Annotated in this window: 91 protein-coding genes; 41 read left to right on the top strand and 50 right to left on the bottom strand. The window is 41.9% G+C overall.

The genetic code is table 11. The features are described 5' to 3' along the window. Positions 1-479 precede the first annotated feature (479 nt). Both J8L98_RS13240 and J8L98_RS13245 read left to right on the top strand, forming a co-directional pair. A complete protein-coding gene (locus J8L98_RS13240) occupies positions 480-914 on the top strand; it encodes a transcriptional repressor (protein WP_192505974.1) in 435 nt (144 codons plus the stop codon). Between the two features lie 80 nt (positions 915-994). Beyond that, positions 995-1,462, top strand: coding sequence for a chemotaxis protein CheX (locus J8L98_RS13245; protein WP_192505975.1), 468 nt, complete (start codon positions 995-997; stop codon positions 1,460-1,462). 267 nt (positions 1,463-1,729) lie between these two features. On the opposite strand, the gene J8L98_RS13250 is transcribed toward J8L98_RS13245, so the two are convergent. Continuing rightward, positions 1,730-1,915 (bottom strand): hypothetical protein, encoded by a 186-nt coding sequence (locus J8L98_RS13250; protein WP_210996807.1) that lies wholly within the window; start codon positions 1,913-1,915, stop codon positions 1,730-1,732. Between the two features lie 729 nt (positions 1,916-2,644). Here J8L98_RS13250 and hisI point away from each other — a divergent pair. The 6 genes from hisI to J8L98_RS25185 all read left to right on the top strand — a co-directional run bounded on the left by hisI (position 2,645) and on the right by J8L98_RS25185 (position 8,049). Next, entirely contained in the window at positions 2,645-3,073 is a 429-nt protein-coding gene (hisI, locus tag J8L98_RS13255; RefSeq protein WP_210996808.1) for a phosphoribosyl-AMP cyclohydrolase, read from the top strand. After that, positions 3,073-4,401 (top strand): dihydroorotase, encoded by a 1,329-nt coding sequence (locus J8L98_RS13260; protein ID WP_210996809.1) that lies wholly within the window; start codon positions 3,073-3,075, stop codon positions 4,399-4,401. The genes hisI and J8L98_RS13260 overlap by 1 nt, the downstream gene beginning before the upstream one ends. Then, positions 4,388-5,299 carry a GTP cyclohydrolase FolE2 gene (gene folE2 / locus J8L98_RS13265; RefSeq protein WP_210996810.1) on the top strand — a complete coding sequence of 304 codons (912 nt, stop codon included), beginning with the start codon at positions 4,388-4,390 and terminating at the stop codon, positions 5,297-5,299. The genes J8L98_RS13260 and folE2 overlap by 14 nt, the downstream gene beginning before the upstream one ends. A gap of 12 nt (positions 5,300-5,311) precedes the next feature. Next, a complete protein-coding gene (locus J8L98_RS13270) occupies positions 5,312-5,680 on the top strand; it encodes an SgcJ/EcaC family oxidoreductase (RefSeq protein ID WP_210996811.1) in 369 nt (122 codons plus the stop codon). Positions 5,681-5,803: 123 nt separating this feature from the next. Continuing rightward, positions 5,804-6,820: a tetratricopeptide repeat protein gene (locus J8L98_RS13275; protein ID WP_210996812.1), complete on the top strand. Its 1,017-nt coding sequence runs from the start codon at positions 5,804-5,806 to the stop codon at positions 6,818-6,820. 62 nt (positions 6,821-6,882) lie between these two features. After that, the gene (locus J8L98_RS25185) at positions 6,883-8,049 is read left to right on the top strand and encodes a GGDEF domain-containing protein (protein WP_210996813.1); all 1,167 of its coding nucleotides are present in this window, start codon (positions 6,883-6,885) and stop codon (positions 8,047-8,049) included. 24 nt (positions 8,050-8,073) lie between these two features. Here J8L98_RS25185 and J8L98_RS13285 read toward each other — a convergent pair whose 3' ends face one another. Continuing rightward, positions 8,074-9,114: a sensor domain-containing diguanylate cyclase gene (locus J8L98_RS13285; protein ID WP_210996814.1), complete on the bottom strand. Its 1,041-nt coding sequence runs from the start codon at positions 9,112-9,114 to the stop codon at positions 8,074-8,076. A 200-nt stretch (positions 9,115-9,314) separates the two neighbouring features. Continuing rightward, a complete protein-coding gene (gene panP / locus J8L98_RS13290; protein WP_210996815.1) occupies positions 9,315-10,940 on the bottom strand; it encodes a pyridoxal-dependent aspartate 1-decarboxylase PanP in 1,626 nt (541 codons plus the stop codon). Positions 10,941-11,242: 302 nt separating this feature from the next. Between panP and J8L98_RS13295 the strand changes: the two genes are divergently transcribed. Next, positions 11,243-13,108, top strand: coding sequence for a GGDEF domain-containing protein (locus tag J8L98_RS13295; RefSeq protein WP_210996816.1), 1,866 nt, complete (start codon positions 11,243-11,245; stop codon positions 13,106-13,108). On the opposite strand, the gene J8L98_RS13300 is transcribed toward J8L98_RS13295, so the two are convergent. The 7 genes from J8L98_RS13300 to rph form a co-directional block, all read right to left on the bottom strand. Then, entirely contained in the window at positions 13,105-13,770 is a 666-nt protein-coding gene (locus tag J8L98_RS13300; RefSeq protein WP_192505986.1) for an SAM-dependent methyltransferase, read from the bottom strand. The two genes, J8L98_RS13295 and J8L98_RS13300, sit on opposite strands and share 4 nt — an antisense overlap. Continuing rightward, entirely contained in the window at positions 13,770-14,537 is a 768-nt protein-coding gene (locus tag J8L98_RS13305; RefSeq protein ID WP_210996860.1) for an ABC transporter permease, read from the bottom strand. The genes J8L98_RS13300 and J8L98_RS13305 overlap by 1 nt, the downstream gene beginning before the upstream one ends. Positions 14,538-14,539: 2 nt before the next feature. Next, positions 14,540-15,460, bottom strand: a complete 921-nt coding sequence (locus J8L98_RS13310; RefSeq protein WP_210996861.1) for an ABC transporter ATP-binding protein — start codon at positions 15,458-15,460, stop codon at positions 14,540-14,542. A 1-nt stretch (position 15,461) separates the two neighbouring features. Next, complete coding sequence (locus J8L98_RS13315) at positions 15,462-16,085, bottom strand: flavin prenyltransferase UbiX (RefSeq protein WP_210996817.1); 624 nt, start codon at positions 16,083-16,085, stop codon at positions 15,462-15,464. A gap of 28 nt (positions 16,086-16,113) precedes the next feature. Further along, a complete protein-coding gene (gene mpl / locus J8L98_RS13320; RefSeq protein WP_210996818.1) occupies positions 16,114-17,496 on the bottom strand; it encodes a UDP-N-acetylmuramate:L-alanyl-gamma-D-glutamyl-meso-diaminopimelate ligase in 1,383 nt (460 codons plus the stop codon). A 369-nt stretch (positions 17,497-17,865) separates the two neighbouring features. Further along, a complete protein-coding gene (gene pyrE, locus J8L98_RS13325) occupies positions 17,866-18,510 on the bottom strand; it encodes an orotate phosphoribosyltransferase (protein WP_192505989.1) in 645 nt (214 codons plus the stop codon). A 44-nt stretch (positions 18,511-18,554) separates the two neighbouring features. Continuing rightward, positions 18,555-19,268 carry a ribonuclease PH gene (gene rph / locus J8L98_RS13330; protein WP_210996862.1) on the bottom strand — a complete coding sequence of 238 codons (714 nt, stop codon included), beginning with the start codon at positions 19,266-19,268 and terminating at the stop codon, positions 18,555-18,557. A gap of 169 nt (positions 19,269-19,437) precedes the next feature. Here rph and J8L98_RS13335 point away from each other — a divergent pair, with 169 nt between their 5' ends. Further along, positions 19,438-20,298, top strand: coding sequence for a YicC/YloC family endoribonuclease (locus J8L98_RS13335; RefSeq protein WP_210996819.1), 861 nt, complete (start codon positions 19,438-19,440; stop codon positions 20,296-20,298). A gap of 497 nt (positions 20,299-20,795) precedes the next feature. On the opposite strand, the gene J8L98_RS13340 is transcribed toward J8L98_RS13335, so the two are convergent. The 5 genes from J8L98_RS13340 to dcm form a co-directional block, all read right to left on the bottom strand. Further along, entirely contained in the window at positions 20,796-21,236 is a 441-nt protein-coding gene (locus tag J8L98_RS13340; protein ID WP_210996820.1) for an EcoRII N-terminal effector-binding domain-containing protein, read from the bottom strand. Next, on the bottom strand, positions 21,233-23,071 hold the full coding sequence (locus tag J8L98_RS13345; RefSeq protein WP_210996821.1) for a DEAD/DEAH box helicase: 1,839 nt from the start codon (positions 23,069-23,071) through the stop codon (positions 21,233-21,235). Before J8L98_RS13345 ends, J8L98_RS13340 begins: the two co-directional genes overlap by 4 nt. Continuing rightward, a complete protein-coding gene (locus J8L98_RS13350; RefSeq protein ID WP_210996822.1) occupies positions 23,068-23,877 on the bottom strand; it encodes an HNH endonuclease in 810 nt (269 codons plus the stop codon). The genes J8L98_RS13345 and J8L98_RS13350 overlap by 4 nt, the downstream gene beginning before the upstream one ends. Before the next feature lie 13 nt (positions 23,878-23,890). After that, the gene (locus tag J8L98_RS13355) at positions 23,891-25,528 is read right to left on the bottom strand and encodes an ATP-binding protein (protein ID WP_210996823.1); all 1,638 of its coding nucleotides are present in this window, start codon (positions 25,526-25,528) and stop codon (positions 23,891-23,893) included. Positions 25,529-25,750: 222 nt separating this feature from the next. Then, positions 25,751-27,133: a DNA (cytosine-5-)-methyltransferase gene (dcm, locus tag J8L98_RS13360; protein ID WP_348771905.1), complete on the bottom strand. Its 1,383-nt coding sequence runs from the start codon at positions 27,131-27,133 to the stop codon at positions 25,751-25,753. Positions 27,134-28,120: 987 nt separating this feature from the next. Between dcm and J8L98_RS13365 the strand changes: the two genes are divergently transcribed. From J8L98_RS13365 to J8L98_RS13385, 5 genes are all read left to right on the top strand, one after another. Beyond that, complete coding sequence (locus J8L98_RS13365) at positions 28,121-28,693, top strand: hypothetical protein (protein ID WP_210996824.1); 573 nt, start codon at positions 28,121-28,123, stop codon at positions 28,691-28,693. 74 nt (positions 28,694-28,767) lie between these two features. Then, positions 28,768-29,067 carry a hypothetical protein gene (locus J8L98_RS13370; protein ID WP_210996825.1) on the top strand — a complete coding sequence of 100 codons (300 nt, stop codon included), beginning with the start codon at positions 28,768-28,770 and terminating at the stop codon, positions 29,065-29,067. Next, entirely contained in the window at positions 29,064-29,393 is a 330-nt protein-coding gene (locus J8L98_RS13375) for a hypothetical protein (RefSeq protein ID WP_210996826.1), read from the top strand. The genes J8L98_RS13370 and J8L98_RS13375 overlap by 4 nt, the downstream gene beginning before the upstream one ends. A gap of 612 nt (positions 29,394-30,005) precedes the next feature. Continuing rightward, positions 30,006-30,311 carry a helix-turn-helix transcriptional regulator gene (locus tag J8L98_RS13380; protein ID WP_247682551.1) on the top strand — a complete coding sequence of 102 codons (306 nt, stop codon included), beginning with the start codon at positions 30,006-30,008 and terminating at the stop codon, positions 30,309-30,311. Positions 30,312-30,368: 57 nt separating this feature from the next. After that, on the top strand, positions 30,369-30,611 hold the full coding sequence (locus tag J8L98_RS13385) for a HipA N-terminal domain-containing protein (RefSeq protein WP_348771907.1): 243 nt from the start codon (positions 30,369-30,371) through the stop codon (positions 30,609-30,611). On the opposite strand, the gene J8L98_RS13390 is transcribed toward J8L98_RS13385, so the two are convergent. After that, positions 30,595-31,965, bottom strand: coding sequence for a HEAT repeat domain-containing protein (locus J8L98_RS13390; RefSeq protein WP_210996828.1), 1,371 nt, complete (start codon positions 31,963-31,965; stop codon positions 30,595-30,597). The genes J8L98_RS13385 and J8L98_RS13390 overlap by 17 nt on opposite strands. Positions 31,966-32,500: 535 nt before the next feature. Here J8L98_RS13390 and J8L98_RS13395 point away from each other — a divergent pair. The 8 genes from J8L98_RS13395 to J8L98_RS13430 all read left to right on the top strand — a co-directional run bounded on the left by J8L98_RS13395 (position 32,501) and on the right by J8L98_RS13430 (position 37,482). Further along, the gene (locus J8L98_RS13395) at positions 32,501-32,758 is read left to right on the top strand and encodes a helix-turn-helix transcriptional regulator (RefSeq protein ID WP_210996829.1); all 258 of its coding nucleotides are present in this window, start codon (positions 32,501-32,503) and stop codon (positions 32,756-32,758) included. Further along, on the top strand, positions 32,755-33,063 hold the full coding sequence (locus J8L98_RS13400; protein ID WP_210996830.1) for a hypothetical protein: 309 nt from the start codon (positions 32,755-32,757) through the stop codon (positions 33,061-33,063). Before J8L98_RS13395 ends, J8L98_RS13400 begins: the two co-directional genes overlap by 4 nt. A gap of 3 nt (positions 33,064-33,066) precedes the next feature. Next, on the top strand, positions 33,067-33,666 hold the full coding sequence (locus tag J8L98_RS13405; protein ID WP_210996831.1) for a hypothetical protein: 600 nt from the start codon (positions 33,067-33,069) through the stop codon (positions 33,664-33,666). A gap of 420 nt (positions 33,667-34,086) precedes the next feature. Next, entirely contained in the window at positions 34,087-34,911 is an 825-nt protein-coding gene (locus J8L98_RS13410; protein WP_210996832.1) for a helix-turn-helix transcriptional regulator, read from the top strand. Positions 34,912-35,656: 745 nt separating this feature from the next. Further along, positions 35,657-35,941: a helix-turn-helix transcriptional regulator gene (locus tag J8L98_RS13415; protein WP_210996833.1), complete on the top strand. Its 285-nt coding sequence runs from the start codon at positions 35,657-35,659 to the stop codon at positions 35,939-35,941. A gap of 437 nt (positions 35,942-36,378) precedes the next feature. After that, the gene (locus J8L98_RS13420; protein WP_192505997.1) at positions 36,379-36,558 is read left to right on the top strand and encodes a hypothetical protein; all 180 of its coding nucleotides are present in this window, start codon (positions 36,379-36,381) and stop codon (positions 36,556-36,558) included. A gap of 107 nt (positions 36,559-36,665) precedes the next feature. Continuing rightward, the gene (locus J8L98_RS13425; RefSeq protein ID WP_210996834.1) at positions 36,666-37,124 is read left to right on the top strand and encodes a cyclic nucleotide-binding domain-containing protein; all 459 of its coding nucleotides are present in this window, start codon (positions 36,666-36,668) and stop codon (positions 37,122-37,124) included. Positions 37,125-37,311: 187 nt separating this feature from the next. Next, a complete protein-coding gene (locus J8L98_RS13430; RefSeq protein WP_192505999.1) occupies positions 37,312-37,482 on the top strand; it encodes a hypothetical protein in 171 nt (56 codons plus the stop codon). Between the two features lie 156 nt (positions 37,483-37,638). Here the strand turns inward: J8L98_RS13430 and J8L98_RS13435 are convergent, their stop codons facing one another. The 22 genes from J8L98_RS13435 to J8L98_RS13540 form a co-directional block, all read right to left on the bottom strand. Continuing rightward, a complete protein-coding gene (locus J8L98_RS13435) occupies positions 37,639-38,880 on the bottom strand; it encodes a cysteine desulfurase-like protein (protein ID WP_210996865.1) in 1,242 nt (413 codons plus the stop codon). A 10-nt stretch (positions 38,881-38,890) separates the two neighbouring features. Beyond that, positions 38,891-39,523, bottom strand: a complete 633-nt coding sequence (locus tag J8L98_RS13440) for a 2OG-Fe dioxygenase family protein (protein ID WP_210996835.1) — start codon at positions 39,521-39,523, stop codon at positions 38,891-38,893. 220 nt (positions 39,524-39,743) lie between these two features. Further along, positions 39,744-42,341: a bifunctional aconitate hydratase 2/2-methylisocitrate dehydratase gene (acnB, locus tag J8L98_RS13445; RefSeq protein WP_210996836.1), complete on the bottom strand. Its 2,598-nt coding sequence runs from the start codon at positions 42,339-42,341 to the stop codon at positions 39,744-39,746. A gap of 503 nt (positions 42,342-42,844) precedes the next feature. Next, positions 42,845-43,243 carry a 50S ribosomal protein L17 gene (gene rplQ, locus J8L98_RS13450; protein ID WP_192506002.1) on the bottom strand — a complete coding sequence of 133 codons (399 nt, stop codon included), beginning with the start codon at positions 43,241-43,243 and terminating at the stop codon, positions 42,845-42,847. Positions 43,244-43,282: 39 nt separating this feature from the next. Next, a complete protein-coding gene (gene rpoA, locus J8L98_RS13455) occupies positions 43,283-44,269 on the bottom strand; it encodes a DNA-directed RNA polymerase subunit alpha (protein ID WP_210996837.1) in 987 nt (328 codons plus the stop codon). Positions 44,270-44,293: 24 nt separating this feature from the next. Further along, positions 44,294-44,914, bottom strand: coding sequence for a 30S ribosomal protein S4 (rpsD, locus tag J8L98_RS13460; protein ID WP_119861573.1), 621 nt, complete (start codon positions 44,912-44,914; stop codon positions 44,294-44,296). 21 nt (positions 44,915-44,935) lie between these two features. Beyond that, positions 44,936-45,322, bottom strand: coding sequence for a 30S ribosomal protein S11 (gene rpsK / locus J8L98_RS13465; RefSeq protein ID WP_010363724.1), 387 nt, complete (start codon positions 45,320-45,322; stop codon positions 44,936-44,938). A gap of 13 nt (positions 45,323-45,335) precedes the next feature. Next, complete coding sequence (rpsM, locus tag J8L98_RS13470; RefSeq protein ID WP_010363725.1) at positions 45,336-45,692, bottom strand: 30S ribosomal protein S13; 357 nt, start codon at positions 45,690-45,692, stop codon at positions 45,336-45,338. 127 nt (positions 45,693-45,819) lie between these two features. Further along, a complete protein-coding gene (rpmJ, locus tag J8L98_RS13475; protein ID WP_002959476.1) occupies positions 45,820-45,933 on the bottom strand; it encodes a 50S ribosomal protein L36 in 114 nt (37 codons plus the stop codon). Positions 45,934-45,956: 23 nt separating this feature from the next. Then, positions 45,957-47,285, bottom strand: a complete 1,329-nt coding sequence (gene secY / locus J8L98_RS13480; RefSeq protein WP_192506004.1) for a preprotein translocase subunit SecY — start codon at positions 47,283-47,285, stop codon at positions 45,957-45,959. An 11-nt stretch (positions 47,286-47,296) separates the two neighbouring features. Beyond that, positions 47,297-47,731: a 50S ribosomal protein L15 gene (gene rplO, locus J8L98_RS13485; RefSeq protein ID WP_192506005.1), complete on the bottom strand. Its 435-nt coding sequence runs from the start codon at positions 47,729-47,731 to the stop codon at positions 47,297-47,299. A gap of 5 nt (positions 47,732-47,736) precedes the next feature. Then, the gene (gene rpmD, locus J8L98_RS13490; RefSeq protein ID WP_016710201.1) at positions 47,737-47,919 is read right to left on the bottom strand and encodes a 50S ribosomal protein L30; all 183 of its coding nucleotides are present in this window, start codon (positions 47,917-47,919) and stop codon (positions 47,737-47,739) included. A gap of 6 nt (positions 47,920-47,925) precedes the next feature. Continuing rightward, positions 47,926-48,432, bottom strand: a complete 507-nt coding sequence (rpsE, locus tag J8L98_RS13495; protein ID WP_010363754.1) for a 30S ribosomal protein S5 — start codon at positions 48,430-48,432, stop codon at positions 47,926-47,928. 9 nt (positions 48,433-48,441) lie between these two features. Beyond that, the gene (rplR, locus tag J8L98_RS13500; RefSeq protein WP_010363756.1) at positions 48,442-48,792 is read right to left on the bottom strand and encodes a 50S ribosomal protein L18; all 351 of its coding nucleotides are present in this window, start codon (positions 48,790-48,792) and stop codon (positions 48,442-48,444) included. 9 nt (positions 48,793-48,801) lie between these two features. Next, complete coding sequence (rplF, locus tag J8L98_RS13505) at positions 48,802-49,332, bottom strand: 50S ribosomal protein L6 (protein WP_010363759.1); 531 nt, start codon at positions 49,330-49,332, stop codon at positions 48,802-48,804. Between the two features lie 13 nt (positions 49,333-49,345). Then, positions 49,346-49,738, bottom strand: coding sequence for a 30S ribosomal protein S8 (rpsH, locus tag J8L98_RS13510; protein WP_138593396.1), 393 nt, complete (start codon positions 49,736-49,738; stop codon positions 49,346-49,348). A gap of 21 nt (positions 49,739-49,759) precedes the next feature. Then, positions 49,760-50,065 (bottom strand): 30S ribosomal protein S14, encoded by a 306-nt coding sequence (rpsN, locus tag J8L98_RS13515; RefSeq protein ID WP_010363762.1) that lies wholly within the window; start codon positions 50,063-50,065, stop codon positions 49,760-49,762. 10 nt (positions 50,066-50,075) lie between these two features. Continuing rightward, positions 50,076-50,615, bottom strand: a complete 540-nt coding sequence (gene rplE / locus J8L98_RS13520) for a 50S ribosomal protein L5 (protein ID WP_192506006.1) — start codon at positions 50,613-50,615, stop codon at positions 50,076-50,078. A gap of 15 nt (positions 50,616-50,630) precedes the next feature. Further along, positions 50,631-50,945, bottom strand: coding sequence for a 50S ribosomal protein L24 (gene rplX / locus J8L98_RS13525; protein WP_138593398.1), 315 nt, complete (start codon positions 50,943-50,945; stop codon positions 50,631-50,633). A gap of 10 nt (positions 50,946-50,955) precedes the next feature. Further along, positions 50,956-51,324: a 50S ribosomal protein L14 gene (rplN, locus tag J8L98_RS13530; protein ID WP_010363768.1), complete on the bottom strand. Its 369-nt coding sequence runs from the start codon at positions 51,322-51,324 to the stop codon at positions 50,956-50,958. Between the two features lie 554 nt (positions 51,325-51,878). Further along, positions 51,879-52,697, bottom strand: a complete 819-nt coding sequence (locus J8L98_RS13535) for a phytanoyl-CoA dioxygenase family protein (protein ID WP_210996838.1) — start codon at positions 52,695-52,697, stop codon at positions 51,879-51,881. A gap of 90 nt (positions 52,698-52,787) precedes the next feature. Next, a complete protein-coding gene (locus J8L98_RS13540) occupies positions 52,788-54,740 on the bottom strand; it encodes an AsmA family protein (RefSeq protein WP_210996839.1) in 1,953 nt (650 codons plus the stop codon). 317 nt (positions 54,741-55,057) lie between these two features. Between J8L98_RS13540 and J8L98_RS13545 the strand changes: the two genes are divergently transcribed. Beyond that, positions 55,058-56,224 carry a hypothetical protein gene (locus J8L98_RS13545; protein WP_192506009.1) on the top strand — a complete coding sequence of 389 codons (1,167 nt, stop codon included), beginning with the start codon at positions 55,058-55,060 and terminating at the stop codon, positions 56,222-56,224. Between the two features lie 265 nt (positions 56,225-56,489). Further along, positions 56,490-57,161, top strand: a complete 672-nt coding sequence (locus J8L98_RS13550) for a TorF family putative porin (protein ID WP_210996840.1) — start codon at positions 56,490-56,492, stop codon at positions 57,159-57,161. A 58-nt stretch (positions 57,162-57,219) separates the two neighbouring features. On the opposite strand, the gene J8L98_RS13555 is transcribed toward J8L98_RS13550, so the two are convergent. Both J8L98_RS13555 and purT read right to left on the bottom strand, forming a co-directional pair. Next, positions 57,220-58,107, bottom strand: coding sequence for an aldo/keto reductase (locus tag J8L98_RS13555; RefSeq protein WP_210996866.1), 888 nt, complete (start codon positions 58,105-58,107; stop codon positions 57,220-57,222). Between the two features lie 8 nt (positions 58,108-58,115). Next, entirely contained in the window at positions 58,116-59,303 is a 1,188-nt protein-coding gene (purT, locus tag J8L98_RS13560) for a formate-dependent phosphoribosylglycinamide formyltransferase (protein ID WP_210996841.1), read from the bottom strand. Between the two features lie 185 nt (positions 59,304-59,488). On the opposite strand from purT, the gene J8L98_RS13565 reads away from it, so the two are divergent. Then, on the top strand, positions 59,489-60,511 hold the full coding sequence (locus J8L98_RS13565) for a sulfite exporter TauE/SafE family protein (protein ID WP_210996842.1): 1,023 nt from the start codon (positions 59,489-59,491) through the stop codon (positions 60,509-60,511). 8 nt (positions 60,512-60,519) lie between these two features. Here J8L98_RS13565 and J8L98_RS13570 read toward each other — a convergent pair whose 3' ends face one another. Next, positions 60,520-61,191: a fumarylacetoacetate hydrolase family protein gene (locus tag J8L98_RS13570; RefSeq protein WP_348771906.1), complete on the bottom strand. Its 672-nt coding sequence runs from the start codon at positions 61,189-61,191 to the stop codon at positions 60,520-60,522. A gap of 119 nt (positions 61,192-61,310) precedes the next feature. Here J8L98_RS13570 and J8L98_RS13575 point away from each other — a divergent pair, with 119 nt between their 5' ends. After that, entirely contained in the window at positions 61,311-61,988 is a 678-nt protein-coding gene (locus J8L98_RS13575) for a nitroreductase family protein (protein WP_210996843.1), read from the top strand. 112 nt (positions 61,989-62,100) lie between these two features. On the opposite strand, the gene J8L98_RS13580 is transcribed toward J8L98_RS13575, so the two are convergent. Beyond that, a complete protein-coding gene (locus J8L98_RS13580) occupies positions 62,101-62,403 on the bottom strand; it encodes a metalloregulator ArsR/SmtB family transcription factor (RefSeq protein WP_210996844.1) in 303 nt (100 codons plus the stop codon). Positions 62,404-62,535: 132 nt separating this feature from the next. Between J8L98_RS13580 and J8L98_RS13585 the strand changes: the two genes are divergently transcribed. Together J8L98_RS13585 and J8L98_RS13590 are read left to right on the top strand one after the other, a co-directional pair. Next, on the top strand, positions 62,536-62,883 hold the full coding sequence (locus tag J8L98_RS13585) for a rhodanese-like domain-containing protein (RefSeq protein WP_210996845.1): 348 nt from the start codon (positions 62,536-62,538) through the stop codon (positions 62,881-62,883). Between the two features lie 168 nt (positions 62,884-63,051). Beyond that, positions 63,052-65,613 (top strand): serine hydrolase, encoded by a 2,562-nt coding sequence (locus tag J8L98_RS13590; RefSeq protein WP_210996846.1) that lies wholly within the window; start codon positions 63,052-63,054, stop codon positions 65,611-65,613. A gap of 240 nt (positions 65,614-65,853) precedes the next feature. Here the strand turns inward: J8L98_RS13590 and J8L98_RS13595 are convergent, their stop codons facing one another. Beyond that, positions 65,854-66,477, bottom strand: a complete 624-nt coding sequence (locus tag J8L98_RS13595; RefSeq protein WP_210996847.1) for an OmpA family protein — start codon at positions 66,475-66,477, stop codon at positions 65,854-65,856. A gap of 67 nt (positions 66,478-66,544) precedes the next feature. Then, a complete protein-coding gene (locus J8L98_RS13600; RefSeq protein ID WP_247671137.1) occupies positions 66,545-67,345 on the bottom strand; it encodes a transporter substrate-binding domain-containing protein in 801 nt (266 codons plus the stop codon). A 178-nt stretch (positions 67,346-67,523) separates the two neighbouring features. Between J8L98_RS13600 and chrA the strand changes: the two genes are divergently transcribed. After that, positions 67,524-68,648: a chromate efflux transporter gene (gene chrA, locus J8L98_RS13605; RefSeq protein ID WP_210996849.1), complete on the top strand. Its 1,125-nt coding sequence runs from the start codon at positions 67,524-67,526 to the stop codon at positions 68,646-68,648. Here chrA and J8L98_RS13610 read toward each other — a convergent pair. From J8L98_RS13610 to speA, 3 genes are all read right to left on the bottom strand, one after another. Then, positions 68,610-69,830 carry a mechanosensitive ion channel domain-containing protein gene (locus J8L98_RS13610; RefSeq protein ID WP_192506019.1) on the bottom strand — a complete coding sequence of 407 codons (1,221 nt, stop codon included), beginning with the start codon at positions 69,828-69,830 and terminating at the stop codon, positions 68,610-68,612. The two genes, chrA and J8L98_RS13610, sit on opposite strands and share 39 nt — an antisense overlap. A gap of 162 nt (positions 69,831-69,992) precedes the next feature. Then, positions 69,993-70,868 (bottom strand): acyltransferase, encoded by an 876-nt coding sequence (locus J8L98_RS13615; protein ID WP_192506020.1) that lies wholly within the window; start codon positions 70,866-70,868, stop codon positions 69,993-69,995. A gap of 124 nt (positions 70,869-70,992) precedes the next feature. Continuing rightward, positions 70,993-72,873, bottom strand: a complete 1,881-nt coding sequence (speA, locus tag J8L98_RS13620; protein ID WP_210996850.1) for a biosynthetic arginine decarboxylase — start codon at positions 72,871-72,873, stop codon at positions 70,993-70,995. A gap of 336 nt (positions 72,874-73,209) precedes the next feature. On the opposite strand from speA, the gene J8L98_RS13625 reads away from it, so the two are divergent. Both J8L98_RS13625 and speE read left to right on the top strand, forming a co-directional pair. Continuing rightward, positions 73,210-73,944, top strand: coding sequence for a hypothetical protein (locus J8L98_RS13625; protein ID WP_210996851.1), 735 nt, complete (start codon positions 73,210-73,212; stop codon positions 73,942-73,944). 240 nt (positions 73,945-74,184) lie between these two features. Beyond that, positions 74,185-75,045 (top strand): polyamine aminopropyltransferase, encoded by an 861-nt coding sequence (gene speE, locus J8L98_RS13630; protein ID WP_210996852.1) that lies wholly within the window; start codon positions 74,185-74,187, stop codon positions 75,043-75,045. A gap of 86 nt (positions 75,046-75,131) precedes the next feature. Here speE and hemE read toward each other — a convergent pair whose 3' ends face one another. Next, a complete protein-coding gene (hemE, locus tag J8L98_RS13635) occupies positions 75,132-76,196 on the bottom strand; it encodes a uroporphyrinogen decarboxylase (RefSeq protein ID WP_192506023.1) in 1,065 nt (354 codons plus the stop codon). Positions 76,197-76,653: 457 nt separating this feature from the next. On the opposite strand from hemE, the gene rsd reads away from it, so the two are divergent. Beyond that, a complete protein-coding gene (gene rsd, locus J8L98_RS13640; RefSeq protein ID WP_210996853.1) occupies positions 76,654-77,124 on the top strand; it encodes a sigma D regulator in 471 nt (156 codons plus the stop codon). A 79-nt stretch (positions 77,125-77,203) separates the two neighbouring features. Here the strand turns inward: rsd and fkpA are convergent, their stop codons facing one another. Next, positions 77,204-77,956 (bottom strand): FKBP-type peptidyl-prolyl cis-trans isomerase, encoded by a 753-nt coding sequence (fkpA, locus tag J8L98_RS13645; protein WP_192506025.1) that lies wholly within the window; start codon positions 77,954-77,956, stop codon positions 77,204-77,206. Between the two features lie 247 nt (positions 77,957-78,203). On the opposite strand from fkpA, the gene J8L98_RS13650 reads away from it, so the two are divergent. After that, on the top strand, positions 78,204-79,190 hold the full coding sequence (locus J8L98_RS13650; protein WP_210996854.1) for a hypothetical protein: 987 nt from the start codon (positions 78,204-78,206) through the stop codon (positions 79,188-79,190). Beyond that, positions 79,190-79,402: a SlyX family protein gene (locus tag J8L98_RS13655; RefSeq protein WP_210996855.1), complete on the top strand. Its 213-nt coding sequence runs from the start codon at positions 79,190-79,192 to the stop codon at positions 79,400-79,402. The genes J8L98_RS13650 and J8L98_RS13655 overlap by 1 nt, the downstream gene beginning before the upstream one ends. Before the next feature lie 20 nt (positions 79,403-79,422). Here J8L98_RS13655 and J8L98_RS13660 read toward each other — a convergent pair whose 3' ends face one another. Continuing rightward, complete coding sequence (locus J8L98_RS13660; protein ID WP_192506028.1) at positions 79,423-79,623, bottom strand: YheV family putative zinc ribbon protein; 201 nt, start codon at positions 79,621-79,623, stop codon at positions 79,423-79,425. Positions 79,624-79,754: 131 nt separating this feature from the next. On the opposite strand from J8L98_RS13660, the gene J8L98_RS13665 reads away from it, so the two are divergent. The 6 genes from J8L98_RS13665 to J8L98_RS13690 all read left to right on the top strand — a co-directional run bounded on the left by J8L98_RS13665 (position 79,755) and on the right by J8L98_RS13690 (position 85,050). Beyond that, entirely contained in the window at positions 79,755-81,674 is a 1,920-nt protein-coding gene (locus J8L98_RS13665; RefSeq protein WP_210996856.1) for an ATP-binding cassette domain-containing protein, read from the top strand. Continuing rightward, on the top strand, positions 81,671-82,135 hold the full coding sequence (locus tag J8L98_RS13670) for a TIGR02444 family protein (RefSeq protein WP_210996857.1): 465 nt from the start codon (positions 81,671-81,673) through the stop codon (positions 82,133-82,135). Before J8L98_RS13665 ends, J8L98_RS13670 begins: the two co-directional genes overlap by 4 nt. Before the next feature lie 118 nt (positions 82,136-82,253). Next, the gene (locus J8L98_RS13675) at positions 82,254-82,397 is read left to right on the top strand and encodes a hypothetical protein (RefSeq protein WP_192506031.1); all 144 of its coding nucleotides are present in this window, start codon (positions 82,254-82,256) and stop codon (positions 82,395-82,397) included. A gap of 179 nt (positions 82,398-82,576) precedes the next feature. Continuing rightward, a complete protein-coding gene (locus J8L98_RS13680) occupies positions 82,577-83,560 on the top strand; it encodes a hydrolase (RefSeq protein WP_210996858.1) in 984 nt (327 codons plus the stop codon). Beyond that, on the top strand, positions 83,557-83,796 hold the full coding sequence (locus J8L98_RS13685; protein WP_210996859.1) for a YheU family protein: 240 nt from the start codon (positions 83,557-83,559) through the stop codon (positions 83,794-83,796). Before J8L98_RS13680 ends, J8L98_RS13685 begins: the two co-directional genes overlap by 4 nt. Positions 83,797-83,865: 69 nt before the next feature. Further along, the gene (locus J8L98_RS13690) at positions 83,866-85,050 is read left to right on the top strand and encodes a dipeptidase (RefSeq protein WP_192506034.1); all 1,185 of its coding nucleotides are present in this window, start codon (positions 83,866-83,868) and stop codon (positions 85,048-85,050) included. Positions 85,051-85,296: the final 246 nt, after the last annotated feature.

Here is an 85,296-nt window from a genome sequence, read left to right on the forward strand (position 1 = left end):
TCGGCTCTTCTAAAATAATTAATGTTTCAAGCTCCATTAATTGCCCACTGGCGGCTTGCTGACATTTCCCCCATAGCCCTATCGCTTCGCTGCTACTTTTACGCAACAAAATTTAATGCGCATTTCCAACATAAAAGTGCCCAGATTAATTCAGACTGTATAATACGCACTAGGTTCATCTTTGCTTTACCCTTAAACCTATGAACAAAACCATCACCTAATCGCATGTCGTAATATGAGGTCTTTTATTACGAACTATATATAGGCTTTTGCAGGACCAAACATGTGCTTTTTTCAATAACATCACTAAAACTCGCACATTCAGCCAGATTCACTTACAATATGTTTCTATCCACGGCAATGCTCTGCTTCTGTGCAGCTATATAACTCCGCTTTGTTAAATTAATAATAATTTTTAACAACACAAGACTATTAAAAAGAATATGTTAGTATTGCTAAGCAGTGTAAGGATCTAAATTATGAATGTTGAACTATTGGTGAGTAAAGCCAAACAAGTTTGTGATAACAAAGGTGCACGTTTCACTCCCATTCGCGAGAAAGTATTTAGGCTACTCGCAAGTAAGCAAGGTGGGGTTGGAGCATATGATTTACTAGAAGAACTTAAACTAACGGAATCTGGAGCAAAACCAGCCACGATTTATCGTGCGCTCGACTTTTTGTCTGAGTTAGGGTTTATTCACAAAATTGAAAGCGCGAATGCATTCATGTTGTGTCACCATTTTGATCACATTCACCCTGTACAGCTACTCATCTGTGACAGTTGTGGCCACGTTGATGAATTGCATTCTAGTATCATTTCTCATGAACTGAATAACTTAGCTGCAGAGAAAGGCTTTACAGTCAGTGCTCAAACTATTGAAGCCCACGGCCAATGCAAAAAATGTAAACAGTAGAGGCAACTACATCTAAAACGCACTACACTTACATATTGGTTATATGAATTATTAAATAAGAGAAAACAAGGGAATCCCTAATGAAGGTAGAGTTCATCAATCCTTTTTTGGCGTCTTTAATTAATGTGCTGTCAACCATGGCACAAACTGAGTTGACTCCAGGGAAGCCGAAAGTCAAAAAAGACGAAGTCGCACGTGGCGATGTATCTGGTTTAATTGGTATGGTCGGCCCGCAAACGAAAGGCTCTTTCTCAATTTCCTTTGATGAAAGCCTAGCACTTACAATTATGGAACGTATGTTAGGTGAGCGCCCAGAGGGTATTAATGAAGAAGTCACTGATATGGTTGGTGAAATAACCAACATGGTCACAGGTGGTGCCAAAAATTTATTAGGTGAAAAGGGCTATGACTTTGAAATGGCTACACCGATTGTTGTGTCTGGTACAGGTCATACAATTACACATAAGTGTGAAGGCGCAAAATTAATGATGCCTTTTACCTCAGACGACGGTAACGCCCATATTGAAGTTAGCTTCGACACATTATGAGCTGGCAACAGCAAGATATAAAAATCTCGGCTAAAAGCCGAGATTACCGTTAAATTGATAATGAAATAAGCATCCCGCTGCCATAAATATCGCAATATAACATTCGGCTACTGCACCTTTTTCTTCAACATATTTCTGCAAACCTCTAGATTAAGGGAAATGCAGATCCCACTGTTCTTATGAACTTTAAAAGTCACTTTAACCTCTTATCTTACTTCATTCTCTAAATAAAAGGTGTGTACATTATTAGAGGAAGATCATTACGTTTTAGCATACGCCAGAAGGGCCGCACCATTGGTTTACCGTTCTGCAAGCAACCTTATAAGTGGGTACACAGCCGGCTTGAGTGTCCCATAAACCACCGCCGACTATTTTTGGTGTCATATTCTCAGGTAAAGCGCTTTTATCCTGAGATAATGTTTTTAACTTACTTTTATTCAGTATTAATTTCATAATTATTTTCCTTAATAAGGCTAACTAAATATGTTCAAATAATGAACAGTAAAAATTTAGCACTGTATATTTTATACCGCAACACCCCACCCCATAAAAATGCAATGCGCTCTGTGTGAATACGAAGCCCATGCTCGAAAGCTCATACCCTGAAGCATTACCCCACTAGATGCATAAGTTAAAAGATAAGAACTCAGCCCTGATGTAAATAACCTCAGCTCTGGATAAGCGAATTTGCCCAATAAAGCTATTTTTCTCACTCTCGGCGTTGCTTTCATTTGTAATAGCCCGCTATTACTGCATAAAAGCGCCTTAATATTGAAAAAAATAGCATCATTGGATTGTACGTAAGTGTGTTTTCAAAACATTTTCTATTCCAAAACCCTTATCCAAATTTGAGGTTAAGTAACATCTTAAGCGCTATACCGCCCTATATCGTAAATAGTATGTGCCTACTTTTTACTTTAACTTTCAAATCTTAAATGTTACGTTATAACATAATTCAACTATGCTATTTATAAATATAAAGAGATGGCACTCTGAACGTGCTTTGCGCCTTTCAGGAGATGCTTCGCTTTTCACTTTAAGAAAGTACATAGCACTGATAAAAACATAGTTACCAGTAAATGGGCCATGTTCGTTTACCACTAAACACGCTTATTTGTCTGAAGGTAAATAACGATATATGCACAAGTATTGGCAGCTAACTTTGTGACATGAGGAACAGCAATGCAGCATACGTACTTTCAATCCATTGAATATCATCCAAAAGAACAGCCTATTCCCCTTGATGAAGTACTCGCTCAACTGGCTTTTAATCAAGATGGGCTTATTCCGGTAATTACCCAAGACACTGAAACTAAGCAAGTACTCATGATGGCATGGATGAATATCGAGGCGCTCAGACGTACTTTAAACACCGGTCGAGTTACGTATTGGTCCCGCAGCCGGCAAAGCTTTTGGGTCAAAGGTGAAACCAGCGGTCATGTGCAATTACTCGTTAATTTGTCATTTGACTGCGATGGCGATGCCGTGCTGTGTGAAGTACAACAAACAGGTGCCGCTTGCCACACCGGTCGTCGACATTGTTTTTACCTCAAGGTCGACGAAGACCATGTCTGGGTTACTGGCGAATATCAAAAAGTAGAGGAAGTTTAATGTTAATTAAAAACGCAAAACTGGTAAATGAAGGGCAAATAGTCAGTAGCGATGTGCGTATTGTCGGCGAGCATATCGAGAAAATCGCCTTTTCAATTACGCCAGAGGCCAACGAGCCTGTATTAGATGCGAAAGGCAAATATCTCTTACCAGGTATGATTGATGACCAAGTACACTTTCGTGAACCAGGTTTAACACACAAAGGGACTATCGCAAGTGAATCTCGGGCAGCAGCAGCGGGCGGTATAACCAGCTTTATGGAGATGCCCAATGTTAACCCAGCTACTACCAGCATTGAGGCACTTGAAGCTAAGTTTGATATCGCAGCGCGCAGCAGTATCGGGAATTATTCATTTTATCTGGGCGCTACCGAGCATAATTTAGAACAAATAAAGCGCTTAGACTCAAGCACACATTGTGGCGTAAAGGTCTTTATGGGGGCATCAACAGGTAATTTATTAGTTGAAAATACCAGCGCATTAGAAGGGATTTTTCGTGAAGCCCCGACCTTAATCGTCACTCACTGTGAAAGCGGCCCCGTGATAGCACACAATCAAGCACGGCTTGATAAACTACACAGAGACATTGTCATTCAAGATCATCCCGTTATTCGTGATGACGAAGCCTGTTATGCCTCTTCATCCTACGCAGTTAATCTTGCAAAACAGTTTGATAGCCAATTACATGTATTGCACATTACAACAGCAAAAGAGCTGAGCTTATTTACACCCGGTGCGATTCACACTAAAAAAATTACAGCTGAAGCATGTGTACATCACTTATGGTTTTCAGAACTCGACTATGCACGCCTTGGCAATCAAATAAAATGTAACCCAGCAATCAAAAAAGAATCAGACCGACAAGCACTTCTTAGTGCGGTACAAGATGGTCGTATCGATATCATCGCAACCGACCACGCACCACATACTTGGGAAGAAAAACAAGTTCCTTATCCCAGCGCCCCTGCCGGATTGCCATTGGTGCAACATGCCTTATTAACCTTGCTGGACCAAGTTCAGCGCCAAGCAATGACTCTTGAGCAGGTGGTAGAAAAAACCGCACACAATCCAGCTATCCGCTACAACATCAAAGAACGAGGCTATATTCGCGAAGGCTACTATGCTGATCTGGTGTTAGTCGATACGACTCAACAACATCATGTCACACCAGAAAGCATACTCTATCACTGTGGTTGGTCCCCCTATATGGCTCATCAATTTAGCGCCAGTATTGTCAGCACATGGGTGAATGGTCAGCTGGTATTCAATGGCAAAGAAATAATAGAACAACCGCTTAGTGCACGGAGATTAACCTTTGAAAAACAATAATCCACTCCCAGATATACAAAGCCAAAATACCCATCATAAAAACCAGCCATTACAGTGGGTAGGTATGGAAAATATCGCTGTGCCACTGAATTTAACTTTGGCGCAAGGTACACAAAAACCCAGTGCACAAGGCCATATATTTGTTAATTTAGTTAACACTCAAGCCAAAGGCATTCATATGTCTCGGCTATATCGATTACTCAATCAGCTCAGTGCTGAAGAATGTGATCAAACCAATATCACTACCTTGCTTCGGCTTGCTGTTGCATCGCAAGCCGGGCTCAGCGACTGTGCCAAATTACAGCTAGACTTTGATATCACACTAAACAAACCAGCATTATTAAGCCAAGAATCTGGTTCACAGCGTTACCCAATTAGCTTAATCGCCAGTAATGAACAAGGCCGCATTCATTACGAGCTAAAACTGACAATACCTTATTCAAGCACTTGCCCTTGTTCGGCATCGCTATCGCGCCAACTTAGTGCACAAGCCATTGATAAGCAATTTACTCAATCACACATTGATAAAGCTCAGCTGTTAAAGTGGCTACAATCAGAGCACGGTTCCATTGCAACACCTCATAGTCAGCGCTCTTACGCCTATCTGCATTTACATTTAGAGCACAACAGTCAAGCGCAATGGAACCCATTAGATAAATTCATTTTTCAATTTGAAGAAGTCATAGGCACCCCAGTACAAACCGCTGTCAAACGTGAAGATGAACAAGAGTTCGCTAGGCTCAATGCCAAAAATTTGATGTTTTGTGAAGATGCTGCTCGGCGCTTAAAAGCAAACTTGGAAAGCATGGACTTTGTCAAAGACTACCAATTCAAAGTAGAGCATCAAGAAAGCTTACATGCGCACAACGCCGTCGCCTACGAGCAAAAATACAATTAAATAGGAAGCAATATGGCCTCCGAACTGGTCCTTACCTTATTTGAAAAATGGAACCATGCCTTACAAAGCGGCGACCCAAAACGCGTTACTGAGTTATACGCTCACGACGCGGTTTTACTGCCCACCATTTCTGATCTGGTGCGCCACAACCCACAAGAGTTTGAAGATTACTTCATGCTATTTTTAAAGAATGAGCCCAAAGCTCATTTAGTGGAAAGTAATGTTCGTACTTATACCAACATTGCCATTCATTCAGGAATTTACCATATTCAGTTAAACCAGAACCGACAAGTACAAGCACGGTTTACTTTTGTATATCAAAAAATTAAGACACAGTGGCTTATTGTAGAGCATCACTCTTCACAAATGCCTGAACAATAAGATAAATACGCCGACCATCCCCCTTCAGGAATAGGCTCTTCTCTTATTCCTGCCCCCTAATTGGTGTGTCATCCCAAGCTAACCTATACTTGAATAACGCTGTTTAATACTGGGTACATTTCATTGTACAAAACCTTTATTCTTTTCACCCTTTTCGTCTGTGAGTTGTGTACCGCTGCACCGAGTGACCAAAAAGCTGAGAATGAATATTTGCTGCAACAAGCAAAATACTTTCTATCGTCTGACCCAATACAAACGTTACAGATATTAGACGCGAATCTTGATCTTGCCCAGTTGACCCAACCACAACACATTCTTTGGCATATGGTCAACACGCGAGCATCCACTAACACCAATCAACTGGCACGTGCGGGTGCATCAATAGAATACTTGCTTTCACACCCTACACGCCCCTTCTTTTTAAAAAAGCGCGTCGCTATTTTGAGAATGGTGGGAATTTGGCTGCGAAAGTCATCGTATTTTAAAGAGGCCGAACTCACTTTTCATTGTGCACTCAAGCAACCTTCATCTTCTGTTCAGAGAATCGGGTTAACAATCAGTTCTGCCATTATTGCGCGTCGGCAAGAGCACTATCGCAGAGCTAAGACACTCTATTTAGAGGCATTGGATATCGCTAAAAAGTTAGACAAAAAAAGCGCTGTAGCAACAATCACCAATAATTTGGGGGTACTTGCATTAGATAACGGCAATCTTGAGCAGGCTAATGCCTATTTTAGACTTGCATTGGCCGGCCATCAGCTACAAGGAAAAAAACCGGGACATATCAATTCTGGCATCAATTTACTCTTTGTTTTCTTACTGCAAAAGCAATTTGTAAACTATCAACGCCTGTATGAACCTATCGCGCAGCTCGTTAATGAACTACCCGATAAACCAAAAAGAATTTACTTATTTTGGGTAAATAGCACTTATAAATTTGAGCAAGGTGAAAAAATCAACCAAGCTACTAAAGAGCAACTCATTTCACAGTTTTACCAACTAGAAAGTCGAGGCCTCAAAGCATTAATAAAACAACACTTAGCGTCACGGTTAAATTTAAGTGTGACTTTGCCGGCGAAGATGCCCAACAAAGTATTCACTGCACCTTGGTTTGACACAGTCAAATCATGCACTTGGTAGAGAGTAAGTAAAGCAACTGAAAATAAGATACAGATAAAAACAATCACAAGGTGACTAAAAAAGTGGAGTTTCACGATATTACGTTGATGTTTGCATTAACGCTCGCCGCACTCATTGGTGCCATTATGATCGCTGCCATTGGAAAAATGAGCGACTCAGCTCTGGGAGCCAGAATGTGGGCGCTGGGTTATAGCTGTTTAGCGATTGCCTACGCAATTAATGTTTTTGTTTCATCTGAGTGGAACCCCATTAGGGGTTTTACTTATAACACCATGTTGATTGCTGGTCACACTTGGTTACTGGCGGGCACTTGGCAATTTATGAATAAACCTTTACCCCCTCGTACTATTTCCCTGCTCTTTATAACAATTTTTGCATCCACCGTTGTGTTTACCTTTGTTATGCCGATACGCGATGTGCGCCTCGTAACCATTGGTGTCTGGCTGATCGTAGTACGAACAAGCTTTGCGTATTGCTTATGGCGCTATGCTAACAATAATCGCTACGAAAAAACCATTTCGCGCGTGGCAGCATCGCTTGTGCTCATTGAAGTCATTGCCACCATCATTTATACCACCAATGGCGCGCTTGGTGAGCTGCCTCTTATCGGTAAACAAACAGGTACCGTGGCTGTTATTACTTGGTTAGGTGCCTTAGTTGGCATTATGGTCGGAGCGCCGATTTTAATGCTGCTCAGTACCAGCCGCTTTATCGCTGAATTAGACAAAGCAGCTCACCACGACCCACTCACAGGCCTATACAATCGACGTGGTTTTTACTACGCAATAAAGCCGCTGCTTACCATTGGCGCACGCCAGCACAGCAACATACATGTTTTTATGCTAGATATTGATAACTTCAAACTGTTAAACGACTCACACGGTCACCTCATTGGTGATAAAGTTTTAGAACTGGCTGGCAAAACACTGTCAGACATCATTCGCGAAAGTGATGCGGTTGCCAGATGGGGAGGAGAAGAGTTTTGTGTACTGACATATGCCATGCATACGCATCATGCTTTAGAAGTCGCCGAACGTATTCGTCAGGTCTTCACTGAAAAATGTACGCTGCACCCTGCACTCATTCATGAAAGCATTACACTCAGTATTGGTATTGCGATTAATCAAAAGAATAATGAACGCTTTGATGCGATTCAAGCACGAGCAGACAAAGCACTTTATACTGCCAAAGAAACCGGCAAAGACAAAACTATTCTCTACAATGAGTAATGTGCTTAACGCAATAAAATGACTTTAGCCTCTTACAACGCGGTTTCGCCCTTCAGCTTTGGCTTGGTAAACCGCGTGATCGGCCTGTTTTAGAGATTGACTAAAAGGCAGTTGTAAATTGACTTGCGTCACCCCACAACTGACGGAAATCATGATTTTTTCAGAGCCATAACGAATTTGCTCCTGTGATAAAGCGATACGTAGACGCTCAGCAACATGATACGCATTATCTGCATTGGTGTGAGGTAAAATAGCAATAAACTCTTCACCACCGAGCCGACATAAGCAGTCTTCGGTTCTGAGCACTTGTTTACAACACGATGCGAATGCCTGTAATACAATGTCACCCACCTCATGCCCGTAGGTATCATTGATTGCTTTGAAATGGTCAATATCAACCATCACCATACTTAATGGCAATTCCGCTCGCGTATGGCGGCTAATTTCTCTATCAGCATAATCCATCAAGTAGCGGCGATTTTTTAGTCCCGTCAGCGCATCTTGAAATGCCAAGTCTGTCAATTGTTGTTGTAACGCCCACAGCTCACTCACCAATATCCTACGGCTACAGCAATCCGCAATTATTTCCGCATAAGACACTTCGGCCATTTGCCACTGTCGGGGTCCTCCATCGCCTTCAAAGCAAACAATGCCATGGGGCACACCATTTTTAAAAATAACGGTATCCAGCATGGTTGTTATGCCATTAGGGCGTAAATACTCATCGGTGAATTCAGCGGTACGAGCGTCTGTTTCAGCGTCATGGGCAGCGATAGATTCACCTGTCATTAACGCATCAAAATAAACAGGATAACGCTCATAACTCAATTTTGCATAATCTGTTTGATCCACATTACTGGACCAATCAGTATTGGCAACATTGAGTAAAAAGCAAGGTTGAGTATGATCGTCAAACAGCCAAACAGAGACCCTGCTAACCGCAAGTGTTGTTCGTCCTTCGTCAATAATATCCTGTAAAAATGCTTGATAACTACCTGAAACGTCAACTTCTTGAGAACATACACGTCTCAAACGTTGCGTTACTTCACTTAAATCATTGAGCATAAGACACCAAAGCCACTAAGAATACACACAACAAACACTTTTTATACCTCTACTAAGCATACGCAATAATTCAAGAAAGTAGGAACTATTTTATTCATGGAAGCATATTTACGTATTATTGTGCACTTTTCAGGGGGTTAAGCACAATCTAACCATTCGCTGGTTTGGCTTAGATTAGATTGTGAGAAAATACCTGAATACTACAGGTACTTTGCCAAGTACTTTTTAAAGATGGGATCTGTTTGCGCCAAAGTTTTTTGTTCGGCTAAAATCTCTTTCAAAATTGTTTTAGACGTTAACGGGTTTGCCAACACCACTCTGAAAACCACCGTCGGTTGATTGTCATATTGTGGTGGTGTCAACCGAGTACGTGAAACAAATGAGCGACCCGTTTCACGCTGGCGCTTTTGCATACTCGCAGTAAAGCGGTTTAACGCTGCATATATTTCAATGCGCTCAGCTTCATCCGCTTGTGTAATGGCGCGCTTTATTTGGGTGGGCACATACCGATACGTTAATAAGCACAACTCAGGTTCAGAAATAAGTTCAAAGTCAGGATCATTTTTTATCAGTTCGGCAAAGTAACCCGCTTTGTCGATGCCTTTATCAATCAACATTTCATAGCCTTTACGGCCAATCACACGCATACAGGCATGTACCAGCATCGCCATTCCCGGACGACTACCTTCTAATGTATGACTGCCTAAATCTTTTGAGCCCTTACGTAGAATATATTCAGCATGATGCTCTATTACATCCGCGGCCGCTGGGTCTTTAAATAACACCAGCCCAGCCCCCATAGGGACATACATTTGCTTGTGTGCATCAATGGTAATTGAATCAGCGCGTTCAATACCAGTGAGTAAATAACGGTTATTGTCTGACAACAAGGTCGCTCCGCCCCAAGCGGCATCGACATGAAAATAGCACCCCAGTTCCGTACTGAGATCTGCCATCTCATTCAACGGATCAATATTGCCAGTCTCTGTTGTGCCTGCCACACCCACTAAGGCTAATACCTTAATGCCTTTGGCTTGCAGTTCCAACGCTTTTTCACGCATTTTTTCGACGTCAACTTTGTTGTTATCTCGGGTTGGAATACCAATAAAATTATCTCGCCCTAGCCCCAAAATGTCAGCGGCTTTACCCAATGAGTAATGGCCACGCTCTGACACCAACACTGCTAACCCTTTATAACCGTAATGCAGCATGCCTGCTAGCACACCTTGTGCGGCAATGCCTTTAAACTCGCCATCGGCTTTGAGCAAACGATTTCGTGCGATCCACAGCGCGGTAATGTTGGCAATGGTGCCACCAGAGCAAAACGCGCCCAATGATGTTTTCGCGCTGTGCATCCATTTATCGTAAAAACTGGCCTCGTTACCATAGGCTAAGTGATGCATCATGCCTAAAACTTGGCGCTCTAATGGGGTGAATGCTTTAGACGTTTCGATTTTTACGAGGTTTTGATTTAAACCTACCATCAATTTCGACAGTGGAAGCACAAAATGAGGAAGCGCTGAGGTCATATGCCCGATAAAGCTCGGTGCGGCAGTGTGCACTGAATGGGCAACCAACTGCTCCATAATGTCCTGCGCATAGTCAGACACAAACATTGGTTCTTCGGGGATCACAGCATCCTGAAAGTCCTTTTCTATTTCATGTAAAGGCTTCTCAATGGCCGCGATGTTCTCATTTAAGAACCCGGCTAAATTATTAGAGATTTCTAACTCTATCTTACTCAGAGTCGAATCTGGCGCTTCTGGCACCGTAAAAATACGCATCAAACTTTCTTCAGAAGCGACAGCACAACGCTTTGGACCCATCTTGCTACCTAATTACCCCTACAGATCTATTGCGTTTACCACAATGCCCGTAAGTTTGTTATGACGAAATGGCTAACTTTACTTCAAGTTGCTAGGTTTGTCTCGCTTTGAACGCTGAAAAGTCGCGAAATACCTTAATGATTAGTGACATTATCATTTAAATATAACGACACTTTATTGAAATTTACATGTATATTTAAGTTTATAAATAGTAAAAATAATATCAATATGTGCTATCAATCCTTTGCATTGCTTTAGCTTCTAAGTTTAAAATTAAGGGACAGGATTAAAAAGGGAATTATATGCTCAGAAGGACCTCTCTCGTTGTTTGGCTATTTATTGGGTTCTCTACCTTTATTGCAAGCCTTGCGGCTTATGTTGGGTATACCTACCATACAACACGCCAAGCCATTATGGATGATATTGATACGCGCCTATTATATGCGGCTAAAAGCGCACAACTTATTGTCGGTAATGATTTCCATAACCAATTAGAAAACATTGAGCAATATCAATTTCAATCACTCAGTGCCAAGTTAACCGAACTTAGCGAAGCGCTAGGTGTTGAATATGTCTACACCATGATCTACGACTCGCCATATGTGCGCTTTACATCGTCCAGCTTCACCAAAGAAGATTTAGAAAATGGTCGTGTCACCCAATTCTTAGACCCTTATTTAGAAGCCACCGTTATTAATAAAGGGGCATTTCGCTCAACAGAACCTGTTTTTGAAGTCTCTGAAGACCAGTGGGGCTACTTTAAAACCATTTTAGTGCCGTTTGTGAGCGCAGACGGCACAATTTACTTAGCCGGTGCAGATATCACCATTGACAACGTGCAACGTCAATTAAGGTCAAGCGTGGCAAAGGCAACACTCACCGCCAGTTTCTTTTTCTTTATTTCTTTGCTCGTCGCTGGGCTCTACTTGTTGCTTTATCGTAAAGCCATGACCTCCGATACCCGAACGGGCTTTGCTAATCGCATCGCTTTAGAGCGTGATTTGGCTAAAAACCAAAACCAGCACCTGAGTCTAGCGATTGTGTGGGTTAGTGAGTTAGAAGATATCATTAGCTTTTATGGGGCGAGTATTGGCGACCAAGTCATTCAACGGGTCATGCGCCATTTTAGCGAGTTTACTTATCCTTATCCGGTATACCGTCTTGCCACCTCTAAATTAGTGATCATGTGCGACACCGATAAAGGAGAGCATTACCTGAATAATTTGATCAGAGAGTTTCCAAGCTCCCATCCTGTCATAAATAGCCCACACCTATATATTCAATTGTGTGCAGGTATCGCCTCAGGTAATAAAGCTTTATTGCTAGACAACGCCTATGTGGCATGTCGCCAAGCCAAACAACAAAATAAAACCGTCTGTATGTACACCACCAACAACCAAGAGGCGAAACAGCAACAAGCGAGTCATCTGGCAATGGCCAATACCTTACAAAATGCCTTTGAACACAACCGTATTGTCGCTTACTTTACACCGCGATTTGACGTACAAAAAAATCAAATTACGCAACACATTTGTACAGCACGTGTTATCAACGAGCAAGGTGCAATTCTCAATGCCGATATGTATCAAAAAGTTGTAACACGCTCGCGTATGGAAGGCAAAATGACCCACAACATTTTGACGCAATGTGTCACTCGCTTCAGAAAAACCAATACAGCATGGAGCTTAAAGCTCAGCTATCAAGATGCAACTGACCCACAACTGATTGACTTTATTAATCAAGAATTAAGACGTTACCCGCAACCTGCACTGGTGACCTTTGAATTTGATGAGCAGGCGGTGCTCAATAACTTCAATTCAATGGCAACCTGTATTAATGGCCTCAAAAGTAAAGGGGTGAAAATATTAATTAATGATGTAAGCAGTGGCTTATTAACCGTCAGCCGAGTTATGAAACTCAATATCGATGCCATCAAGCTCGATGAAAGTATTTCGGCGCATATGCACAGAGATGATCAAGTGTTTGAATTCATTTCTCACTTGGCCAAGCTATGTAGTGACCGAGATATAAGATTGATTGTGGGGGCCGTGCAAGATGAAACACAGTTTCAGCGTTTTATTGATGCGGGTGTGAGTATGATGCAGGGTCGCTATATTGGCAAAGCGACCCCTCACATCAAAACAGACTCACGTAACCTAACTCACTAAAGGTTTATGACTAATCGCGTGCTCGACTGACCACTCATCCAGTATTTACGTTCAAAGGGGGTAATGGCTTGGTCGCTACTATAGGGCTCGACAGCAGTCGGATGCCCTGATAATTGTAAAGCACGCGCAAACTCTTTAACGTAAATATCCCAATTACTGCGCACTTCAAGCCGACCACCCAGTTTAACAATAAAAGGAAATACCCCAGCACCATGCCAACGACGGCCAATGTGCTTTGCTTTTGGCCATGGGTTTGGGTAAAGCAAGTAATGATGGGTTGGCTGCCAATTGGCCGCCACAGCCAAACGCCAAAAATCATTCAAGTCGGCTCGCACCAAAATATACTGTCCTGACTCCGTTTGCTTATATTCAACATCATGTTTGTCTAACCGATGTGCCGACTTATCGATGCCAATAATTAATGCATCTGGATGCAGTTTCGCCAAATTAGCGGTACTTTCTCCGACGCCACAACATGAGTCTAAAACAATGCCGCCAGTAAAAGCCTGAACACGCTCATTAACTTCATCAAACGCTTTTTGAGTATGTGCCGCAATGGGCTTTTTAAACTCAGCCGTTAGGTGTTTATTTACAATCTCATCTAGCTTTTCATGTAAGCTAGGCTGGTTTGAGACAATACTTCTCGAATTTGCTTCTGTCATCAGTGACGTAGTCCTACTCCTCGGCGAATTAAAGTAAGCGCCAAGATAAATAACCCAGTAATAAATGCCAATAATACCGTAAATGCCACGTAAATGTTGACATCTGATACCCCTAAAAAGCCAAATCTAAACGCATTAACCATATAAATAATGGGATTCGCTTGCGAAACGCCTTGCCAAAACTCCGGTAACAGCGTGATCGAATAAAACACCCCACCTAAATACGTTAAAGGTGTCAGAATGAAAGTAGGAATAATACTAATGTCGTCAAAACTGTTAGCAAATACCGCATTAATTAACCCACCGAGGGCAAACACCGCAGACGTCAGTACTACCGTCGCAACGATCACGCCAATATTATGTATTTGAATATCCACAAAAAAGAGTGATACCAAGGTCACAATGAAGCCCACCAGCATGCCTCGTGCCATACCACCGCCCATATAACCCAGTACAATTATGTAGTTTGGCACTGGCGCAACCAATAGCTCTTCAATGCTTTTTTGAAATTTCGTCGAATAGAAGCTCGACGCCACATTCGAATAGGAGTTGGTGATCACCGACATCATGATTAAGCCTGGAACAATAAACTCCATATAACTAAAGCCCCCCATTTCACCAATACGAGAGCCAATTAAGCTACCAAAAATAACAAAATAGAGCGTCATTGTGATGGCTGGCGGTACTAATGTTTGCACCCAAATACGCAAAAATCGAATACACTCTTTAATCCAAATACTTTTTAATGCTACCCCGTAGCGAGTAATGCTCATGACACGCGCCCTTGCTCTAATAACCCAACAAATAACTCTTCTAATCGGTTTGCTTTATTACGCATACTTAATACCGTGTTGCCTTGTGCACTGAGCTGCGCAAACACCTCATTTAAGCTTTGTGATTTTTTAACTTCCACCTCCAGCGTGTGCTCGTCAGTTAAGTTAAATGGATACCCGTCAATGTCTACTGGCTGTACTGGCATTTTTAAATCCAGCACAAAGGTTTCTTTGTCTAACTTCGCCAGCAGCGCCTTAATAGTGGTGTTCTCGACAATCACCCCTTGATCAATAATGGCAATGTTTTTACACAGCAGTTCAGCTTCTTCAAGGTAGTGCGTGGTCAAAATAATGGTCACTCCTTGCTCGTTTATTTCACGTAAGAAGGTCCACATAGAGCGACGTAACTCAATATCAACGCCCGCCGTAGGCTCATCTAAAATAAGTAACTTTGGCTCATGCATCAAAGCGCGAGCAATCATTAAACGGCGCTTCATGCCACCCGATAGCGTGCGAGCTTGCTTGTCTTTTTTCTCCAGTAATCCCAATTGTGCTAAATATTTATCAGCACGTTTATGGGCTTCTTGTCTAGGTACACCATAGTAACCAGCTTGATTGACCAAAATCTGGCTTAAGGTTTCAAATTGGCTAAAGTTAAACTCCTGTGGTACCAACCCCAGCTCAGCCTTCGCATCTTCAAGTGCAGTATCAATAGAATGCCCAAACACCTGAACATCACCGGCGGTTTTATTCACCAATGACGCAATTACCCCGATGGTGGTTGATTTACCCGCGCCATTTGGCCCGAGCAAAGCAAAAAAGTCTCCTTGCTCTACCTGTAGGTCGATGCCTTTTACCGCTTCAACGCCATTTTTATAGACTTTTTTCAAGCCTTTTATATCTAATGCAACCGTCATGTTATTTTTGTTCTCCATAACCCCACCGCTTGGTCAGGGTATGCTCTATATTGAGGTGATCTAAAATGCGTGCCACCATAAAATCAACCAAATCATTAATAGTCTCTGGCTGATGATAAAAACCTGGCGCCGCAGGCATAATTGTGACGCCTAACTGGCTCAGCTTCAGCATGTTTTCTAAGTGAATTGAGCTAAATGGTGTTTCTCTCGGTACTAAAATGAGCTGCCCACGTTCTTTAATCACCACATCGGCAGCACGCTCTAATAAATTGTCGGAGGCGCCCATGGCAATGGCTGAAACAGCTCCAGCACTACACGGGCACACCACCATCTTTTTAGGCGCTGCAGAACCCGAGGCAACAGGGCTAAACCAATTGTCTTTGCCAAACACCTTAATTTGTTCCGGTTGGGCATTAAACATGGTCGTTAGTTGCTCTGTGGCTTTTTGCTCATTGCCTGAGAGTTTTACATTTGACTCAGTATCAAGCACAACGCGTGCAGCACTGGAAATAAGTACAAACACTTGGTAATTCATGGCCACCAATACATCTAGTAATCGCAACCCATAAGGCGCACCTGATGCACCACTAAACGCCAGCGTAATCGCAGGTTTAAAACTATTCACGACATTTACCCTTATTAATTAAACCGCACTATTGTGACAAGACACGCGTTGTTTTGAGCGCGCTAAGTAATTTTTGATGTAACCCACCAAAGCCACCATTACTCATAATTAAAATATGTTGCCCTGCTTGGGCATGCGCACACACTTGCTGAATGATTTCATCAATACTCGAAAAGCACTGACGCCCAGCCTTGCTGGCTTCTTCTCGCAGCGACCATCCCAAATTATCAGGCTCAAACAAATAGGCTTCATCGGCTTCACTCAGCGATGCCAATAAAGTGTGTTTATGCACCCCCATTGTCATGGTATTTGAACGCGGTTCTAAAATGGCTACCACAGGGGCACTACCCACTTTGGCTTTTAACCCTGCCAGCGTGGTTTTAATCGCGGTTGGATGGTGCGCAAAATCGTCATACACACTGATGCCATTCACTTCCCCTAGCAACTCCATACGGCGTTTTGGTGAAATAAACTCACTTAACGCGTCAATCGTTACACCGACAGGAATACCCACATGGCGCGCCGCGGCAATGGTCATCATGGCATTTTTTACGTTATGCTCACCAATTGCTTGCCATACCACCTGCCCCTCAACTTGGCCGTTTAAGCACACTTCAAACTGTGAACCATCTGCTTCGAGCAAGTTATACGACCAATCGCCGTTTAAAGTTTCCTGCTCACTCCAAAACCCCCGCTTTACCACTTCAACCAGTGCAGTATCGTCTGCTGGGTAAATGGCTTTACCTTGGGCGGGTAACGTTCTTAACAAATGGTGAAACTGAGTTTGAATGGCGTTTAAGTCAGCAAAAATATCTGCATGATCAAACTCTAAATTGTTCATGATCAGCGTGCGGGGCAAGTAATGCACAAATTTGCTGCGCTTATCAAAAAAGGCGGTATCGTATTCATCGGCTTCAATCACGAAGAACGGGGTATCACTGACCCGTGCCGACACCCCAAAGTTTTGTACTATGCCACCGATTAAAAAACCGGGGCGCAAACCCGCGTACTCCAATACCCACGCCAACATGCTGGCGGTGGTGGTTTTACCATGGGTCCCTGCAACGGCTAATACCCAACTGTCTTGCAGCAAATGATGCTTTAACCATTCTGGGCCTGAGGTATACGGAATGTTTTTTTCAAGCACGTGCTCAACACAAGGGTTACCTCGGCTCATGGCGTTGCCAATTACTACCACATCGGGGGCGGGGTTTAACTGTGCAACGTCGTATCCTTGGGTGAGTTCAATGCCAAGTGCTTCAAGCTGTGTACTCATAGGTGGATACACATTTTGATCAGAACCTGTGACTTTATAACCGAGCGATTGTGCAATAGCAGCAATGCCCCCCATAAACGTGCCACAAATGCCCAATATGTGAATATGCTTGTTATTATTTAGCGTTGAGACCATGAAAATGTGTGCCTTATGTAAAGATTTACGCTGCCCTGTTCAGCAAGGTGCTTACTATGCCAAATTTCTGCTCAACAAACCATAAACCTAACTGCAAAACAGCTGTGCAAAAACGGCAAGAATAGCTCACTCTGGCTGAATTAGTGATGAGTACCCGTATTTATCGCATTATGTGCTGCACTTTCTATGCGCGCTTACAATAAATACGCTCTATAAACGCTGTCTATAAAAGCTTGCGCCCACCACCGTCTTCAACAATTTATTATGATAAAACACCATAAAAAAATGCCAGTCAGAGACTGGCATTTTTCAGTGTAAACTTTTAATTTGCGTGTTTAACTTAAGCTTGGCAGTTCACGCAAACAGCGGTTATGCTACGCCGTATTGATCTCTATATGCTTTTACCGCATCAAGATGCTCACCCATGCTACCTTGCTCTTCAAGATACACAATTAAGTCAGCCAGTTTTACAATTGATACTACCTGAGTACCAAAATCACGCTCAACTTCTTGAATCGCTGATAACTCGGCTTTACCTTTTTCTTGACGGTCAAGCGCAATTAACACCCCTGATAAGTCAGCACCTGCTGCGGCAATGATTTCCATTGACTCACGGATAGCCGTGCCTGCGGTGATCACATCATCGACCAGCATAATGCGGCCTTCCAAAGGCGAGCCCACTAATGAACCACCTTCACCATGTTGCTTTTTCTCTTTACGGTTAAAGCAATACGGTACGTCTTTGTCATAGTGATCAGACAATGCCACCGCCGTGGTGGTTGCTATTGGAATCCCTTTATACGCAGGGCCAAACAGTAAGTCATATTCAATACCTGCATCTTCAAGCGCGGCAGCATAAAAGCGACCTAAACGTGCCAAATCACGACCGGTATTAAATAATCCCGCATTAAAAAAATACGGGCTAGTTCGGCCTGATTTCAGGGTGAACTCACCAAACTTAAGCACCTGCTTTTCAAGGGCAAATTCAATAAACTCTTTTTGATATGCTTTCATATTCTTACCTACTTAACTGATAACTAAACTTGAACAACAACCGATTATGCTAATGCTTTCTTTTGCAGGTCGATAATTTCACGAATTGAATGCTTAGCCAGCCCTAATAGCTCATCCAGTTCTTCAAACGAGAAAGGTTCACCTTCAGCCGTACCTTGCACTTCAATCAGCTTGCCGGTTTCGGTCATGATCACGTTCATGTCAGTTTCAGCTTCTGAGTCTTCTAGGTATTCTAAATCTGAGATTGCTTGACCGTTGTAAACCCCAACAGAAATCGCTGCAATCATAAATTTAAGTGGGTTATTGTTGATCATGCCTTTCGTACGCATGTGCGTCAGTGCATCAACCAACGCAACACATGCACCACTGATTGATGCAGTACGCGTACCGCCATCCGCTTGCAATACATCACAGTCGATAGTAATGGTATTTTCACCTAGGGCTTTTAAGTCAACCGCCGCGCGCAGTGCACGTGCGATTAAACGTTGAATTTCCATAGTACGACCGCCTTGCTTACCACGGGCCGCTTCACGGTTGTTACGAGTATGCGTAGAACGTGGCAACATACCATATTCAGCGGTGATCCAACCTTTGCCCTGACCTTTCATAAAGCGCGGCACACCGGCTTCAACGGTTGCAGTACAAAGTACTTTTGTATTACCAAACTCAACTAATACAGCACCTTCAGCGTGTATTGTGTAGTTACGTGTAAATGTTACCGGTCTGATCTGGTTTGCTGTTCTTTCACTTGGACGCATCCACGTTCCCCTAATATTCAAAATTTCAGTCATTATAATGGGTCAGCCTTTACGATGCCATGTAGAAATCGACAAAACAACGACATTGAGTGAAAATTGCTTGCTGCGTTGATTTTTTATTAAGCTATAATACCTGCTGGAAATTTTGTTAATAGATTAGGAACTTTACATGATCCATAGTATGACCGCCTACGCACGCCGAGAAGTTAAAGGTGATTGGGGCACAGGAGTTTGGGAAATCCGCTCAGTAAATCAGCGTTACCTAGAAACCTTTATCCGCGCACCTGAACAATTTCGCGGTATGGAGCCGGTAATACGCGAGCGCCTACGTAAACACTTACAGCGCGGTAAAGTTGAAGTGTATTTAAAGTTTACTGCCAACCCAGCACACGTGGGTGAGCTATCAATTAATGAAACCTTAGCTGAGCAGCTAATTAACAGTGCAAAGTGGGTGCAACAGCAAAGCCAAGGCGAGATCAATCCAGTAGATATTCTGCGCTGGCCAGGTGTAATGGAAGCACAAGAAGTTGACCTAGACACCGTGAATAAAGCCCTACTTGCAGGCTTTAACGAACTCATTGAAGAGTTTAAAGCCGCACGTGGCAGCGAAGGCGATAACCTTGAAACCATGATCACCACCCGCCTAGACGGAATTTTAGAACAAGTGGCTATTGTAGAAACGCACATGCCAGAAATCGCCAAATGGCAACGCGAAAAGCTCAATGCCAAATTAGAAGACTTAAAAGCCGACATCGACGAAAACCGCCTTGAGCAAGAGCTTATTTACTTAGCTCAAAAGCAAGATGTGGCCGAAGAACTCGACCGCTTAAAGTCACATGTAAAAGAAACCCACAAAATCATTAAAAAAGGTGGCGCATGCGGCCGTCGTTTAGACTTTATGATGCAAGAGTTTAACCGCGAGTCAAACACCCTTGCCTCAAAATCAATTAACACCGATATCACCAGCGCAGCGGTTGAATTGAAAGTATTGATTGAACAAATGCGTGAGCAGATCCAGAATATTGAGTAACCTCTAAATCAATTCAGAATCACCCAATATAGCCCAGTCATACTGGGCTTTTTTGTTTTTAGCGTCTGAGTTATTTTGGTTAATTTAAGTATGAAACAGTAAAAATGATAGTACTGGCTTATAAGTTAGCGACTCTGACCCTTTTGATTGGCAGAATGGCGGCAATCAGCTATAGAGGAGCACATGCAGCGGCAGCAGCTCGCATAAAGTGCACGGCCATAAAAATTAAAACGGGCATCATAAAGTGCTTATTTCAAAGCGTAGCATTAAGCTTTCGCGCTATTATAAGCACATACAGTTTGTTGTCGTAAAGTTCACCGCTTCAACGACTGTTGGATGCCCACTTAATTGGATAACGTGGGGCGACTGATGCAGGTGTCGCTAAAAGTTACCTGATACCGGCGGCTCAAGGGGCGCTGGCGAAACAAGCAGCTTTTTAAGCTGCTTGTTTTGTGCTCATGCGGAACCAGAAGTTTAGGTGCTTGGATTGCAAAGTGTTAGTAAACCTTTCGCCATCCTTTGAGCACTACTGGAATGACTTCACTATTAGAGTCGCTATCTTCACCTTGATTACTATGTGATTTTATATGAATTTTAAAGTTGTTTGAATTGTCGGTTGATGTAAATACAACAGAATCGCCTGACTTTACTCCCCACTTAGAGAAAAACTTTGTCATGTAAGTTATTCTATACTCATTGCGGGTGCTTTGGGGGGGAGAAAAGGTCTTTCCATTATAATATACATAACGCATTTTCCATTTTTCGCCGTCTGGATCTTCACAGACTATCCAAGCATCTGGGTTAAATTCTTCATGTTTAAGCGCAGGAAAAAAATCGAGAAGTTCTGAATTTTTTTTAGGAACAACAATTCCTGCTTGGTGACCGCCAGTTTCACCTGTATCATTCTTTGATAGAGATTTTTCATATGATTTGTTCATTTTTCCTCCTTGATAGGACTCTCATTTAGAGCTTTTCCAAGATCTTGTTCATCACGCGTACTAATAGGAATAGCCTCCTCGCCTAGCTCCCTTTTCCATAAACTTCTTTCAACCATAGTTTCCTCAACAGTGCCTTGATAAAACAGATGGTAGACGGTTACCGGTTCTACTTGACCTCGCCGGTGAGCCCTTGCAGAAGCTTGCATTTCTAATGCTGGATTCCAGTTTTGTGTATAGTGAATAACAACGGTCGCTGCCGTAATATTTAACCCTGCACCCGCAGCTTTAGGGTTTAAAACTAGCACCGCAGGCCCTTCAATTGAAGTAAAATGGTCAACTATAGATTGCCTCTCATTTTGAGGGGTTGAGCCATTAATTGTGTCCCAATAATTTACATTTAGATTTGTTGTTTGTTCAGCAGCCTTTTTAATTAATTCGCTGCAATGGTTATAAGCCGCAAATATTAGGGTTTTTCTTTGGTTGCGGGTCGCTTCCCTGAGTAGCTGAATACACACTTCCATTTTGGGAGTCATAAGAGAGTGCATTTCATTGGGAACAAGCTCAACATGGTCTTCCCAATTTTGGGCTTTCAAATGCTTAGCTCGTAGCCAAGGATGAGAACAGTAAATTGCGAGTTGTCCTACTGCAACAAGTTTCCCTGCTGGGCCATATTCCGAGATCGTTTCTTCTCTGATCCTTTCATACTCCTTAACAGCCGAAGGTTCCAGTTCAATAGGTATATTTACATCTGTACGCAATGGGAGGTCGCCAGCGACGTCTTTAACTTGTCGTTTGAGAATTATGGTGTCTGAATACTGGCTAAGCTCTCTGGCACCTTCTTCCGTATCAGGGTAAAGCACAGGAAAATTCTCTTTTGTTCCAAGAATTCCTGGAATGGCTAAGTCAGCTAGAGACCATAAATCTATGAGAGAATTCTCTATTGGTGTCCCGGTAACAGGGATGGTGTAACGCCGAGGTAATGAGCTCAATGCAACACGTCGCTTTGCTTCAGGGTTTTTTAGTGCCTGAGCCTCATCACAAATTAGATAAGTCCAGTCAATACCTTTAAACATAGAAATGTCATTGACCACAGTATCGTATGTGGTTACAACGATATCTGATCTCATTAAATCTCTATAATAACCAGTTCTATCATTGCCTCTATGGACAAGGATAGTCATCGAAGGGCTAAATCTATGTATTTCTCTACACCAATTTGCAACTAAAGTTGTCGGGCACACAATCAAAGCAGGGCTTTCATGTGAAGGTTTATTTAGAAGCATTGTAGCTATAATCTGGAGAGTTTTTCCCAAGCCCATCTCATCTGCCAGTATTGCACCTCCAATAGATTTAAGCGCATCATTTAACCATGCAACACCATGTTCTTGATAAGGGTATAATTTGGCATTAAGTCCATCAATTGGATCCGAAAGTGACATAGAAGCAGAGCGACAGTTTGCCGTTTCCGTTAAACTTAAACCTAGGTTTACCTCAATGCCCTCTACTCCATTTCTAATCAAGCTTAGAACTTCAGGATAACTTAGGTCCTTATGATTTACTCCCACTAATGCTTTGAGTACAAACTCTGGTGCATCATATGGTAGTGGCTTAATGCGTTCAGAATCCAGTAGCCAGTTGTGATGAATACTTAAACAAGAAACAAACTGACTTACACCTGATTTACGAATAAATGCGCCTAAGGAGGCTACGTACTTATCGCTCTCTCTATTAATTTGTAAAACTGGATTTTGAAGCCTTTCAGAGAATACGTAAGGTAAAGTAGATTTATCAAACTCACGATAGTCTTCCTTTAATTTAGATAGGGTAGTACTCATAGATTCATCTCTTCCCTTAATTCGTCTGGTGTCAGAGCTGGTACGCGTTTGTGAATAGCTCTATGACAATTTGGACATAAAGGAATTAGGTCTTTTTCCGGATTATAGGCTCTGGGTTTCCCCACTTCTGAAAGCGGCTCAATATGGTGAACTTCAAGAATAGAAGCTAATTTTTTGCCATAGGTTTCGTGGGGAATGAAACCACAAACATTGCACTGTTCTCCGTGTATTGAAAGACAGAGTAGGCGGTTTCTTGGGCTTCGTTCCCTTTTTCTAACTAAATATTCTTTTACACCACCCTCAACTATTGAGTGCTCTTCTTCTCTTTTTTCTTCTTCATAACCAATTAATTCTGCTACCGCGGCAACTAATGGGACCATTATCAGACTTATAGTGTTCAATATTTCTTGAGAACCATGAAGATCCGAAACTTTTCTAGTAACTTTAATTTCGATGTCTGAGGAGGTTTGCCAGCGATCAGTCGTAGTTGAACCGTTAATAGATACGTCGAATAAACTCTTTAATTGATTAGTAAAGGCATATGCAAGAGCATAGTCCTCTATTGAAGCCCTGTCTTGAATGTGTTTTATACAGTCTACGGCGTAACTCCCGAACTTAAATGACACAATATGCCTTTTAAGTCCTGAAGGGCGAATGGAAAAGATTGGTCCATTACTTCTGTTGTAGTTATTGAACCAAAAAGACAAACCTCGCCTAGCCTCTTTGGGATTTCTAGAGCCCTTCATATTCGCGCCTATTTGCTTTTCAATTAAAGCGCGAATTTGTTCTATTTCATTGTCCTTCATATGTATTTGAAGTCTATGAAGTTGGTATATCAGTGGTTCTCAGGAGTTTTTTGAGATTTGAAGACACCTCATCTCTTATATCCTCCCACATATTTGCTAGCTCTTCATCGGTATTTTTATGTTCTGCTGCGGCTAAAGCCCATAGAAGTAAATCTAACCCTTCAATAGATATTCCAGATTTGGCCTGACTATAAACCTTAGTGTAGAAGTCATGTTGCTTGTTTAAGTGTACGCCAGTTGAATGGTTTGTATCTGTTCTACTGGTCATACAGGGTTCCCATAGTGCACCACTCGGTATTCCCTCTACTGGGTTAACAAAAAGGCTATCAGGGTCAACATTGCTCTCAATGGGAGTTAGTATTTTTATACCGTTCCCTTGATTATTTGATACGACGGCGCTGCCTGATTGCTCATCTACTGACTCAACTGTTGCCTTGGAGGTGTTTTTGGTTTCTAAAATCGTTCTGTTTGAATCACCGTGTGATACACCATCCGAGACCGTAACAGCTTGTTTACGACGGTACCTTCGGTCTGCTTCTTTATATGCAGGCCTTAATAACTCTTCAAGAGCCTCTTCTAATGCTGGGTCCAGTAATATTCGACTCTTTTTAACATCCACACTAAAAGCTTCATCTAGTTCGTGATCAAAATCAAATTCAATTCGTAGTAATGACCAGTGAGGATCATCAGAGCGCCAAATTCCTAGGTAACCACCGTAATGAATAATTCTGCCTTCACGATGGATATAGAAGCCTTGTCCGCGGTTGGAAATTTTTGCGTGCTTTTTATTCTCTTCTTTCGTCATGTCTTTAGCATGAGGGAGAATCCAAGCCTTTACGGTGGCATTATGCACCGTACCATCTTCCCGTTGGATCGGGAGTGTCGTTAACTTATCGGGAAGTACCTGCTCTGATTTTTCAGGATAAAAAGGATTCCAATGTTCAACCTTTTTGTCATTAACGGTAATGTTTACATTACGGTGGTCAGTCTCGTTAGGGTTAAGGTATTTGTGAAAGATCAGAGCACAGTGGTCAATCAACTTTGCTCTTCGTGTCTTGACTGCATTTTGTTCTTTAGTGCCACCGGGCTCATCATAAACTTTACTCAGTAACCTGTCACAACGAGACCATACAACTAGAGTTCCAGACTCACCGCATAATTCTTCAAAAATCTCTTGCTCATCTGCCGATACTGGTTCATCTAACATTTCCCAAGTGTCTTTCTCTGCAACGTGATCGAGATCCCAAGTGAGCTTGAGTAATTCTTGAGATGTATTCTGTCTTGATATAACAGAGTACTTCAAACAAACTGAACTTGATGCCGTCTTTAGTCCCAAACCAAATTTCCCTAATGAAGCAAGATCATCACGAATTTTCGCTCCGTACTTCATAGCATTGAATAGGCCTTTCTCATCCATGCCATGCCCATCATCACCAAAGAAGACGAATTTTTTTCCGTCTGACGTAAGCTCTATATTTATATTTATATTGCTCGCACCCGCAGCGATGGAGTTGTCAATGATATCGGCCGCTGCGGTATATAAGTCATAGCCAGTATCTCGAAGACCGTAAATTAGCCGAGCTGCATCAGGTTCATTTAGTAAATCACGATTTTGCGATCGTGATGTAATAGTAGTGACAGAGTCAGCCATATAAAGTCTCACTGTATAAAGTTAATTAAAAATTTATTTATGTTAATAAGTTACAGAGAAGTACCTATTGTTATTTAGGCACTATAACTAATAATTTAGGAAGAAAAAACTGTAAAGCTATTTTTTAAAAAATTTATATAGGTAGAACAAAAATCGACAGTTTGTCGTTGAGAAGGTGTTCGAGACCGGTAAAACATATTACCGTTGAGTCTCGATTTATTACTAAGTCGCATCCCTTCTGCGTGTTTTGTTCTTATTAACAGCAAGGGTAATCCTCTCTTTCATCAACTCAGCTACGGCTCTGAATACTGGAACTACAACGGAGTTTCCAAATTGACGGTACGCTTGAGTATCTGATACTGGTATGATGAAATCACTTTTTCCGGGAGCATCAAATCCCATGAGGCGCGCGCACTCTCTTGGCTTTAGTCTACGTGGACGGCGAGACTGGTTTTCACTATTCCAAAAGTCTATTTCTCCTAATGAGGTATCCCAGCCCTGATCAATAAGAATTTCAGAGCCATCTTTGTGGTAGCGAGCAGATAACGTTCTGGTAATTACATTTGGAGTATCCGGCTTAATTAGTCCATATCCAAAACCATTACCTTTAGCTTTATGTTTTTTGGCATACTCGTATAGATATTCCCATAAACGTGGTGTCAGAGTGTATTTTGATAACTCTTCCTCAGTGAGGTCATCAAGTAGTTCATGGAGTTCAGGTATTGTCTCAGGTTTATTAATTAATTTAAGAGAAAAGCCCTCTGACAAGTTTAGGTTCTTTCTAAATCCTACAAGTACTATACGCTCTCTGTGTTGAGGTAAATATTTCGCACCATCGATTATTTTTGGATCAGAAGAACCCGGGCCATTAAATGCAATGTCAGCTACTTCATAGCCTAGTTCATCAAGTGCGTCCACGATAATCTTAAAGGTTTTCCCTTTGTCATGGCTTCGAAGGTTTTTCACATTTTCCAGAACAAATGCAGAGGGTTCTTTGGCTTTAATTATTCTGCAAACATCAAAAAATAACGTACCCTGCGTTTCGCACTCAAAGCCATGTGCTCGTCCCAAAGCGTTCTTTTTTGATACACCAGCAAGAGAGAAAGGCTGACAAGGAAAGCCTGCTAGCAGGACATCATGATCGGGAATATGCTGATCAATATTATTGTAAGCGTCTTCTTCAGTTGCCTCCTCCTCTTGAGAGAGGGTTATTTCGCGGATATCTTCATTAAAATTATGCTCTTGATCAGCGTAGTAATTGGCTTTATATGTCCTTACAGCGTATTTATTCCATTCACTAGTAAAAACACATTTGCCCCCAATCTCTTCGAAGCCTTGACGAATTCCACCAATTCCTGCGAAAAGATCGATAAAACGGAACTCCGGATTATCGTAGTGTTCTGGTTTTTTGGGAAATAAGTCTTCGAGTATACGAGCTTCGCGAAAAGTGAACCTCTTGTCTGACTTTCCTTTCAAAATTCGATTAATAGTTTCACGGCACCAATCATTAGGTGTTTGCTCTCTTAGAAATTCTGCAATCTGTTTTTGATCATATATTTCGAGCGATCGATTGATTAGATTGATAGTTTCTTGTTTTTTTAGCACCGTAATTTCCTAAAGGAGTAATATATGAGAGAGCATATCACTCAAAATACCCAGAGTAAACTATTCTGTATAAATATACAGTTTTTTTGGGAGGCATCTTTTAGCTTGTTGTTGAAGTATTCAACAGAAGCAAAAAAACAAATTGTTAAAGAGCGAAAAATAACAGCGTACATTTTTTGCCAATCCTGCCACCTAGTCTAGAATTCGGTGGTTCCTCCTGGAAGGCACCCTTGCACGCCGTTATTATTTTCGGGTCCGACCCTGTCGACAAAACCAACTTTGCCGCTCCAAAATTCAAACATCAACAAAAATCACTTTTTTATTTTTTAATTGCGCTGAAGTAGCCACATTTAAAAACTCGCCTATTAAACACCGCCTATTAAACACCGCCTATTAAACACCGCCTTTTGGCACCGATAATCACCGATGCCCGCCTAAAATAACTTCATCATTCGTTAGCAGAGAACTGCTCCTCTGACATTCAGCAAACAGAGGTAAATGTCTATTGCTGCGGTAGTAACTGTCTATCGTTAATGTTTGTGCGGCATCGCGTCCAACAAAAATACAGTCGTTTAGGTCACGTACAGCCTCACATCGTCCCAACTCTGCTTACTCACTCTCACCTTGTGCCTTCATCTTGTCTCTTACCAAGGGGAAGTGTGTCAGAAAGTTGGTCAACGATGTTGCAGGAGCCTGTCTCTATTGTCGCGGAGCGGCATAAATAGAGACAGGCGGGGATACTAGTTTTTAGCATTGGCTTGAATCCCACGCCGAACTTGGAACACAGCGTTTTGCATACCGCTTTTTCTGCAATATGCAAAACCACTTTCTGAGCTCGATGAGATACGGATGAGAACACCACCGGAGGGTGATTTCTTATCAGCTTTCCCCCTTTCAACAGGCAAGCCGCCGCATCGCTTTAAATGCTTTCATGTGGGCCGACCGTCCCTTTAAACGGTTTATTACTAACCAAATTCAGGGGAAAACATGAAAAAACACAACAATCAAGACTCAAGAAATTTTGGCTATGGAAAGCAGCTTGCCTATGCTGGCAAGCAGGCGCTCAATGACCGTTACGGGGCTGACGGCAAATTTTCAACCCGAGCAAGTCATGCTGCTAGGTTTAATCAATTTGCTCAATGGTGCAAAAGTGATGGCATTAACGATGCCAGAAAAATCACTGCCGAGCACATTGCTGCTTATGCGAGTGATCTTTCTAACCAGGTAGCATCAGGTGAAAAAGCGGTTAGCTATGCGCAAAACCAGTTATCATCAGTCAATGTAGTGCTATCGACCATGCGAGGCAACACGGCGCTTAACGTGTCACCATCTAAGTTAGTCGGAGAGAGAAGCCATATCAGAGACACGGTGCCGCTTTCACTAGAACGAAGCAACTTTGACCGGGCATTAAAACTGATGCCCAGTGGAGAAGGAAAGCTCGCCGTGTTTCTCGCGCGTGAATTTGGTTTGCGGCTTCGAGAAGTCGGCCTTTTTAGACCCGGAGAAGCCTTCAGCAGGCGATTAATAACAATGGCTACATTGATATTCAACGCGGTGTAAAAGGTGGCCGAACCGCGCCTAGGCTGATAAAACTGAAAACTGGTCAATTAGGAACGCTTGCTGCGGCAAACGTCATGCTGGGCAAACATCGCTGCCTCGTCGACAAACATGGCAGTTATGTCGACTGGAAGAATGCCCTGTACCGGGAGTATGAAAAATCAGGCGCTCATGCGTTGATCGGCAAATTCCACGACAATCGCGCCTCTTTCGCTTGTGACCAATACAAAAAGCTTACCGGCAAACCAGCCCCGGTTGTTGCTGGCCGTCGCCTAGTCTCAAAAGAGAAAGATAAAGCCGCCAGAGAAGTGCTCTCAAAATTCTTGGGCCACTCGCGAATTTCGGTAGCTGCGCAGTATGTGGGATCGGCACAATGAATGAGTTGAAAGCGAAAAAAATAGAGAAGGACGTTTTCCGCATTATGCGCCACAAGATCAAAGGCAGTAACAATCAGGTTGAGCTGACATGCTGGCGCATGGTGAGCATCGCCAAGGCGATTAATCAACGCTTTAGCGTGATGCCTTACCAAATACGGTTGAAGCACCTGGTTTGGTACATCGACGAGATCCTCTTCTGGAAACCCTCAGTCCACACCTGCTACCGACACTATCTTACTATTAAGTCGTTCGCGGTCTGTATTGATAAATGGGGACACTGGCAAAACTCGCTTGAACGGATAAAACCAAGCCTAGAGAGAGCATAAATCGCGGAGGGCAAAAATCTGACTTACTGCGTTAGGAGTTGGTGAGTGATATTACGGTTTTCACCCAACGGATGTTGTGCTCTAATAAAGTCGTTCAATTCATGCGAATTTGTGCAAATGACGGATGCAGACGAAAGTGGTAACTAAAGTGGTTACTCGTCTAGGCTGGTAAACTAACGATTGGCTACAGCCCCTGATTTTATTGGTCTTGTGAACTACCATGGACTCTATCCGAGTTCCAGATCCAGAATATTGAGTAACCTCTAAATCAATTCAGAATCACCCGATATAGCCCAGTCATACTGGGATTTTTTGTTTTTAGCGTCTCAATTATTCTGAGTAATCTCGATCTGAAACAATAAAAAATGATAATTCGCAATTATAAATCCAGAACTCTGAGCCTTTTGATTCAGTGACTTGGCTATCAGTATGAGCCTAAATTCACCACTACCAGTGAATGTTTTTTTGAATCACTCGCAGTACAACATATATTCACCAATAGTGATGAATATACTTCCCGTTCTAACGACTACTTGTTTTATTCACTAATAATGGTGAATTTTTATTGCTTGTATTAGATCCACGAATATAATCACTATTAATGGTGAATAATTGAGTATTTTCAATATGGCTAATCGCGTTAAAGTGTCAGACATGCCCAGCTCTGTATACATAGAAGATGCAGCAATACTTGGTAAGCTGATCAAAGCAAAACGAACAAAGTTGAATATGAAGCTGGCAGACTGCGCAGCGCTATGTGGAATTGGCATAAATACCCTATCACGTATTGAAAACGGCAATGCTAATTGCACTTTATCCGCAGTATTTTCAGTCTTACAAGGGTTAGGGATCAAACTCACGACAAAAGAGCTATTAACTCCTAGCTCTCACTCTTTAGCAGATAACGAATGGGTTTAACACATGCATAATAAATTAGATGCCTACAGCCTAAACACAAAATTTTCAGATTGATTAATCGGTTCACTCGTATTGAACAAAGAAACAGGCTTGCTTAAATTAGAATACAATAAAGTGTGGCAGCAAAACGGTTTCCCCATATCACCAAGCTTAACGCTTGATAATAATCACGATAACTCTGTTGCATACAGTTTCCTTGATAATGCCTTACCAGAAGGAGAAGCTTGTTTACTGCTGGCCGAAGAAGCTGGGGGTCCTGTAACAGTACCTTTAAATAAACCAACTAAATTGTACTTGTAATAGTGCTGATTAAACCTTTCCATTGCTTAGACTTTTGTTCAATACCTACAGACGCCATTAAAGCCTTTAAGGTCGCTATTTGAGCTTGAGTAGGTTGTATAAATGAACGATTGTAGTCACTATTCCAGATCCCCAGTTCAGCTGCAAATTGCGCTTCTTTAAGCGTTGACGACATTTTTTCATTTACTGTCCATGAAAGTAAAAATACAGCTCTATCCCATTTGTTAAGGTGATGAGAAATAGCCACACAAGATAATGCAGTATGAGTGTATACTGATTCGTCGATTATGCGTATCAGTTCATTCACACCAACATGAACATTCACCTTCACAATTAACTTTGCAGAGTTCTTACATACGGATGGCGCTGGGTCTTTTAACCCTTTGAGCAGGTATATTTCACTATTTTGTGGGTCAAGTCTTAACAAACTATTAAGCGCCTGTTTTCTCAAAGAGGGCGTTACACTGTTATAAAAAGATTTGATTTTTTCCAAGTCATCATGACTATTAAGGTAGCCAAGCCCCCAAATAGCAGCTTTGGTTTTTACGCTTGTTGTGAAATTATTCCGATATAACGACACGGCGTCTTCGCCATTTTCAAGGCAATACTTTATGGCAAGCTCGCGTACCGAGGTATGGTGGTCAAATAAAGCATTTTTAGCAACCGTATCAGCATCATCTGCACAGAGTAAATACCGCAATGATTCCTTTCGAATAGGCATAAATGCGTCTTTCAATAAAGACGAGTAATAGCTCTCTAACTCGTCAGGGTGCATTTTTTTGGCCCATCGAAAGGTGTTCATTCTCACTAAAACGTCTTTGCTTAAAAACGCAACCGACAATAAATTAGCTACATCAATGAATTGACTTCGAATTGCTAACTGTAAGCACAATCTTGCAATATCACTATTTACGTTATGAAGCCCGTCGAGCAAATAAGATTCATTTGATTCCGCCAACAATAAAACTTCAATGTGCTGGATGAGATGTTCGTGATCTGCTCTATGGCACTCTCTTAAATGGTATATATGTGGCAAGCATTGAATAATTGAGTCTAGGTGCTCTGTTATGATCAATTTTTTAAGTGACTTTATTGCAGCAGCCCTAACTTGTGGCACCCAATCATTAACACGCAGAAGCAAACTTGGAATTGCTATCGGATCACCTAAATAACCTAACTTTGCAGCGGCATTCTCTCTCTTGTAGCCATCTCGGTGATTACTTAACTGAATCAACTCTTCGACAGTCGCGACCCATTCAGTTGCTACCCGCTCTGTTTCCATCCGCAGGTTACTTGAATTGTCACGGAATACTAACTTTTTCAATTTTATAAACAGACGCTGCAAGCTAAGCAATTTTACATCCTTTTTTTCATCGCAATGGCAATACTTGAATACTATATAAAATTGGGACATAAGCGCAACGTAACAAAATTAAAATCTGGGTAAATCTACATTTAGTCTTGTTGTTTAACGTCGCAATACCAGTAAATAACATGAATACGCGCTTAGCACCTAAGTAAAACCACACTAAAAAGTCGTAATAGCTGGCGGCTTTATACCTCTTTTTAGGAAGTTCTATTTACTCCTTGCGTTTACTTACCCCATTCTCAGCCCTCCCGCGGGGCGCTCACTGCCAACAACCGGAACTCGACCTCATCTCCCATCACATTCTCAGCCAATTACCGCCAAACACTGTCAACAAATGTAAACATGACGTTTACATTTTGGGCGTTTCGAAATATTATGTATACCGAAGTCATAATACGGCTAAAAGCGCAATATTTGGCTGTTTTTCACTGATACACTCCTTACCTTGAAGTATTCATTGTTAACAGTGTGTATGTGTATATATGGAACAACTTCTCCCCTAAAAAATAAGGATAAGGATGTGATAGATGGTGATGACCTAAGGGCGATGAGAGTCAATGCAGGTATTTCTCAAGACACCATGGCTAAGAAACTTAAGTGTGATAGAAAAACCGTCATCAACTATGAGTTAGGTGTGAGTGATATTCGCTCTAAACAGCTTTTCATGTGGCTGGTATATTGTAAGATAGACTCAGGATCTTTGTTAAACGAAATTAAGCAGATCCGTGATCAAGTCAATCGTACAAAAAACCCAAGCTTACAGGATGAAGAAAAATGAGAAAAACGCGCTTATCAAATGCTCTGAACAATATGAATTTTTTAATAAAGTCGGTATTTCGCTATAATGGGCAAAAGTTAGAAGCACGCTCTTTTACTCAACAAGCTTCACAGTTGTCGTCTTTAATAAGTTGCCCTTCAACCGAAAAAATATCAGAACAGTGTATTAATGATAAATACACTAAACGACAGGAACTCAACTCCAACAAGTGTTCTTTGATAAATGGTTCTGGAGGAGTAAAGCCAACAAGGCCCCCTGTTGCTAACTATGCACCTATTATCCCCATCGATACTTCACAAGGATAGATAATGAAAGTCTCAAATTTAATTTTACTAAGTATTTTCTCAATACTGATTTTCTATATTCAACTTTGGGATCATAGAGTGGTTACCCCCCTATACATACTACTTTTAGGTACTTGTGTAGGGTATGGTGTTTATACAAAAAATATCAATATGAAACACATAGCTTTATTTCTGCTCGTTATTCATATTATTGATTATAGCATTTTTGAAGCTGGTCTAATTGATTACATCACACCCTATGAAAACCAACTAATAAGGGGTACCCTAATTTTTGGTACTCAACTGATTATAAGTATCGGGACGGTACTGGTATTAATTCTCAGAGTACAGCTTTCCCGTATTTTCTCTAAGTCAAAGAGTATCGCTTTGACACACTTCGATGGCATATTCCATTGGTTGTACATATATTTATCAGCAATCTACTTTGTCGCTCTTTTAGAAAATATCGCATGGTCTTACTTTGACATGAAATCTTGGACATTCATTTACGATAATTTTGAAGGATTGATTTATACTGCATGGGCATTGTGTTGCGGTACCTTGCTAGCCATGATGATCACCTCTACAAAATCAAACTATCATGATGAAGAAGCTATTTCTTAAATCAGTTAAGAGGGCGTAATGCGGGTAAGTTAAGCTGTGCGTTAGCGATACGCCCTCAAATTTATTTATACCGTCCGCGTTTTATACGGCTTTCTTTCTACAACTTTTTAGACAAATATCACTTTCAACTTAATCGCTCCAAGCGATTATATTTAAATGATAAACGGGTGGTTATTATAACCTCCCGACTTACTGCCTGTCCCAAAATCATCATCCCAAAACCATTTCGCCTCAAGATCATTTCACCAGCCATTCCTCCTCCCTAATCGAGTCACATTTACCCGGTACACTTGTTCTATTTAGCATTGAGCTATTTAACATTGAGCTACTGCATGTATTTTCAGTAAACACTCCTTGTATACAGCGTCGGTTTACAGACCCTGTATTTCAAAATACTATGTTCATTAAAAAAGGAAAAATATGATAGATGGTGATGACTTAAGAGCGATGCGCATCAATGCCGGTATTTCGCAGCAAGGCATGTCGAAAAAGCTCAAATGTGACAGAAAAACCATTCACAACTATGAAATTGGTGTGAGTGATATCCCCTCTTCACGATTATTCCAATGGCTTACCTTTTGCAAACTCGATTTATCAATATTATTAAACCAAGTAAAAGCAGTACGTGGCGAAGCGAGTAAAAATGGTCAGTCAAAGCTGCTAGACATCATGTCAGTGATATTACTATTTAGCCCGTTATGGAGTCACTTAATCGTCACCCCTCTTTATTTGTTGCTGCTTGGTGTTTGCGCAGCTTACGGCGTGTATAAAAAAGACATCAATGTTACTCATATTGCTGGGTTTATCTTTATTCTAACAGCCGTTAATTACCCAATATTCGATAGTGGCCTAATAAATTACGTCACGCCCAGCGACAATAAGTTACTCCAAGGCACAATCATCTATGGTACTCAACTTATTTTAAGCATAATCACAGTGTTTGTATTAATTTTTAGAGTACAACTCTCTCGACTCATATCTAAATCTAACAATATCGCCTTAACGCACTTTGATGGCATATTCCATTGGCTTTACATTTACGCTTCTCTTATCTACTTGCTAGGGCTACTAGAAAATATTGCATGGTCCCATTTCGAACTGAAATCTTGGACGCTCATCTACGATAACTTTGAAGGGTTGATTTATATTGGCTGGGCGCTCTGTTGTGGTGCATTACTGGCGATGATGATTAGCTCAACTGGCTCAAACTGTTGTAACGATAAAAAAACGACTGGCAATGAGTAACCGAGGGCTATAAATAAAAAGGGGATCAGTTAAGTTACACTTTCTGCTGCTCAGTGAGATCAAATCTACTCAGCGCTGGTTTAAACCGCTTTGGCTTACGCTTGTTCGCCTTAAAAAATATGATTTCAAAAGCATGGTTTTATGGCCGTGACATTCAATGTACTTCATTTCATCCGCTTGTAAACGAGCTTAACCATTATGTGCAACCGCATAAAAAGCCTTTGCTCTCTACGCAACTACAATGACGTGGTTTTACCCGCAAAAATTCACGAGTAGTTGCACTATTTTCTTTATATTTCATCATTTTGTAACGTTATTTGTGATTTCGTCGTATTTTATTTTTCGATGAGGAGATTTTTCCACACCGAATAACACAATATATTAACACCAACACATAATTAGCTAAATAATATGTCAATACAATGCTTTAACATGGATATCGAAGCGAGTACCCCGCCTATTAACGGATTTAATAGCACTATCAACACGACCAGTACAGTGTTTATGTGCCGACTTGATACGCATATTTCTTGTACAAAACATCAATCACAGGGTGATTTGTTCATAAATACGCATAATACGCGATATAACGGTGTTTATAACGCACCACACAACAAATTGTACACCCTTTGCTTACAAACTAGCCTAAGTGCATTTGCCATGCTGCGCTTTTTAGCTGGGTCCTCTGACGCACTTAAAGCAAGCCCTCAGAGTGCTTCCCTTTACTCATCGGTCGAGGTGTAACATGAAAAACAACTCTAAAAAAAGACAAACCAAAATAAACCGATTTGAAAAAGAACTACAAAAGTCGATTCGCAATTTACGTAAAACCAGAGGGCTTACTCAAAAGCAGCTGGGTAATATGTTAGGCGTCGATCAAGCCACCATCAGCAATTTTGAAAGTGGTAAAACCGTGATGAGTATTACCCAGGTTTATGAAATGTTGCTTATTTTTGGCAATGACTTTTCTAGCCCTAATATTGCGCAATTAATGGGAAATAATCAGGCTGGTGCAGCACTGGTTGCTTAAATGATATTGCTATACAACAGAGTAGCCCCAATCTGATTTTACTACGTGTTCTGGGGCTCTGTTTTATAATGGCAAACAACTTGGATTCGTTTTTATAGCTACTGTAATGATGCTCTATCAATATCTCTTACCCAATTGCTTATACTCTCTGACTTACCGGCCTTTGACTTAGCGACCTCTGACTTAGCGACCTCTGACTTAGCGACCTCTGACAACGACCTCTTGCAACAACAATGCGCACTATCTATTAAAACCCCCTATTAGACACCTATTAGCGCCCCCTTCTTGATCCTGAGTTAAAAAAACACATTTTGTTACGCATGATCTGTACCCACTACATGAATTAAACTTGATTGAAAAACACACAACCATTGCGTAATTTATTTAGACCGACTCGTTCGGTACAACATAAAAATACAACACGTAAAGGAATTAACATGAAAATAAAACTCAACAAGAAGTCACTAAAGCAACTAGATAATAGCCAACATACACTTGCTAAAGAGTTAACCCCGCAAGCCGCTGGTGGACAATATGCATCATCGCCTTATAACGCGGGTTGCATGAGTTACCAAGGGTTAACCTGCCCTACTTCTCCGTATGATCCTGGCTGTTAATTATCGGTGCGCTAAGCCATACCCGTGTATGGCTTTTTAAAATACATTGATCCATTGATAAAAACCCGCCACTATTTACCCTATGTTACGTCTGTTATGCCATAAGCATGAAATTACTTGAAAATGTTCCACTGTTAAAACAACTTGAGATCATCAATCGACTCAACTTTTTCAATGAATTTACTCTGTCTGAACGGCAGGTATTACTTGAGTCATTTAGTCATTTATATTTAGTGCATGAAAAGCATCATGCATTTAAACGCTTTGAGCTCGATAACCGCTTGTTTATTGTATTAAGTGGCGAGTTTATAATTTTCAAAAAAAGTCAGTTACTTGAATTAGGCCGCGTAGGCCCTGGGGAGTTTATTGGTGAAGGCGCTTTTATTTGCCATAAAGAGCACTCTACCAGCGCCAAAGCACTCAAAGACAGTATTTTATTGGCCATTACCCCAGAAGCCATGACACGCCTACCCAATGTGATTAGAGAGAAAGTAAAAGACAAAATCATCGAAGGCATGAGTGCACGTATTAGTACTTTAAGTAACTTTATTGAAGATAATATTTAGCCTGTTTATCTTTTTCTTATATGGGTTTTAATACTTTTAAATATAAAAACCCTTGTATGAACAATTAAAAATAACCCCGTTAAGTGCCATTAAAAGCACCATTGTATTTATCTGTATAAATATTATTCACTTTACATGCATAGTACGCATGGTTAAATTTTGTACTCCACATTTAAAGGAATACAACATGAAACTCGTACTAAAGAAAAAAAACATGAAAGATTTAAAACATAATGCGAAAACATTGCCAGCAGAATTAACGCCCAATGTAGCAGGTGCAGGCGACTATACGTTACCTGTATGGAAGTGTATGAGCTATTTAGGCTGTATTAGCAATAACCCTCGCTTTGGCTGTTAATTTAACCATTTAACATTTAAATAGCCAAAGATAAAAATTGAGCACTAAAATTATTAAAATGTTTTAGCGCTCAATTTTTGACTAACTGATAGCGTATAGTATACCGAATTATTAATCGACGCTTTCCCCACTCAGTCTTAGCCAGTTATTAGCGAGTTATGAGCGATTAAATAAGGCCGTAAACGCACTAAATAATGTTTCTAGTTCATCAATCGTGTTGTAATGCATACACCCAATACGCACGACGCCGCCTTTATCCATTACACCCAGTTGCTCACATAAGCCTTGCGCATAAAAATTGCCATCCCACACACACATGTGCTGCTTACCTAAAAACTCTGAGACGTCTCTTGGGGCAATGCCTTCAAAGGTCAATGCAAAGGTAGGCGTACGCTCAGCCAACCGCGTTAAGTCGCTTATGCCAAATAACGTAATGCCTGGAAACTCGGCCAAGCGCGTTAAAAAGTATTCACTTAATGCCATTTCATGCTGCTTGGTGTTTGCAAATGCTTCACTCAAGCGCTGCCGACGAGGCGCTGTTTCAGGTAACCCATTTAAGCTTGCAATATAGTCAATGGCAGCAACCACCCCAGCTAAGCCCTCAAAGCTCTGCGTACCGGTTTCCCAGCGACCAGGAATGATATCTTTGGCAGGCTCCACTTTGTAAGGGGTAAAACCTTCCAAGTGCTCGCGTTTACCATACACAATACCCACATGTGGGCCAAAAAACTTATAGGCTGAACACGCTAGGAAGTCGCAGTTTAGTGCTTGCACATCAATGAGCTCATGTGGCGCATAATGCACCGCATCAACGTACACGAGCGCGCCAACTTGATGAGCCAATTCAACAATGCGCTTAATGTTGTTAATAGACCCTGTGGTATTTGATGCGTAAGTCACCGCGACTAATTTGGTATTGCTGTTAAGTAACTGCTGATATTGGGCCAAATCAAGGGTGCAGTCAGCATCATTCACTTGTAGGGCATGAACTGTTGCGCCTTTGTCTTCTGCCGCTTGACGCCAAGACGACACATTCGAGAAGTGGTCGGCGTTAGTGACAATAACTTCATCGCTTGCTTGCCAGTCTCTTGAAATAGCACGACTGAAGCTAAAGGTTAAGCTGGTCATATTGGCACCAAACACGATCTGCTCTTGGCTGGGTGCATTCAGTAAATCAGCCACGGCTTGGCGCGCATTACTCAGTAGATCAACGGTTTTTTCACTAGAGAAAAACGCCCCGCCTAAATTAGAGTTGTAATACCCTAAATATGCCGACATAGCACTCAATACCGACTGAGGTACTTGCGAGCCACCTGGGCCATCTAAAAAAATCGGCGATTGGCCGTTTACTTGCTGCATTAATGCCGGAAATTGGCGTCGTAGTTTAGTTAGGTCCATCATTCACTCGTTATGCGGTAAATACAAAACAATCTAAATAACCGACTTCATCAGCATTTAGTTTATTCATTGGTGTTGCGTTGTGCCACACTTCACGGTCGTTGATCAAAGCAAACAACCCATCTTTTATTTCCATTTTAAAACATGGTTCAACATCTTTGTTTTCATACACCAATAACTCGCCGCCAGCGATATTTTCATGAGACACACCACATACACACACATGATCGAAGCCATCTTGGTGAATACCTTCTGGTGCAGGGGGCGTATCGCTTTCAATGGCAAGCATGCGGAACTGGTGCACTTCAATATCACGCTCTTCTGCAATACCTGTCATCGCTCTAAATTCACTAAGCAAATGTTTAAAGCCTGTACTTTGCAATAAGCTGTCTTCTAGGTTTTCGTATACTCGCTCGACATTGCCCTGAAAGGTGTTAATGGCATCGTCTTGCACAAATGCTTTGGCTGGCTGAAGTGACACTTCATCTTGAACAAATTTAACCACAGAGTAACGGCGTTTCCTAAATGCACCATCGGCATAGGGGTTACTCGGTAATTGATTAAAAGAGGGCTTCACTGCGTTGATATGCGCTTGTTTGATGAAACGTAGTTGAAGCAAATTCTGATTGTTTACTGCGGTCATTTTGCGCTCGCCTATTGATGAGAAATTGGCGATAATTCTAAGCGAATGGAAAATAAATACTGTCTAATTTACCTATTAAATTACCAAGAAAACGCAACAACAAACCGATAATTGAATTATTTTTAGATATTTATTTCATAAAATTTTGATGCTTTGATTACGGTGTTTCACCCACAAAAAAGCCAGCAATACAGCCGGCTTTTTTCATTGCATATAATGATCACACAGCTTGTTGAATGATCACATTATCGGCTTTTTTAGTGTACTGTGGCATTTTATGAAAGTTAAGGTAACGATAGGTATCAGCTGCCGTTGCGTTAATTTTCTCTGCGTATTCTTGATACTCCGTCGTTGTCGGTAGTCTACCAATAATGGCAGCCACTGCAGCCAGCTCAGCGGATGCTAAAAATACATTTGCGCCCGTACCCAAGCGATTCGGGAAGTTACGTGTTGAAGTTGATACAACCGTTGCTTTGTCGGCAACGCGTGCCTGGTTACCCATACACAATGAACACCCCGGCGTTTCTATCCGCGCGCCCACACGACCAAAAATACCATAGTAGCCTTCATCGGTAAGTTGGTCTTTGTCCATTTTGGTCGGTGGTGCAACCCAAAGCTGTGTTGGTAAACGGCCGCCATAGTTATCCAATAACTTACCCGCTGCGCGGAAGTGACCTATATTGGTCATACATGAACCAATAAAGACCTCATCAATGCTTTGCCCTTGTACGGTTGAAAGCAAACGCGCATCGTCAGGATCATTTGGCGCGCATAAAATAGGCTCGTTAATATCAGCTAAATCAATCTCAATAATATGGGCATAGTCGGCATCAGCATCGGCTTCCATTAACTCTGGGTTAGCTAACCATTCTTGCATTTTAGTAATACGGCGCTCGATGGTTCGTACATCACCATAGCTTTCTGCAATCATCCACTTAAGCATAACAATGTTTGAGTTAAGGTATTCAGCGATTGATTCTTTAGAAAGCTTAACCGCACACCCTGCTGCAGAACGTTCAGCAGATGCGTCAGACAGTTCAAAGGCTTGCTCAACGGTTAAATGCTCAACCCCCTCAATCTCAAGTACTCGGCCTGAGAACTCATTGACTTTGCCTTTTTTCTCAACCGTTAATAACCCTTGCTTAATACCATAATACGGTATGGCATGGACTAAATCGCGTAGCGTGATCCCCGGCTGCATTTCCCCTTTGAAGCGTACCAAAATAGACTCTGGCATATCTAATGGCATAACCCCAGTTGCGGCTGCAAATGCGACTGCACCCGACCCCGCAGGGAACGAAATCCCGAGCGGGAACCGCGTATGTGAATCGCCGCCAGTCCCCACGGTGTCTGGTAATAGCATACGATTCAACCAAGAGTGAATAACCCCATCACCCGGACGTAATGAAACACCACCACGGTTCATAATGAAATCAGGCAAAGTATGATGTGTATTCACATCAATTGGCTTCGGATAAGCAGACGTATGGCAGAAAGACTGCATGGTTAAATCTGCCGAGAAACCTAAACATGCTAAGTCTTTAAGCTCATCACGCGTCATAGGGCCTGTTGTATCTTGAGAACCAACGGTGGTCATTTTTGGTTCACAATATTGGCCAGGGCGTATACCTTCGACACCGCAGGCTTTACCCACCATTTTTTGCGCTAACGTAAAGCCTTTATTTGATACTTCAGCAGCAGCAGGCTTACGGAAGATAGTTTCAGCTTCTAAGCCCAAAGAGGTACGCGCTTTATCTGTTAAGCCTCTGCCTATGATCAAAGGAATACGGCCACCGGCACGCACTTCATCTAGAATCACGTCTGACTTAAATGCAAAGGTGGAAAGGACTTCATCGCTACCATGGCGCTTAACCACCCCTTCATAAGGGAAAATATCGATTTGGTCGCCCATATGCAGCTGCTCAACGGGTAGCTCAATCGGTAATGCACCAGAGTCTTCCATTGTGTTGAAAAAGATAGGTGCAATTTTCCCACCTAAACAAACCCCACCAACCCGTTTATTTGGCACAAATGGAATATCATCTCCCATAAACCATAACACCGAGTTGGTGGCCGACTTACGTGATGAACCAGTACCAACTACATCACCTACGTACGCCAGTGGTAAGCCTTTTTTCTTCAAGTCTTCTAACTGTGAAATAGGGCCAATTTCGCCCGATTTCTCTGGATTAATCCCTTCTCGCTCAATTTTCAGCATCGCCAAAGCATGCAGCGGAATATCGGGACGAGACCATGCATCTGGTGCGGGTGACAAATCATCCGTATTGGTTTCGCCGGTTACTTTAAATACCGTGACGGAAATCTTTTCTGCAACTGTTGGTTTATCAGTAAACCACTGTGCGTTTGCCCAAGACTCAATAACTTGTTGAGCGTATGTATTACCAGCTTTGGCTTTTTCTTCTACATCGTAAAAAGCATCAAACATTAACAATGTGTGCGACAAACCTTTTACTGCAATTGGCGCCAACGCGTCGTCATCAAGCAGCTCAATCATCGGGGCAATATTATAGCCCCCTAACATTGAGCCAAGTAACTCAGCTGCATACTCTTTACTGATCAGCGGTGATTGTGTATTGCCTTTAGCAACCGCTGCGAGAAAACCCGCTTTAATATAAGCAGCATCATCTACACCAGGCGGTACACGGTTAACAAGTAAGTCTAAGATAAACTCTTCTTCACCTGCGCTCGGTGTTTTGACGAGTTCGATTAAGTCTGCGGTTTGCTGTGCATCTAATGGCTTAGGGACGATACCCTGAGCGGCACGCTCTTCTACATGTTGACGATATTCTTGAAGCACAATTTTACCCTCTTGATGACGTAAATTGGCGCAGTGTTTGTGGAAATCCTAAACCTGTCGCCTTATATTCTTTAAGGTAATTATAAGGCCTTTGCATATCGATGAGAATAACGCAACTGGAACAAGCACTTATACTCATTATAAATACAATGAATGGGGATGGGTAGACATCTCTATTTTCATGAATATTTGTTAATTAGTAATCATTCGTAACTAAACCTAGCAAGATTTTGATTATTATATTTTTTATCTGCTTTCCAAGTTTTAGACACAAAGCAAACGCTATAACTCTTAGCCATCATTTCTACGCGTAAAAGGCAGGTATTAAAAGGTCGTAAAGATAAAACAAGCCATGCTAAAAAGTAATCTTAACTTTATCTTCTTGATGTTGTGAGCATTATTATGAAAAGGTGTGAGATATAGCGAGTATATGTGAAATGACTAAAAATAAGATACAAAAAAGCCGAGCTATTGCTCGGCTTTTTTAGTGTCTTCTACAAGACTTACTCTGCAGACTGCGCGTCTTCTTGAGCTTCTTCCGCCACAGGGCGACCTAGAAGTTCAACATAAGCCATTGGTGCATTATCACCAGCACGGAAGCCACACTTAAGAATACGAGTGTAACCACCTGGACGGCCTTCGAAACGAGGACCAATTTCGCTGAATAACTTACCAACTACTTCATTATCACGCGTGCGAGCAAACGCTAAACGACGGTTTGCTACACTGTCAGTCTTAGCCAGTGTGATTAAAGGTTCAATTACACGGCGTAACTCTTTCGCTTTAGGCACAGTTGTTTTGATGATTTCGTGCTTCACCAATGAACTAGCCATATTGCTGAACATCGCTTTACGATGGCTGCTGTTACGGTTTAATTGACGACCACTCTTACGATGGCGCATGACCCTATCCTTCTAACTAAACTAATATAGTAACTTAGCTTATTCAGCTAAGCTTGCCGGAGGCCAATTTTCTAGGCGCATGCCTAGAGAAAGACCACGTGAAGCCAGTACATCTTTTATTTCAGTCAAAGACTTCTTACCAAGATTTGGCGTTTTCAGAAGCTCGACTTCAGTACGCTGTACTAAGTCACCGATATATTGAATTTGCTCGGCTTTCAGACAGTTTGCTGAACGTACTGTTAGCTCAAGATCATCAACTGGACGAAGCAGAATAGGATCGAATTCTGGCTTCTCTTCTTTCTCTTCTGGCTCAGAAACATCACGTAAATCTACGAATGCATCTAATTGCTCAGCTAAGATAGTAGACGCACGGCGGATCGCTTCTTCAGGATCTAAAGTGCCGTTTGTTTCCATATCAATGATTAACTTGTCTAAATCTGTACGTTGCTCAACACGGGCTGATTCAACCGAGTACGCAATACGTTCAACCGGGCTGAATGATGCATCTAGCAACAGACGACCGATTGGACGCTCATCGTCATCAGAGGATAAACGACTTGACGCTGGCACATAACCACGACCACGTTCAACACGAATACGCATGCTGATCTCGCTATTATTTGCCGTTAAATGACAAATAATGTGATCTGGGTTGGCGATTGTTACATCTCCATCGTGCTGAATGTCTGCCGCTGTCACAGGGCCTACACCAGATTTTGTCAGGGTAAGAAAAACTTCATCTTTACCTTCTAGAGATACAGCCAAACCTTTAAGGTTTAACAAAATTTCAATGATGTCTTCTTGTACGCCTTCTTTCGCGCTGTACTCATGCAATACACCATCAATTTCAACTTCAGTTACTGCACATCCTGGCATAGACGAAAGTAGTATACGGCGTAAAGCGTTACCCAGAGTGTGACCAAAGCCACGCTCAAGTGGTTCTAAAACAACTTTAGAACGCGTTGGGTTGATAGCGTCGATATCGACTAATCTTGGCTTTAGGAACTCAGTTACAGAACCCTGCATTTTATCCTCTCTTAACTCTTAACTTTACTTCGAGTAAAGTTCGACGATTAATTGTTCGTTAATGTCCGCAGACAGATCAGAACGCTCTGGTAGGCGCTTGAAGCTACCTTCCAATGTCTTACCGTCAACTTCAACCCAAGTAGGCTTTTCACGTTGCTCAGCCAACTCTAGAGCTGCAATGATACGTGCTTGCTTTTTAGACTTCTCACGAATTACAACAGTATCTTCTGGAGTAACTACGAATGAAGGAATATTTACAACACGACCATTAACCATTACCGATTTGTGGCTTACTAGCTGACGTGCTTCAGCACGTGTGCTTGCAAAACCCATACGGTAAACTACGTTATCTAAACGTTGCTCTAAAAGTTGTAATAGGTTTTCACCAGTATTACCTTTTAGGCGAGCAGCATCTTTGTAGTAATTACGGAATTGCTTTTCAAGTACACCGTAGATACGACGAACTTTTTGCTTCTCACGTAACTGTAAACCATAATCTGATAGACGACCTTTACGTGCGCCATGCTGACCAGGTGCTGTCTCAAGTTTACACTTTGAGTCGATTGCTCTCACGCCGCTCTTAAGGAACAGGTCAGTACCTTCACGACGACTCAGCTTGAGCTTAGGGCCCAAATATCTTGCCATGTTCTTTCTCCTAACCTATTGTTATACGCGACGTTTCTTCGGTGGACGACAACCATTGTGTGGAATTGGCGTCACGTCAGTGATGTTTGTGATACGGTAACCAGCAGCATTCAAAGCACGAACAGCAGACTCACGGCCTGGACCTGGTCCTTTAATGAATACTTCTAGGTTCTTAAGACCGTACTCTTGAGCAGCAGTACCTGCACGTTCTGCAGCAACCTGTGCAGCGAACGGAGTAGACTTACGTGAACCACGGAAACCAGAACCACCTGCAGTCGCCCAAGAAAGAGCATTACCTTGACGGTCAGTGATGGTTACAATCGTGTTGTTGAATGATGCATGAACGTGTGCCATACCATCAACAACTTGCTTTTTAACCTTTTTACGACGAATTGGTGCTTTAGCCATAACTTACCTCACCTTATCTTTTGATAGGCTTGCGAGGACCCTTACGAGTACGCGCGTTAGTCTTAGTACGTTGACCACGAAGTGGTAACGAACGACGATGACGTAAGCCACGGAAACAACCAAGGTCCATAAGACGCTTGATGTTTAAAGTCACTTCACGACGAAGATCACCTTCAACAGTGTACTTACCTACTTCTTCACGAAGTACGTCAAGTGTTTCGTCTGAAAGCTCACCGATTTTAGTATTTTCGGCGATACCAGTCGCTGCTAAGATAGCCTTAGAGCGAGTTTTACCTACACCATAGATAGCAGTTAAACCGATTACTGCATGCTTATGATCAGGGACGTTAATGCCAGCGATACGGGCCACTAACACATCTCCTATATTTCGATTCGATTCCCATCTGTTTGAAAAGCCCGTAAGGATACTCAAACGAAGACCGAACCACATTTAAAAACACAGGCTAAGTATTATTACTTAGCCTGCATGAGTTTTACTAGCCTTGCCTTTGCTTATGCTTAGGCTCACTGCATATCACTCGTACTACACCAGCACGTTTGATAACTTTACAGTTACGGCAGATTTTCTTAACGGAAGCACGTACTTTCATTGCTCAACTCCGTGAAAATAACCCTAGCGGCCGTAGCCTTTAAGGTTTGCTTTTTTAAGCACAGAATCATATTGATGAGACATCATATGAGTTTGTACTTGTGCCATGAAGTCCATGATCACAACAACGATAATCAAAATTGATGTACCGCCGAAGTAGAATGGCGTTTGCCATGCCATGGTCATAAACTCGGGCACCAGACAGATAAAGGTTATATACAAAGCACCTGCCAATGTCAGGCGTGTCATCACTTTATCAATGTATTTAGATGTCTGCTCACCGGGACGAATTCCTGGGATAAAAGCGCCAGATTTTTTCAGGTTATCTGCTGTCTCACGCGGGTTAAATACCAACGCAGTGTAGAAGAAGCAGAAGAAGATAATAGCCGCGGCTAATACCATCGCATACAGAGGCTGACCAGGAGTCAACACTGCAGAGATAGCTTGTAGCACATCAGCGACCGGACCTTCACCTTGGCCGAACCAGCTTGCTATAGTACCAGGGAACAGAATTATACTGCTAGCAAAGATTGGTGGAATAACACCCGCCATGTTTACTTTCAGTGGTAAATGCGTACTTTGAGCAGCAAATACCTGACGACCTTGTTGACGCTTTGCATAGTTAACGACAATACGACGTTGACCACGTTCAAAGAACACAACAAGATAAGTAACAGCGAATACGATTACCGCAATCAATAGCAGTGCTAAAACATGCAAATCACCTTGGCGCGCCATTTCAGCTGTCGAACCAATCGCAGACGGCAGGTTAGCTACAATACCAACAAATATCAGAACTGAGATACCGTTACCGATACCACGTTCTGTAATTTGTTCACCCAGCCACATAAGGAACATAGTACCAGTTACTAAACTCACCACTGCGGTGAAGTAAAAACCGAAACCTGGATTAACAACTAATCCGTCCATCATGCTTGGTAAGCCAGTAGCTATACCAATTGACTGGAATGTAGCAAGCACGAGCGTGCCATAACGCGTATATTGACTGATCTTCTTACGACCTTGTTCACCTTCTTTCTTAAGCTCTATCATCGCAGGATGTATGTGCGTTAATAGCTGCATAATAATCGAAGCCGAAATATAAGGCATAATACCGAGTGCCAATACCGAAGCTCGCTCAAGCGCACCACCGCTAAACATGTTGAACATCTCAACAATGGTGCCCTTTTGTTGCTCGAAGAATTCGGCAAGTACAGCGGCGTCAATCCCAGGGATCGGCACAAATGAACCCAAACGGTATATAATGATAGCACCCAATACAAAGAGTAATCGACGCTTCAGTTCCGCAAGCCCACTTTGTGCACTTTGCATATCTTGACCTGGTTTAGCCATTTTGTACTTCCTTAGTCTTCTACCTTGCCTCCGGCAGCTTCAATAGCTTCGCGAGCACCTTTAGAAGCCTTAAGGCCTTTAACGGTAACAGCGCGTGAAACATCGCCAGATTTAACAACTTTAACGAACAAAACGTTCTTTTTAACTAGACCAGCTGCCTGTAGCGCGCTTAGGTCTACCACATCGCCTTCAACTTTAGCGATTTCGTACAAGTTTACTTCTGCAGATACTAAAGATTTGCGTGAAGTGAAACCGAACTTAGGTAGACGACGTTGCATAGGCATTTGACCGCCTTCGAAACCAACGCGTACTTTACCGCCAGAACGTGACTTTTGACCTTTGTGACCACGACCACCAGTCTTACCAAGACCAGAACCGATACCACGACCAACACGTTTAGCAGCAGTTTTTGAACCTGCAGCAGGAGAAAGTGTATTCAAATGCATTCGAATTACCCCTCAACCTTAACCATGTATGAAACTTGGTTGATCATACCACGTACACATGCTGTGTCTTCCAACTCAACAGTGTGATTGATACGACGTAAACCAAGGCCACGTAAAGTCGCTTTATGCTTCGGTAAACGACCGATAGAGCTCTTTACTTGTGTAACTTTTACAGTTTTATTAGCCATGGTTAATTACCCCTGAATCTGTTCAACAGTCAAACCACGTTTTGCAGCAATACCCTCTGGAGAATTCATGTTCTCTAGAGCTGAAATTGTTGCACGAACAACGTTGATTGGGTTAGTTGAACCGTAACATTTAGAAAGAACGTTCTGTACACCCGTTACTTCTAATACTGCACGCATTGCGCCACCTGCGATGATACCAGTACCTTCAGATGCTGGTTTCATGAACACTTGTGAACCTGCGTGACGACCCTTGATAGGGTGTTGCAGTGTGTTACCGTTAAGATCAACGTTGATCATGTTACGACGCGCTTTTTCCATTGCTTTTTGAATAGCAGCTGGTACTTCACGTGCTTTACCGTAACCAAAACCTACTTTACCTGCGCCGTCACCAACTACTGTTAGTGCAGTGAAGCTAAAGATACGACCACCTTTAACTACTTTAGACACACGGTTCACCGCAATTAGCTTTTCAGCTAAATCAGGCTGTTGTTGCTTTGCTTCTACGTTAGCCATTGTCTACTCCTAGAATTGCAAACCGGCTTCACGCGCAGCATCAGCTAGCGCCTTCACACGGCCGTGATATTTAAAGCCACTGCGATCAAAAGCTAGCTTTGCTATGCCTTTGTCAGCTGCACGTTCAGCAACCGCTTTACCTACAGCTTGTGCTGCAGCCACGTTGCTTGTACCTGTAACTGTTTCGCTAATTGCTTTCTCAACAGTAGAAGCAGCAGCCAGTACAGTACCCTCAGCATTAACAACCTGAGCGTAAATGTGACGTGGCGTGCGGTGGATAACAAGACGCGTTGTGCCTTGTTCAATAAAATTTCTACGTGTGCGTTTAGCACGACGTAGACGAGCTGTTTTTTTATCCATCGTCTTACCTTACTTCTTCTTGGCTTCTTTACGACGCACATGTTCGTCTGCATAGCGAACACCTTTACCTTTATAAGGTTCTGGTGCACGGTATGCGCGAATGTTAGCAGCTGTTTGACCAACAACTTGCTTATCTGCGCCCTTAACAAGAATCTCAGTTTGGCTTGGAGTTTCAATCGTGATACCCGCTGGGATCTCGAAATTAACTGGGTGTGAAAAGCCAAGAGTTAAGTCTAATACTTTACCCTTAACTGCCGCACGATAACCAACACCGATTAACTGAAGTTTCTTCTCATAACCTTCATTCGTACCAACAATCATGTTGTTGATAAGTGCACGAGCAGTACCTGCTTGTGCCCATGCGTTCGCAACTTCACGAGGTGTAGTTGTGATCACGTTATCAGTAAGAGTTACTTCAACAGCGTTGTTAATAGTACGAGTCAACTCACCGTTTTTGCCTTTAACTGTGATGTCCTGGCCTTTAATTGTAACTTCTACACCGGCAGGAACTGAAATTGGAGCCTTCGCTATACGAGACATTGTTCCCCTCCGATTAAGCTACAAAGCCAATGATTTCACCACCAACACCAGCACTACGTGCGGCACGGTCTGTCATCAAGCCTTGAGAAGTTGATACGATAGCGATACCTAGACCACCCATTACCTTCGGTAACGCGTCACGTTTCTTATAGATACGTAGACCTGGGCGACTAACACGCTGGATGTTTTCAATAACAGCTTTACCTTCGAAATATTTTAATTCGATAGTCAATTCTGCTTTTACGTCACTAGATACAGCGAAGTCAGTAATGTAACCTTCGTCTTTAAGTACCTTTGCAACTGCTACTTTCAGCTTTGAAGTAGGCATTGCAACAGCAACCTTCTTCGCAGTCTGACCGTTACGGATACGTGTGAACAAATCCGCAATAGGATCTTGCAAGCTCATTGTCTTACTCCCGTGATTCTATTACCAAGAAGCCTTTTTAAGGCCAGGAATTTCACCGCGCATAGCTGCTTCGCGAACTTTAATACGGCTCATGCCGAATTTACGAAGGAAACCATGTGGGCGGCCCGTAATGTTACAACGATTACGTTGACGTGCAGGGCTAGAATCACGCGGTAGAGCTTGTAGCTTTAATACCGCATCCCAACGATCATCTTCTGATGCATTTACATCAGAAATGATAGCTTTTAGTGCCGCACGCTTTTCAGCGAACTGAGCAACTAATTTAGTGCGCTTTGCTTCGCGCGCTTTCATAGAATTCTTTGCCATAACCCTACCCTTATTTCTTAAATGGGAAGTTAAACGCTTCTAACAACGCACGGCCTTCCTCATCAGTTTTCGCAGAAGTTGTGATTGTGATATCCATACCGCGAACACGGTCTACTTTATCATAATCGATTTCTGGGAAGATGATTTGCTCACGTACGCCCATAGAGTAGTTACCACGTCCGTCAAAAGACTTAGCACTTACACCGCGGAAGTCACGAATACGAGGCATTGCAATTGAGACTAAACGCTCAAAGAAATCCCACATACGCTCGCCACGTAGGGTTACTTTACAACCAATTGGGTAGCCTTCACGAATTTTGAAGCCAGCTACTGACTTACGTGCTTTCGTGATAAGCGCTTTCTGACCAGAGATTGATTCTAGATCTTTTACTGCATTTTCTAGAATTTTCTTGTCAGCTAGGGCTTCGCCCACACCCATGTTTAATGTGATCTTTTCGATCTGAGGGACTTGCATAACAGAGCTGAAACCGAACTTCTCTTGAAGTTCAACTACTACTTTGTCTTTATATACTTCATGCAGTTTCGCCATCGTCTACTCCAACTATTAGATAGTTTTACCAGTAGATTTGAAGATACGTAATTTCTTACCGTCTTCAATCTTGAAACCTACACGATCCGCTTTACCAGTTTCCTGGTTGAAGATCGCAACGTTTGATACGTCGATTGACGCTTCTTTCTCAACAATACCACCAGCTTGTTGCAACTGCGGAACAGGCTTTTGGTGCTTCTTGATTAAGTTAATGCCTTCGACAAATACTCGACCAGCTTCAGTTACAACTGAAAGCACTTTTCCGCGCTTACCTTTGTCTTTACCGGCTAGTATAATTACTTCGTCATCACGACGGATTTTTGCTGCCATGATAGATTCCTTATAGTACTTCTGGGGCTAGTGAAACGATCTTCATGAACTTTTCAGTACGCAGTTCACGAGTCACAGGGCCGAAGATACGAGTACCAACAGGCTGTAAGCTATCATTTAAGATAACAGCCGCATTGCTATCGAAACGGATCAAAGAACCGTCCGGACGACGAACGCCTTTTCTAGTACGCACAACTACCGCGTTTTTAACATCACCTTTCTTCACTTTACCGCGAGGAATAGCTTCTTTAACAGAAACTTTAATGATGTCACCAATCGCTGCATAGCGACGGTGCGAACCACCAAGGACTTTTATACACTGCACTTTGCGAGCGCCGCTGTTATCAGCAACGTCCAGCTGAGTTTGCATTTGGATCATCTGAATGAGCTCCGGTGTAGTTTTAACACGCTTTAATTTGTTTAAAATCAAAGCACTTCGATTAAATACCACTCAAAAAACAATTACATTGTCGTTCAAGGGCGGGCAATTGTACCAGCAAAGTGCTAGGTTGGATAGCTCAATTTTTAATTAATTTACGTATTCCACCGAGTTTCGCTGAGTACTTTTCTGATATGAGGACAAGGGGTTAGTTTTTCAAGATAGAAATTTAAATACACTCAATAGGTTAAGTTTTAACCAGCTATTTTGCATTTTATAAAAAACTGTATTTAACTACTCCATTTAATTACTCGACGCCCAACCTTTTCATTATTTGCAACAATGCCAGCAAACATTTTTAACGTAAGCTTTATACGTAGAGCAAAGCTCTTACAGATAAACTCCACCAATTACCACCGAGATTGACCGCCACTTTTTTTGCGCTACTGTCTGATGTTGCCATTCGTGATTTTAACACCCCCCGTTATTTCCCCTAGTTAACGGGCCATTTTATGTCGTGTATCTTCCTATTCAACAACCCTTATTGGGGGCGCTCAAAACTTAAAGCAATACTCAGCAGGTTCTATACGCAGTTGCTCTTGATAAAAGTCTGTTGGCAGTACAATGGCATTTGAGTCATTACCAGTGGCCTTCGATTTAAGCTGTTCCATCAATCTGACTCTTTGATTAAGCCAATGCTCACTAAAGCGTGGATTGTTTTTTAAATGAGAGACAGCCCTAAACTCAAAATAAATCGTTCGCCGAAGGTCATTCGTTAATTGCTTGTCTGAGCCATGCACGGTATTAACATGGTGAATAACCACATCTCCCGCCTTTACCGCTATATTTTGACTTGCCACAGAGCCCTGCTCCACTGCCTCTTTGAATTCACATACACTGTGTGCTTGGACCTGTGAACCAGGGATCACTTTTAATGCCCCTTGCTCTGCGAGTGAATCATCTAAATAAATCCCCATTGTCACAATCCTTTCATCTGATCTCACAGCCATGTCTCTATGCCAGTCAAATGACTCTGTGTTAATAGGGTCCTTGATCACAAGCGACTCATAAACGGGTAATACGGGTTCGCCAATCAATGCTTCAGCCACGTTGAGTACATTTAAATGGGTCAGCAAAGATGCAAAGTGTGCTTGATATCTAAATAAGTCATTAATACGAGATATTGATAGCTGCCCGCTTTGTTTATACACGGCAATATTGTTGAGGTCTTTTCCTTGCATAGCCATCACTTTCGCATCAAATAGCAGTTGCTGTGCGTAGACTTGAAGTTGTGCTAACAACGCTGCTTCAATGCCTTGCTCAATGACGATATAGCCTTGCTGAGAAAATTCATTTTGCCACTGTTGTTTCATATCTAAATATACCTTTTATTTTTATTCATATATGAAATAAAGGGCCGGTAAATCGGCCCTTTATTTAATACGCACTCTATATGTAACCGATTATCCCCCAAAAAGGCCTTTGAATTTATCTTTCAATTTATCCTTTAATTTGTCTTTCACGGTATCTTTTGCGGCACTACTTATATCTATATTGACATCCACCTTATGAAAAGGCCCTTTAATGCGCAGCGGCACTTTAAAGCCGGTGCTTTTATCCGCACTGGCTTGCCCTTCAACAGTATCGACAATACCGGTAACCAAACGATAATTAACATAAGTTTTAGGTAAATCCACATCACCAGAACCACTGATCCGTATGAGCGGACTCGCTAAGCTCAAATCATTGTTATGGCCAACACCGTTTTTGAATACAAAGCTGCCGGTTAATGCTGAGAAATCGGTTTTCTGTTGCGGATCATAGTCGGCATTTAAACCGTCTTTCAATGATGAGAAGTCACCTTTAAGCATCTCTTTGGCTTTACGAGTCATTTCAGCAATATTGGCGCCTTTAACCCCCCCATCTTTAAAGCTAAACGCCATCTTACCCGCAAGTGCTGAAACGAATTGCTTTTGACTTTGTCCGTGAGTTGTTAAGTTCCAATCGATACTGCCTTTGCCCAATACTTTATCAAAGCCAACGGCATCGGTAAGTAAAGGTTCCGCATTGATGTTTTTTAACGCAAAATTTGTTGCGATTTTATAAGGACTGGCTGTTGCATCCACTTTCACAGTGCCTTTACCGCTCCCTTCATACGCGTTGAACTCATCTAGACCTAGTTGCGCAACGCTATTTTTGAGTCGCAATGAAAATTGATTCTTGCCCAGCGTAATATCGCGGGCTTTTAAACCAGTAGAACGCACCACAACGTGCGCATTAAGTTGCCCCAATGCCGATAAATCAATTGGGGAGTCATCCCACACTATGGGCTCACTTGGTGTTTGAGTTTCGGCTTTTTCTGAGGTTTTTCGCTCTACTGGTTCAGGAAGGTAAGGATTTAAATCTAACATGCCTAAATCAATATTAGCGTTAATATCCGGTTTTTCCCCCAGTACAATTTTGCTTTGGCCTTTGATTTCTAACTCATCAAGTTTGGCAACCAAAGACTTCAGCGTAAACGTATTGCCAACAAACGACATACTTCCAGCAACACTAAATTGATTAAACGCGTTGTCTTTAGCTGATAACGCCATGTTTTGCCATTGAGTTATCGCTTTAACTGAGTCGCCAGCAAGGGTTAATTCGCCTTGAATGTTTTTACCTTGCTGCGCAATGACACCGTCGAACTCAACATTTAGTAATTGCGAATCAAGGCGCTGCTGAACACTGAACGTTTCTCCAACAATGGCCTTAGCGGGTGTATCAACCACCGAAGTCAATTCAAATTTCTGTGCTTGATAAGTAATTGCACCATTGATTGTCAATGCTTTATACAAAGACGGCAACTGAATACTTAAGTCAAGCTCATCGACGCGATGCTGTGCGCCGGTTTGGCCATCAATGTAAGCAATTGAGCCACCATAAATGGCCACTTCACCAAGACTGATATCAAAGCCGCTGGGTAATGACACAGCTGAGGCCGTTTGTGCATCTGGTTCTTGTGCAGTAACAGAACTATTTGGTTGGGTCGGAAATAGCTGCCAGTTGGGCTGGCCTTGTTTATCAGTTTCTAGCGTTATTGTTGGGTTATTAATAACAAAACGCTCTAATTTAGCCTCGCCTGATAGTAACGAAAGCCAAGGAATATGCACTGATAATTGCTCCATAGCGAGCATATGTTCGGTACTTCCCGATGGCATATTTGCAAAACGCACATTATTTAAGGTGATATTTAAGCTGGGCAATATCGATACCGTGCTATCACCCGCTATTTGCAAAGTCCTACCGGTTGTCGACTCAACTTGCTGTGATATTTCGTCAATAATCGTCTGTGTTGGTATCAAAAATGGCGCTGCGACTGCCACACCCACCACTACGACAACCAAGCCGCCAACAACTTTAACTACTGCGTTCATACCTTTCCCTATAAATCTGATTTGCGCTATGTCTATATAGTAGCCTTGCTACGCTATAAAATCATCAATGAGTTTGTGAGAGAATGTAGTCCAGTGCACAAATCAATGTGATTGAAAAACAAGTATTTCATCTTATAAACACGTGCCTAAACGCACTCATTACCTAACAACCCCCCAATTTGCTGGCACAATTATCTATTTCGGTGATTGTAACTTTCACATTCTTCGGTATGATCCACGGCCTTGTCTGTTTAGCTCACTATTGGCTAAACTATTATGATTAAAATATATGCATATGTGTGGAGGCTCTCGCCAATATGAAGAAGTTGCTTATTTCCCCATCAAAAATGGCTCTAGGTGAACAAGAAAGTCAGATTTACCAAAATATTTTAAAACAGGCCACCGAGATAAGCTTAAACCTCATGGCTGTTAAAGTTGAGCAACACCCAGAAGACTTTTTAAGTTGGTGTTATGAGCTATATGATATTGCTAAAAATCGTATCAACTTTGATTTGCTAGATGATCATCAGTTGCCTACAGTCAAAAAGCTTCAAGACTTATTAGGATCAGCCATCAGCTTTTTACAACTGAAAACGTTGCGTGTCACTCCATGGCCTGTACTGACCGGTTTCGTAACACAACATAGCGATGTGCTCGCACTTGAAGAACAACTCAAACTCACCGACTACATTGCAAACTTACGTGCAACACCATTGAAAGAAATGATTGTAGAAGACCGTTTAGCCTTTAGTGGTAAACATGCTGCTTCACTTGATCCTAGCATTTATAATTTTGATGTGGAGTGGTTTGCTTCAACTAAAAATGCCAAAGGCTTCCACCAATTGTTTGCAGATTTCCCTGGCGAGTTTGATACTGCACTCGCATACATTCCACTTGAAGGTGCGGTCAGTGAGCAAGATTATCAGCAATTTATGGTTGCCTATCTAACCGCCTTTGCTAATAGTGACGAAAAACCGACTCTGGCACCAGCTACTCGCTTACTTGCGATGCGCCGCCCTGATGTATTTACACCCATCACCAATGCGAAGTTAGACGCTTTATGTTCTTCTTTAGGTATCACTAAACTAAACAATCGTGATTTTGAGCGCTATTGGACAGACATTGTTATGACAATTCACGCTATGCCTTGGTTTACTATGACCTCACCAGCAGATGAATTTGAGCAGCAGCTTGCCAGTATCAAAGCGTTGATCCCTTGTTGGTTTTATCATGCAGACAAAGAAACCGCCAATCAGTCTAACTACATAAAATTACTAAACAAGCCAGCACGCAGTGCAAGCTCAGGGACTAGAAAAGCAGTGCGTCGCGGTAAAGAATCTGCCGAAATTTTAGTTGACCGAGCACTCAGTGACGAATCAATCCCTGAGCATATTCGCGATAAACGTGACTCAATTGTGGCTGAAGTAGAAAAAGGCCGAAGTGTTGATGAGACCATCTCATTAATGCGTGCTATTTTTGGCTAACACGTCTGTGTGTGGCTCGCAATGAGCCATACACGCGCATTATGACTGTTAATAGAGCGATATCTGCATTGCGATATACCCGTGCAACTTTTCTTTCTTTGCACCACATTTGAGCAACTTTTTTACAACAACTTACTCTTCCCCCCTAGCAAGAATAAAAAAATCAACTATACATCAATATATTGAACTAAAAATTCTTTACTTTATTGCAACTGGCGCAACCATTGCAGTATTCATGACATCTCTAGCGCATTGAGGAATAACAATGAATAAACTACTACCACTAATCGTTGCATCATCATTTATGAGCGTTACTTCGTTTCACTCTATGGCCGAAGTCACCGCAAACGTCGCAGCCAGCTCGAATTACTTTTGGCGCGGTATAACACAAACCAAAGATGGCTCAGCAGTATCCGGCGGAATAGATTATAGCGACGACTCTGGGTTCTATGCAGGTACTTGGGTATCCAATGTCGACTTTGGCAATAAAACCAGTTATGAACTTGACCTATATGCTGGTTTCTCTGGCGAGCAAGGTCAATTTGGCTACGACGTAGGTTACATACACTATGCCTACCCTGATGCTGAGGGGAGCATCGATTTCGGAGAGCTATACGGCGCCTTAAGCTGGCAATGGTTGAGTTTTAAAGCAAGTTACCTAACGCATGCACAAGAAGACCAAAGTACGGAGGAAGAAATGCTGTATTTAGAGTTGGGCGCCAGTTTCACGATATTGAATGACACAGACCTGTCGTTCCATATAGGCCGCTCAAGTGGTGATACCGTTTTAGAGTGGACCAGTGAAGATGACGCTTACATGGACTATGGCGTCAGCGTCGCTAAAAATGGTTTTACCCTTGGCGTCGTCAAAACCGATTTAGATGCTGATGATGATGTCAAAGCCTATGTGAGCTATGGCCTCGACTTTGAGCTCTAGGTTCAAAATTCTTAATACATATTTTTAATTTAAAAAGGGCCCGTGAGCCCTTTTTTCTTTATGGCACACTGTGCCCTGTGGAAGCTTGCCATATTCGGTACCACTGCTCTCTATCCATGGATAAAGAAGCACTCTCTAGTGCCGCTTTAACTCGTGCGAGATTGCCGGTGCCAAGCACTATAGAAGGCTTACTGGGCAAAGTGGCCAGCCAGCAATAAACCACCTGATCGATTGACTTTGCCCCTATCTCCTGTGCGACCTCGCTTAATATCGTCTGCAACCGTAACGCTTTTTCATCACGATTACTAAACAGTCTTCCTCCTGCCAATGGTGACCAGAGCATAGGATGTATCCTTAGCTGCTGACATTGATCGAGTGTGCCATCGTCTAGCCCCTTCATTTCATAAGGTGAGCATTCAATTTGATTGGTTACAAGTGGAAAATCACAGCGAGATTGCAGCATAGATAATTGAGCTGGGGTAAAGTTAGACACACCAAAATTCAAAACATCACCTTGACGCTTCAGTTGATTAAATGCCTTCGCCATTTCGTCAGCATCCATCAGGTAATCAGGCCGGTGGATCAGTAAAACATCTATTCTATCGGTATTAAAATGCTGTAAAGACTGCAGTACAGAAGCCATTATATGCGTATAACTTGAATCATAGTGATTTGCTTTACCTGCCAAACCGGTTTTAGCGATCGCCGGACGAATACCACATTTGGTAATAATCTTTATCTCATCTCGAATACTGGGCGCCAATTTTAATGCTGCACCAAATGCAGCCTCACACTCATATTGACCATAAATATCAGCATGATCTGTATGAGTTATGCCCAGTTCAATACATTCTTTCAAAAACGACACACATTGCTGATCAGACAACTGCCAATCTAACAAACGCCAAAACCCCATTACTAAGGGGTCAATCACTCGAGAACTCATTGTTTCACTCACACGTCTACCTGTATTTTTTCAATTATATTTTTAGCTTTATTCACTGCTCGCTCAACAGACTCATCACGCGCAAGCGCCACCCCCATACGACGAGTACCCGCAACTTCGGGCTTCCCAAACAAACGAATATCGGTGTGCGATTCGCTCAATGCCTCTGCCACGTTGTCAAACGCCACGCGATTTGAACTCCCTGTTACCAAAAGCACATTGGATGCTGAAGGCCCTGAAAAATGAATATGCGGAATGGGCAAACCTAAAATAGCACGTACATGAAGTGCAAACTCACTTAAATCTTGTGATATCAAGGTCACCATACCAGTATCATGAGGTCGAGGTGACACCTCACTAAAAAAGACCTCATCACCTTTAATAAACAGCTCTACCCCAAATAACCCACGCCCACCTAACGCATCAGTCACTAAAGTTGCCACGGCTTTGCTTCGCTCTAGCGCCAAAGCACTCATAGCTTGTGGTTGCCAGCTTTGTTGATAATCACCGTTTTCTTGCACATGCCCTATTGGCTCACAAAAACTCGTGCCTGCAATATGACGCACTGTTAATAACGTGATTTCATAATCAAACTCAACAAAGCCCTCAACAATTACGCGACCTTGCCCAGCCCGACCGCCCTCTTGGGCATGCTGCCACGCCAATTCGATATCTTGAGAATGCTTAACAACACTTTGCCCTTTCCCTGATGAGCTCATGATTGGTTTTATTACACATGGAAAACCAATTTCTGCAACGGCACGCTTAAAGTCATTTAAGGTATCAACAAATTGATACTTTGAAGTCGGTATATTGAGCTCTTCCGCTGCCAATCGACGAATACCTTCACGATTCATGGTTAGCTGAGTTGCTTTTGCACTGGGGACCACAGTAAAGCCTTGTGCTTCCAGTGCGACTAACTTATCCGTAGCTATGGCCTCAATCTCAGGCACGATATAATCGGGTTGCTCTAGTTGAATGATGCGTTCAAGCTTGTCACCATCTAGCATAGACAATACATAGCACCTATCAGCCACTTGCATGGCGGGGGCATTGTCGTATCTATCTAAGACAACCACTTCACATCCTAAGCGTTTAAATTCGATAACCACTTCTTTGCCAAGCTCTCCTCCCCCACATAGCAAAACCTTGCATGCAGATATAGAAAAAGGCGTGCCTAACTTTCTTATTTTCATAATATTTCCTTGGTAAGGTAGAGTCGTATTCTATAGTGACTAATAAAAAAATGCTTGAGTAGTAAAGGTTTATTACAGTAAAAACGCTGGGTGACAAGTTTTTATAATGATGAATAATCAGCCAACCTTGATCCCTGTGGAGAGAACGGGCACAATACCCGCACCAAGTAAATGGAATGTTATTAATGTTAAGTACACAACCAAGGATTCAGGGACTTTACTGGTTTACACTTGTCGTTGGGCTATTATTTTGGGCCAGTAATTACTATTTATATTTCAACGTCGAACAGCTCATAGCCAGCTGGAAAACAGGCTTAACAATGTTATTTGGCTCGTTTGTCGCCGGATCGACACCATTAGGCGGTGGCGCCGTTGCATTCCCCATTTTAACTAAAGTGCTTGCGGTATCTGCTGAAGACGCAAAGGTGTTTTCACTGTTCATTCAATCTATCGGTATGTCATTTGCAACGCTATTCTTTATCAGTAAAAGAATAGAAATTGACTGGAAAACACTCAGTTACGCTCTGGTTTTCTCAGCCTTAGGGCAATTTGCATGCTTATTTATTCATATCGAAAGCGGCCTAGTTATCAAGCACATGTACACTTGTTTTTTATTACTGGTTGCAATTATATTGCTTGATAGCTTTACCCATACACCTAAGATATATCACCTTATTTTTGCGCGTAAAAGACTGGCAACTGCGGCATTTATTGGCGGGGTGGTCAGCGGCTTCTTAGGGGCCGGTGCTGATACATTATTGTTTTTTTATTATGTCATTCTGATGAAGCAACCTGCAAAAAAAGTGATCCCCACAACGGTTGCTTTGATGGCCGGCAACGCGATCATTGGTTCTGTACTCGTCTTATCCAGCAACACTGTACCTTCACCATTTGTGATATCTAGCTGGTTTTTTGCTGCACCTATCGTGGCCATAGGCGCGCCATTAGGCGGGCTTATTATGACAAAGCTTCCGGCAAAATCTATTCTCGCCATGGTTATTTTTATTATTGCTTTAGAGGCCGTTACTACCCTCACACTACTACCACTTAATTGGCTGGAAGCTACCATGGTCTATTTGCTATTGGGGTTATTGCTGGTCAAAATAAAAATCGAGATATTCTTTACACGATACAAACCTGGGGTACAAAATATCATTCTCACAACCGGGCTCATTAGCCGACGAACCCGTATTCCCCCCAAGCCTTAAAGTCTCTGTTATGTAATAATCGTGGTGCTGCTATATTTTTCACCATTTTCATACTGCAGCTGAAGTTTATCGCCGTGGGCAAGTGAACCGACACCTGCTGGAGTTCCTGTCATAACAATATCACCTGGGTAGAGTGAAAAAACCTGCGCAATATTTGCTATGAGTGCCTCAACCGAGTTGATCATCAAAGAAGTGTCACCGTGTTGCTTGAGCTCTCCATTAATCCAAAAACGATATTCACTGTCGTGTAAGTTGTGATGCTGTGATACCGGCGTAAAAGGCGTCAATGCACAACTCCCATCGTAGGCTTTCGCCCGCTCCCAAGGTAACCCTTGGCTTTTTAAACGTGTTTGTACACTACGTAACGTTAAATCTAACCCTAAGCCAACGCCAATCACAGCATCTGCATAATTCACGGTATCTCGGTCAACGACACTGCCAATTAGAATAACTAACTCTGCTTCATAATGGTGCTCACCTAAATCCTCTCGCAATGTTATTTCACTGCCAAATGATTGAAAACTACTGCTGGGTTTCATAAATAGCAATGGCTCATCAGGAATTGGGTTATTGAGCTCTTGTGCATGGGCCACATAATTCCGGCCAACACATATTGCCTTCCCTACAGGCAAGTCAATGATCCTTCCATCATCCCATGTCGCTTGATATCGCATATTCATTTACTCTCTGTATTTAATTAATTACATCACACATTCACATTTTTATAACGCATGTTGCGCCTCAGCACTGCACAGGTTATAACTTGCCCATATACTAACTAAAAAAATCAGGTGATCCTATGAAAGAGCATGCCAATATACCTCTGAGTGATTTTGTTGAATATCCTCAAGAGGAAATGCTGCAACGTGCTAATGAATACTTAGCAAACACCAAACGCCGTCATTCAATCCGCAGTTTTAGCGACCGTCCCGTCCCTCAGGACATCATTGAAGCATGTATAAAAACAGCCGCGACTGCGCCAAGCGGGGCAAACCATCAACCTTGGCATTTTGTCGCAATTCATAGTCAAGATGTCAAAAAGCAAATTCGTCACGCAGCGGAAGAGCTAGAGCAATCATTTTATGAAGGCCGCGCAGGAGATGAATGGTTAGATGCGTTGAAACCTTTGGGTACTGACGCACAAAAACCGTATTTAGAGCATGCCCCATGGCTCATCGCGGTATTCAGTCAGAAGAAAGGCGGCATCCAAACCGAAGATAAAAATACCAATTACTATGTCCATGAATCTGTCGGACTCGCGACGGGGTTTTTAATTCAAGCGCTGCACAATGCTGGTCTTGCTACACTCACACATACTCCAAAACCAATGAGCTTTTTAACCGATATCTGCGGTAGAGACCGTGACAATGAACGCCCGTATATGTTGCTAATTGCCGGTTACCCCGCTGACGATGCCACGGTGCCAGAGCATGCACTGGTGAAAAAGCCGTTCGATGATATAGCGACCATTTTATAGCTCAAACACTCACTCATATCTTTCGATGCTGAGTGAGTCATTGTATCTGTGGCACTCAATCACAATACCCGCTAAAAAAGTGCCATGACCAACAAACTAACACCGTGTATACTCAAGGCTCTTTCAGGCAAAAAAGTTGATACAGTGACGTGATCAACGCAACCACATTTTCATCACTTATCATGTAGTAAATCGTTTGTTTCTCTCTACGCGTGCTAACAATGTTTGCCTTTCTTAAACTCGCCAAATGCTGAGACAAAGCTGATTGTGAAAGCAGGACTTTATGATTAAGCTGCCCAACACTCATTTCGTTTTCAACAAGACTGCATAAAATCATCAACCGATGCTTGTTTGCCATCATTTTCAACAAGCTTGCCGCCTGCTCAGCATTGTCTGCCATATTTGCGAGAGTCATACATCTGCCTATGTCAAATAGTATACCTTTAGTATAGTGTTCTAGCGCGCTTCAATCTAACATTAGAACTTGCTAATATAGTGATAACAAATATACTTAACATTCTATTAGTAAACTATATCAAGGTGCCTCATGCTCACTAGCGTACAAGATGTCTTAAAAACAGTTAGCCCTAATCAACGCTGTATCAGTGCAACACAAGCTAAAGTTGAACTATCAAACAAAGAAAGTTTACTGATTGATGTTAGAGAACCTAATGAGCATCAACAACAAGCAGTAACACATGCTATGAACATACCCCGAGGGCTGCTTGAATTTAAGCTACCAAATATAGAAAAAGATGCGCAAAAACCCATCTACTTACATTGTGCGACAGGCGGGCGAGCCATATTTGCCGCTGAACAGCTAACACGATTAGGCTACCAAGATATTAGTGTTATTACCTGTAAATTTGCAGAGATATACGACGCCTTTAAATAATTTATCTTACGCTCGACTCTCTTTAATACAGTGGTTACGCCTTTTTGTATAAAACTGTAGGGACCCATTAACGCTTCATCACAATTGCTTAATAATTACTCACAGCATCTTCCTTATGCACATGTATAAAATATCTCCAACGTTACAAATGTGCAAAAGGAACCGGTTATGTTTGAAAAAACGAGATTCATAGGAATACTGCTAACCACACAACTGTTACTCGCTGGGTGCAACAGCCATAACGATAACAAAGATCAAGATCCCTTATTAGGTATTTGGAACAAAACAGCCTATGGGGAAGTGTTAGAAATCACCAAAGATAAGATCAGTCGATTCGAGTATAACCAACACGGTTGCATGAACACTCACTCATTTATCAGAGGAACAGCACTCCCTACCGAAATTGACCAACTTAAACGACATTCTAATAACGAATTACATGTTGCATATCAAGGAGAGTTAGTCATCTCCCGGTTTGATAAAGTAACAGGATTGCCAACCTCTTGCTTAACACCTATAGACACCACCAATGACATATCTGCAGTCCAAACCTTTGACTACTTTTGGCATACATTTAATGATTATTATGCATTTTTTGAATTAAGGAATGTAAATTGGCAAACACAATACGAGACATTTAGACCTCGTGTTACAAATACAATGAGTAAAGAAGCCTTGTTTGAGGTGCTTGCGGCTATGATTGCGCCGTTAAAAGACGGCCATGTCAGCCTCAGCTCTGACTTTTCAGCATTTTCGGTAGGCAAACCCTCTCCACTATTTGACGCAATACAAGGGTTGGCGAATAGCGCGTTACGACACGGTGAGCAACCCAATGAGCAAGCTGTCACGCACTACATATTGTCTACCTATGAAAATACACTCACTCAATATATCTCACCATCAAGTCTGAATACATTTCCAACGGGTGATACATTGAAAACCTTTATTTGGGGTAAAACCGCTGACAATGTTGGTATATTGACTATCAACAACATGGCGAACTTCCATACGCATCCTCAAGCAACATCGACTGAAAACATGGCTGCACTGGAGCGTCATTTAGATAAAATCATGCTTGATTTGGCCGAAACTGAAGCACTTATTCTAGATATTCGTATCAACACCGGCGGCAGTGATGACTTAGCGTTGACTATCGCACAGCGATTTGCGACCCAAGACATTCTGGCTTTTAATAAACAAGCCATCAACAAAACCGGCTTGGGTTCACCATATCGCTCACTTGTGAAACAACATAATACCCCGTATAACAAGCCTATCTACTTACTTACTAGCCAAATCACCGCAAGTGCTGCAGAAGTATTTGCGATGGCGATGCTACAGTTCCCTCATGTAACTCAAGTAGGTGAAGAAACTTCTGGAGAATTCTCAGATATTCTCTCTTTCAATCTGCCAAATGGATGGGAGGTCGGTCTCTCAAACGAAGTATATCGTAATGCTCAAGGCGAAAACTTTGAGCAAGTAGGCCTACAACCCAATATTGATGTATCCGCCTTTTCAAGCTTTGAACTTGAGTCTAATCGGTTTGAAAGTTATGACCATGTACTGTCTTTATTAAATAAACAAAGCTACCTCCCGATTAGCGTTACGACTTTTGAAGAGCAGGTTAATCGTATTATGTCTGAGCATAACTTACCCGGACTATCGGCTGCAGTGATACATAATGGCTCAACGGTATTTGCAGGAGGCTTCGGTGTTAAAGACTTACAACATTCGCCAGTTTCAGCCGATACGCCTTTTTTCTTGGCATCAGTGACCAAAACGCTAGTTGGCGCCACCCTTGCTCAAGCAGTTCACAATAAGCAAATATTGTTAGACGAGGCCGTCGCGCCTTTATTGCCGTTCCCACTCTTTATACCCGAAGAACAAGCTGAACAAATTTCACTACGCCATCTTATCACCCATACCAGTGGCATAATTGACAACCCGCAAGTCTACAATTGCACATATTACGTGTTAGACAACTATGTAAGCTTATATAACCTAATGACGCAAAGCAGTAACTGCGTTAACCAAGTGAATCCGAGCTTACCCAACTTATTCGAGCAATACTTAACACGTAGTGGAGAATTAAACAGTCCCCAAAATTTCATTCATCAATACAACTTATCTGTTGGTGAGGTCCAAGTTTACTCGAACATCGCAACATCATTAGCAGCGTATGCACTTGAAAAAAAAACCAACGAGTCATTTACTGAACTCTCGCACCGTTATGTATTTTCGCCGTTAAACATGCAAGACACGAGTTGGGGACTCGCTATACCCTCAAACGACGTTGCCCAAAGGCTTTATATAGATCCAGAAACGATGCAACCAATGCAGTTCCCAAATTACCGCACCATTACGTATGCAGATGGCTCTGTTATTTCCACAGTGAACGACCTTACGAAGTTTTTAAAAGCCACAATGAATCAAGGGGTGTTAAATAATAAGCAAGTACTGCCCGCTAAGGTAGTCGAAGATATGCTGTCATCGCAAACAGATGTGCCAACATCAAGCCGAGATATTGGTTACTTCTGGAATTTAGATGGAGCCATTATTCACCACGATGGTGCTGATCCTGGTGTGCTCACCTACCTCATTGGTGATACACATACTCAAAATGGTATTGTTTTACTCAGTAACGGAGATTTTAATTCTGATTCCCATAGCGAAGCACTCTCACAAATAAAAGCACTGGCACTGCGTCTTGCATATACATATCAAAAATAAAGACAATGGCGGGGTAATACGTACCTCGCCAATTTACTACGCTTATTTAACCTCAGGTTTGGATAAGGGTTTTGGAATAGGAAATATTTTGAAAACAAACTTACGTACATTCCAATGATGATATTTTTTTCAATATCAAGGCGCTTTTATGCAGTAATAGCGGGCTATTACAAATGAAAACAACGCCGAGAGTGAGAAAAATAGCTTTATTGGGCAAATTCGCTTACCCAGAGCTGAGGTTTATTTAGCCTTTATCTCTATTTCCACCCGCCGATTTAACGCACGTCCGTGAGCTGTTGTATTACTGGCAATACTTGAAAACTCACCCATGCCCACGGCTTGCAAACGTCCTGCAGCAATTTCTTGTGCAAGCAAATAATTCTTAATCGTCTCTGCGCGCTGCTCACTGAGGTGTTGATTAAATGCGGTGGTTCCCTCGCTGTCGGTATGACCCGTAATGATCAAGCGTGTTTTATCATACTGATGCATAACATCGGCGATGTCGTTCAACGTACTATAAAAATCTGCAGAGATAGTCGCTTGGTTACTTGAGAAAGTTATTTTACTGGGCATCACGAGTCGCATAGCATTCCCCTCTCGGACAATAGTGACTCCTGAACCAGCAAGCGAGTCATTGAGTGCGGCTTCCTGCCTATCCATATACTCTCCTACAGCTGCGCCTGCGATTGCGCCAATAGCCCCTCCAATAAACACCCGCTTATTCTTATGATTCCCCGTTGCTTTGCCCAATATAGCTCCGGCGGCTGCACCTAAGCTTGCTCCTTTATCTGCCTGTGTCATTTCACATCCAGAGAGCGATAAAAGGCCAGCCCCCATAGCCACATAATACACCATAGCCTTCATATTATTTCTTTCATTCTGATCTCCCATAGGCATGAGTATGCTCAGAACAAATGAATAGAAAGTTAAGCTATGGTGATTCTGGCAGCAGCCTTTTTGGAATAGCAGGTAAATGGTAGGGTGCAATCACTTTATCAAGCGTACCCTGCTGAGCAATATCCACCATTCCCTGCATCAATTGTTTTGCCACTGTCGTTTTGGCAAATGCTTTACTAAATGCCATATGCCCATATATGGTGTTCGTATACCTATATGCGACCTTTTTTAATTTTGAAGTTGGTTGCTCAAGGACACTCATCGCGACTTCCGCCGTGTCTTCAACGGCTATAACAAGATCAACTCGCCCTTTCAGTAATAAATCAACCGCAACACGTTCTGAAGGCACCGCGACTTTGTTCAGACTGCGATCTTCATTAAACTTGGTAAAATATACGCCTCCACGCATCACGGCAATGCGCTTATTTTTCAAATCTGCGTAGTTATTGACGACAATGCTACTACTTTGTTTAGCGTAAAATACAAAAGAGGATGGCAGTGCCATATAGGCTGGCGTGACAAAACGTATTAGATTATCGCGCTTAGGGGTACGTATAAGCCCCCCTAATACATCAACTTCACCCTGTATTAGCATTCTCAAACAACGAGAAAAAGGGCATGGAACAGGCTCTATTTTATAACCTCGCTCTGCATATGGCTGTAGTTGCGTTAATATATCAATTATCAGCCCTGACACATCACCCTCATCAGTGATGACACTATAAGGAGGCGCATGATCGATAGCCACATACACTTTATCATGGTCAGCATGTGCAATATTGACTAATAATAGTAGCAATATCAACGTCAATGAGCTGACAAAAGACCATTTCAAATTATTATACCTCTGTTCTTTAATCACAACCTGCAGCACACTTTTATCGCGCTTAAAAGACATAAACTATTTAAGTAAAGGCAACTTAAGCATAGCGAAAAAATACTACATCGCATAGTCACAAAAATGTCATAATTATATGTAAGGCTGAAGTGCTAACCATAACATAAGGTGAACCATGGTATTGAGTATTTTCTATCAGTTTTTCTTGTTAGGCTGCACAAGTTTTGGTGGCCCAGCTGCCCATCTTGGCTTTTTCAAAAAACACTTTGTTGATAACCTCAAGTGGTTATCAAACGAGCGCTATAGCTCGATGATCAGTTTATCACAAATATTACCAGGCCCAGGTTCCAGTCAAGTCGGCTTTGCTATCGGCGTAGAACGTGCAGGCCTGTTAGGAGGTATTGCAGCTTTCATTGGCTTCACGCTACCTTCTTTTTTAATCATGGTAGTACTGGCTTTGAGCGCAACCCAATTACAAGACAATTTGACTGGCGTCATTCATGGCTTAAAACTCTTTGCCGTGGTCGTTGTCGCCGACGCTATTTTATCAATGGCAAAGAGCTTTTGTAAAACCACCGCACTCAAACTCGTTACGTTCGCAAGTACCTTATTTATACTTATTTCTCCGAGTATATTTAGCCAAATTTGGTTGCTGGTGATTGCTGCATCTATGGGGATGCTCTACCGCTTCAGCCCTATACCCGATAGCACTACATCGAAAGTCGGCAAGTGGCACTGGCCTGCACTCGCCATTTTCGTCGGGTTATTTGTCCTATCATTTTTCGGTTTCTCAGACTATCTCTATGCGCCTTTTTACCAAGCTGGGGCTTTGGTTTTTGGCGGCGGTCATGTGGTGCTACCCCTGTTGCAAAATAGCGTAGAGCACCTTTCTCAAGAAAGCTTTCTAACCGCTTATGCCGCGGCGCAAGCAGTGCCGGGTCCAATGTTTACTATTGCAACCTATTTGGGTGCTGTCACACAGCCTGATAATGTCTGGTTTGGTGCTATTATAGCAACCCTTGCTGTATTTTTGCCCGGTTTACTACTTATGTATAGCTGCCACCATAGTTGGCATGCATTGAGTAATTTACCAAAATTTGCCAGTGTAACTGCGGCAATTAATGCGGCTGTTGTTGGCCTACTCGCGGCTGCATTTTATCAGCCTATCTGGTCATCAAGCGTTACTAATCTATGGCATATTGCCATTGTCGTTATTGGGTTTAGTTGTATGAAACTGTTCAAGCCACCAATTTGGATGATGTTAATCGCCTTCGCTTCGTTGGGTCTGTTCTTGTCGTGAGTTTATTTGTAGTTGCCCTGATACTGTTTGGTACGGGCGCAACTCAAATTCAGACATTGTAGCTATCATATGGTCCATAATATCGGCTTGTAAGTGTTCATAAAAAACCCATTGCTTATTCACACTAAAACAATAGAATTCAATTGGTAAACCATGGTGTTGAGGCGCGAGTTCCCGCACCATTAGCACACAATCTTGGTTAATATCTTTATGCTTACGCAGATACGCTTCTGCATAACGGCGGAACAATCCAACATTCGTAATGGGCTGTGGTAACTCGCCAACGTCTAAAAGTTCAGGGAACACACTTTGCAACTGCGTCACGCTGGCTGCATTTAACGTAACGACACTATGCATATCTAATAACAACGCCCGTTTTATTCTTCTACCCGCAGACTCTTGCATCGCACGCCAATTCTTAAAAGAATCCGTAATGAGCATATAAGTGGGGATGGTTGTCACCGTGTTATCCCAATTTCTCACTCTTACCGTATTTAGCCCTAAATCAATGACTTCGCCATCAGCACCAAATGCATCTACTTGGATCCAATCACCAATTGTCACCAATCGATTTGCAGCAATTTGAATGGATGCAACCAGCCCCAAAATTGTGTCTTTAAATACTAACAAAGTCACAGCAGCAATTGCGCCAAAACCTGAAAGTATGTAAGTCGGTGATTTATCTAACAACAAACTGATGATTAAAATACTGCAGACAATAAAAGTCATCAATTTAGTAACTTGCACAATGCCTTGTATAGGTACGTCTTTAGCGAATCGCAATTGACTGTAAATCCCATGAGCAAGATTCACTAAGCTGCTGAGTAAAAACCCAGAAATAACAATCAGAACAATTTGGCCCACTGATTTAAAGCTCAATAGCACCCATTCAGGCGCCACGAGCACACGCGGATAAAATGCCAAAAATGCCACACAACTGAGCATTGCCGCCATTCTACCAGTGAGTTTATTGAGGTGCTCTGTGAGCTGTCCCAAGCGCGATGGAGAAAACTTAGTGAGCGTATTTTGAATGGTTGGAAATACCAACCGACGGGTGAATATATATACAAAAATAACGCCGATAAAGCCAATGCTGTTTGCCGAAATAGCACTCAATAAAGCTTCTTTTGGTAATCCATTAAGCCATGGTTCAATTAAGTCTGTTATATGTGCAATACTCATATTTTAATCACTCCTCATCAGCTTACGCTAATACAATCACCGTATTTCCACATCTTGGTTTTTTGAAGGTGAGTGCTGTGTACTCATTAACTGCTGGCACCTAATTAACTAAGGTTTATTGAGGAGCGTATTTACAAATGCTCCCCACACCTATCTTGCGGTCTATTTAACGTGCTGTAATTTTTCAAGCTGCTGATCTTTGTCGCTCCATAAACGATTTAATTCTGACTGAAAACGCACTCTAAATTCGTTGTCGTTACTGTAATCCCCTATTAGCTCTTCACTTACAGGCATTACATCAATGTGCACATCTACTCTTTTTACCTTGCCACTGACAAAGTCGATAAAGTTTGGGATCCCGTCTGGATAATGAATTGTCACATTCACCACTTTGTTAATTTGCTCACCCATCGCTTGCATCACAAATGCAATGCCACCGGCCTTTGGCTTTAATAAATGGTCAAACGGACTTTTTTGGCGCTGATGCTTCTCTGGAGTAAAACGTGTGCCTTCCACAAAGTTTACAATACTCACAGGCATAGTTTTAAACTTCTCACAGGCTTTACGCGTTGTTTCTATATCCTTGCCTTTGAGCTTCGGGTTTTTACGCAATTGACTTTTGCTGGTTCGGCTCATAAATGGGAAATCTAGCGCCCACCAAGCCAAACCTAGCACTGGCACGTACAATAATTCCTTTTTCAAAAAGAAATTTAAGAATGGGATCTTTCTATGTAAAACGCGTTGCATAATCACAATATCGACCCAACTTTGATGATTGGCAATCACCAAATACCAATCCTTACGTTTAATATCTTCTAAGCCTGTTATATTTAGCTCAAATGGCGTGATTAAATTCTGATTACAGTTATTGCCTGCAACCCACATGCTTGCACACTCTTTGGCCAGTTTACTGCAAAGTTTTTGCCATATAGGGACTGGTAACAACTTCAATAAGCCAAATAAGAAAATGGGTATAAACCAAACTAACGTATTCAGGGCATACAAGAATAAACTGATAATGCGACGTAACAACGACATTCAATGTTTCCTTTACAACAACCTAAGTCAAAAGGCTAACATCTTGCTACATATGCGAGCCTAATTCATGACTGAGAATAATACCTTGTTTTTATGCTACGAAAAACCTAAGCCAATAAAAAGCTTAATCTTCAAAATAGGTATACCCTGCTAATCCTGCGTTTAATTCAGCTAAATATTGCGCTTTTAAATCATGCTCAATATCCAACTTGCTCACTTGCTCAACAAAATTATTAGACAGTTTTTCATGATCATAATGTACAAATTTCAAAACATCAGCCACGCTATCCCCTTTAATTGCATTGGTTAACGTATATCCTTGCTCCGTCAACTCCACATGCACAGAATCAGTATCACCAAATAAGTTATGTAAATCACCTAATATCTCTTGATAAGCTCCAACCATAAACATGGCTAAATGGTATTGCTGACCAAATTGATAAGGCGGTATTGGCAAACTTGATTCAATTCCCGAGCCTTCAACATATTCTCTGATCTGTCCATCAGAATCACAGGTAATATCTTGGATAATGGCCCTTTGAGTCAATGGTTGATCTAAAGACTCTATCGGCATTACAGGGAATAGCTGTTGGATCCCCCAAACATCAGGTAATGATTGAAATAAAGAAAAGTTCACAAAAAGCTTGTCAGCCAACTTCTCATTTAAATCATCCAACACTTCGCGGTGTGAACGTGCATTATCGCTTAATGTTTCACGAACTTGATGCAAAATAGTGAAATACATTAATTCAATTTGTGCCCATTGCGTCATGCTCACCAAACCATGCACATATTGACCATGCGCTTCGCTAAATAAATGCATTGCATCGTGATAAGCCTCTAATGCCAAGCGTGGTGTGATGCGATGGAGCACTTGCCATAACTGGTGCAAAATAGCATGATCACTTTTATTCGGTGGTGTATTTGACGTTTGCTTTGGCGCTTTTTCAATATCAATAACGTCTGTGATTAACACCGCATGATGCGCTGTAAGTGCACGACCTGATTCGGTGATAATCGCAGGGTGCGCTAGATCATGTTGGTCACATACATCCGCAAAAGCACCCACGACATTACGAGCATACTCCGCTACCGTATAATTCATTGAGCAAGCGCTTCGTGACCCAGAACCTTCGTAGTCCACACCTAGGCCGCCGCCCACATCCACCGTTTTTAAGGGCACGCCTAATCGAGAGAGCTCTGCAAAATGGCGGGCACATTCCGTTAATGCCCGTTGAATATCACGAATATTGGCAATTTGCGATCCGATATGGAAATGTACCAAATTCATTAAATGTAGTTTGTTATGACGTTTTAAAGTCTCCACCGCTTCTAATACTTGCCCCGCAGTTAATCCAAACTTACCTTTTTCACCGCCTGTATTCTGCCATTTACCTTTGCCAACTGAGTTTAATCGGATCCGAATACCAATCGCTGGTTCAATGTCTAAGTCGTCAATTTCTTTAATGAGAGAGGTTAATTCAGAAAGCTTTTCAACCACCACGTTAACGTTATGACCCATCGCTTGCCCAATGCATGCAAGACGTAAAAACTCACTGTCTTTATAACCATTACACACAATGGTAATCGGTTTGTTCGTAAGACCTAAAATAGCCATTAATTCAGGCTTAGACCCGGCTTCCAAACCAACTAACCCGCTCGGGTGAGCTAATAGTTTACTCACCACCGAACGTTGTTGATTCACTTTTATCGGATAAACACAGGTATAGTGACCTTGATACTGCTTTTGTTCACAAGCCAAGGAAAACGCCTCTGTCATAGTATCAACACGGTGCTGCAGAATATCTGTAAACCTGACCAAAACCGGCAATGTTAAGCCTTCTGCTTTAAATTGTTCAGTCAGTTCGGTCAATGAGATTGCCGGAGTCCTTTTTTCCCCATCCGGGAATGCAACGAGCTCACCTTGATCGTTAATATCAAAATAGCCATCACTCCAATGTGCAACATTATAGATATCTCGCGCTGTCTCTAAGCCCCATTTCATGGCAATCTCACTTACTCAATTCGAAAGGCGTATTTTAATACTAGCGCATACTATTGGCGAACAAAATTCGCTTTATTTTAGCTAAATTCTTCTAATCATATATGTTAGAAAAGCAAAAACCACACATCAGGTTCAAATTTAAAAACGGCACATACCTGTCCATTCAAAAACAGGACAAAGCGAGGGTGTAATTTACATTTATTAGACAGAATAAACGCGAACATTGACACACCGAATACCAAAAAATAACATTAACCCCAATAATGAAACAAACATCAACACTTGATTCATTGTTAAACAAAACAACATTAATACCATTAATTAGGTAAAGGAAAAATGAAAAAACTATTATTGTCGGCCATCATCGGTTTGGCTTTAACCTCAAATATTGCATCAGCCAATACAAATACAATACTGGTAGATCATGCCAAACAAGCACAGCTAGTAGAGACACTAAAATCAAATGCCATAGAATTAGGTATTACCGAAGCAGCATATGTACGGGCTATACAGCGATATGAAAGCTTTATGACACATATTATGGTACCTGAATACACAGACGAGCAGTTATTACATATAAAAAGGACCGATGAGCTCCCTGCATTCATAAGCTATTTAAATGGTGTTGAATTAACCACTGGACTAGCTGCTGAGTTTTTAAGCCAAAAAAATGAAAATGATGCCAACCTTGCCAGTTATCTTGGCTTGAAAGTCAGTCAATTACAGCAATTTATTGCACTGCATAGCAACAACTCTAACCAATTGTTTAAACCAAACGCGCATAATGGTGACGCTGATGTATACATGGACAAGTATGAAGTTCACTTCACATGTCGCGCAGACTGCCAAGGGTTTGGTCTAGACAGCCTTGATTTACATGACTTTGTTCGTCTTTCTGCTATGTTACAAAACTACAGTGGCGAGTCATGGTACAAAGATGTTGATGTGAGTTTTTACAACAAAAGTGGGAATCAAGCGTTTAATTCTAGATTGCGCGTCAGAAAAGATGGTGCCGTATGGCAACTCAACGCAAACCAATGCGACGAAGAAAGATGCGGCACAGAGCCATAAAATCGCTCTGTGAATAAAGTGAGTAGCGCCATGCTACCCACTTCCCCTTTACAACCATAACCACAATACCATGATTTTTTATCTGGGTTCAGCTCATTATTACATATCAAAAACTCATCCCCTTATTAGTTATAACTCAGATGAAACATGAGCTTTTAGCGAAAATGCGCTAAAATAGATTGAGCAAACACGTGCTCACTGGCAAAATTACCCGAATTGAATAGTAAGTGTGAAATATATATGGCAAATCTAGAAGCAAACCGTTGGTTTACCGAAGTAAGTGACCGTGATGGCAGCGCCTTTTCTCTGCGTATCAACAGAAAACTCGATGAGATCCAATCTCCATTCCAGAATGTTGAAATGTATGAAACCACCGACTTTGGCAACTTAATGATAATCGATGGCTGTACTATGGTCAGCAGCAGAGAAAACTTCTTTTACCATGAAATGATGAGTCACCCAGCATTGTTTTCTCACCCAGCACCGAAGAATGTCGTTATTATCGGGGGAGGGGATTGTGGAACCCTGCGTGAGGTTTTAAAACACCCAGATATTGAACGTGTTACGCAAATCGACATCGATGAAGTTGTAACACAAATGTCGCTTAAATACTTCCCCGAACTGTGTGAATCGAATAATGACTCAAGAGCCACCATCATGTTTGATGATGGCATAAAATTTATGAAAGAAGCGGATGCTGAATCTATTGATGTCATTATCGTTGACGGTACCGACCCTGTAGGACCTGGTGAAGGGCTCTTCAACCATGCTTTTTATGCAAGCTGCTTAAACGCTTTACGTGAAGGTGGGATCATGATCCAACAGAGTGAATCTCCCCTAATGCATATGCCGCTACTCATTGAAATGCGTGATGCTATGACAGATGTTGGGTTTGTTGACTTACAAACTTTACCCTTTCCGCAACCGATTTACCCAAGTGGCTTATGGTCATCAACGATGGCCCGTAAGGGCGAAGGGTTCTCAGGCTTCAGAGAGCAAGATGCTGATAAAGCACTATTTCATACTGATTACTATAATACAGGTATTCACAAAGGTGCACTGGCAACTCCTAACTTTATGAAACGCGCATTTGCCAAATAGTACTTGAAAAACGGACCCCATAAATACAAAAAACCCAAGCAATCGCTTGGGTTTTCTGCAAATGAGCCACTATCTTATAGAAGTGCTTACTTATGATACTGCGCACTAAATTCGTGAACTGCATTAATGAAAACGCCCGCATGCTCAGGATCCACTTCCGGAGTAATACCATGGCCCAAATTAAAGACATGGCCATTGCCCTCACCAAATCCAGCTAGAATGTGCTGAACTTCTTCACGAATACGCTCTGGCGTACCATGTAGCATTGATGGATCCATATTACCTTGTAAGGCAACCTTATCACCCACGCGACGTTTAGCATCACCAATATCAATTGTCCAATCCAAGCCTACTGCATCACAACCAGTCGCTGCAATCGCTTCGATCCACTGACCCCCATTTTTTGTAAATAGCGTTACGGGCACTTTTCGACCATCATTTTCACGAATGAGACCGTCTACAATCTTATGCATATATTGCAATGAAAACTCTTTATAATCACGAGGACTTAACACACCTCCCCATGAATCAAAAATCATTAAAGACTGTGCACCTGCCTTTACCTGCGCGTTCAAGTAATCAATCACTGAATCTGCCAATTTGTCTAACAACAGATGCAATGTCTTAGGCTCAGCAAACGCCATTTTCTTTATTTTTCCAAAGGTTTTACTACTGCCCCCTTCCACCATATATGTGGCAAGTGTCCAAGGAGAGCCAGAAAAACCAATCAAAGGCACTTCACCCTTTAATTCGCGGCGAATTGTACTGACCGCGTTCATCACATAACCCAGCTCATCAGTAGGATCTAATTTGGGGATTTTCTGCACATCAGCCAAAGAACTAATAGGACGTTCAAACTTAGGCCCTTCCCCAGTTTCAAAGTACAAACCAAGGCCCATTGCATCTGGAATAGTCAAGATGTCGCTGAACAAAATAGCCGCATCGAGTGGATAACGACGCAACGGCTGCAAAGTAACCTCACATGCCAATTCTGCATTTTTACACAAGCTCATAAAATCACCTGCTTGTGCGCGAGTTGCACGATACTCAGGTAAGTATCGACCTGCTTGACGCATCATCCATACTGGCGTGACATCAACAGGTTGTTTCATTAACGCACGTAAATAACGATCATTTTTCAATTCGCTCATAGCGGCTCTCAATTCCAAAGCTTTAAAAATTGAGCAGATTGTATCATCATCCACGCAAACGCTCTATTAAAAGCAAGCACCAAAATACGGGAATATGATCTAGATTAAAAGAGACTGAAATTCAGAAAGTTAGCCCATTGCTACGTAACAAAATGTAAAACAATTCATTAATTTGTTTGCAACAGAGGTAAAAGCTTGGTATAAAATATGCGCGTTACAAAAATAACAACAAAACACCTTTATAATAAAAATAACAACTATTATCAAAGAGCTAAACTCATTTACAAACCACCTACGGGTGGTTTTTTCTTGTGAAAAGCGACTGATTTACCCAAAACAACAACTCATTAAAAATCAAACACCTACACCAGTTTTGGTGAAATAAAATAAAAATAGGTTGACCTTTGCAGCAGATTTCCTTTTCATAGAGGAAAACAATCCGCTAAAGGAGTCCGCTATGCTTTCTAGGTTAGAACAAGCCCAACAAAAATGGGGAGGTAGCCATAGTGTTATTGATGCATGGTTGGCTGAACGTCAAGAGCTGTTATTACTTTATTGTAAAATAGCTGGATTTTCCCCTTACGATAAGAATGAACAAGCTTTACCTGAGCAGGTACAAATTCAATCTTTCTGTCAAATTCTTATGGACTATTTATCCGCTGGCCATTTTGAAATCTACGATAACATCGTAGAAGCCTGTAAGGAAAAAGGCCCTGAAAGCGCACAATTAGCGCAAGCGCTTTATCCTAAAATTGCTGATACAACTGACCTTGCTTTAGATTTCAATGATAAATATGCCGAAGCCTCTCAAGAAAGCCCATTGGTAGAGTTTGATAGTGATTTATCTAAATTAGGTGAAACACTGGAACTGCGCTTCGAGTTAGAAGATGAGTTGATTGATAACCTCTATGCCAATTATAGTCGTTAATAGCTATGCCATTGCGGAACGTTAGCAACAATTAAAAAGGGCCTATTGAGGCCCTTTTTGCTGATGCTGTAGAAATGAATTACTCAGCAGCAGCTTCCGCTTTTTCTTCTTGGATCTCCAGTAATTCAACTTCAAATACTAAAGTCGAGTTTGCTGGGATTTTACCTAGATCACGCTCACCGTAACCTAAGTTCGCTGGAATAGTAAACTTGTATTTAGACCCAACTGGCATTAACTGTAAACCTTCAGTCCAACCTGAGATAACACGATTTAATGGGAAAGTAGTTGGCTCATCACGAGAATACGAGCTATCAAACTCAGTACCGTCAATTAAAGTGCCTTTATAATGTACTTTAACAACGTCAGTGACTAATGGCTTTTTACCTTCACCTGTACTTAATACTTCATACTGCAAACCTGACTCAGTAACGGTTACACCTGCTTTTTGTGCATTATCTGCTAAGAACTTTTCGCCTTCAGCTTTATTCTTTTCAGCATCTACTTTGGTTTTTTCAGCTTGTAACTCACGTACCGATGTATCTAACGCAGTAAGGACTTCACGGATTTTAGCTTCATCTAGTTTTGCTTCTCCCGCTAATGCGTCTTGAAAACCACGCATAAGTAACGCTTGATCTAGCTCAACACCAAAACCTTTTTTATCAGCTAGGTCTTTTTGCAAGAAATTACCTACTGAAGCGCCAATGCCATAAGCTTGTTGTTGTAGCTCTGTTTCTAGTTTAACTTCAACTGGCTTTTCTTCAGCTTTTTGATTACATGCAGTTAATGCTAAAACTGACGCAGCAATCAAAGACAATTTAATCGTCTGTTTCATTCTGTCTATTCTCTCTTTCCGACATACCTAACGGTAGTCTGTTAATATTATATTAATGGTTAAATCTATTGTAGCCACATTATCATTCATCGCAGTAGATGCCAAATTCAAACGCTAAACGTAGAATAAGTTAACGCGACTTTGTGTACTTGATACGCTAGTATCTAATAACATACTACTTCTAACGGGCAGATTATATATAGTCTACCCTTTGCACTACATGACGTTAAGGGAAAATACCGATATTATGCCCAATGTTTTTCGTGTCGCCCTGCTATCACTATTAATTTTGCTTATAAGCTGCTCTGATGGCACTAACCAAGCTGAGTTTACTGTTGAACACGCCGCACGGGGTGCATTCACAGCTGCGCTTTCTCAAGATGGTCGTTACAGTTTAGTGTCCTCAGTCGAACATGGTGTCAGCCTATGGGACAATGATAGCCATGGGCTAAAATATCAATGGCACCAATCATCTGAGCATGAAAACCTCGTCCACTCACTGGCTATTGCATACGATAATAGCTTTGCCGTTACTGCCGAAAATAATACTTTTGCCATTTGGAATATAAAAAATGGCAAAAACCAAGGTTTCTATCAAATAAAAACAGGCACTATTCGCGACATTGCAATCAGCAACCAGGGCCGTTACATACTTTATGGTCGCAGCGATAACGTTGTTGTACATCTGGACTTAGAAAGCGGAAGGCGCATAGAGTTCCTTGGACATCAAGAAAAAATTAATAGTATCGCATTATCACCGAATGGACATTTTGCGTTAACTGGCGCAAATGATTACAGTGCCTACTTCTGGAATACCAAAACTGGGCAGGTAATTCATCGATTTAATCACCCAAGTCGAGTCACAAAAGTCGCATTAGATGCCAGTGGGCAGTATGCATTTACCGCAGACAGTTTAAAAAAAGCCAGCATATGGCAACTGACTTCAGGTGATCTTGTCTCGCAATTACAGTATATTGCCCGACAGAAAATTTTTAGTGCTGTGCGTTTCAATCAAAGTAGTGAACTGCTACTTACCGGTTCACCCAGTCGACAAATGGATTTATGGCAGGTAAATGATGGACAAAAGCTTGGATCTTGGCTTGTTGAGCCCAGGTCTGGGAGCCGACCTAAATCAGCCGTTGTATTTGATGTGGCATTTGTAAACCAAGACCAAGCACTATTAACAGAAAGCTCTAGTGGACTACTAGAACGATTTAAGCGAGTAAACCGTTGATGACTGATTTAGAAAACCGCGTTATGGAATTAGAGGCTAAAGTGTCTTTTCAAGATGACACGATAGACACACTCAATGATGAATTACAAACTCATCAAAAGCGCCTAGCGAAGATGCAGCGCCAAATTGAATTAATTGGTGAAAAGATGAAGGAAACCAATGAGTCTGGTATTATTCCACAACATCAAGAACCGCCTCCTCCCCATTACTAACCTTTCGTTGTTCAGCCAGTTTATTCTGGCTTAAACACACCAATAACTTGTTCAAACTGGCGAGTCGACGCCTGCACGGCTGCTTTTGGTTGTGTCATGATATGACCACACTCAACACATTCGACCTTTTCCACATCATGTTCTTTAAATAGCATCATCACATCCATTTTTTTACACTCTGGACACGATGCGCCTGCAATAAAGCGTTTTTTCTGTTTCACAAATGTTCCCCTACTACTGGGTTATATAACAACCATCCCATTTTATCCTAAAGCGACTGTGCATGATACGCTTGAACAGGATTAAGCAGATCATGTTATGATGTACCTAATGCACATTTAGAATTGAAACTATGATCCAGCTGTCTGATATTGAGTTACTTCGTGGTGGTAAAACACTCTTAAAAAATGCTAATGCCACTTTATTCCCTGAACATAAAGTTGGCTTAGTCGGCGCCAATGGCTGTGGAAAATCCACTCTATTTGCGCTATTAAAAGGTGAATTACAATTAGACTCTGGAGATTTTCAATTTCCTAAAGATTGGTCTATTGCCTCGGTAAAACAAGAAACCCCGGCATTAGACATCAGTGCGCTGGAATATGTGCTGCAAGGTCATCACGAATATTATCAATGCCGCATCACTTTGCAGCAAGCTGAGGCGAGCGGTGACGGTGCGATACAAGCCAAAGTACATCAAAAGCTTGAACTCATTGATGGCTATAGCATTGAATCTAAAGCGGGTGAATTACTGCATGGCTTGGGGTTTACAAATGCGCAAATAGATAACCCTGTGAGTGCCTTCTCTGGTGGTTGGCGCATGCGTTTAAATCTAGCCCAAGCGCTCATTCGTGATGCTGATCTGCTGCTGCTTGATGAACCAACTAACCATTTAGATTTAGATGCGGTTTATTGGCTGGAGCGTTTCTTGCGAGCATATACTGGCACTCTGGTGCTAATTTCTCACGATAGAGAGTTTTTAGATGCCGTCATTGACCAAATTTGGCATATAGATCAACAGCGCATAAATATTTATAAAGGCCATTATTCTCAGTTTGAACGCCAAAAAGCTGAAAGAATGGCACAACACCAAGCTTTGTTTGAAAAGCAACAAGAACATATTGCACATTTAGAGCAATTTATTACACGATTTAAAGCAAAAGCAAGTAAAGCAAAGCAAGCGCAAAGTCGGGTTAAAGCGCTAGAACGAATGGAGAAACTTGCGCCAGCGCATGCAGACTCCCCCTTCAACTTTGAGTTTGCTGACCCCATAGCATTGCCTAACCCACTTATGACGTTAGACAATGCTGTTGCAGGGTATGGTGATGTCACTATCTTACATAAAATTAAATTAAACCTTGTTCCAGGTAGCCGCATTGCCCTGTTAGGCCGTAACGGAGCGGGTAAATCAACTCTCATTAAATTACTTGCCGGCGAGCTAGCACCACAAGCAGGGGAAGTATTCCAACATCAAGGTTTAAATATCGGGTATTTTGCACAACACCAACTTGAGTCATTAGACTTACAAGCAAATGCAATCACACATTTACAGCGTCTTGACCCCAAAGCCAGTGAACAATCCCTACGTGACTTTTTAGGCGGATTTGCGTTTATAGGTGACAAAGCACTTGATCCAGTTGCACCATTTTCTGGCGGAGAGAAAGCACGACTCGTACTTGCGATGTTAGTCTATCAAAAGCCCAATTTATTGTTACTTGATGAACCGACCAACCACCTAGATTTAGAAATGCGTCATGCACTCGTTATGGCATTGCAAGGCTTTGAGGGCGCCATGGTCACCGTATCACACGATCGCCACATGCTAAAAAATACAGCCGATGAATACTACCTCGTTGATAATGGTACGGTAACCCAGTTTGGTTATGACCTTGATGAGTATTATCAGTGGTTATTAAATGCAAACAAAGAGGCCGCGAAGAAACCGGAAGTAGACACAAAAAGTCACTCTAGTAGTAATCGTAAAGAACAAAAGCGCCTAGCAGCCGAATTTAGAAAGTCAGTGCAACCGTTAAAAAAGCAAATTGAAAAGCTAGAAAAAGCGCTAGATAAGCATTCCGATGAGTTGGCCACGATTGAGATGCAGTTAGCGGATAACGATTTGTATCATGAAGATAACAAGGCTAAGTTGACTGACTTACTCAATAAACAAGCGCTCTTGACACCAAAGCTTAACCAAGTTGAAGAAGATTTGCTCGTGGCATTAGAAGAACTGGAAGGGAAAGAGCGCCATTTTGAACAGGGTATGAGTGCATGAACGCACTCTCTGCTGCGCTGTTTTGGCAATTTTCTTGCGCTAGCTATGCCCTGCCTAACATCAAGGAGCTGTTGTTGTCGCTACAAGATAAGCATAATAAAAACATAAACCTATGCTTGTTATTACTTTACCTAGAGCAACAAAAAATACAGTTAACGCCAATACAAGTTAAAGCATTAGCAGATCTGTGTTCGGATATAGACGCGCAAACATTGTTACAACACAGGCAATTGCGCAAACACATCAAGACATCTTATCAACGCCACCCTGCTTATCAGTCATTGCGAAAGCAGCTGTTAACAAGTGAATTAGCACTTGAGAAGTTTCAGCAGCAATTACTTATAGAACACCTCGAATCTGATACTTTGAGCCATAACAACGTCTCAAATAACCTGACGTTTTACCTCGATGAGCACCACGCACTAGCCTTAAAACAATGCTTTTTCGCCACAAAAACATGATCAAGATCAAATCAGTGAATTAACCCTCGTAGCACGCTTAAAAAACTTGATCTTGATCATAATCCTTCGTAAGCCCCTCCTCTAAGATGAATACATCAACTAATTAGGAGTCACGGCCATGAACGTATTCTTCAGAGACTTTTTTACTGACCCAGTATTATTCTTGTCATTCGGATTTTTGGGGATTGTGATTGGGCTGTGTCTATTTTATGTGTATTACTTTATCAAGAAAATTAATGACGCAGAAGTACCTGAACAATAAAGTAATTATAAAACAATAATATATATTCTCAATGTAGACTAATTAAGCACGACGCACAAAGCACCTTACTAACCTAGTTAGTCGGGTGCTTTTTATTATCTGCGATCATGCCTATTTAAGCCTCAACACATTCAGCGTTTTTTGTTAAACTAATCGACCCATTGATAGCAAGATGTTTTATGGATTACTCATTTAAAGGTGCATGGTGGATGCGCAACCGGCATGTGCAAACCATACTGCCGCGTTTTTTTAGACCATTTCAAAAAGTACCTGTCTATTTTGAGGAACTGACGACCCCTGATGGTGACTTCCTTGAACTTGCATGGGCCAAAAACAAAAAGCCCAGTGCCCCAATCGCGATAATTTTACATGGTTTAGAAGGTAATATTAATAGCTTTTATGCTAAAGGGATGCTTAACGCACTCAGTAAGAAAGGCTTCAACGCAGTACTTATGCATTTTCGTAACTGCTCTCGCGCACCAAATAAACTGGCACGCGCCTATCACAGTGGTGAAACCAGCGATTTAAGCTTTTTAATTAAAACGCTGAAACAGCGCTATGCTGACAGCCCGCTTTATGCGGTCGGCTTTTCATTAGGCGGAAATGTATTAGCAAAGTATTTAGGTGAACAACGCCATACATGTAAGCTCTCTGGTGCCGCCGTCATTTCTGCACCATATCACCTCTCATCTTCATGCCAAGTCATACGTAGCAGTTGCTATGGTCTTTATCAAAAGTACTTGCTCGACAGAATGAAGAAGTCGTTTTCCCGTAAGCTACCAACTATTCAAAGTGTATTGCCTTTAGATAAAGTGACCCTGAATAACTTCAACGACTTGTGGCAATTTGATAATCAAATTACTGCTCCACTACATGGTTTTGACAATGCGGAAGATTACTATCACCAAGCCAGTGCTCAACCCTATTTAAAGCACATACAAACCCCTACCTTGCTTATTCACGCCAAAGATGACCCAATGTTGTCTGTACAAGCCATCCCCCATGAAGCACAAGTTAGTAGTGCCGTTACGTTAGCGGTGTCAGAGCGTGGTGGGCATGTCGGGTTCATTAGTGGCGTGAACCCATTTAAACCCTTTTTTTGGTTAGAGCAAGCTGTACCTCACTATTTTACTACATTGGCCAATATGGATAAAAAAATATGATCATTCCTATGCAACAACTTGACCCAACCACACTGGCTAATTTAATTGAGCACTATGTTTTGCGAGAAGGCACCGACTACGGCGAGCATGAGTATTCCACTGAAGAAAAAATAGCCCATGTCAAAGCGCTACTCACCGCAGGGGAAGCGCTGATTGTATTCTCAGAACTGCATGAATCTGTCAATATTGTCACAAAAGCCCAATTTCAAGCCATGCAAAGTGAGGATTACAGCTAAAGCTGGTTTTGCCCTGTTGCATTTTCAGTTATAGTTTAGAGCTAATAACTAAACTAAAAAGGCAAAATCATGACCTTACGTTATTCTCTTTGCGCACTAGCACTGATGATATCCGGTGTACATGCAAAAGATTATCAAGCATCAGAGCTCGCCCATCGTCTCGCACAACAAAACATCCTGATTGATACACACATTGATGTACCATATCGACTTAAAGAACAATGGGATGACGTAAGTAAGGCCACCAAGTCAGGTGATTTTGATTATCCCAGAGCGGTAAAAGGGGGGTTAAACGCCCCTTTTATGTCTATTTATATTCCGGCCAACTTAGAGTTTGAAGGGAAAGGTAAAAGCTATCAGCTAGCTAATCAACTGATTGATGGCATGGAAGCACTCGCATTCAGAGCCCCTGATAAGTTTGCAATTGCATACTCAACCAAAGACATTTATGTACACTTTAAACAAAAGAAGATGTCTATTGCGATGGGGATGGAAAATGGCTCCCCTATTGAAGGGGAGCTGAAAAACCTCAAGCACTTTTTTGACCGCGGTGTACGCTATATCACCTTAGCACACTCACAAAGTAACCATATTTCTGATTCATCTTATGATATTCGTAGAAAATGGAAAGGACTCAGCCCATTCGGTAAGAACCTAGTAACTGAAATGAACAAAATCGGAATGCTCATTGATGTATCACATATTTCTGACGCCGCATTTTATCAAACAATGGAAATATCCAAAGTACCCGTTATCGCATCTCACTCATCATTACGTAAATATACCCCTGGGTTTGAGCGCAACATGGATGACAAAATGTTAAAAGCACTCAAAAAAAATGGTGGTGTTATCCAGATAAATTTTGGCTCAAGCTTTGTCACGGCAAGCTCTCGAAGTTGGTATGATGTGCGCAATAAAGCACAAAAAGCAGCACAACAGAGCGGCAATACCCCAACCGATTTTGCGGCTGCATACCGTGCAAAAAACCCTTTCCCATTTGCCACGCTTGAACAAGTTCTTGATCACATAGATCATGTTGTTAAGCTAATTGGCATCGATCATGTTGGTATTGGGTCTGACTACGACGGAGTAGGTGATTCTCTGCCTATTGGTCTAAAAGATGTGTCGACTTATCCTAATTTAGTACAAGGTCTTTTAGATAGAAATTATACCCAAGGCCAAATCAAGAAAATCTTAGGAGGAAATACCTTAAGGGTGTGGCGTCAAGCAGAAGAATACGCTAGACAATTTTAACCTGTTTGTAGGTATGGCGGCGCTGACCTCATCGCTATACCTTCTTCTCATTGCCGATCACGCTTCACATGTTTTGCAAGCAGTAAACCTCATTTTCTAATCGTCATTCAAAACATAAGATAAGGCAAAGGGAGTCTTTAGAAAATAATTGAGAAATACTAAGAATGATATATTCAGAAGAAATAAGTAGAATTATGTACAGGAATTGGTTGCGGGAGCCGGATTTGAACCGACGACCTTCGGGTT

It is taken from the genome of Pseudoalteromonas sp. MMG013, from assembly GCF_018100885.1.
GTDB classification, from domain to species: Bacteria; Pseudomonadota; Gammaproteobacteria; order Enterobacterales; family Alteromonadaceae; genus Pseudoalteromonas; species Pseudoalteromonas aurantia.

Excerpts from the sequence above, each read along its gene's own strand:
- J8L98_RS13240 (WP_192505974.1), top strand. The coding sequence starts at position 480 with ATGAATGTTGAACTATTGGTGAGTAAAGCCAAACAAGTTTGTGATAAC.
- J8L98_RS13245 (WP_192505975.1), top strand. The coding sequence starts at position 995 with ATGAAGGTAGAGTTCATCAATCCTTTTTTGGCGTCTTTAATTAATGTG.
- J8L98_RS13250 (WP_210996807.1), bottom strand. The coding sequence starts at position 1,915 with ATGAAATTAATACTGAATAAAAGTAAGTTAAAAACATTATCTCAGGAT.
- hisI (WP_210996808.1), top strand. The coding sequence starts at position 2,645 with ATGCAGCATACGTACTTTCAATCCATTGAATATCATCCAAAAGAACAG.
- J8L98_RS13260 (WP_210996809.1), top strand. The coding sequence starts at position 3,073 with ATGTTAATTAAAAACGCAAAACTGGTAAATGAAGGGCAAATAGTCAGT.
- J8L98_RS13270 (WP_210996811.1), top strand. The coding sequence starts at position 5,312 with ATGGCCTCCGAACTGGTCCTTACCTTATTTGAAAAATGGAACCATGCC.
- J8L98_RS13285 (WP_210996814.1), bottom strand. The coding sequence starts at position 9,114 with ATGCTCAATGATTTAAGTGAAGTAACGCAACGTTTGAGACGTGTATGT.
- panP (WP_210996815.1), bottom strand. The coding sequence starts at position 10,940 with ATGGGTCCAAAGCGTTGTGCTGTCGCTTCTGAAGAAAGTTTGATGCGT.
- J8L98_RS13295 (WP_210996816.1), top strand. The coding sequence starts at position 11,243 with ATGCTCAGAAGGACCTCTCTCGTTGTTTGGCTATTTATTGGGTTCTCT.
- J8L98_RS13300 (WP_192505986.1), bottom strand. The coding sequence starts at position 13,770 with ATGACAGAAGCAAATTCGAGAAGTATTGTCTCAAACCAGCCTAGCTTA.
- J8L98_RS13310 (WP_210996861.1), bottom strand. The coding sequence starts at position 15,460 with ATGACGGTTGCATTAGATATAAAAGGCTTGAAAAAAGTCTATAAAAAT.
- mpl (WP_210996818.1), bottom strand. The coding sequence starts at position 17,496 with ATGGTCTCAACGCTAAATAATAACAAGCATATTCACATATTGGGCATT.
- pyrE (WP_192505989.1), bottom strand. The coding sequence starts at position 18,510 with ATGAAAGCATATCAAAAAGAGTTTATTGAATTTGCCCTTGAAAAGCAG.
- rph (WP_210996862.1), bottom strand. The coding sequence starts at position 19,268 with ATGCGTCCAAGTGAAAGAACAGCAAACCAGATCAGACCGGTAACATTT.
- J8L98_RS13335 (WP_210996819.1), top strand. The coding sequence starts at position 19,438 with ATGATCCATAGTATGACCGCCTACGCACGCCGAGAAGTTAAAGGTGAT.
- J8L98_RS13340 (WP_210996820.1), bottom strand. The coding sequence starts at position 21,236 with ATGAACAAATCATATGAAAAATCTCTATCAAAGAATGATACAGGTGAA.
- J8L98_RS13345 (WP_210996821.1), bottom strand. The coding sequence starts at position 23,071 with ATGAGTACTACCCTATCTAAATTAAAGGAAGACTATCGTGAGTTTGAT.
- J8L98_RS13350 (WP_210996822.1), bottom strand. The coding sequence starts at position 23,877 with ATGAAGGACAATGAAATAGAACAAATTCGCGCTTTAATTGAAAAGCAA.
- J8L98_RS13355 (WP_210996823.1), bottom strand. The coding sequence starts at position 25,528 with ATGGCTGACTCTGTCACTACTATTACATCACGATCGCAAAATCGTGAT.
- J8L98_RS13365 (WP_210996824.1), top strand. The coding sequence starts at position 28,121 with ATGAAAAAACACAACAATCAAGACTCAAGAAATTTTGGCTATGGAAAG.
- J8L98_RS13370 (WP_210996825.1), top strand. The coding sequence starts at position 28,768 with ATGCTGGGCAAACATCGCTGCCTCGTCGACAAACATGGCAGTTATGTC.
- J8L98_RS13375 (WP_210996826.1), top strand. The coding sequence starts at position 29,064 with ATGAATGAGTTGAAAGCGAAAAAAATAGAGAAGGACGTTTTCCGCATT.
- J8L98_RS13400 (WP_210996830.1), top strand. The coding sequence starts at position 32,755 with ATGAGAAAAACGCGCTTATCAAATGCTCTGAACAATATGAATTTTTTA.
- J8L98_RS13405 (WP_210996831.1), top strand. The coding sequence starts at position 33,067 with ATGAAAGTCTCAAATTTAATTTTACTAAGTATTTTCTCAATACTGATT.
- J8L98_RS13410 (WP_210996832.1), top strand. The coding sequence starts at position 34,087 with ATGATAGATGGTGATGACTTAAGAGCGATGCGCATCAATGCCGGTATT.
- J8L98_RS13415 (WP_210996833.1), top strand. The coding sequence starts at position 35,657 with ATGAAAAACAACTCTAAAAAAAGACAAACCAAAATAAACCGATTTGAA.
- J8L98_RS13420 (WP_192505997.1), top strand. The coding sequence starts at position 36,379 with ATGAAAATAAAACTCAACAAGAAGTCACTAAAGCAACTAGATAATAGC.
- J8L98_RS13425 (WP_210996834.1), top strand. The coding sequence starts at position 36,666 with ATGAAATTACTTGAAAATGTTCCACTGTTAAAACAACTTGAGATCATC.
- J8L98_RS13430 (WP_192505999.1), top strand. The coding sequence starts at position 37,312 with ATGAAACTCGTACTAAAGAAAAAAAACATGAAAGATTTAAAACATAAT.
- J8L98_RS13435 (WP_210996865.1), bottom strand. The coding sequence starts at position 38,880 with ATGGACCTAACTAAACTACGACGCCAATTTCCGGCATTAATGCAGCAA.
- J8L98_RS13440 (WP_210996835.1), bottom strand. The coding sequence starts at position 39,523 with ATGACCGCAGTAAACAATCAGAATTTGCTTCAACTACGTTTCATCAAA.
- rplQ (WP_192506002.1), bottom strand. The coding sequence starts at position 43,243 with ATGCGCCATCGTAAGAGTGGTCGTCAATTAAACCGTAACAGCAGCCAT.
- rpoA (WP_210996837.1), bottom strand. The coding sequence starts at position 44,269 with ATGCAGGGTTCTGTAACTGAGTTCCTAAAGCCAAGATTAGTCGATATC.
- rpsD (WP_119861573.1), bottom strand. The coding sequence starts at position 44,914 with ATGGCAAGATATTTGGGCCCTAAGCTCAAGCTGAGTCGTCGTGAAGGT.
- rpsK (WP_010363724.1), bottom strand. The coding sequence starts at position 45,322 with ATGGCTAAAGCACCAATTCGTCGTAAAAAGGTTAAAAAGCAAGTTGTT.
- rpmJ (WP_002959476.1), bottom strand. The coding sequence starts at position 45,933 with ATGAAAGTACGTGCTTCCGTTAAGAAAATCTGCCGTAACTGTAAAGTT.
- secY (WP_192506004.1), bottom strand. The coding sequence starts at position 47,285 with ATGGCTAAACCAGGTCAAGATATGCAAAGTGCACAAAGTGGGCTTGCG.
- rplO (WP_192506005.1), bottom strand. The coding sequence starts at position 47,731 with ATGCATTTGAATACACTTTCTCCTGCTGCAGGTTCAAAAACTGCTGCT.
- rpmD (WP_016710201.1), bottom strand. The coding sequence starts at position 47,919 with ATGGCTAATAAAACTGTAAAAGTTACACAAGTAAAGAGCTCTATCGGT.
- rpsE (WP_010363754.1), bottom strand. The coding sequence starts at position 48,432 with ATGGCTAACGTAGAAGCAAAGCAACAACAGCCTGATTTAGCTGAAAAG.
- rplR (WP_010363756.1), bottom strand. The coding sequence starts at position 48,792 with ATGGATAAAAAAACAGCTCGTCTACGTCGTGCTAAACGCACACGTAGA.
- rplF (WP_010363759.1), bottom strand. The coding sequence starts at position 49,332 with ATGTCTCGTATAGCGAAGGCTCCAATTTCAGTTCCTGCCGGTGTAGAA.
- rpsH (WP_138593396.1), bottom strand. The coding sequence starts at position 49,738 with ATGAGCTTGCAAGATCCTATTGCGGATTTGTTCACACGTATCCGTAAC.
- rpsN (WP_010363762.1), bottom strand. The coding sequence starts at position 50,065 with ATGGCAAAGAATTCTATGAAAGCGCGCGAAGCAAAGCGCACTAAATTA.
- rplE (WP_192506006.1), bottom strand. The coding sequence starts at position 50,615 with ATGGCGAAACTGCATGAAGTATATAAAGACAAAGTAGTAGTTGAACTT.
- rplX (WP_138593398.1), bottom strand. The coding sequence starts at position 50,945 with ATGGCAGCAAAAATCCGTCGTGATGACGAAGTAATTATACTAGCCGGT.
- rplN (WP_010363768.1), bottom strand. The coding sequence starts at position 51,324 with ATGATCCAAATGCAAACTCAGCTGGACGTTGCTGATAACAGCGGCGCT.
- J8L98_RS13535 (WP_210996838.1), bottom strand. The coding sequence starts at position 52,697 with ATGAAACAACAGTGGCAAAATGAATTTTCTCAGCAAGGCTATATCGTC.
- J8L98_RS13540 (WP_210996839.1), bottom strand. The coding sequence starts at position 54,740 with ATGAACGCAGTAGTTAAAGTTGTTGGCGGCTTGGTTGTCGTAGTGGTG.
- J8L98_RS13545 (WP_192506009.1), top strand. The coding sequence starts at position 55,058 with ATGAAGAAGTTGCTTATTTCCCCATCAAAAATGGCTCTAGGTGAACAA.
- J8L98_RS13550 (WP_210996840.1), top strand. The coding sequence starts at position 56,490 with ATGAATAAACTACTACCACTAATCGTTGCATCATCATTTATGAGCGTT.
- J8L98_RS13555 (WP_210996866.1), bottom strand. The coding sequence starts at position 58,107 with ATGAGTTCTCGAGTGATTGACCCCTTAGTAATGGGGTTTTGGCGTTTG.
- purT (WP_210996841.1), bottom strand. The coding sequence starts at position 59,303 with ATGAAAATAAGAAAGTTAGGCACGCCTTTTTCTATATCTGCATGCAAG.
- J8L98_RS13565 (WP_210996842.1), top strand. The coding sequence starts at position 59,489 with ATGTTAAGTACACAACCAAGGATTCAGGGACTTTACTGGTTTACACTT.
- J8L98_RS13570 (WP_348771906.1), bottom strand. The coding sequence starts at position 61,191 with ATGAATATGCGATATCAAGCGACATGGGATGATGGAAGGATCATTGAC.
- J8L98_RS13575 (WP_210996843.1), top strand. The coding sequence starts at position 61,311 with ATGAAAGAGCATGCCAATATACCTCTGAGTGATTTTGTTGAATATCCT.
- J8L98_RS13580 (WP_210996844.1), bottom strand. The coding sequence starts at position 62,403 with ATGACTCTCGCAAATATGGCAGACAATGCTGAGCAGGCGGCAAGCTTG.
- J8L98_RS13585 (WP_210996845.1), top strand. The coding sequence starts at position 62,536 with ATGCTCACTAGCGTACAAGATGTCTTAAAAACAGTTAGCCCTAATCAA.
- J8L98_RS13590 (WP_210996846.1), top strand. The coding sequence starts at position 63,052 with ATGTTTGAAAAAACGAGATTCATAGGAATACTGCTAACCACACAACTG.
- J8L98_RS13595 (WP_210996847.1), bottom strand. The coding sequence starts at position 66,477 with ATGAAGGCTATGGTGTATTATGTGGCTATGGGGGCTGGCCTTTTATCG.
- chrA (WP_210996849.1), top strand. The coding sequence starts at position 67,524 with ATGGTATTGAGTATTTTCTATCAGTTTTTCTTGTTAGGCTGCACAAGT.
- J8L98_RS13610 (WP_192506019.1), bottom strand. The coding sequence starts at position 69,830 with ATGAGTATTGCACATATAACAGACTTAATTGAACCATGGCTTAATGGA.
- J8L98_RS13615 (WP_192506020.1), bottom strand. The coding sequence starts at position 70,868 with ATGTCGTTGTTACGTCGCATTATCAGTTTATTCTTGTATGCCCTGAAT.
- speA (WP_210996850.1), bottom strand. The coding sequence starts at position 72,873 with ATGAAATGGGGCTTAGAGACAGCGCGAGATATCTATAATGTTGCACAT.
- J8L98_RS13625 (WP_210996851.1), top strand. The coding sequence starts at position 73,210 with ATGAAAAAACTATTATTGTCGGCCATCATCGGTTTGGCTTTAACCTCA.
- speE (WP_210996852.1), top strand. The coding sequence starts at position 74,185 with ATGGCAAATCTAGAAGCAAACCGTTGGTTTACCGAAGTAAGTGACCGT.
- hemE (WP_192506023.1), bottom strand. The coding sequence starts at position 76,196 with ATGAGCGAATTGAAAAATGATCGTTATTTACGTGCGTTAATGAAACAA.
- rsd (WP_210996853.1), top strand. The coding sequence starts at position 76,654 with ATGCTTTCTAGGTTAGAACAAGCCCAACAAAAATGGGGAGGTAGCCAT.
- fkpA (WP_192506025.1), bottom strand. The coding sequence starts at position 77,956 with ATGAAACAGACGATTAAATTGTCTTTGATTGCTGCGTCAGTTTTAGCA.
- J8L98_RS13650 (WP_210996854.1), top strand. The coding sequence starts at position 78,204 with ATGCCCAATGTTTTTCGTGTCGCCCTGCTATCACTATTAATTTTGCTT.
- J8L98_RS13655 (WP_210996855.1), top strand. The coding sequence starts at position 79,190 with ATGACTGATTTAGAAAACCGCGTTATGGAATTAGAGGCTAAAGTGTCT.
- J8L98_RS13665 (WP_210996856.1), top strand. The coding sequence starts at position 79,755 with ATGATCCAGCTGTCTGATATTGAGTTACTTCGTGGTGGTAAAACACTC.
- J8L98_RS13670 (WP_210996857.1), top strand. The coding sequence starts at position 81,671 with ATGAACGCACTCTCTGCTGCGCTGTTTTGGCAATTTTCTTGCGCTAGC.
- J8L98_RS13675 (WP_192506031.1), top strand. The coding sequence starts at position 82,254 with ATGAACGTATTCTTCAGAGACTTTTTTACTGACCCAGTATTATTCTTG.
- J8L98_RS13680 (WP_210996858.1), top strand. The coding sequence starts at position 82,577 with ATGGATTACTCATTTAAAGGTGCATGGTGGATGCGCAACCGGCATGTG.
- J8L98_RS13685 (WP_210996859.1), top strand. The coding sequence starts at position 83,557 with ATGATCATTCCTATGCAACAACTTGACCCAACCACACTGGCTAATTTA.
- J8L98_RS13690 (WP_192506034.1), top strand. The coding sequence starts at position 83,866 with ATGACCTTACGTTATTCTCTTTGCGCACTAGCACTGATGATATCCGGT.